The following is a 105534-nucleotide window of genomic DNA, read 5'->3' on the forward strand; positions in this document are numbered from 1 at the left end:
GGTCAGGCAAGCCCCGATAGGATTAGCTCCGAACTGCGGCGTTCCGTACCTTTGACCACGCAAAGCCTCTGCTATGTTGCAGCGTCGAATCTCAGGGACCGTTGTGGGCGGTCGCGCGGGATTTCGGGCGGAGGTTGGTTTGGCGGTTGACGCCCGGATCCTGATCGTGGCGCGCGACGATGTTCGCGCCGGACCGCTGGCCGAAGGGCTGGACCGGTTGGGCTGGCGCACGATCACCGCTCGCGGCCCGTACGCCGCCCTCGCCGCCCTGGGCGACCTGCCGATCGAGGCCGTCATCGTCGACCTGGCCAGCGCCGGTCCCGAGACCCAGACCCTGGCCCGTCGGCTGAAGGCCGCCGTGGCTCCGCGCCGCCTGCCGGTCATCGCCATCGGCGATCCCGACGGCGACTATCGCAATCAGGCGTTCGACCTGACCCTCTCGCCGCCGCTGCACCCGTCCCAGGCCGCCTTGCGCCTGGAGAGCCTGGTGCGCACCGCCATCGCCGAGGAAGAGTTCGAGCTACGTCTGGAGACCTTCGGCGAGCGCGGCCGACGCCTCGATCTCCCCGAACCGCTCGACACCCCGATCCGTATCCTGGCGGTCGGCGAGCCGGCCCCGCAGTTCCTGGCTTTGTCGAACGCCCTGCAGGCCAGCGGCGCCGAGGTGGTCGGCGCCTTCACCGCCTATACCGCCTTCGACTATCTGCACGAACGGGCCTTCGACTCCGTGGTCCTGTGGGCCGGCGACAGCCAACAGGAAGCCTTGTCGATCGCGGCCGGCATGCGCCGCAACACCCGCCTCTTCCACATCCCGGCCCTGCTCTACCTGAAGGCCGAAAGCTACGTGACCATGTCCGAGGCGTTCCATCGCGGCGTCTCCGACGTGGCCTCGCCCGAGACGCCCGAGGTCGAGACGGCCCTGCGCGTCATGGAGCTGGCCCGCAGCTACCGGCGCGGCGAATCCATCCGCGGCGCCCTGGAAAAGGCCCGCAGCTCGGGCCTGATGGACGCCGCCACAGGCCTCTTCACCCGCGACCTGTTCGCCGCCCACCTGGCGCGCCTGGCCAAGGCCGCGACCGAGCGCGCCCGGCCGCTGTCGATCTGCGTGCTGCGCGTCGCCGACAAGCCCGAGACCGTCTGGGCTCGCCAGAACGGGTGGCTGGACCGCGCCATCCCGCAGATCGGCTCGATGATCGGCCGCCTGGTCCGCGTCGAGGACACCTCGGCCCGCCTGGCCACCGAAGTCTTCGCCCTGGCCTTGCCCGCGACCAATCTGGGCGCGGCCAAGGCCGCCGCGGAACGGATCGCCGCCGTGATCGGCTGCACCGCCTTCGACGCTGGCGAGGACCGCCCGCCGTTCGTCTGCGAGTTCGATATCGGTGTGGCCGAAGTCCAGCGCGGCGAAAGCGCCGTCCGGACCCTGGAGCGCGCCGCCGCCAACGCCCTGCGCCGTGAGGCCAGCTGAACCGCGCGCTTGGGCGCCGTAACGGCAGCTCCTATATGGAACCTGTCCTGTAGCGGACATCAGTTCCCGAGGAGTAAGCCGTGGCCCAGCAGTCCCAGACCGCCCCGATGATCATCGACGTCGTCGCCGACGTGGTCTGCCCCTGGTGCTATCTCGGCTGGCGACGTCTGAAGTCGGCCCTGGCCCTGCGCCCCGACGTCGAGGCCAAGCTGATCTGGCGGCCGTACCAATTGGACCCGACGCTTCCCGAGGAAGGCGTCGACCGCAAACAGTACATGGCCAGCAAGTTCAAGGACCCAGAGAAGCTGAAAGCCGCCCACGCGACCCTGGTCGAGGGCGGCGCCGAGGAAGGCATCCGCTTCGACTTCGAGGCGATCGAGTTCTCACCCAACACCAACGCCGCCCATCGCCTGATCCGCTGGGCCCTGACGGCGGGCGCGCAGGACGAGGTCGTCGAGGCGCTGTTCAAGGCCTATTTCACCGACGGCCTCGACATCGGCGACCCGATGGTGCTGGGCGACATCGCCGAGGCCGTCGGCATGGAGCGGATGGTCGTGCTGCAACTGCTGTCGGAAGGCGCCGACAAGGAGGCCGTGGCTCGCGAACACGCCATGGCCGTGCAGGGCGGCGTCACGGGCGTGCCGTTCGCCATCTTCGCGGGCAAGCTCGCCGTGGTCGGGGCCGAATCCCCGGAACGCATCGCCCAGGCGATTGACCAAGCGCTGGCGTCGGCCTCCTGATCGCGCCCGCCAAGCATCCGGGTCGGCCTCGAGAGACGCCAAACTTCAAGCCGCTTGCTTTTTGCGCCGCGACAAGCGCATAAGGCCGCTCATCAAGCCTCGTTTCTCCGTCTGGGAGTCGTCCCGACCGCGAAACGAGGCTATTTTCGTTTGAATTCGACCAAGAAGCGGTCCGAGGGAAGCGTTACAGGCTTCAGGGGGCCCGATTTGGTCATTGGCGCGAGCCGCGCGTTTGTGTGTGCGGCCCGCAAATGAACTGGACCCATATGCCCTTCCCCGCCTCCCACCCCGCTCTCGAGCGGGCTCTCGCCGCTCAAGGCTACCTCGAGCCCACCCCCGTCCAGGCCGCCGTGCTGGAAGCCGACGCCGAGGGCCGCGACCTGCTGGTCAGCGCCCAGACCGGCTCTGGCAAGACCGTGGCTTTCGGCCTGGCCGCCGCCCCCACCCTGCTGGGCGACGAAGAGATCTTTGGCCGCGCCGCCGCCCCGCTGGCCCTGGTCATCGCCCCGACCCGCGAGCTGGCCATCCAGGTCAATCGCGAGCTGACGTGGCTCTACGCCCAGGCCATGGCCGTGGTGGTCAATTGCGTCGGCGGCATGGACGCTCGCCGCGAACAGCGCGCCCTGAACTACGGGGCCCACATCGTCGTCGGCACCCCGGGCCGCCTGCGCGACCACATCGAGCGCGGTCACCTGGACCTGTCGGAGCTGAAGGTCGCCGTCCTCGACGAGGCCGACGAGATGCTCGACATGGGCTTCCGCGAGGACCTGGAGTTCATCCTCGACGCCGCGCCGGCCAAGCGCCGCACCCTGCTGTTCTCGGCGACCCTGGCGCGCGACATCGTGCAACTGGCCAAGAGCTACCAGAACGACGCCATCCGCATCGACACCATCGGCCGCAACGAGCCGCACCGTGATATCGAATATCGCGCCGTCCGCGTCGCGCCCAACGAGGTCGAGCACGCGGTCGTCAACCTGCTGCGCTATTTCGAAAGCCCCGGCGCCCTGGTGTTCGCCAACACTCGTGAGAGCGTCCGCTCGCTGCATTCCAAGCTGCGCGAGCGCGGTTTCGACGTCGTCGGCCTCTCGGGCGAGCTTTCCCAGCGCGAACGCGCCGACGCCCTGCAGGCCCTGCGCGACGGACACGCCCGCGTCTGCGTCGCCACCGACGTCGCCGCGCGCGGCCTCGACCTACCGGACCTCGGCCTGGTCATCCACGCCGAGCTGCCGGTCAACAAGGCCACCCTGCTGCACCGTTCGGGCCGCACCGGCCGGGCCGGCAAGAAGGGCGTCTCGGCCCTGGTCGTCCCCTACACCCGCCGCCGCAAGGCCGAGCAGCTGCTGATGGCCGCCGGCGTCGAAGGTCAATGGGGCGGCGCCCCGACCGCCGACGAGATCCGCGTCAAGGACACCGAGCGCCTGCTCGACGATCCGATCTTCTCCGAGCCCGCCAACGAGGACGACGCCGGCCTGGTCGCCGCCATGCTGGAAAAGCGCACGCCGGAAGAGCTGGCCGCCGCCCTGATCCGCGCCCGTCGCGCCAAGCTGCCGGCCCCCGAAGAAATCTACGACGACCCGCGCCACGGCGCCGATCCGGGTCCGCGCGGCCGTGAGCCGCGTGAATTCGGCGGTGAGCGCGATTTTGGCGACCGTCCCGAGCGCGAGCCTCGCGTCAGCATGGACGGTTCGGAGTGGTTCCGTCTCAACACCGGTCGCCGCAACAACGCCGACCCCAAGTGGCTGATCCCGCTGATCTGCCGCCTTGGCCACATCACCAAGAAGGACATCGGCGCGATCCGGATCTTCGACTACGACACCAAGTTCGAGATCTCGGCCGAGGCGGCCGTGAAGTTCGGCGCGGCGGTCCAGCAGACGGTGCGTGAGGACGTCTCGATCACCCCGACCACGGCGCCGGCCGCCCGCGAAGCCGGCCCGCGTCGCGAATATGCGCCGCGCCCTCCTCGCGAACATGGTGCGCGCGACGACGCCGCGCCGCGTGAGTACAAGCCCCGTCCGCCCCGTGACGACGCGCCGCGTGCGCCGCGCGCCAACGCGCCGGGCTCGCGCGATCATACCCCGCGTCCGTCCAGCTATGGCGACGACGGCGTCAGCAACGCCAAGCCGTATGGGCGCGGCGAAGAGCCGAAGGGCGACTACAAGCCCCGCGAGTTCAAGCCCCGCGCCCCGCGCGGCGATGACGCGCCGCGTGATTTCAAACCACGCGCCCCGCGAGACGAAGCGCCGCGTCCCTACTCGCCGCAGGACGCCGACAGCCCGAAGCGCGCCTACAAGCCGCGCGCCGAGGCCGGCGCTGATGCACCGCGCGAATTTAAGCGCGCGCCGCGTCCGGACGGCGATGGCCCTAAGAAGCCCTTCAAGAAAGCGTTCGGCGACAACGCCGCCGGCGCCAAGCCGTACACGCCCAAGCCCTATGCCGGTAAGCGCGACGACGCGGGGCCCGGCAAGCCGTTCAAGGGCCCCAAGCCCTTCAAGGCCAAGAGCTTCGACGGCAAGCCGGCCGGTAAGCCGTTCAAGAAGAAGTAGTTAGACGAAGATCCTCCCCCTCACGGGGGAGGATTTTTCCTATGCGGCCTGTCCCGCCGACCAGCCGGACGCCCAGGCCCACTGGAAGTTATAGCCGCCCAGCCAGCCGGTGACGTCGACGACCTCGCCGATGAAATAGAGTCCCGGCACGGCCTTGGCCTCCAGGGTGCGCGAGTCCAGGGCGTCCGTATCGACGCCGCCCAGCGTCACTTCCGCCGTGCGATAGCCTTCCGAGCCGACCGGCTTGAAGGTCCAGGCGTTGACCGCCGCGGCCAGCCGGCCCAGCACCTTGTCGGAACAGTCGGCGATGTTTCCCCCCCTTTTGCTTTCGGGCGCGCCCTCCTCATCGTCGGCGATGAGTTGCGCCACGCGCTTGGGCAGCAGGGTCGAGAGCACCGTGGCGACCGCCTGGCGGGGAGTCGCCGTGCGGGCCGCCTTCAGCGCCGCCAGCGCGTCGACGCCCGGCGCCATGTCGACCCGGATCTCGTCGCCCTCGCGCCAGTAGGACGAGATCTGCAGGATCGAGGGCCCGGACAGGCCTCGATGCGTAAATAGCATCCCTTCGCGAAACTTGGTCTTGCCGTGGGCGACCACGGCGTCCAGCGCCACGCCCGACAGCGGCGTCAAGCGCGCCAGCATTCCGGCCTCGAAGGTCAGAGGGACCAGCGCCGGACGCGTCTCGACGATGTTCAGCCCGAACTGCTTGGCGATCTCGTAGCCCAGTCCCGTCGCGCCCATCTTCGGGATCGACTTGCCGCCGCAAGCCACCACAAGTGACGCGCAGCGCACCGCGCCGGAAGATAGTTCAACCTCGAAGCCGGTCTCGGTCTTGGCCACGTCCTGGAAGCCCGTTTCCAGCCGCAGCTTGACGCCGGCGGCCTTCATCTCGGTCAGCAGCATGTCGATGATCTGCTTGGCCGAGCCGTCGCAGAACAGCTGCCCCAGGGTCTTCTCGTGATAGGCGATGCCGTACCGCTCGACGAGCGCGATGAAATCCTTCGGCCTATAGCGGCGCAGAGCCGACAGGGCGAACTTCGGGTTGGCCGACAGGAAATTATGGATCGACGCGCCGGTGTTGGTGAAATTGCATCGGCCGCCGCCGCTGATGCGGATCTTCTCGCCTGGCGCCTTGGCGTGGTCCACGATCAGCACCGAGCGCCCGCGCTTGCCGGCCTCTATGGCGCACATCATACCGGCGGCGCCCGCGCCGATCACCAGGACGTCGAAGTTTTCCAAGGTCTTCCCAATATTTGTTCGCGTCCGTTCGACCGGACGCGCGTCGGGAAGTCAATCAGCCCCGTGGCGATAGATCACCGCGCGTCGATACGTGGGCGCCCCGCCGCGAATGAATGCTCAAAGGCGGCCAGAACGCTTGACCTTCCCGCGAGAGGCGCTACGACGCACGCCCCTCCCGACTGACAACATCGAGCCATCCCATGACGGCCGCCCCCCCCGCGCCGAAGACTGGCGCGCCGACCATTGGCGTCGACTTTGGCACCACCAACACCGTCGTTTCGCTGACGCGCGGCGACGATGACGCGCATCTGGTCCGCTTCTCCATCGACAACCGCGACCTGTTCGCCTTCCGCTCGGCGCTGAGCTTCCACAGCGTCCAGGGCGAGGCCGGCGCCGCGAACGAACGCGTGGTAGAGGCCGGCCCCTGGGCCATCGAGTCCTATCTGGAAGATCCGCTGGAGACGCGGTTCATCCAGTCGTTCAAGACCTTCGCCGCCTCGAGGGCCTTTACCGAGACGCGGATCCTCAACAAGCGCTACCAGTTCGAGGACCTGCTGGCCGCCTTCCTGCTGCGTCTGCAGGAGCACGCGGCGGGCCAGCTGGACGCCCTGCCCCCGAGGGTCATCGTCGGCCGCCCCGTGACCTTCGCCGGCTCCTCGCCGGACGAGAGCCTGGCCCTAAACCGCTATGAGGAAGCGTTCAAGCGCCTGGGCTTCACCGACATCCGCTACGCCTACGAGCCCGTCGGCGCGGCCTTCTTCTTCGCCCGGCAGCTGAAGCAGGACGCCACGGTGCTGGTGGCCGACTTCGGCGGCGGCACGAGCGACTTCTCGCTGGTCCGCTTCGAGCGCGACGCCGACGGCACGCTGCGCTCGACGCCGCTGTCGCGCTCGGGCGTCGGCATCGCCGGCGACGCCTTCGACTACCGGATCATCGACCAGCTGGTCTCGCCCGAGCTGGGCAAGGGCTCGGACTATCGCTCGTTCTCCAACAGCCTGCCCATACCGCAGCGCTACTACGCCGCCTTCGCCCGCTGGGACCAGTTGGCCCTGCTGCGCGCCTCCAAGGACATGCGCGACATCCGCGCCCTGGAGCGGACGGCCGTGGAGCCGGAGAAGATCGCCGCCCTGATCGAGGTGCTGGACGGCAACCACGGCTACGCCCTCTACAAGTCGGTCTCGGCGCTGAAGGAGGCGCTGTCGGCCCAGACGGAGGCGACGTTTCACTTCGCCGCCGGCTCGGTCGAGATCGAGAAACAGGTCCAGCGCGGCGAGTTCGAAAGCTGGATCGCCCCGGAGCTGGCCGCTATCGAGACCGCCGTCGGCGAGGCCCTTGAGCGCGCCAACCTGACCGAGGCCGGCGTCGACCGCGTCTTCCTGACCGGCGGCAGCTCGTTCGTGCCGGCCGTGCGCGAGATCTTCCTGCGCCGGTTCGGGGCCGAGAAGATCGAGAGCGGCGGTGAGTTCGAATCGATCGCCTCCGGCCTGGCCCTGATCGGCCGCGAGAACGATCTCGACCTGTGGACCATGCGGGCCGGCTAGACCTTTCGGTCGCATGGCCCCGATCCGGGGTTTCACATAAGGTAACGCGAACGATTCGCGTCGCGACCTTGTGGGGCAACGAGTCCAGTGCCGATTTCGTACCTCTCCGCCGCCCAGATCGCCGCCCTGTCGGCGTCAACGATCACCAATCTCTCGACCACCAAGCTGGAGACCCTGGCCAGCACCCAGGTCGCCGCGCTGTCGAACACGGCGCTGGGCGGCCTGTCGGCCAGCCAGGTCTCGGCCCTGTCGAACACCGCCGTGAAGGGCCTGACGGCCACCCAGATCCCGGCCTTCGCCCAGAACCTGATCTTCGACGCCGAGCAGCTGGCGGCGTTCAGCGGCGGGCAGTTGAACGCCCTGACCTCGACCCAGCTGGCCAAGCTGGACACCGAGCGGCTGGAGAAGCTGAGCGCGGCCCAGATCGGCGCGCTGGACGCCACACACTTCACAGGCCTGGATGGCACGCAGATCACGGCTCTGACCACCACCCAGGTCAAGAGCCTGACCGCCGTGCAGATCGGCGCCATGCGTCTGGAGGATCTGGGCGAGATGTGGCCCGATCAGCTGCAGGCCCTGTCGCCGACCCAGCTGTCGGCCTTGCCCGCCACCCTGATCCCCGCCTTGGACGACCTGCAGTTCGCCGCCCTGTCGACCACCCAACTGAAGGGTCTGACGGCCACCCAGGTCGGATCGCTGTCCCTGGATCAGCTGACCGAGCTCGATACGGACTTCAACGTCTTCTCGGCGGCGCAGTTGGGCGGACTGAGCAGCACCCAGACCGGCTCCCTGTCCGACACCCAGTTCAAGGCCCTGACCGCCACCCAGCTGGCGGGCCTGTCCAGCAGCGGCTTCGCGGGGCTATCGGCCACCAAGGTCGCCGCCCTGACCGCCAGCCAGATCGGCGGCCTGACCGCCGCCCAGGTCAGGACGTTGAGCGTCACCGACTTCACCAAGCTGACCGCGACCCAGGTGGCGGGCTTCACGGCGGGGCAGCTATCGGCGCTGTCGACCGACAACTTCAACGCCCTGTCGGCCACCCAGATCGCGGCCCTGACCCCGACCCAGTTGGCGGGCTTGGCCGCCACCCAGATCGCCGGGCTGACGGCCACCGACTTCGCCGAGCTCTCGACGACGCAGTTCCTGAGCCTGAGTTCCAACCAGTTCGGCGGCCTGTCGGTCGAGAACCTCTCAGGCCTGGACGCGACCGCCTTCCAGACGATCAGCACGACCCAGATCTCCGGCTTGACGGCGACCCAACTGGCGGGCCTGACGACCGCGGACATGGCCGAGTTCTCGACCACGCAGGTGCGCGCCCTGACCAGCGCCCAGCTGGGCGCGATCTCGATCACCGACCTGGCGGCTTTGTCGGCCACCCAGGTCACCGCCCTGACGACCAGCGCGCTGAGGGGCCTGTCGCCCTATCAGATGCGCAGCTTCTCGCACGCCGAGTTCAGCCAGCTCACCGCGACGCAGGTCCAGTCGTTGAGCTCCACCCAGATCGGCGCGTTGGGTACCTCGGTGATCGCGGGGCTGACGACGACCCAGGTCGGCTACCTGCTGCCGGCCCAAATCCCGGGCCTGACCCTGGCCCAGCTGGACTGGCTGTCGTCAACCAACCTGTCGGTCATGACCCCGCTGCAGGTCGGCGCCCTGACCCCGACCCAGGTCGCCAGTCTTTAGGTCGGAAAGCCCGCGGGGCGGAAAGCTTCTAGACGAAGCGCGTCGCTCCAGCGTCTGATGGCTCCGCTCCAAGGAGGCGTTGCATGATCCGATCCGCCCTTCCCGTTCTCGCCGCCGCCAGCCTGCTGATCGCTGCGCCCGCCCTGGCTCAGACTGGCCCGCTGGGCGCGATCGGTCTCTGGAAGATCGATCTGGCGGCCTCGCGCTTCAACGAGGCCCTGACCGGTCCCGCGCCGCTGAGCGCGGAGGTCGACATCACCAAGGACGACGGCAAGAGCCTGGCCTGGACGCTGATCGAGGAAGACGAAACCGGCCTGGCCGCCATTCAGTTCGCCGACGCGCCGCTGGATGGCACGCCGACCAAGGCCGTGGTCAACACCCAGATCGTGATGATCAGCGTCCGCCGCGACGGGAAGAGCGGCATCACCGCCGTGACCAGCAATAAGAGCGGCCGCAAGCAGTCGATGAAGGTCTGGCTGGTCGACGCCGACACGCTGAAGGTCGAACAGGACGTCGACGGCCAGTCCGGCCCGCCGGACCAGAGCCTGACCTTCAAGCGGGCGCGCTAGCGGCCCAGGGTCTTGGCCAGGTAGTTGGCCAGGGCGTCGACCCGTGCTGGACGCGGGCCGCCGGGCGGCATGACCAGGTGCAGGGCGATCGGGGCGGCGGTCCAGTCGACCAGGATCTCCTCCAGCCGGCCGTCGGCCACGGCCGGGCCGACAATGAAGTCCGGCAGCACCGCCACCCCGACGCCAGCGATCAGCGAAGGAACGAGCACGTCGCCGTTATTGGCGCGGATCACCGACTTGGGGCGCACCGAGGCTTCCTCGCCGCCGCGCTGGAAGCGCCAGGTCTCGGGCGCGGCTTGGTGCCCGTAGGTCAGGCCGCGATGCTCGGCCAGGCCCGCCGGGTGGCCCGGCCGACCGTGCTTCTCCCAATAGGCCGGCGCGGCGACGACGTGCCGTTTTACGCCCCGCAGGCGGCGGGCGACCAATGAGCTGTCTGGCAGCGACGCCACGCGCAGGGCGAGGTCGAAGCCCATGCCGACCAGGTCGACCGTGGCGTCCGACAGGTGCAGGTCGACCGAGACATCCGGATAGGCCTCGAAGAATCCCGGCAGCGCCGGCCCCAGGGTGGTGATGCCCAGCGACATCGGCACGGCCATCCGTACCGTTCCACGCGGCGCCGAGGACTGGCTGGACGCTTCCTCCTCGGCGGCTTGCGCTTCGGCCAGCACGCGGCTGGCGCGCTCGACCAGGGACTGGCCTGCGTCGGTCAAGGCCAGACGGCGCGAAGTGCGATTGAAGAGGCGCGCGCCCAGGCGTTCCTCCAGGCGGGTCACCGCCTTCGACACCGTGGCCTTGGACATGGCCAGCTCCTCGGCGGCGGCGGCGAACGAGCGCAGCTCCACCACCTTGGCGAACACGGCGAGGCCTTCGAGATCGGGCAGCTTGGACATGATGAGAGTTTAGTTTTGGAAACAATGAGTTTCAACAGTTTCCATTTCGGATCCTGCGAGATCCCTTATCTTCTCCTCAACAGGACGCGCCGACGCGGCGCAACAGAGGGCCACGGCCCAGAGGGAAAGAAAGGTTAGAGCCATGATCGATCGCAGACCGTTCGACAAGCTTGGCGGCGCCAACCACGGTTGGCTGAACGCCAAGCACCACTTCTCGTTCGCCAGCTACTACGATCCCAGCAACATGAACTGGGGCGCCCTGCGGGTGTGGAACGACGACGAAATCGCCCCGAACACGGGCTTTCCGCCGCATCCGCACAGCGACATGGAAATCATCACCTATGTCCGCGACGGCGCGATCACTCACCAGGACAGCCTGGGCAACAAGGGTCGCACCGAAGCCGGCGACGTCCAGGTGATGAGCGCTGGCACGGGCATCCGTCACTCGGAGTACAACCTCGAGCCGGAAACCACCCGGATCTTCCAGATCTGGATCGAGCCCAAGACCTTCGGCGCGGCTCCCTCGTGGGGCGCCAAGCCGTTCCCGAAGGGCGACCGCTCGGGCAAGTTCGTGACCCTGGCTTCGGGCTTTTCGGATGACGCCGACGCCCTGCCGATCCGCACCGACGCCCGCGTTCTGGGCGCGACGCTGAAGGCCGGCGAGAGCACCACCTACGCCCTAGGCAAGGACCGCAGCGGCTACCTGGTCCCGGCCGTCGGGGTCGTCGAGGTCAACGGCGTCAAGCTGAACGCCCGCGACGGCGCCGGCATCAAGGACGAGGACGTGATCACCGTCACCGCTCTCGAAGACGCCGAACTGGTCCTGGTCGACGCCGCCTAAGCGCGACCGCTTCGTTCAAGAGCCGGCGCGAGGAAACTGAAATCCTCGCGCCGACTTTCCTCACCGACACCCCGTTCAAGGAAGCCGCAAATGGCCAAGGTTCTCGTTCTCTACTACTCCTCGTACGGCCACATCGAGACCATGGCCAAGGCCGTGGCCGAAGGCGCCCGTGAGGCCGGCGCGACCGTCGACATCAAGCGCGTACCGGAAACCGCCCCGCCTGAAGTCGCCAAGAACGCCCACTTCAAGCTCGATCAGGACGCTCCGGTGGCCTCCATCGCCGATCTGGCCGACTACGACGCGATCATCGTCGGCACGGGCACCCGCTTCGGCCGCATGAGTTCGCAGATGGCGGCTTTCCTCGACCAGGCCGGCGGCCTGTGGGCCCGCGGCGCCCTGCACGGCAAGGTCGGCGGCGCGTTCACCTCGACGGCGACGCAGCACGGCGGCCAGGAGACCACCCTGTTCTCGATCATCACCAACCTGCTGCACTTCGGCATGGTGATCGTGGGCATGGACTACGGTCACGCCGGCCAGATGACGCTGGATGAAATCACCGGCGGCAGCCCCTACGGCGCCACCACCATCGCCGGCGGCGACGGTTCGCGTCAGCCCAGCGAAAACGAACTGACTGGCGCTCGCTACCAAGGCCGCAAGATCGCCGAGACCGCCCTGAAACTGCACGGCTGATCCCTCCCCCCAAGGGATCCAAAGCCCCAGCCGCCGTCCGCACCCTCCCCCATGGCGGACGGCCAACGACCGCCCCGAGGCTCCCCCGCCTCGGGGCGGTTCTGTCTTGGTCTAGTGGTTGGGGTCGAAGTCCGCCTTCGCGCCCGTCACATAGGCGTCCCACTCGGCCGGCGTATGAAAGTCCAGGCCCTTATCCCAGGCCGCGCCCATGTAGTAGACGAACGGCTTGCCCGGCTCGACCTTGATCAGGATCAGGTAGTTGTCGAAGTCCTGGCGCACCTCGACGACTGACTTAGGATCGACCATCAGGGCGATGGCCATCGAGCCCTTGTCCGGATCCGCCGGCTCCCAGAAGGTCACGCGCCCGGGCGCCAGGTCCTTCCTGAACACGCCCGAGCCGCTGGCGCGCTTGCGCTTGCTGATGCCGATGCCGACCACCAGAGGGCCCGGCTTGTCGGAGCTGATGGTCGAGACCATCCGCGTGAAGTTTGTGCCCAGCGGCAGGGTGAAGGTCCGCGTCTCCCAGACCTTGCGATCCACATCGACCGGCCACGGCGCGTAGTCGACGCTGAACCTGGCCACGTCAGGGCCATTCTGGATCATCTTCCAGCTGGACCAGTTGCGCGAGGTCCAAAGCTTGTTATCCCGCCAGACGCCCAGACCGCCGGCGCCTCGGCCCGTGCCGACGTCGTAGAAATCGAGACCCTCGCCGTGGTTGGCGTGCTGATCTCCGGTTTTCAGCTGGCGGTCCATATAGGGCCAGCGCTCGCTCTTGCCCCAGGCGTCGATGCCCGAAGTCGACGGCGGCTCAGCCTTCTCCAGATCGCGGCTGTAGATCCTGTGCGCGGTGCGGTCGTTCTCCCAGAGGATGTCGTTGAAGCGGTACGGAGCCAGCACGACCGCGGCGCGCGGCTTCTGGCCCTCGGCGTCGGGCTTCTCCAGCGGCTTGGCCGGGCCGTGTTCCTGCGCATGGGCCACGCCCCACGACAGTGTGAGAGCGGCCGCGAAGGCCAGGATCGCCAGCATGCTGCTTCCTCCCAGAAGTCGTGCTTTCGGTATAGCGCGCGCCGGAAATTGGTCTAGCCAAAATCTAGGATTGGATAATCCAACGCCTCAGCCGGCCTTGGCGCGCACCACGGCGACCAGCCAGCCGCCGCCCCAGGGGGTGTTGATCACCGCCTCGTCCAGCACCTCGCCCATCACTTTCAGACGATGCCACAGGCGCAGGGGCTTGAGCGCCAGCCACATGGTTAGGCCCACGGCGCCGCCAGACTTGAGGTTCGGGGCGTAGTGGGCGACGAGGTTCTCCACCTCGCCCAGGTGCTCGAGGCATTCGGAGAACACCACGACGTCGAACGTCTCGTCGGTCGCGAAGGTCCTGCCGTCGCCTAGCAGCATCTTGACCTCGCCAATGGCGATCTCCGGCGCGAGGCGCACCTCGCCGCGCTCGACAGCCGGTCTGGAGAAGTCGACCCCGACATAGCGGGCCGGCCGGTGAGCGCGCAGGGCCTCGTAGAAGACCCCCTCGCCCGCCCCGATCTCCAGCACGCGCGGATTAGGCCAGCGGTCGGCGATCATGGCGGCCAGCAGGCGATGGTGGTGACGCTGGTCGGAGCGGCTCAGGCGGTCGTAGACGCCACCCTGGTACTCGGCATCCCACTTCTCGACCGGCGCGGCGACGATCGGCTTGCCCCGCTTGCGCATGAAAAGCTCGCCCAGCCACGGTCGGTCCAGCGACAGAAGCTCGGTGAAACGACGCCAGCGCAGATAGGCCATTGAATTCCCCCGATGCCTCGGACCCGGATAGGAAAAGGGCCCGACGCTGACCAGCGCCGGGCCCCTTAAGCCACGCCTTGTTGTGGCCCCTACTTCTTGTTGGCCAGCGCAGCCTGCGCCGCCGCCAGGCGCGCGATCGGCACGCGGTAGGGCGAGCACGACACGTAGTCGAGGCCGACCGTCTCGCAGAAGCTGATCGAGGCCGGGTCGCCGCCGTGCTCGCCACAGATGCCCAGCTTGACGTCGGGACGGACCGCGCGGCCGCGCTCGGCGGCGATGCGGATCAGGTCGCCGACGCCTTCCTGGTCGAGGCTGACGAAGGGATCCTTCTCGAAGATCCCCTTGTCGATATAGGCGCCCAGGAATTTGCCGGCGTCGTCGCGGCTGATGCCGAACGTCGTCTGGGTCAGGTCGTTGGTGCCGAAGCTGAAGAACTCGGCGTTGGCGGCGAGATCCCCGGCCCGCAGGGCCGCGCGGGGCAGCTCGATCATGGTGCCGACGGTGTACTTCAGATCGACGCCCTGCTCTTCCAGCACCGCCTTGGCGACACGGTCGGTCAGGTCGCGCAGGTACTTCATCTCCTCGCCCTTGGCGACCAGCGGGTGCATGATCTCGGGAACGGGAGCGGCCTTGCCAGACTTGGCGATCTCGCAGGCGGCCTCGATGATGGCGCGGACCTGCATCTCGTAGATTTCGGGGTAGGAGACGCCCAGGCGGCAGCCGCGGTGGCCCAGCATCGGGTTGGTCTCATGCAGCTCCTTGGCGCGGCGCATCAGCTTGGCGGCGTCGAGGCCGGTGGCGGTGGCCACGGCTTCCACGTCCTCCTCGGTGTGCGGCAGGAACTCGTGCAGCGGCGGATCCAGCAGGCGGATCGTGACCGGCAGGCCTTCCATGATCGTGAACAGCTCGACGAAGTCGGCCTTCTGGAACGGCGCGATCTTGGCCAGGGCCGCGCGGCGGCCCTTCTCGTCGTCGGCCAGGATCATCTCGCGCACGGCGGCGATGCGGGTGTCGTCGAAGAACATGTGCTCGGTGCGGCACAGGCCGATACCCTCCGCGCCGAACTGGCGGGCGGTCTTGGCGTCCAGCGGCGTCTCGGCGTTGGCCCGCACCTTCAGGCGACGGACCTGGTCGGCCCAGCCCATCAGAGTCGCGAAGTCGCCGGTCAGCTCGGGCTCGATCATCTTCGGCGAACCGGCCAGGATCTCGCCGGTCGAGCCGTCGATGGTGATCACCTCGCCGGCCTTGAACTCGCGCCCACGGGCCCGGAACAGGCCTTCCTTGGGGAAGATCGAGACGTCGCCAGCGCCGGAGACGCAGGGACGGCCCATGCCGCGCGCCACGACGGCGGCGTGGCTGGTCATGCCGCCCCGGGCCGTGATGATGCCGCGCGCGGCGTGCATGCCGTGGATATCTTCCGGAGAGGTCTCCTCGCGCACCAGGATGACGCTTTCGCCGGCGGCGGCGGCTTTCTCGGCGGCGTCGCTGTCGAAGACCACCTTGCCGGTCGCCGCGCCGGGCGAGGCCGGCAGACCGGTGGTGATCACGTCGCGATGAGCGGTCGGGTCGATGGTCGGGTGCAGCAATTGGTCCAGCGAGGCCGGCTCGACGCGGCCGATCGCTTCTTCCTTGCTGATCACGCCCTCGGCGGCCATGTCGACCGCCGTTTTCAGCGCGGCCTTGGCGGTGCGCTTGCCGTTGCGGGTTTGCAGCATGTAGAGCACGCCGCGTTCGACGGTGAACTCGATGTCCTGCATGTCGCGATAGTGGCGCTCCAGCGTCTCCACCACCGACTTGAACTGGGCGAACACCTCCGGCATCGCCTCTTCCATCGAGGGGGCGACGTCGCCCATCTCCTCGCGGGCGGCCTTGGTCAGGGACTGCGGCGTGCGGATGCCCGCCACCACGTCCTCGCCCTGGGCGTTGATCAGGAACTCGCCATACAGGCGGTTGTCGCCGTTCGACGGGTTGCGGGTGAAGGCCACCCCCGTCGCCGAGGTGTCGCCCATATTGCCGAACACCATCGACTGGATGTTCACGGCCGTGCCCCAACTCTCGGGGATGTCGTGCATGCGGCGATAGAACTTGGCGCGGTCGTTCATCCAGCTGGCGAACACGGCGCCGACGGCGCCCCACAGCTGCTCCTGGGCGTCCTGCGGGAAGGGCTTGCCCAGGTGATCCTGAACGGCGGCCTTGTAGTCCTTGATGACCTGGGCCCAGTCGTCGGCGGTCAGGCCGGTGTCGACGTTGATATCCAGGCGCTCCTTGTGGTCGTCCAGGATCTCCTCGAACATATGGTGCTCGAGGTTGAGCACGACGTTCGAGTACATCTGGATGAAGCGGCGATAGCTGTCATAGGCGAAGCGGCGGTCGCCCGACAGCTTGGCCAGGCCCTCGACGGTCTCGTCGTTGAGGCCAAGGTTCAGCACCGTGTCCATCATGCCCGGCATCGAGGCCCGCGCGCCCGAGCGCACCGAGACCAGCAACGGGTTGGCGACGTCGCCAAACTTTTTGCCGGTCAGCTCCTCGACCCTGGCCAGGCCGGCGGCGACCTGCTCGGTCAGCTCGGCCGGATACTGTCTGCCGTTGGAATAGTAGTGGACGCAGGCCTCGGTGGTGATGGTGAAGCCCGGCGGCACCGGCAGGCCCAGGGACGACATCTCAGCGAGATTGGCGCCCTTCCCCCCAAGCAGGTTCTTCATCGAGGCGTCGCCGTCCGCGCCGCCTCCGCCGAATGCATAAACCCAACGGGCCTTGGTCAATGTCTCAACCGGCATATGTTCTCACCCTGCGATCAGTGAAGAAGGCCGCGCCCCTCTTTAGGGGGTCGTCTCACCCTGGAACAGCGCTGCTTTGTCGTGATCCCGCAGTGCAATATCCGGGCGTCTCAGTAGCATCTAGCCCAAGAACGCGTCCACTGGCGCTTCGCGTTCCATGGCTCCACAAGAGAATTCGGCAAATAATTCCAATGACAACGTTGTCCGCTCGGATGAGTTGGCGAGGTTTCAAGCAATCGCGCCGCAAATCCGCGACTTGAGCCGAAACCGGACGATCGCGGCGGCTTGTCTTCGCGGCGTGAAATGCTTCCATGGCGTGCATGGAACCGCACATCGTCCGACTCGGCGCGTCCCGAAATGAGGCGGACGCTCTCGCCGACCTCCACACGCGCAGCCGCCAGATCGCCTATCGCGGCCTCTATGGCGACGCCTATCTGGACCACGCGCTGTTCGACGTCTCGCGGGCTGTCTGGCGCGCCCGGTTCGAGACCTTCGATCCGGCGACCGACCTGATCCTGGCGGCCATGGGGGGCGGCGAACCGGTCGGTCTGGCCTACGCCTCGTTCCGACTGAACCCGGCGGTGGGCGCTCTGCTCGACAATCTGCACGTCGCGCCCGAGCGCAAGGGCGGCGGCCTGGGCACGGCCCTGCTGGCCGAGGTGGCGCGGTGGCTGATCGAGGACCACGCCGGCGCGCCGCTGCACCTGGAGGTCTACGCCCCCAATCAAGCCGCGCTCGGGTTCTACATCCGCAAGGGCGGCGTGGAGACGGCCCGCTATCGCGAGACCGCCCCCGGCGGCCGGGAGGTCGATGTCGTGCGCTATCGCTGGGCCAAGCCTGGGGATCTGCTGGACTAGCGCTCGAGTTCGGTGGCCATGGCCGAGGCCAGGGCGCCCAGCTGATCGGGCGCGACGCGGTCGGTCTTCAGTTTGTAGAGGCCGCGAAGATAGGCCTGGTCCGAGGCCGTCATGCGCTTGGGTCCGCCGGGCTCGGCGAACAGGTTGAGGATCGAGGCCTGGTCGGGCTGGGTGGCGTCGGGGCGAATATCGGCCAGGGCGACCAGGCTGACATAGTCGGCCAGGGCAGCGATCTCGACGCCATCGACCTTGCGGGCGTCCACCACCACCAGACTGTAGTGCAGCCGGCTCGCGACCGGTTGGATGATGTGGCTATCCACGGCGCGTACGTTGAGAACGCCGCTGTTGTCGCCCGACACGACGCCGCCGGGCGCGATGTCGCCATAGGCCGGGATCTCGCCGGTGTAACTGAGCCAGCGCACGGGATTGGTGTTGGCCTTGAACCGGTCGATGCGGGGTATCGAGACCATGTCGTAGCGGATCTTACCGCGCTGGCGCGCCTGCTGTAGCATGGCCTCCGGCTCACGCGAGAACAGGATCAGCAGGTTGGGATAACACTTCCTGGCCTCGAACCTCAGGCCGACATCGCCCGCCACCTGGCGCAGCCGCGAGCGTACGTAGCCGTTCACATCCTTGGCGGCGCCGGCCACGACCGGACAAAGCTCCGGCCCACGCCGACTAACCCTGCCGTCCGACAGCCGGGTCGCCGCGCGGACATAGTTCATGGTTCGGGCGCGGTTGGCGGCCTTGACCACCAGGGGATCGGAGACCAGCGGCGGAACATCCTGCGCCGACGCCGACATCGGAACCATCGCGGCCAGGACCACGCCGGCAAACCAGGATCGCATCGCGCATCCCCCTCTAAGACGCGAAAAGGGAAACACAACCTCTGACTGAGGGCAAGCGTATTGCGCAGCTGAAACGTAAGCGGCGGGCGACCGCTTCCGGATCGCCCGCCGCTCGCCCCCGTGGAAGCGGCCGTCGACGGCGCCAACGGCCGCCGCCGGCCTTCCACTGTCCTCTAGAACGGGATTTCGTCGTCCAGGTCGGCCGAGAAGCTCTCGCGCGGGCCACTGGGTTGGCTGCGCTGGCCGCCGCCCGAATAGCCGCCGCCATACTCGTCACCGCCGCCGCCGCCAGACGAGGCGCCGGCGCTGTCGCCGCGACCGCCCAGCATGGTCAGTTCGCCGCGGAACTTCTGCAGCACGATCTCGGTCGAGTACTTTTCGGCGCCGGTGTTGTCGGTCCACTTGCGGGTCTGGATCGCGCCCTCGATATAGACCGTCGAGCCCTTGCGCAGGTACTGCTCGGCGACCTTCACCAGGTTGTCGTTGAAGATCACGACGCGGTGCCACTCGGTCTTTTCCTTGCGCTCGCCGCTGGTGCGGTCACGCCAGGTCTCGGAGGTGGCGATGCGGAGATTGGCGACGCGGTCGCCCGAACCGAGGCTGCGGATCTCGGGATCGGCCCCGAGGTTGCCCACCAGAATGACCTTGTTGACGCTGCCAGCCATCGCTCGCCCTTGTTCTCGCCCGGCGACCCTCGCGCCGGAATCTGAGGCGAGACGTTAACGAGAGCTTACGACGTGCGCAAGTTTTGTTCTTGTAACGTTCTTGTGGACGGGGAAGACGGCTGTGGACGGACGGACCGTCCTCGCCTTGGCGCCGAACGCTACTGGCTGGGCTCGCGACGGATGGCGCCCGGCACGGCCAGGCGGCCATCGCCAGTGCGGACCAGCGACATGAAGCGCGGACCTTCATAGGTCTGGCCGACGTAGATGCCTTCCTTCTCGAGGAAGATGAACGAGCCTTGGTAGGCGCCGACCATGCCCGCGCTGTTGGACTGACCCATGCGCACGAAACGCATGCGCACGCCTTCCAGGGTGGCGGCGCACTCTTCCATCTGCGGCACGTTCCGGGCCACCGGATTATAGCGCAGCGTGCCGTCCTTGTTGGTCGCCACCTGGAAGCAGACGCCCGTCTCGAACGGCGCCTTGGTCTGCTTCTCGCAACCCGCGAGCGCGAGACTGGAAACGGCCAGAACGGCGGCGACGGCGAGGACGGTCTTGCTCATGGATTACACCTATAAACCTATCAGCCGTTCGGGATAGAGCAGTTCGGGCCCTGGTCGAACGCGGTGTGGAAGCTGCGGTTGTCCGACGAGATCTCGACTCGGCCCGGCACCAGACGCAGCGTTTCCTCGCCCCAGCGGCCGTAGGTGGCGCCGCCAGTCTTCTCGCAGCGGCCGCCGAACAGCTGCTGGGCGCAAGCGTTCAGGGTGATCTCGCCGGGCAGGCGCCGCCATTCGTTGCCGGCGTAGCGCCAGCAGGCGCCGAGCGGTGTGTTGGCCGCGGTATTGGCCGACGAGGCCGGCGTCGTCGCGGGCGTCGTCGGGGTCACGGCGGGCGCGGAGACGGTCGGGGTCGGCGGCAGCGGGGTCAGAACCGTGCCGGCCTGATCGGCGGCGGCCAGGGCGCCCGTCTCATCGACGCCGACATCCAGGGCGCCGGTGGCCACGCCGTTCTTCTTGGCGCATTCGGCCAGGGTGATCTCGCCGACGAAGGCGCCGCCCACGAAACAGCGCAGCGGACGCGCGGGATCCAGCTTGCTGTCGTCGTCACGTCCCGTCTCGACGATCAGACCGCCCCGCGATGCCGGCGGAGCCTCGTCCGGTTTCTTGTCGTGGCCCGACATCAGGGCCACGGCGATGCCCAGGCCCGCCAGCAGCGCGAGCGCGCCACCGCCAGCGAAGATGAGGGTTCGGCGATCTTTCAGAAAGTCCATGACCCCTGGCTACGACGCGTCGATGACGCTTTCAAGCTCGACGGGCCAGAATATGAGACCTAGCTACCGCCCGTCAGACGGTTGAGGGCCGCCTGGTAGTTGGCCAGCTGGCTGGTCAGATAGGCCGGAACCTTGCCATCGGTCTTGCCCGCGCTTTTCGAGCTGTCGCTCTTGACGCCCATGGCCGTGTCGGCGATCTCGCGATAGGCGCTGCGGACCGACGACATCGCCCGCTGGATGACCATGGAGGCGTTCTTACGCCCGGCGTCCGAGGTCAGGTCCAGTTCGGGCGGCAGGCTGAGACCATAGACCGGACCACTGCCGTCGGCCGAGACGGTCTTGCCGTCGTCGGTCTTGGTGGCGCGCACGACGCCGCCGGTCAGGCCCAGGGCCGTCAGCACATCGGCGCCGCCCTTTCCCGCCACGATCTCGATCGTCGAGGTGCTGGAGGCGGGGCTGATCTTCAGAACACGGCTGTTGCCGCTGGTGGCGGTCTCGACCTTGGCGCGGTAGCCCGAGGCGCGCTTGATCTTGTCCGCCAGGGTCTCGAGCGTGTCCTTGGCCTCGATGGTGATCGTGGCCAGGTTCCCGCGCTCGCGGGTGCGGATCTGGAAGGTGTCGCCGGCCCGAGCCGCGGTCGCCGAGACAATGCGGTCGGACTGGGTGTAGTTCATGGCGCCGGCCGGCAGGCCCAGGGCGTCCAGCGACGAGGCGCCGGTCTTGGCCACCGCCACCGAGGTCGGCGTCGCATAGCCGTCCTTGCCCGTCAGGCGCTGGCTCCAGTCGACATTGCCCGTGCCGACATTGACCTGGGCGACGTAGCCGTCCTTGGTCCCGACCGTCCCCTGACCGTCCAGGTTCGCTCCAGCCGAGCCGACCAGCCAGGCCGTGCCGTTCGAGACGTCGAAGCCGGCGACCGTGTCGTCGCCCGTGCCGCCGTAATAGGTCAGCGCATCGCTGCCATTGTTCGAGAGATCCAGCGACATGCGGCCGACGAAAGCGTCCATGCCGCCCGACGGCGCGGTCGTCGCGCCATTGATCGACATCAGAGTGTTGGCCGTCGAGCCGCCGACATACAGTTGGCCGCCGTCGATCTTCAGCCCCACCAGATCGCCGCCCTTCAGGGAGCCCAGGTCGCGCTTGGCGCCGGCCGTGACGGTGGCGGTCTTGGTGTAGGTGACGGGTACGGTCTGATAGGCGCCGTACTGATCCAGCTTTTTGACGTTCTCGGTCACGACATTGGGCGAGACGTCGAAGCTGCGCAGCGTCGCCGAACCGTTCTCCTTGGAACCGACGATGACCTGCGAGCCGTTGACGACGATGTCAGAGACGCTGTCGTTCTCGGTCGTGCCGAACTTCTGGGTGAACAGCGCCTGGGGCTTGCCGGCGCTGTCGGTGGCGAAGGCCGTCAGATAGGCGTCATAGCCGCCGCTGGGGTCCGCGCCGACCGCGCCGGGCAGGTCCGACTTGCTGCGGCCGCCGACATAAAGAACGCCGTCCGAGCCGAACGCCAGGGCGGTGGCCTCGTCTTCCTGCAGGCCGCCGCGGCGCACCGTCCACTGCTCGTCGCCCTTGGAGTCGTAGCGGGTGACGAAGCTGTCGCTGGTCTTCCCGGTGTCGCCACTGTTGATCGGACCGTTGACCGCGCCGTTCAGACGGCCGGTGACCGAGCCGGCCACGGCGACGCTGCCGTCGTCGCCGACGGCCAGCGACAGGCCGTTGGCCTCGTCGGTCGCGCCCAGGGTGCGGGCGTACAGCAGTTGGCCGGCGCTGTCGTACTTCAGCAGCGCGACATCGCTATCGCCCTTGATCGGCTGACCGTTCAGGTCGAGCTTGCCGTCCACCGCCGTGTCGACATCGGCCAGCATGTAGACCGAGCCGTCCGCGCCGGTCACCGACTTGCGGACGCTGTTGATCGTGCCCTGCAGGGTCTCGGTGAACACCTTGCCGCCCGGCGCGCCGGCGTTGGCGCCGCCACCGGTCCCAGCCGCGCTGTACTTGGTCAGGGTGTTTTCGTACTTGGCGTCGTCGGTCTTCGAATTCTTGTCCGGATCCGGATCACCGGCCTTTGTCGTGACATAGACCGCCGGCGCGGCCGTCGGGGCGCTGAAGGTCATCTGCTCGGCGATGTCGCCGTTGATCTTCAGGGCGAAGTTATCGCCGGTGGCCGGAAGGGTCACGGGCTTGCCGCCGACCTGGACCGTCTGCGCCTGGCCCGCCGTGCGCTGCACCGAGAAGCTGGTGTTCAGCCCGGCCGCCTTCATCTTGCCGTTCATGTAGCTGACGACATTGGACATGGTCCGGGGCGTTGAGCCCATCTCGGACAAGTCCATGGTGATGTTGGAGGTGACGCCGAAGCTCTTGACGGCGACGCCGAACGAGACGTCGCCCTTGAAGCGCGGCACCTCGTCGTCGGCTTGGCCGGTATAGAGCTTGTCGGTCGTGTACGTGGTGGTGTTCTTCGGAACGCCGACCGTGGCCTTGTCGCTGGTCATCACCGCGCCGGTGGTCAGGCGCATCTGATCCAGCGACAACCCTTGGACGTAGCCGGTGACCTCGCCCAGGCCGCGCGTCAGGGCGGTCTGCAAGCGCTTGATCTCGCCGTCGGTCTGCCCCTTCTGCCCGGCCTGGGTGATCAGGGCCGACATGGTGCTGAGCGCCTGGTACGAGGCGAACAGCTTCTTGTAGTCGGGGCTCACGCCCTTGAGGCTAGAGGCGCTGGCGCCCTCGTCCACGAACTTGCGGCCATTCAGGGCCGAGCGGACCTGTTCGCTGGCCACGGGCGCGTTGCCCAGCCAGGGCGCATTCGGCACGACGGCCTTCTTGCCGCCAGACGCCGTCGTGGTCGACGTTCCAGACGCAGTTGCTCCCGTCACGCCCGCGCGGGCCTGATAGTAGTTGAGCAGGAGGCTGGAATCGAAGCTGATCACGACCTGTTCCAATCAGGGCGCGAAGCACCCCTGAGTTACCCTTGCCAGACGTTCGCTGACGACTCCTTAACGATTAGCCTTAAGCGGCGATAAGGTTGGCGTCGGACAGCGCCCGGCGGGCGCCCTCGCGCAGCTCCGCCCACTCCGAGGCCAGGATGCCCAGCAGCACGACGTCGCGCGCCTCGCCGCCCTTCAGCACGTGACCGCGCAGATAGCCCTCGCGGCGGAAACCGGCGGCGGACTGGGCCTTCAGGGCCGCGTCGTTATCGGCCATGACCTCGGCGAAAACCTTGTGCAGGCCCAGCTCGCCGAAGGCCCGGTCCAGGCCCAGCACCTGGGCGGCGCGGCCGACGCCCCTGCCCCGCGCCTCGGCCGAACCGAGGAACCAGTGCAGACTGGCGCGGCGGTGATGGCTGCTCAGACCCGACAGGGTGATCAGCCCCATGGGCGCGCCGGCCCGGGTGATCATCCAGCCGCGCAGATCGGGATCGGTTCGCAGCGCGTCGAACCACGCCGCGTGAGCCTCGCGGCTCGGCAGCTCGGCGTCGGACATCCAGCGGTCGACCTCCGGTTCGGAGCGCCACTGAAAGAGGATCGCCTCATCCTCGTCCCGTAAGTCGCGAAGTTCGATCATGCCCGCCGCCGAATCCCCGGTTCGCCTCGCGGAACCTTAGCTCGCCGATGCGACAGGACCTAGGAGCCTTTGAGACGTCGCCGCGCCTCGCAGGCTTACCCGCCCTTGAACAGCGACAGGATGATCTGCGGCGCGCTGTTGGCGATCGACAGCGCCTGGGCGCCCAGCTGCTGCTTGACCTGCAAGGCTTGCAAGCGGGCGCTTTCCTTGGCGAGGTCGGCGTCGACCAGATTGCCCACGCCCGTCTCCAGCACGTCGCTCAGCTTGCCCACGAAGCTGTTGTGGGCGTCGATCTGCTTGGCCTGCGTGCCGATGTTGCCGACCGCCTGATTGATCGCGGTCATCGACGCTTCCAGGCGCTGGAACACCGCGTCGGCGTTGGCCGGGGTCAGGATATCGTCGGTCGTCGTCAGGGTGTTGATCGTGCCGCCCAGCGACAGGTTCTGCAGCGACAGCGTGATGGCCTGAGCCGCGTCGGCGTCGGCCAAGAACTGCATGTCGGCGGCCTGGCTGCCGTCCAAGAGGTTGGCGCCGTCGAACACGGCGCTCTTGACGACCTGGTCCAGATTCTTGAGCAGCCCCTGGAAGTCGGCGTTCAGCGAGGTCCGCGAGGACGTGGTCAGCGAGGTGTCCTTGGCGGCCACCACCTTCTCGCGCAACAGCTTCAGCAGGTCCGAGATCGAATCGCCGGCGGCCAGGGCCACGTCGGCGATCGAGGTCGCGCGATCCAGGCTCATCTTGACGGCGCTGAGCGCGCTCATGTCGCCGCGCTGCTCCTGCGCGATCGACCAGACCGCCGCATTGTCCTTGGCGGTCGAGATGGCTTCACCCGTGTTGATGCGAGTCTGCACCGCCTGCATGTCGTCGTTAGTGCGGTTCAGGTTCTGCAGCGCGATCAGCGCGGGCTGGTTCGTGTTGACGCTCAACGTCATGCGCGGCCTCCGATCGGCTATTTTGCCGTTTGGTTGCGATCGCGCGCGATTCGGCGAGCGATCTGGTCGCCGCCGAACTTGGGGTCAGAAAGTAAGATTATGGTTAACGCTTATAAACCATGTCTGTTTACGCCCGCGGCCCACTGTCGCACCCGCCATGCGGTCGGGCGGTTCGCTCAGGCCTGGCCGTCGAAGACGTCGCCCGACGCGTAGGTGGTTTCCTCGCGCAGCTTCAGAATCTGCTCGCGCGGAAATTGCTGCAGCGTCTCGCCCGTCCGACGATCCACGGTCTTGTAGACATACTCACCGGAGTCGCCGTCCTGCTCGATCACCAGGCGCAGGTCGCCAGGCTGCGGGCCGGCCTCGACCGGCGGAGCCGGCTGGTGCTCGATCGGCTGGGCGGCCGGCGCCGAAACGACGTTCGCGCCCTCGGACAGGTCCGGGGCGTTCGTGGCGGGAGCGGTTGAGGCGACGAAGTCTCTGATCGCCGACAATGCGGCCTTGGGTTCCATTTCCTATTTACCGGCGCTTGCGGACCGGCCCTCCTCTCTTGCTTCTCTCCTTGCTCATCGATCCCCGAAAAGGCGGAGGCGGGCCAAGCGGGCCCGCCTCCGCTCCGCATTCCTTAACGGAACAGGCTCAGGATCGACGACGAGGACTGGTTGGCGATCGACAGCGCCTGCACACCCAGCTGTTGCTTGGTTTGCAGCGACTGCAGCTTGGCGCTTTCCTTGGCCAGGTCGGCGTCCACCAGGTTGCCGACGCCGGCGTCCAGGCTGTCTTGCAGCTTGCCGATGAAGGTCAGGTGGGTGTCGAGGCCGACAGAGCTGGTGCCCAGCGAGGCCAGCTTGTTGGTGGCCGTGCCGATGGCCTTGTCGATGTCGCTGATCATCGACTTGGCGGACGAGGCCGAACTGAAGGCCGGGGTAGCGGTGGTCAGGCCGAGACCGGCCAGACCCAGGGTCTGGGCCTTCACGGTAAAGCCCGTGCCGTCCGAATTGGCCAGGAAGGTCATGTTCGTGACCTTGCCGTCGGCCAGGCTGGCGCCGTTGAACTTGGCGTTGTCGGCGGCCTTCTGGACCTGTTCGCGCAGCGAGGTGAAGTCCGACAACAGGGCATTGAACGAAGCGGTGTTCAGCGAGGTGTCGGAAGCGGCCAGGGCCTTTTCCTTCATCTTGCTGAGCAGGTCGGTGATGGTGTCGCCGGCCGCCAGGGCCACGTCGATCGTCGACTGGCCGCGCTGCAGCGAGTCCTTCACCGAGTTCAGGGACGACGAGGTCGCGTTCTGAATCTTGGACATGGCCCAGATGGCGCCGTTGTCCTTGGCGTTACCGACCTTTTTGCCGGTGTTGATGCGTTGCTGGACGACGCCCAGTTCGCTGTTGGTGGTGTTGAGGTTTTGCAGGGCGATCAGAGCGCCAGCGTTCGTATTGATGCTATTCAGCGGCATACGAGTAGGTTCCTTTTCAAGGTATCCGACGCCATTTTGGCTGCCGGGAGCGTTTTGCTCGAAAAGGTCTGTAGCAATTGCCGGGCCATTCTTGCCCAGCGGCAAGGCCCTTCTAAACCTCTGAAATCATTGCGTTATACATCCATTAACGACGAAGGCTCCCGGCAATTTCTGCCGGGAGCCTTTCGCCATGGGCAATTATTGCCGGGCACAATATGCGCACCCGGCGGAAAAGAGGCGCCGGACGGCTTTTGACGGCCGTCCGGCGTATCGGGCTCACCCCTTGAACAGCGACAGGATCGTCTGCGGGCTCTGATTGGCGATCGAGAGCGCTTGGACGCCCAGTTGCTGCTTGGTTTGCAGCGACTGCAGCTTGGCGCTTTCCTTCGCCAGGTCCGCGTCGACGAGGTTGCCCACGCCGGCGTCCAGGCTGTCCTGCAGCTTGCCCACGAAGGTCAGGTGAGTATCCAGACCGACCGAGGACGTGCCCAGGGAAGACAGTTTGTTCGTCGCCGTTTGCAACGCCTTCGACATGACATCGATCATCGACTTGGCCGTCGATGCCGAGGTGAAGGTGTCGCTACCGGCCACCAGACCAAGACCCACAAGACCCAGGTTTTGCGCCTGGACCGTGAAGTTGCCCCCGTCCGCGTTGGCCAGGAAGCTGATCTGGGCCGTCGTGCCGTCCGCCAGACTGACGCCATTGAACTTCGCGTTTGCCGCGGCCTTTTCGATTTGGCCACGGAGCGTCTCGAAGTCCGACTTCAGCGAGTTGAACGAGGCGGTGTTCAGCGAAGTGTCGGAAGCGGCCAGGGCCTTTTCCTTCATCTTCGTGAGCAGATCGGTGATGGTGTCGCCTGCCGCGAGAGCAACATCGATCGTCGACTGACCGCGCTGGAGCGAATCCTTCACGGCGTTCAACGAACTCGAGCTCGCGCTTTGCATCTTGGCCATCGACCAGATCGCGCCATTGTCCTTGGCGGTTCCAACCTTCTTGCCGGTGTTGATACGGCTCTGGGTAGTGGCGAGCTCCGTGTTGGTTGCGTTCAGGTTTTGGAGCGCAAGAAGGGCGCTCGGGTTCGTGTTGATCGAGTTCAGCATTTGATACCTACCGTTTTGGTGGGATTTGCCCGGCGTATTGCCGGTCGGGCGTTTTGCCCCGCGCGAACCATCGCAAGCGGCGGGCCAACCGAACCGAGGTCGGGGCCAATCCGTAAACTATTGATTTTGATGAAGTAATTTTGACTTCAAGGCAAAAACGAAACCGCCCGGCGAATGCAGGATTCGCCGGGCGGCAGGTTTTTCCGAAGCAGGTAGGCAAGACGTTCAGTCTTGCGAAAACCGAAGAATCAGGCAGCGTCGGCCCGGGCGGACAGCCCCTGCATCATCATGCGGTTGATCTCGATCAGGGGTTCGAAGTCCTCCTCCTTGCGCATCACGGCGCTGGAGTGACGACCGACCCAGAGGCTCAGCGAAATGATGCTGGCCCGAAGCTCTTTGGGCAGTTGGTTTTCAGGCAAGGAACAGTCGGTCGCCAAGGCCGACCAGACCTTGCGATTCCAGTCCAATGCGTCGATCCGCGTGGCAATGTCGTCCGCCGGGGCCCGCGACGCGTCCATGAGGGCGCGCGTCACCTGACCGAACAGGCGGTACTCCATTTCACGGGGATTCTCAGCCCGCGTCGCCGCCTGCTGATAGGCCCGAAGAGACATGCCCCAACCTCTCGTCTTCGTATTCAATCAACTTACGGCTCAACATCAGAGCCTTGTAGTACTCGCGCGCCATAACGTGCTTCGAAATGGCGATGCAGTCCTGCAGAACCACAGGATTGCGTACAACTCCCATGAATTCGTTAAGGCGGCCCGCGAAGTCCTCGAAGAACTTCTCGGCTGCGGCCTCGTCAAGGTACATCATCATCACCGGAAAATAGATCCGACGCGCGGGCGTCGTGACCTGTTCCGGCTGCATGATGTCCTTCTCGCGGAGGACGGAGGCCTTGTTCTGGAGCACCAGAACTCCGCGCCGATCCCCATTCTGGACCACGGCGCCGTTGAGAACGAATTTTTCGCCGGGCTTCAGCGACAGCTTCAAAGGCACTAAGGCCGCTCCTTCGTTGACGCCACTTCGCCCGGTTCCGTCATGACGACGGGTTGGACGCGAAGCTAGGCGAACATCTGTTAACGCCGTCTTGCCGCAATTCAGGCCGCCTTGCGACCGTAAGACGCGGCTTAGGACTCAATTAAGCATAGCCCCCCAAAACATGGTTAATAACAAAGTCCCCAGATCGGTCCGCCATGTCCAACAAAAGCGTCCTCGAAGCGTCCGATAGCGCCGCCAGCCAGGCCGATATCGGCGCCCTTCCCTTCCAGCCCGGCCAGATCGTGAAGGCCATGGGCGATTCGGCCTCGGCCGACTCCCTGGAACGGCTGAAGCAGGCGGCGCAGGACCTCAAGAGCACCGAGAACGCCAAGGCCGTTAGGACGGCGATCCTGGCGGTGCACGCGCAGGACTACGCCAAGGCCGAGAAGATCGCCCTGAAGCTGCTCAAGAAAGACGATCAGTTCGGCCTGGCGTGGCACATCCTGGCCATCTCGCGCGAGAAGCAAGGCGACTTCGCCTCTTCACTCAAGTGCTACGAGGCCGCGCTCGCCCTGCTGACCGACCACAGCGCGGTCGCCGGCGACCTCGGACGCCTGGCGTTCCGCCTGAACATGGTCGACTTCGCGGCCAAGTTCTTCGCGCACTACCGCCTGGCCCGGCCCAATGACATCGAAGCCGCCAACAACCTGGCCTGCGCCCTGCGCGAAATGAACCGCGAAACCGAAGCGATCGATGTGCTGAAGGTCGCTCTGGCCATCCACCCCCAGGCCGCCGGCCTCTGGAACACCCTGGGCACGGTGCTCTGCAACATGGGCGACCCTGGCGGCTCGATCGTCTTCTTCGACGAGGCCCTGCGCCTGGCCCCCACACACAGCAAGGCGCTCCACAACCGCGCCTACGCCAAGGCCGATCTCGGCGACATCGAAGGCGCCCTGATCGACAGCGAGGCCGGGATGCGGGAAACTCAGGACCCCGCCGATGCGACGGTCATGCAATTCGCCCGCGCCACGCTCCTGCTGGCCCTGGGGCGGGTCGCCGAGGGCTGGGAAGCGTACGAGACCCGCTTCTCGCCGGAAATCTCCGAGGCCCCGCTGTTCCACATCCCCGCTACCCGCTGGGCGGGCGAGGACCTCAAGGGCAAGACCTTGATGGTCGTCGCCGAGCAGGGCCTGGGCGACGAGGTCATGCTCTCCAACATGCTGCCGGACATCCTCGATATGCTGGGGCCGGACGGCAAGATGACCCTGGTGGTCGAGCGCCGCCTGAAGCCGCTGTTCGAGCGCACCTATCCGGGCATCGAGGTCAGCGCCCACCGGACCATGAAGTACGAGGGCCGTGTCTATCGCACCGCGCCGGACATCGAGCATTGGGAGCGCTTCGACTGCTGGGCGGCGCTGGGCGATTTCCTGCGCACCCAGCGCAACTCGGTCGAGGCCTTCCCGAACCGCAAATCGTTCCTGACGCCCGATCCGGAGCGGGTCGCCTACTGGAAGGCCGAGCTCGACAAGCTGGGTCCTGAACCCAAGGTCGGCCTGCTATGGAAGAGCCTGAGCCTGAAAGGCGACCGGGCCCGGCAATTCTCGCCGTTCCAACTGTGGGAGCCGGTGCTCAAGACGCCGGGCGTCACGTTCATCAACCTGCAGTACGGCGACTGCGAGGAGGAGATCGCCCTGGCCAAGGACCAGTTCGGCGTCGAGATCTGGCGGCCGCCGGGCCTGGACCTGAAGATGGACCTGGACGACCTGACCGCCCTGTGCGCCGCGGTCGACCTGATCATCGGTTTCTCCAACGCCACCACCAACCTGGCGGGCGCGGCGGGCGCGCCGATCTGGATGCTGACCGCGCCTTCGGTGTGGACCAAGCTCGGGACCGACGCCTATCCCTGGTATCCTCAGGCGCGCGTCTTTTCGCCGCCCGAGCTCGGCCAATGGGCTCCCGTGATGGCCGAGGTCGCCCAGGCCCTGCGCGACAAGGTCGCCGGCTAGGCCATGGTGCTCGCCATCCTGCAAGCGCGCATGTCCTCGACACGCCTGCCCGGCAAGGTGCTGGCGCCGGTGGCCGGGGCGCCGATGATCCTGCGCCAGATCGAGCGCCTGCGCCGCGCCCGCGAGCTGCAGCGCATCGTGGTGGCGACCTCGATCCGGGCTGACGACGATCCCCTCGTCGAGGTTCTGGCGGCGGCTGGCGTTCCCGTCCATCGCGGCGACCTGGACGACGTGCTGGGCCGCTTCGTCGGCGCCCTGGACGCCTTTGGCCCGGCGCGAACCGTGGTCCGCCTGACCGCCGACTGCCCGTTGGCCGATCCCGGGGTGATCGACGCCACCATCGCGCGGTTCGAGGACAGCGGCGCGGACTACGCCTCCAATGTCGCCGAGCCACGCACGTTCCCGAAGGGGCTGGATGTCGAGGTGATGACGGCCGCCGCCCTGCGCCGCGCCGCCGCCGAGACCAGCGATCCCCACGATCGCGAGCATGTGACCCCCTATCTCTATCGCAACCCCGACCACTTCCGTCTGGCCAGCTATGCCCAGGCGGCCGACGAGGGCGCGGTGCGCTGGACCGTCGATCGGCCCGACGACCTGGAATTCGTCCGCGCGGTCTATGACGCCCTCTATGCCGACGATCCGGACTTCACCTCCGACGCCGTCCGCGCCCTGGTCCGCGGCCGTCCGGATCTGGCCATGCTGGGAGGCGACCGTCGTGCCTGACGTCGTTCTGCGGCGGGTCGAAGAAGGCGATCGCGACCGATTGTTGGCCTGGCGAAACAGCCCGCAGGTCGCGGCCTTCATGTATTCCGACCATCTGATCGCGCGCGAGGAGCATGATCGCTGGTTCGACACCCTGGTCGGCCATCCGCGCCGACGCGACTGGGTCGTCCTGCTGGAGGGCGCTCCCGTGGGCCTGACCAGCCTGGTCGATATCGATTCGGGCCAGGGCCGCGGCGCCATAGCCCGATACCTGGCCGAGGAGCGCGCGCGGGGCCTGGGCGTCGGCGGTTTCACCGAGTTCAAGGTCGCAGACCACGCCTTCCAGGTCCTGGGCCTGCGCAAGCTGTGGTCCGAAGTGCTGGCCACCAACGAGGCCGCCCTCGCCTCCCACCTCTCGAGCGGCTTCCAGCGCGAGGCCTTGTTCCGCGCCCATGTCGTCAAGCAGGGCCGACCGACCGACGTCGTCGGCCTGGGCCTTCTGGCCGAGGACTGGCGCGATCATCGGCCGCGCCTTCGCGCCCGGCTGGTCGCCAAGGGCTTCGCCGAAGCCGCGCTCGACGCGCCGCTCTGACCGGCTTCCCGCCACGGGCACTTGCCAAGCGCGTAAGCGCCGGTAGTTTGATCAGTTCGTTTTGAACAACTGTTCGAACCGGCTGGCGGAGATGGGCATGAGCGAGCGTTTCGAGGGTACTTCCGACTACGTGGCGACCGACGACCTGAAGGTCGCGGTGAACGCCTCGGTCGCTCTGGAGCGCCCCCTTCTGATCAAGGGCGAGCCCGGCACGGGCAAGACGGTGCTGGCCTACGAGGTCGCCAAGGCCCTCAACGCCCCGCTGATCACCTGGCACATCAAGTCGACGACCAAGGCCCAGCAAGGCCTCTACGAGTACGACGCCGTCACCCGTCTGCGCGACAGCCAACTGGGCGACGAGCGCGTCAAGGACGTCAAGAACTACATCAAGAGGGGCAAACTCTGGGAGGCGTTCGAGAGCGAGCAGCGCCCGGTGCTGCTGATCGACGAGATCGACAAGGCCGACATCGAGTTCCCCAACGACCTCCTGCAGGAACTCGATCGCAACGAATTCTACGTCTACGAGACCAACGAGACGATCAAGGCCAAGGTCCGGCCGATCATCATCATCACCTCCAACAATGAGAAGGAGCTGCCGGACGCGTTCCTGCGCCGCTGCTTCTTCCACTACATCCGCTTTCCCGAGGAAGCGACGATGCAGGCCATCGTCGACGTCCACTTCCCGGGCATCAAGCAGAAGCTCGTGTCCGAGGCGCTGCGCATCTTCTACGACATGCGCAAGGTGCCGGGCCTGAAGAAGAAGCCGTCGACCTCGGAGCTGCTGGACTGGCTGAAGCTGCTGCTGGTCGAGGACATCGATGATCAGGTCCTGCGCGAGAAGGACCCGACCAAGCTGATCCCGCCCCTGCACGGCGCCCTGCTCAAGAACGAACAGGACGTGCACCTGTTCGAACGCCTGGCCTTCCTGGCCCGCCGCGAGGGTTCTGGGGCTCGTCCGGGCCAATAGGTCTGCGACCAATTGGTCGTTACTTGGATTTCACTGGACGCGCGCCCGGCGCGCGCCCAACTTCCCGCCAAATCAGGGAAGATCGACAATCCATGCGCTATTCCAAATCGCGGGCGAAATGGCTGGCCACGGCGCTGATGATCGGCGTCGGCGCGACTGCCCTCACCGCCTGCCAGCGCGCCGAGACCAGCAAGACCGAGCACGCCGAGCGCAAGCTGGGCCGACGCGAGCCGATCCGGCTCATCGACCGCCTCGACTGCCCCGACAAGCAAGGTGAATTGAAACTGGTCTCCAAGGCCGACGACGGCCAGTCCTGCGCCTATGTCTCGGACAGGGCCACTGTCGACCTGCGCCTAGTCAAGCTGAACGGCGGAGACGCGGAGGCCGCCCTTGCGCCGATCGAGACCGAACTGAAGGGGATCATGCCCCTGCCCCCAGCCCCGCCCAAGCCGCCAGAACACAAGGGCATGGGAAAGAACCACACCAGCATCAACTTGCCAGGCGTGAAGATCGACGCCAGCGACAGCGGCGCCGATATCCGCATCGGCCACCTGACCATCAACAGCGACGGCGGCGCCGCCGAGGTGAAGGTCAACAAGAACGTCAATTTCAGGGGCGACGACGGCAACGGCTCGGTCAACGTCCAGGCCGAGGACGAGCACGAGGGCGACGTCACCATCAAGGCCAATGACCACGGGGCGGAAATCCGCGCCAAGAAGGGCGGCAACGACTCCGTGCGCTCGACCCTGATCCTGGCCAACGACAAGGCGCCCAAGGGCTATCGCCTGGCCGGCTACGAGGCGCGCGGCCCCAAGGGCGGCCCGCTGGCCGTCGCCGTCGTCAAGGCCAAGACCCGCGACACCGACGACCACGACCTGTTCAAGGACATGAAGGCCCTGGTCCGCCACAATGTAGGGGGCTGAGGCCTCCTACTGCGCTACGGGCGCGACCTCCATCACCTTGTAGGTCAGCGGACGACCGTCCTCGTCGGTGACTGTGACGTACTCGCCCAGGGCGAAGCGGTGTTCGCCCAAGCGGTGCAGCGGCTCGTCGTCGGAGCTCTCCTGGTCGTCATAGTCGAAGAACCAGCGGGCCCCGCGCCTATTCAGGCGGCCGTCCACCGCGTCCTCGTCAGGTGCGAAGCGGCGCACGCTGCAGGACCCCTTGACCTTGGCGTAGGCCCCTTCGTCGATGTGACCATCCTCGGTCAGCGGCGCGGTCAGGGCGTAGCCGCGATGGTCGTCGCCACCGGCGAATTCCGTGCCCGGATTGCGGGCAAGGCGCAGTACGATGCGGGATAGAGACATTCGAGGTCTCCCTTCTTTTTGAGTTTCAGTTGTTTAGTGAGACAGAAACAAGGACGGCCCGTCGCTGTTGAGCAGCGTACGGGTGGTGCCCCCGAATATGAACTCCTGCAGCCTGGGATGTCCGAACGCGCCGGCGACCAGGAGGTTCGCTCCAACGTCCTTGGCCGCGCCCAGCAGCAGGCCGGCCGCGTCGTTGGCGCCCTCCAGGATCTTGACGGTCGCCTTGACGCCGCGGGCGCCCAGGAACTCGACCAGACGGTCCAGTTCGAAGGCCCGCGACGAGGCGTTCGGCGCGCCGGCGACGATCACCGAACCAGCCTTCTGCAACAGCGGCAGGGCCGTGCGCACGGCGCGGCTGGCCTCCTTGCCGCCGTCCCAGGCGACCAGCGCCACGCCGTCGACCTTGAAGCCCGGACGGGCGACCAGGGTCGGGCGCTGCTCGTCGGCGACCAGTTGCTGGAACGCTTCCGCCAGCGGGCCCTTGCCGCGCGCCGAGGCGTCATCGAACACGATGACATCCGACAGGCGGCCTTCCATGGCTAGGCCGGCCCAGACCGGAGACTCCAGGCTGATCACCCGCGTGCGCGGATAGCCGGTCTCGGCCGCCAGCTTGCCACAGGCGCGCGCGCCTTCCTGGGCGGCTTCCTTCAGGCTCTCGAGAGCCGTGACCTGCACCCCGCCCATGAACCCCTCGCCCATCCAGGGCATCAGGTCGGCCATGTCGGCCGGGGCGTGGACGCAGGCCAGTTCGGCCTGGAACGCGCCCGCCAGGGCCGCGGCGGAGGTCAATACGCCCTTGTCGTTCGGGGTCCCGGCCAGCGGGACCATGATTCTCGCCCAACTCATGATCGAACTCCCTTCAAGGGCATTTCCACAGATGACGACGACGGCCACATTGATCTTTCGCAACCGATGGGTCAGTCAACCACCTTCACCGTGAGGAACGATCTCGTGGCCAAAGGGCTGCATAGGGGCGGACCGCCCCGTGCCTGGCAAAGAATGCTTTCCGGACGTCGGCTCGACCTGCTCGATCCGTCGCCGATGGACATCGAGATCGAGGACATCGCCCACGGCCTTGCCCGCGTCGCCCGATGGAACGGCCAGACGGTCGGCGACCACGGCTTCTCGGTGGCCCAGCACAGCCTGGTGGTCGAGGAAATCGCCGCGCACATCAAGCCTGACCTGGAGCCGCGCTGGCGCCTGGCCGCCCTGCTGCACGACGCCAGCGAATATGTGATCGGCGATATGATCAGTCCGTTCAAGGCGGCGCTGGGCGTCAGCTACAAGGATTTCGAGGCCCGATTGGAGGACGCGATCCACATCCGCTTCGGCTTGCCGGTGAAGACCCCCGCCCCGATCAAGAAACTGATCAAGCAGGCCGACCGAGCCTGCGCCTTCTTCGAGGCCACCCAGTTGGCGGGCTTCGAGCATGCGGAGTCCATGGCGATCTTCGGCGCGCCGCCGGCCGGCTATGATCTGAAGATCACGCCGCAACCGCCGTTCGAGGCCCAGGCCCGCTACGTTCAGCGCTTTCACGTGCTGTCGCGGGCGGCGGGCTTCGAGAGCGCCCCAGGCGCGGCGTTCGAAACGGAATGAGCACCTCGGTCGTCATCGGCCTTTCGGCGGTGGTCGTCGCGATCCGCGACGGCGAGGCCGTGGTCCTGACCGTGCGACCGCACGATGCGATCACCGATATCGCTTCGCCGCTCGCGGGCCTGCCGTTCGGCCCGTTCGATCCCGAGGCGCACCGCACCTTCGAGTTGGGCCTGCGGGCCTTCGTGACCGCCCAGACCCGGTTCCAGCTGGGCTATGTCGAGCAACTTTACACCTTCGGCGACAAGGGCCGCGACGCCCCGCGCGCCGAGGTCGGGGCCGGCGCGGCGCGCGTGGTCTCGGTCGGTTATCTGGGCCTGACGCCCAAGGCCGTCGACACCGACGCCCCCGACACCGCCTGGGCCCCCTGGACGCGCTTCTTCCCCTGGGAAGACTGGCGCAACGGCCGTCCCGCCCTGCTTGACGAGGCCATCGCCCCAGCCCTTAGACGCTGGGCCGCGGATGACGCCGGACGGTGGTCCCGCGCTCGCCTGGCCTTCGCCCTGGACGGCGCGCCGTGGAACGAGGAACGGGTGCTGGAGCGCTACGAGCTGCTCTACGAAGCCGGTCTGGCGCCGGAAGCCGCCCGCGACGTCGCCCGCGCCGACGGCCACGACCCGGCCGAGCCCCAAGCTCTGTCAGCGGCCCTGGGCGAGCCGATGATCTCGGATCACCGGCGGATCCTGGCCACCGGCCTCTCGCGCCTGCGCGGCAAGATCAAGTATCGCCCGGTGGTGTTCGAACTGACGCCCGAGGAGTTCACCCTCTCGACTCTGCAGCGCACGGTCGAGGCCATCGCCGGCGTGCCGCTGCACAAGCAGAACTTCCGCCGGGTGGTCGAGCGCGAGGAGTTGGTCGAGGGCCTGGGCCGCCTGGACGCCGAGACCGGCGGTCGCCCGGCCGAGCTGTTCCGCTTCCGCCGCGAGATGCTGGCCACCCGCCAGGCGACGGGCCTGTCGCTGCCGCTGTTGCGGGACTGAAGACCGCTTCGAGAAGCAGGACAAGGTCGACGGCCAGGAACGCGCATGCGCCTGCAGCCCACTCAGGGCTGCAATCTTGCTGTAATAAGCCGGGTTCAGCGTCGGTCCGACTTCATTATCGCGGGATGAGCGACATGCGGTTTGGACTATTGATGCTGACCTGCGCCGGCGTCGCGATCGCGACCAGCGCCCTCGCCCAGACCCGGCGTTTCGAGGTGACCGTGGCGCCCGCTCACAAGACGTCAGGCTATGAGAAACTGCGCGTCGAGAAGGCGACCGTCGGCAGCACGCCGATCCGGGTGTGGGCCAACACCGCCATCGATCCGGACTGCTCGGCCCACCAGCCCGGCGCGACCCTGACCGTCCTGCAACCGCCGGAGCACGGCGCGGCCGTGGTCAAGGAAGAGCCCTACTTCGCCGCCTTCCCCCCGGCCAATCCACGCTCGGCCTGCAACAACCGCAAGGTTCCCGGCAATCAGGCCTTCTACACCGCCGCCGCAGGATATACCGGCCACGACAGGATGGTGTTGCAAGGATCCTCGCCGGACGGCGCGGTGCGTCAGATCGCGGTCGACATCACCGTCCGCTAGACTCGTCCCCAGCCTCAACTCGCGCCCGCCACTTGGCCTTCAGCGTGTGGGAGGTGTCGCGCGAACCGTCGGGGCTCCAGCCGGGCGGGCCGAACACATAACCGAGCGCCTCGCGTGGCGATTTCGAACCCGCCACGTCCTTGCCGATGCCGATCCACTCGTGGAAGACGTTGTGCAACAGGTTGAAGTTGCCGAGGTTTTTCACCGTGCCATAACGGCAGGGCTCCTCGTCGATCTCGGGGACGAAGGTGCCGAACAGGCGGTCCCAGATGATCAGGATGCCGGCGTAGTTGGCGTCCAGGTAGCGGGCGTTGCGGGCGTGGTGCACGCGGTGGTGCGAGGGCGTGTTGAACACCGCCTCAAACCAACGCGGCATGCGCTTGATCGCCTCGGTGTGGATCCAGAACTGGTAGACGAGGCTGACGCCCTTCTGGATGGCCACCATGGCCGGAGGAAAGCCCAGGAACGACAGCGGCAGCCACAGCAGCCAGGTGCCGGCGACGCCGCCGGTCCAGGTCTGCCGCAGAGCGGTCGACAAGTTGTAGTGCGTCGAGGTGTGGTGGTTGACGTGGCTGGCCCACCAGACGCGCCGCTCATGCGACAGGCGGTGGAACCAGTAGTAGGTCAGGTCCTCGAGCAGGAAGACAGCGACCCAGGCCCAGACGGCGGTCATCGGGATCGTGAAGATCCGGTGATGCCAGACCCAGACCGTCGTGGCGAACACCACCCCGCCGAACAGCAGGCCGGCCACGGTGCTGCCCAAGCCCATGGTCAGCGACACGGCCGTGTCACGCGTCTCGTAGTTGGCTTTCGCCTTGCCGAGGCGGCCGACCAGGATCTCCAGGATGATGGCCAGCACGAAGAACGGGATGGCCAACTGGACGGGATCGAAAGGGGCTTTCAGCATCAGGCGAGCTCCTTCGGCGGCCAGGCGTCGTCATTGACGGCGAACACGGGATGGGCGTCGCCCAGGCGCAGGGCCAGGCGACCGTTCGTCGGCTTCAGGCCGGCGATCGCGCGCCACGGCAGGTCGCGCGCGACATAGCTGTCGCCTCGCCGGTAGAGCACCAGCGCCAGATCGCCCTCGCGCGCAATGATCCCCGCGCCGTCGGCGGCGATCCAGACAGCGTCTGGCTTGTGATCGGGAAATTCGAGCGCCACCAAGGCGCGGGCGGCCTCGGCATCAAGCGGCGGGGTCGCTCTCGCCACCCCCATCCATGCCGCGAACGCCACAAGCAGAGCCACGGCGGCTATCGAGCCGCCCAGCTGAATCAACAGCGCCTTGTCCAAGACCGACGCATCCCCCCGTAACTTATTACCGTTCAGATTGCCGAGCGAGGCCCGTCCGTCAAGTCGTCACGGGGTCGCGGAAACGCGAACGGCGCGCCCCGCGAGAGGCGCGCCGTCCTTAAAGTCACGAGGGCAGCTCGGTCTTAGAAGCGGCGGACGTAGCCCACCGACATCGTGTTCGAGCTCAGATCGCTCTTGGTATATTCAGACTTGGTCCAGTCGGCGCGTAGACCGTTCTTGTCGTCGAACTTGTATTCGGCGCCGACGCCATAGTTCCAGCTGTCGTGGCTGCCGTCGAAGTTCGCGGCGGCCGGATTGTTGGTCTTGAACTTGGTCGTACCGTAGCCGGCGCGGGCCAGCAGATCGAGGTTCGGGGTCACCGGCAGGTAACCGACGGCGTAGCCCGCGACCTGGTGCTCCATCTTCACGCTGGCCGGACCGCCCGGCGTATAGACCGTATCGCCGTCGACGCCGCCGGCCGCCTCGGCCTCGACACCGAAATTGGGCGTAAGCTTGGCGCCCACACGCCCTTGAATAGCGCCGGTGTCAGCGCCGCGCGTCCGAGTTTGGCCATAGTTCAACGAACCATAGACCTCGGTCGAATTCTGAGCTTGGGCAAACATCGGGATCGCTAGAACCGAACCGGCGATCAGGGTGGCGGTGATGAGAGTCTTCATTCTTGTACTCCAATTCTACTCGTAGTCTTCAGCACCCTCAGCCAGCTCTTGCTAATCGGATAACGCGGCGGGCATGCGGCGGTTCACGGTCGCGTTCGAGGCCATTCCGTGTCGTGACCTAAAAGCCGCAGTTGATGACGCCCGCGCCATCCGTGCTATCTACGAGTCAAACAAGCGTCAGAACGCGGACCCGCCCCACCAAGGACGAGGTCCGCGCATCATCGGGACCGTCGTCTTGCCGCAAGCCGTCATCGCCGCCACGGGGCTGTACACCCCGCCCTTTTCCATTTCGAACGCCGAGCTGGTCGAGGCCTTCAACACCTTCGTCGAGCGCTTCAACGCCGCCAACGCCGAGGCCATCGCGGCCGGCGAGGTGGTCGCCCTGGCCCCGTCCTCGCCCGAATTCATCGAGAAGGCCTCGGGCATCAAGTCGCGCTTCGTGATGAACAAGTCGGGCATCGTCGATCCCGAGATCATGCGCCCGGTCATTCCCGAGCGTCCGAATGAGGCGCTGTCGATCCTGGCCGAGATGGCGGTCGAGGCGGCCAAGCAGGCGATCGAGCGCTGGGGCAAGCCGGTCAGCGAGATCGGCGCGGTGATCTGCGCCGCCTCGAACATGCAGCGCCCCTACCCGGCCATGGCCATCGAGATCCAGCAGGCGCTGGGCATCGAGGGCTTCGCCTTTGACATGAACGTGGCGTGCTCGTCGGCCACCTTCGGCATCAAGACCGCCGCCGACTTCGTCACGACCGGCAGCGCGAAGGCCGTGCTGATGGTCAATCCGGAGATCTGCTCGGGCCACCTGAACTTCAAGGACCGCGACAGCCACTTCATCTTCGGCGACGTGGCCACGGCCGTGATCATCGAGGACGCCGGCCTGGCCAGCGACGGCTGGGATATCCTGGGCGCGCGGCTGAAGACCCAATTCTCCAACAACATCCGCAACAACTTCGGCTTCCTCAACCGCGCCGCCCCTGAAGGCGAAGGCGCGCGCGACAAGCTGTTCGTGCAGGAAGGCCGCAAGGTGTTCCGCGAGGTGGTGCCGATGGTCAGCCAGATGATTCTCGAGCACGCGACCGACCTCGGCATCGACCCCGCGGGGCTAAAGCGCCTCTGGCTCCATCAAGCCAATATCAACATGAACGAGATGATCGGTCGAAAAGTGCTGGGCCGCGATCCGGCCCCGGGCGAGAACGTCATCATCCTGGACGAATATGCCAACACCAGCTCGGCCGGTTCGATCATCGCCTTCCACCAGGCCAATGACGACTTCGCGGCGGGCGAGACGGGCCTGATCTGCAGCTTCGGCGCCGGCTATTCGGCCGGCACGGTGTTCGTGCGCAAGCGCTGAGCCCACACAGCCCGAACGGAATGGAGCCCCGCGCCCGGTGGCGCGGGGCTTTTTCATGCCTCAGGGCTTCGGATGCGTCGCCTTCCAGTCCATGGCGCGGCGGACGCGGACGCTGACCGCCGGGTGGTCGTAGAACAGCACCTCTTCCAGCTTGGATGGCGTGGCGGCGCGGTATTCGATGGTCTTGACCAGGGCCTTGGCCAGGCCGTCAGGCTCGTTGAAGTTCACCAGGCTGTAGCGGTCGGCGTCGCTCTCGACCTCGCGCACCAGGGTGTTGGTGATCGGGCCGCCGATCAGGCCCAGCACGGCCATGATCACCGCCAGCACCGGCAGGCCGGCCGGATCGGCGACGCCCGTCACGCCCTTGGCGTTCAGCGCTTGCGCGAACCACGGGAACGTCCGGTCGACGATGAAGAAAGCGATGACCGCCAGCACGGCGAAAATGCCGGTGATCCACAGGCTGTGCTGGTGGGCGTAGTGGCCCATCTCGTGGCCGACGACGCCGCGCACCTCGGCGATGTCCGCGCCCTTCTTGAACATCACGTCGCTCATCGCCACCCGGGCCGAGCCGCCGAGGCCCGAGACGTTGGCGGTATAGGCGTTGGACTGCTTGGAGCCGTTGTACACGAAGATCTTGTCGCTCGGGATGCCGACCGACTTGGCCATGGCCACGACCTCGTCACGCACGGGACCGGCTGGCGCGGGACTATATTTGTTGAACAGCGGCTCGATATAGATCGGGGCCAACAGCATGCCGAAGACGATGAACCCCGCAGTCAGGCCCCCGGCCCACAGCCACCACAGACGGCGCGCGCGGCGAATCAACACGTAGAGCAGCGCCAGGAAGATCGCGGTGAACACGATCGAGATCGCCGTGCCCATCAGGTTCTCGGTCAGCCAGCCGCCGAAGGCCTGGCTGGTCAGGCCGTACTGCTTCTGCCGCCACCAGTTCGAATAGACCGACCAGGGCAGCTCCAGCAGCCAGCTGAAAGCGACGAAGACGGCGGCGACCACGAAGCTGGCCAGGAGCGGCCGTCCCTTCTTGCGCTCGACGCCCTGCTCAACCTTGGTCAGCACGCCGGTGCGGATAATGATCCAGGCCGCCAGGACCGAGACGACGAAGCCCCACAACACTAGCCAGTGACCGCCCTGGGTATAGTGCTGCGCCTTTTCGTGCGCTTCCGGCGGCAACTGCGCCAGATAGGCGGCCGTGGCGACCGCCGGGTCAAATTGAGCCATGATCTCCCCTCCCCGGGATGAACTAAAGCAGCAAGCCCCGAGTCCGCGTAGGCGTCAGCTTAATTCGCGGTCAGGTGGAAAGAGCTTCGCCATGTTCGGGCTGGCGAAGCGCGCTCGCCCGTATAGAACTGCGACGGATTGTTTCGCCCAAAGGTTCGTCCGATGCGATTCCCTGCCCGCCGCGCCGTCCTCTCCGGTCTCGGCCTCGCTCTGCTCGCCGCCTGTGGCAAAAAGCCGGACGCTGGTGCCAGCGCCTGGGACAGGATCAAGGCCTCGGGGACCCTGCGCATCGGCCTGGAAGGCACCTATCCGCCGTTCAACTTCCAGGACAAGAGCGGCCAGCTGGCTGGCTTCGAGGTCGACTTCGCCAAGGCCCTGGCCACGCAGATGGGCCTGAAGCCCGACTTCCGGCCCGCCCCGTTCGCGGGCCTCTTGGGCGCGCTCGAATCGGGCCGCGTCGACGTGGTGATCAACCAGATCACCATCACGCCCGAGCGCCAGGCCAAGTACGATTTCTCCGAACCCTACACCGTCTCGGGCATCCAGATCATCAAGCTCAGAGACAAGCCGGGCCTGGACAAGCCCGAGGACCTGGCCGGCAAGAAGGTCGGCGTCGGCCTTGGAACCAACTACGAGCAGTGGGCGCGGACCAACGTGCCCAAGGCCGACATCCGCACCTATGACGACGATCCCACCAAGTACCAGGATCTGCGCGCCGGCCGTATCGACGCGGTGTTGAACGACCGCCTGGTCGCCGCCGACTTCGTCAAGAGCTCACCGGAATTCGTCGCCTCGGGCCCGCCGTTCGCGGCCCAGGGCTCGGGCGTGGCGATGAAGAAGGATCCGGCTCTGAAGGTTATTGTCGACCAGGCCATCGAGGCGCTGCGCGCCAGCGGCAAGCTGACGGCGATCTCGCAGCGGTGGTTCGGCATGGACGTGACGCACTAGGGCCATGGACACAGCTCTGGATCTGCTGCGCCAGTCCGCGCCCCTGCTGCTGAAGGGCGCCGGCTACACCGTCCTGCTCAGCGTCATCGGCATGGGGATCGGGGTCGTGCTGGGCTTTGGCCTGGCCCTGATGCGCCTGTCGCGCTCGCCGCTGCTGCGCTGGCCGGCGGCGGTGTATGTCTCGGCCTTCCGGGGCACGCCGCTGCTGGTGCAGCTGTTTCTGATCTACTACGGCCTGCCGCAGTTCGGGATCGAGATGCCCGCCCTGGCGGCCGCCGGAATCGGCTTCTCGCTGAACGTCGCGGCCTATTCCTGCGAGATCCTGCGCAGCGCTATCGACGCCGTCGACAAGGGTCAGTGGGAAGCCGCCGGCGTGCTGGGCATGAGCCGCGGTCAGACCCTGCGCCGGGTGATACTGCCCCAGGCCGCCCGCACCGCCGTCGCCCCGCTGTCGAACAGTTTCATCGGCCTGGTCAAGGACACCTCCCTGGCCGCCACCATCCAGGTGCCGGAGCTGTTCCGCCAGGCTCAGCTGATCACGGCCCGGACCTACGAGATCTTCACCATGTACCTGGCCGCGGCGGCCATCTACTGGATCCTCTCCACCGTGCTCGCGGCCGTGCAGGGCCAGTTGGAACGCCGCGCCGCGGAGGGCCGCCGATGAGCGCGATCGACGCCAAGGGCCTGAAGAAGAGCTTCGGCGACACCCCCGTCCTGGCGGGCGTAGACCTGACCGTGGTCCCCGGCGAGATCGTCGCCATCATCGGTCCCAGCGGCTCGGGCAAGAGCACGCTGCTGCGCTGCCTCGCGGGTCTGGAACTCCTGAACGGAGGCGATCTGACCATCGCGGGCGTCACGGCCGGCGGCAAGGTTCCCCTGGCCAAGGCCCTGAACGGCCGGGTCGGCTTCGTCTTCCAGAGCTTCAATCTGTTTCCGCACAAGACGGCGCTTGAAAACGTCATCGAGGGACCGGTGGTCGTCCGCAAGGAAGATCCAACCAAGGCCCGCGCGCGCGGTCTGGCCCTGCTGGAGAAGGTCGGCCTGGGCGGTCGCGCCGACGCCTATCCCGCCGCCCTGTCCGGCGGCCAGCAGCAGCGCTGCGCCATCGCCCGCGCTCTGGCCATGGATCCCGAGGTCATCCTGTTCGACGAGCCGACCTCGGCCCTCGACCCCGAACTGGTCGGCGAGGTGCTGACCGTGATCCGCGATCTGGCCGTCGAAAAACGGACCATGGTCATCGTCACCCACCAGATGGACTTCGCCCGAGATGTCGCTGATCGGACGATTTTCATGGACGGCGGCGTCATCGTGGAGCAAGGACCCTCCCGTCAGTTGCTTTCCTCCCCGCGTGAAGAGCGGACCCGCAAGTTCCTGGCCAGGTCGGGTGTCCTCCAGCCATAATTTGGCCCACGGGACGCTTCACGTCCTGCTAGCGCGTCAGGCGAATGCGTAGGCGGCCTCGCTGCTCAGGCGCGCGATTAACGATCAAAACCAAAGCCCTACGCCGGGTGGCTTTTATGGCGAGGACAGCGTGAAGCCTTATATCGAACTCAAGGGCGCCTCGGGCGCCGTCTATCGCTACAAGCTGGCCGAGAACGGCGAGCCTGCGACCACGATCGCCGGTAACTACGTCTATGTCGACGCCAAGGGCGCTGTGGTTTTCGCCGGTGAGGCCAATAACCTGATCGACGCCAAGGCCCGCTGGTCGGAAGCCTATGCCCGCCATGGCGCAACTTGGCTCTACACGCGCCTGAACGTCTCGGGCGCCTCGCGGGCGGATGAATATTCCGATCTCGTGATCGCGCTTCAGCCCGTGATGAATCAGGCCGACTAGGGTCTGCCTCCGGGCGCGGGACCGGCTATGGTTCAGCCAAATGCGCCCGGAGATTCTCTTTCCCCTGTTCAGCTCGGTGTCCACGCTCAAGGGCGTGGGCCCGCGCGTCGCGCCGCTGGTCGAGAAGCTGGCCGGCCCGATCGTGCGCGACGTGCTGTTCACCGCGCCGACGGGTCTGATCCGCCGCTCGGTGACCAAGGTCGACCAGGCCGTCGACGGCCTGGTCCAGACCTTCATCGTCACCATCGATCAGCATCAGCCGCCAGGCCGCCTGGGCCAGCCCTGGAAGATTCGCGCCTGGGACGGCACGGGCTTCCTGACCCTGATCTGGTTCAAGGGTCACGGCCCACACCTGGAGCGCCAGCACCCCAAGGGCGCGCACCGCGCTGTCAGCGGCAAGGTCGAACGACCGGACGGCTATGCCTCCGAACTGCAGATCGCCCACCCGGACTACATCGTCGACGCCGAGCGCGCCGGCGACATTCCCGAAATCGAGACCGTCTATCCGGCGACCCACGGCCTGCCCTCGCGCACCTTCCGCAAGTTCGCCCTGGAAGCCTTGAGTCGCGCGCCAGACCTCCCCGAATGGCAGGACGCGGCCTGGCGCGAGCGCGAAAAGCTGCCCGGCTGGCGAGAGGCCCTGGCCGCCATGCACGCGCCCGCCAGCGAGGCGGACCTGTCGCCGCTGGCGAGGCCCCGCCGGCGCCTGGCCTATGACGAACTGCTGGCGCACCAGTTGGCTCTGGCCCAGCGCAAGGCCTCGCGCCGCGCGAGCCCCGGTCCGCGCATCCCGTCCGGCTCGCTGTCGGAAGCGGCCGAGAAGGCCCTGCCCTTCAAGCTGACCGGCGCCCAGATACGATCTCTTTCGGAAATTCGCGGCGACCTCGCTTCCGGCGAGCGCATGAGCCGTCTGCTGCAGGGCGACGTCGGCTCGGGCAAGACCGTGGTGGCGATGCTGGCCATGGCCGACGCGGCCGGCGCCGGCTTCCAGTCGGCCCTGATGGCTCCGACCGAGATCCTGGCCCGCCAGCACTTCGAGACCATCGCCGCGCCGCTGCGGGCGCTTGGGCTGTCGGTGATCCTGCTGACCGGCCGCGACAAGGGCGCGAGCCGTTCGGCCAAGCTTCTGGGCCTGGGGGACGGAACCCACCACGTCGCCGTCGGCACCCACGCCCTGTTCCAGGACGACGTCGTCTTCGACCGCCTGGCCCTGACGATCATCGACGAGCAGCATCGCTTCGGCGTCAACGAGCGCCGTCGCCTGCAGGACAAGGGCCCCTCCAATGAAGATTGGGGCGTCCATCTGCTGGCCATGTCGGCCACGCCAATCCCGCGCACGCTGGAGCTCACGGTGTTCGGCGACCTCGACGTCTCGCGCATCGACGAGAAGCCACCGGGCCGCACGCCCGTCGCCACCCGCGCCGCGCCGACCCCGCGCGTGCCCGAGATCGTTGAGCGCCTGCGCGGCGCCATCGCCGGCGGCGCCCAGGCGTTCTGGATCTGCCCGCTGGTGTCGGAGTCGGACAAGATCGAGCTGCGCGCCGCCGAGGACCGCGCCGCCGACCTCGCCCGCCACCTGCCTGGCGTGGGCCTCGTCCACGGCCAGATGCCGGCCGCCGAGAAGGACGCGGTCATGCAGCGCTTCGTCGACGGCGAGGTCAGCGTGCTGGTGGCCACCACGGTGGTCGAGGTCGGGGTCAACGTCCCCAACGCCAGCATCATGGTCATTGAGCACGCCGACCGCTTCGGTCTGGCCCAATTGCACCAGCTGCGCGGCCGCGTCGGGCGGGGCACGCGCGAGAGTTCGTGCGTGCTGCTCTACGACCCGCCGTTGTCGGAAGTGGCCCAGCAACGCCTCGACATCCTGCGCCGCAGCGACGACGGTTTCGAGATCGCCGAGAAGGATCTGGAACTGCGCGGCGGCGGCGACCCGCTGGGGCTCAAGCAGAGCGGCTTCCCGGCCTATCGCCTGGCCGACCCCGTCGCGCATCGCGATCTGATCGCCGTCGCCGCCGACGACGCCCGGCTGATCCTGGCCCGCGACCCGGACCTTGCCTCGCCGCGCGGCCAGGCCCTGCGGACGATGCAGGAACTGTTCGACTGGAAGCCGGCCTCGCCGCTGAACGAGGCGGGCTAGGCGGCTAGTGCGCCGCCGCGCCCTTGCGGTGATGCCAGAGGTGCATGACACCAGCCAGGACGCTGCCGATCGCCAGACCCACCACGGCCGAGCCCAACGCGAAGGCCAGCCAGCCCGTCACCGCGCCGATGCCCGGGACACCGTGCGCCCAATGCGAGAAGCCCTCGACCCAGTGCGGGATCGGGGTCAGGTGGAACTTCTCGAGGCCGTGGACGATGATGCCGCCGCCGACCCACAGCATGGCCGCGGTGCCGATCACCGTCAGCGCCTCCATGGTCACCGGCATGGCCTTGACCAGGCCACGGCCAAAGCTCCGCACGCCCTTGGTCTCGCGGCGCGACAGGTGCAGGCCCATGTCGTCCATCTTCACGATCAGCGCCACCGCGCCATACACGACGACCGTCAGCAGCACGCCGACGATGGCCAGCGCCGCCGCCTGCATCGCCAGCCCCAGATGCGCGACCTCGGCCAGGGCGATGGCCATGATCTCGCCGGACAGGATCAGGTCGGTGCGGATCGCGCCGTCGACCTTCTGTTTCTCCAGTTCGGGGGCGCTGAGCGCCAGGTCCTCGATCGCCTCGCCCTCGGCTTCGGGCGTGAACGCCTCCAGGATCTTCTCGGTGGCCTCGAAGGCCAGATAGGATCCGCCGACCATCAGGATCGGCGTCACCGCCCAGGGCGCGAAGGCCGATAGCAAAAGGGCGCCCGGCAGCAGGAAGATCAGCTTGTTGCGTAAAGAGCCGACGGCGATCTTCCAGACGATCGGCAGCTCGCGGTCGGGCGTGAAGCCCATGGCGTAGCCCGGCGTCACCGCCGCGTCGTCGACCACCACGCCCACGGCCTTGGTCCCCGCCTTCCCGGCGGCCGTCCCGACATCGTCCAGCGAGGCGGCGGCGAGCTTGGTGATGGCCGCGACGTCATCGAGCAGCGCGGCGAGACCGGAGGGCATGGAAGATCCTGAGCAGAGGGTTGAGCCTCGTTGCCTAAGGCGCGCCGGGCTCGCCGTAAAGTCGCGAGGCTCTTGCCTGACGTAAGGTGAAACCTGGAAGCTCGTTCCATGGACGTCGCCGCCGCTCTCGATCGCCTCGCCCCGCGTCTGTCGCCGACCGCGACCGGAGCCGTGAACGCCCGTCGCCTGTCGGGCGGGGCCAGCCTGGAAACCTGGGCCTTCGATCTCGACGATGGGACACCGTTGATCCTGCGCAGGCGGCCGGACGGCGCGGCGATGCGCGAGACCGCCCTGTCCCTGGCCTCCGAGGCCGCCCTGATCCGCGCGGCCGAACAGGCCGGGGCGCCGACGCCCCGCGTGGTCCGGGTCTGCGCGCCCAGCGACGGCCTTGGCGAGGCCTATGTCATGCGCCGGCTGGAGGGCGAGACCTTGGGACGGCGGATCGTCCGCGACGAGGCCTTCGCCGGGGTTCGGCCCGGCTTGGCTCGCCGCTGCGGCGAGGTGCTGGCGAGGATCCACGCCGTGCCGACCGAGGGCCTGCCAGACCTGGCCACCTCCGACGCACGAGGCGAACTCGCGCGCTACGAGGAGATTTACCGCCAACTGGGCGCCCGGCGGCCGATCCTGGAGGCGGCGTTCCGCTGGCTTGAGTCCATCGCCCCGCCGCCGCCCGAACGGCCGGTCCTGGTCCACGGCGACTTTCGCAACGGCAATCTGATGATCCACCCAACAGGCGGCCTGGTCGGGGTGCTCGACTGGGAGCTGGCCCATCTGGGCGACCCGGCCGAGGACCTCGGCTGGATCTGCGTCAATTCCTGGCGCTTCGGAGAATGGCGAAAGCCCGTCGGCGGCTTCGGCGACTATGCCGACCTGCTGGCTGGCTATGGCGGCGGAATCTCGCTCGATCGGGTGCGGTTCTGGCAAGCCCTGGGCTCGCTGAAATGGGGCGTCATGTGCCTGATGATGTATTCCAGCTTCGCCAGCGGCCAGGATCGTTCGATCGAGCGCGCCATGATCGGCCGGCGCACCAGCGAGACCGAGATCGACCTCGTCGCCCTGATGGAGGCCACATGATCAGCCATCCCACCGCCGCCGAGCTGTCCGAAGCCATCGCCGCCTTCGAGGCCGAGCCCGCCGTTCCCCGCGACGCCCGTCACGCCTTCCTGGCCCGCGTCGCCGACAACGCCCGCGCCACCCTGGCTCGCGAATCCGAACAGGGCGCAAGACTCGAGGCCGAGGCCGTCCACCGGCTTAGCGCCCTTCTGGGTGAGGCCGGCGACTTCGCCACGCTCAATGCCAGACTCTGTGAAGCCCTGCGCGAGGGCGCGCTCAATCCGCTCGATCCAGTCCTGCTCGCGCATCTGCGCGCCACGGCGATCGGCCAGATCGCCATCGACCAGCCGAGCTACGGCGGCCTAGCGGCCCTGCGGGACCGCAGGAACGGCGGCTAGCGGGCGGCCGACCATGGTCGCCGACCGCGCCAGGGCGTCGGCCTCAAGGTCGGCGTAGAACAGATTGAACGCGTCGACCTTGCGCCGGTCGGCCCACGAACCACTGTCGCGCAGCGCGCCGGACTTGGGCTTGCTGGTCCGCAGCAGGCCGTTCTCGCAGCGCGCCGAGACCTGTCGTTGCAGGAAGGGCGGCCGAGCGCCCCAGTCCAGGCCGGTGGCGTTGGCCGCGCCGAGGTTCAGCTTGGCCGGGGCGCGCTCCAGGCCGGTCCCGCCCAGCAGCGGGTTGAAGCACAACGGCGTGCGGTGCTCGAGATTGACCAGCTGATCGGTCCCGTCCCAGACCAGCGAGCGGCCGGTCAGTTCCTGGACAGCGCGGAAGTCCCCCTCCTGAGCCGAGGCCCAGGCCGCGACGCAGCCGGTCTCGCCCTTGTGTTCGCAGGCGGGGATCGGCGCCCTTGGCCCGTATTCGTCGGCGGGGGCAACCGTCTGGATCAGATAGGCGGCGACCAGGCGGCGCTTGAGGTCAGGGTCGGCGGCGACTTCCTCGCGCAACAGCCGCGCGGCCAGAGAGCCGCCCTGCTCCACCCCGACGATGATGAACGGCCGCGCCTCGCCATAGCGCGACAGATAGGTCTTGAACGCCTGTCTGACGTCGCCATAGGCGAAGCGTCGCGCGTCGCGGGCGTCGTCGCGCAGGGTCAGATAGGTGTAGAGGCTGGCTTGGCGGTAGCGCGGCGCGAACACCCGGCCCACGCGGTCGAACGGTCCGGCATAGTTCGGGATCACCACCCGCGACAGAAACCGTTGCGCCTTGGGCTGGTCGATGCCGCCGTTCCAGTCGCGGCCGCCGTCGAAGGTGGTCGGATGGAGGAAGAATATGTCGACCGGCCGGTTGGCCTGGGCCGCGCCCGGCAGCAGCGCCCAGGAAGAGGACTTGCCGTAGTCCGGGGCCGGCGGCGGACGGTAGGTCAGGAACGGCACCTTGGGGTCCAGGGCGTTACTGAGAATGTCGTAGCGAAACACGAAGGCGGCCGTCAGGAACAGCGCCAGGAACAGCGCCAGCCCCGCGAAGATCCAGCGTTTGAAGCCTTTGAACGGACCGCCCATGGCTCTGGGTTACACCAAGGCCAAGGCGGCTTTAAGCCCCTTTTCCTTACGCGCCTTCCTGACCGATGATCGCCACGGAGCAGACGTTGCTGGCCGGCGCGCCGCCCAGGTTGTGGGTCATGCCGAAGACCGGATTGGCCAGTTGCCGCTCACCTGCCCGGCCCTGCAATTGCAGATACATCTCGTAGAGCATCCGCAGGCCCGAGGCGCCGATCGGATGGCCGAAGCACTTGAGGCCGCCATCGATCTGGCAGGGTATGCCGCCGTCGGCGTCGTAGAAGCCGTCCAGCACGTCGCGCCAGCCTTGGCCTTCGGGCGAGATGAACAGGTCCTCCATCGTCACCAGTTCGGTGATCGAGAAGCAGTCGTGCACCTCCATCATCGAGATCTGGTCGCGCGGCCGCTCGATGCCGGCCTCCTTATACGCCTTGCGCGCGGCGATGCGGGCGGTGTGGAAGTGGCTGCCATCCCAGCCGTTGTACTGGCTCTCGTAGCCGTTCGAGACCGACAGCTGCAGAGCCTTCACGGTGACGAGATCGCGCTTGCCGAGCGCCCGCGCGATCTCGGGCGTGGTGACGATCGCCGCCGCCGCGCCGTCCGAGACGCCGCAGCAGTCGAACAGACCCAGAGGCTCGGCGATCATCGGTGCGTTCAAAGCCTGCTCGGCGGTGATCGGCTTGCGCAGGTGCGCCTTGGGGTTCTTGGCGCCGTTGGCGTGGCTCTTGACCGAGACGTGGGCGATGGCGCGCTTGAGGTCGTCCTTGGAGACCCCGTGCTTGGCGCGATAGGCGCTGGCCAGCTGGGCGAAGTTGCCGGGGGCGGAACCGTTCGGCATCACCTGCGGACTGAGCGTGCCGGGATTGGCGACCGGCAGGCCGCCATAGCCGGTGTCCTTCAGCTTCTCGACGCCGACCGCCAGGGCGATGTCAGCCGCCCCCGCCGCCACGGCGTAGACCGCGCCGCGGAAGGCTTCCGAGCCCGAGGCGCAGAAGTTCTCGACCCGGGTCACGGCGATGTTGGGCAGGCGCAGGGCGATCGACAGCGGCGTGCCGCCCTTGCCCGAGCCGATCTCGTCGATGTGCGTCGAGAACCACGCCGCGTCCAGTTGGGTCTGATCGACGCCCGCGTCCCGCATGGCCTCCAGATAGGCCTCGACCATCAGGTCATCGGGCCCGGCGTCCCAGCGCTCGCCGAACTTGCTGCAGCCCATCCCGAGGATGGCGACCTTGTCGCGGATACCCTGTGGCATGTCTGACTCCTATTCGGCGGCTTGAGCGGTCCGGCCGGCCAGCGCGGCGCGATCCGGCGTGGCCTTCCAGAAGTAGCGGACGAAGCCGCGCTTCTCGTCGACCTCCTTGATGCGGAACACCATCCGCACCGGCAGGCCGGTCTCGACATCTCCAGGCGCGACATCGGTGATGTCCATCATGATCCGCCCGCCGCCCTCGAAGACGATCATGCCGTAGTGGTTCGGCGGAGCCATGGAAAAGGTAAGGTAATCAGCCGAATAGCTGAGAACACTCGCGCGGCGTTCGGCGAAGCGATACGGCTCCTGGGTGTCGACGGCGGGGTTGTTCGGCGCGACCGAGATACGCGTGCGCGGGAATTGCACGACGCCGGTCTCGCGACAGCGGCCGCCGACCAGGCCAAGGATCATGTCCTCGTTGCGGTAGAGGGTGGTCAGGGCCGTCTTGTTGTCCTTCTCGGCCCGCATGCCCTTTTCCCATTCAATGAGTCCATTGAAGGTCAGGAATTTCAGGTAGTTGGTCTCGACTTCTCGATCGGCCAGCGCGCCGGTCACGCCCCGCGCCGGGCGCTGGCCCTGGCCGGTAGCGCGGAACACCAGCGCCTCGGCGCCTTGGCCGAACTGGGCGACAAGGATGACCTCGCCCGCCTTGGCGTCCTCCAGCGCGTGGGCCAGCATGATCGGCCCGTGCGCGCAGCCGGCTTCCCCCATCACGGCGGCGAGGTTGTCGCGGACGGCCTCGGGCCTGATTCCGACGGCCTTGGCCACGGTCGCGGCCATGCCGGAAAAGGTCGACGGGAAGCAGAAATGATCGACTTCAGAAGCGCTTATCCCAGCGACCTCAAGCGCCGTTCGAACAGCCGGCGGGACCAGCTTGACGATACCCTCGTCTCGGATCCAACGCTCTTCCCAGTAATAGTCGAATCCGCCGTCGTCGCCGCGGAAGTGGTCGACGAAGTCGTCGGTGACCGAACCCCGTCCCAGCAGCTCGGCGGCGCCGGGGCCGTCGGTGACCACGAAGGCCGCCGCGCCGTCGCCGAAGTCCAGTTCCTGGGCCGAGACGGCGCGGGTCTTGCGGTGTTCACCGACGGTGACCAGAGAGGTTCCACCGCTCGCCAGCGCCTGGCCCAGCGCCGTCAGGCCGCAGCGCTGCGAACCAGTCACGTCGCTGGCGGTGATCGACTTCTCAAGGGTCAGGGCCGCCGAGACGATCCCCGCGTTCAGCCGGTCGGCGAACGGCGCGGTCGTCGAGGCGAAGTAGAGACTGTCGATGTGGGAACGGTCGTCGCTTGACCCCAGGGCGTCGCGGGCCGCCTCGACCGCCATGGTCAGGGCGTCCTCGTCCCAGTTGGCCATCGAGCGTTCGCCCTTGCCCTTGGCTTTCAGGTTCGGGGCGACCCAGGCATTGGCCTCGGTCACCGCCTTGCGGCTCAGACGCAGACGCGGCGCATAGGCGCCCCAGGCGGCGATGCCAGCCATGACGAACTCCCTGATGTCGAGGTTCGCGCCTCGATCTCGGGACTCAGCCTACGCTCGTCGCCACGGCCAGCAACCGTGCCCTGACGTCAGCGATACGGGTCGTCGGTATTCAGGTAGCCCGCCACATAGTCGGCGACGCCGTCCTCCAACGGAGTCATCGGCGCGTCGTAGCCCGCCGCCCGCAGGCGGCTCATGTCGGCCTGGGTGTAGTACTGGTACTTGCCGCGCAGCACCTCGGGCATGTCGATATAGGTGATGTCCGGCGCGCGGTTCACCGCCTCGAAGGTGGCCACGGCGAGATCCCGGAACGAGCGCGCGTGGCCCGAACCCAGGTTGAAGACGCCGTTGACGGCCGGGTTCCTGGACAACCAGGCGATCACGTCGACGGCGTCCCGGACATAGACGAAATCGCGCAGCTGGCCGCCGTCTTCGTAGTCCGGGTGGTGCGACTTGAAGAGCTTGACCCCTTCGCCCGCGGCGACGCGCGGCCAGATCTGGGCCACGACCGACTTCATGCCGTCCTTGTGGTCCTCGTTGGGGCCATAGACGTTGAAGAACTTCAGGCCCGCCCATTGGGTCGGAGCATGACCGCGATGGGCCTCGCGCACGGCGTAGATATCGAACAGGGCCTTGGACCAGCCATAGGCGTTCAACGGTCGCAGGGCCTGCAGCGAGGCCAGATCGTCCTTGCCCTCGAAGCCCAGCGAGCCATCCCCATAGGTCGCCGCCGACGAGGCGTAGATCAGGCGCTTGCCGTGTTGCGCGCACCAGTCCCACAGGTCGCGCGACAGCACGAAGTTGGACTGCACGATCTTGTCGGCGTCGGCCTCCGTCGTCGACGACACCGCGCCCATGTGGATGATCAGTTCGACCTCGGCGCCGCGCCTGGCCAGCCAGTCGAACAGTTGCTCGGGCGCGACGAAGTCGGCGATCGGGTGCTTGGCGATGTTGCGCCACTTGCCGCTGGCCGCGTCGCGCAGGCGATCGCAGACCACCACGTCCAGGGCAGGATCCTCGCACAGACGCGCGACGATGTTGGAGCCGATGAAGCCGGCGCCGCCGGTCACCAGAACGATACGGCGGCTCATCGGGCTGATTTCTGGGCTACGGCTTTCGGCTGACTCAAGGCAACTCTTCCAGCGGACAGGGATTTCAGGCGCCCAAGAGGTGACCTTTCGGGCGGGGTGAGGCAAGTGCGGAAAGACACGGATCAGGACCCCGTCATCGTCTGGTTCCGCAACGACCTGCGATTAACCGACAATCCGGCCCTGCGCCATGCCGCGGACAGCGGCCGGCCGGTGATCCCGCTCTACATTCTCGACGAGACGCCAGGTCTCCGCCCCCGGGGCGCGGCCTCCCTGTGGTGGCTCGACAAGTCTCTGAGGATCCTGGCCGAAAGCCTTGATAAGCTTGGCAATAGGCTGGTGCTTCGCAAGGGCGCGGCGGCCGAGGTGCTGGACGACATGCTCGCCCGTACCGGCGCGACCTGCGTGCTGTGGAACCGTCTCTACGACCAGGCCAGCATCGATCGCGACACCGCGATCAAAGCCCGCCTGAAGGACGCCGGCGCCGATGGCCAGAGCTTCAACGCCGGCCTTTTGAACGAGCCCTGGACAGTGCGGAACGGCGCCAAGCAGCCCTACAAGGTCTTCACGCCCTATTGGCGGGCGGCGCGCGAGCACCTTGGCCACGTCACCGTAGAACCCGCGCCCAAACACCTGAAATCACCCGAACATTTCCCGTGCAGCGAAAGTCTCTCTGACTGGAGCCTGCATCCGACCAAGCCCGACTGGTCGAAGGGCTTCGATCTCTGGACCCCTGGCGAGGCCGGCGCGCTGGAGCGACTCAACGCGTTCCTTTCCGGTCCGATCGATAGCTACGGCAAGCAGCGCGACCTGCCGGGCGTCGAGGCGACCTCCCGCCTGTCGCCTCACCTGCACTTCGGCGAGATCGGCCCGCGCCAGATCTGGCTGGCCGCCCGCAAAGCCGCCGAGCATAGCGACGCCCCCGACGGCGAGATCGAGAAGTTCCTCTCCGAAGTCGGTTGGCGCGAGTTCAACCATTCGATCCTGTTCCATTGGCCAGGGCTGCCGACCCGGAGCTTCCGGCCCGAATTCGAAGCCTTCCCGTGGCAATCAAACCCGGCCTTCTTCGAGGCCTGGACCAAGGGCGAAACCGGCTATCCGATCGTCGACGCCGGCATGCGCGAGTTGTGGGTCACCGGCTTCATGCACAACCGCGTCCGCATGATCGTCGCCTCGTTCCTGATCAAGCATCTGCTGATCGACTGGCGCGAGGGCGAGGCTTGGTTCTGGGACACCCTGGTGGACGCCGACCTGGCCAACAATGTCGGCAACTGGCAGTGGGTGGCTGGCAGCGGCGCGGACGCCTCGCCCTACTTCCGGATCTTCAATCCCATCGCCCAAGGCGAGAAGTTCGATCCGCGCGGGGTCTATGTCCGGCGCTGGGTTCCCGAACTGAAAGGCGTTCCCGACGAGGTTATCCACAAGCCATGGGAGCGGGCCCTGCATCTGCCGGCGGACGCAAAACGTCTCTATTCTAGACCAATCGTCGACCACGCCCAGGCGCGCGAGAAAGCCATGGAGGCCTATCGCGGACTGTAACGGGTTTACGAGCCGGTCGTTAACGGCGTTAATGAACGCGCAACCGGATGCGAGGCCCCGCCTTGGATACGACGCTCTGGAATCACCCCGACCTGAAGGCCGCCCCGGCCGCCTTTCGCGCCGCCCTGCGGGTGGCGGCGACGAACTGGGAAACCGGTTCGGTCACCTTCATCCTGCCCACCGGCGCGCCGTTGACCGTCCGAGGCCGCCTGCCGGGTCCGGACGCCACGATCCGGATCCACGACTACAACTTCATCCGCCGCGCCTTCTCGTCCGGCGATATCGGCTTCGCCGAAGGCTTCATGGCGGGCGAATGGGAAACACCCGACCTGTCGACGGTGCTGGAGGCGTTCTCGCTGAACTTCGACAGGCTGTCGGCGCTGGTCAAGGGCAACCCGGTGATGCGGATGGTCAACGCCCTCTATCACCTGTTTCACCGCAACAGCCGCGACGGCTCGAGACGGAACATCCACGCCCACTACGACCTGGGCAACGCGTTCTATTCGCGCTGGCTGGACCCCAGCATGACCTATTCCTCGGCCCTCTATGAGCGCCCGAACCAGTCCCTGCCCGAGGCCCAGACCGCCAAGTACGCGGCCCTCGCCCGGACCATCGACCTCTCGCCCGGCAAGCACGTGCTGGAGATCGGCTGCGGCTGGGGCGGCTTCGCCGAGTTCGCCGCCAAGGAGGTGGGCGCCAAGGTCACCGGCATCACCATCTCCCAGGCCCAATACGACTTCGCCCGCAAGCGCCTGTTCGACCAGGGGCTGTCCGAGAAGGCCGACATCCAGCTGATCGACTACCGAGATGTCCAGGGTCGGTTCGACGCCGTGGCCTCGATCGAGATGTTCGAGGCGGTCGGCGAGGAATACTGGCCGTCGTATTTCGGCAAGATCCGCGAGGTGCTGATACCGGGAGGCCGCGCAGGCCTACAGATCATCACCATCCGCGACGAGCTGTTCGCCAGCTATCGCGGACGCACCGACTTCATCCAGCGCTACATCTTCCCGGGCGGCATGCTGCCCAGCGAGGCGCGCCTTAAGGAAGAGACCGAGCGCGCGGGCCTGGAATGGAGCGATCTCAAGCGCTTCGGCCAGAACTATGCCGACACCCTGGCCGAATGGGCGCGGCAGTTCGAAGGCGCCTGGAGCGACATCCGCAAGGACGGTTTCGACGAACGGTTCCGGCGCCTGTGGCGGTTCTATCTCAGCTACTGCGAGGCCGGCTTTCGGACCGAACGAACCAATGTCATTCAGTTGGGCCTGAGCCGCAGCTGATATCCACAGCTTGTGGATATCAGGTCAAACCATGGTCAAGCTTAAGGTTTGTCGGTCGGCGCTGAGGCGCTTTCAGGAAAACTAGGGTTGCGCAGGCTTTTCGCGGCACGATCTACCAGCCAACCGAAAGATCCTCCCAAGGCCCCGCATGACCGTCCTGCCCAGCGTTCTAGACGCGATCGGAAACACCCCGCTGATCCGCTTGCGCCACGCCAGCGAGGCCACCGGCTGCGAGATTCTGGGCAAAGCCGAGTTCATGAACCCCGGCCAGTCGGTCAAGGACCGCGCGGCCTTGGGCATCATTCGTGACGCGGAGGCCAAGGGCCTGCTGAAACCCGGCGGCCGCATCGTGGAGGGCACCGCCGGCAACACCGGCATTGGCCTGGCCATGGTCGCCTCGGCGCTGGGCTACAAGACCACGATCGTCATCCCGCGCACCCAGAGCCAGGAGAAGAAGGACGCCATCCGCCTGTTGGGCGCGGAACTGGTCGAGGTCGACGCCGTCCCGTACTCCAACCCCGACAACTATGTCCGCTATTCCGGGCGGTTGGCCGAGGAACTCGCCAAAACCGAAGGGAATGGAGTTGTTTGGGCCAACCAGTTCGACAATGTCGCCAACCGCGAAGCCCACTACCGGACGACCGGCCCGGAAATCTTCGAGCAGACGGGCGGTGAGGTCGACGGCTTCATCTGCGCGGTCGGCTCGGGCGGCACCCTGGCCGGCGTCGCTCAGGCCCTGCGCGAGCGCAAGCCCGGCGTGAAGATCGGCCTGGCCGACCCCTACGGCGCGGCGCTGTACGCCTGGTACAAGGACGGCGAGCTGAAATCGGAGGGAACCTCGATCAGCGAGGGCATCGGCCAAGGTCGCATCACCGCCAACCTGAAGGATCTGGTCATCGACCACCCCTACCGCGTCACCGACGCGGAGATGCTGGAGGTGCTGTACGATCTCGTCCAGCACGAGGGTCTGTGCCTGGGCGGCTCGTCGGGCGTCAACATCGCCGGCGCGATCAAGCTGGCGCGCGAACTGGGTCCTGGCCACACCATCGTGACCATCCTGTGCGACCACGGCTCGCGCTACCAGTCCAAGCTGTTCAATCCCGAATTCCTGAAGGAAAAGGGCTTGCCGACGCCGCCTTGGATGTAAACTCGTCGCCGAGTCTGATCCTAAGAGGCGTCCCATGGCCATCCCGTCCGATCCGCTGGTCTCCACCGCCTGGCTGGCCGAGCATCTCGACGCGCCGGACGTGCGCGTGGTCGACGCCTCGTGGCACATGCCCGCCGCCCAGCGCGATCCGGCCCAGGAGTTCCTGGCCGCTCACATCCCCGGCGCGGTTTTCTTCGACATCGACGGCATCTCGGACGAGACCTCCGACTTGCCGCACATGATCCCGACGGCGGTGAAGTTCGCCTCGCGGGTCAGGAAGCTGGGCCTGGGCGACGGTTCGCGGATCGTCGTCTACGACAGCAGCGGCATCCTGCCGGCCGCCCGCGCCTGGTGGCACTTCCGCGCCATGGGTCACGAGGATGTCGTGGTGCTGGACGGCGGCCTGCCCAAGTGGATCGCCGAGGGCCACCCGGTCGAGGACGGTCCGGCAATGCCGCAGGAACGGCACTTCACCCCGCGCTACCAGGCCGACATCTACCGCTCGCTGGAGCAGATGCGCGAGATCGTCGCGACCGGCCGCGAGCAGATCATCGACGCCCGCGCCGCCGGCCGCTTCGAGGGCAAGGACCCCGAGCCCCGCGCCGGCTTGCGCGGCGGCCACATGCCCGGGGCCCGCAACATCCCGCTCTCGGCCCTGCTGGCCGCCGACGGGACCATGCTGCCGGCCGAGAAATTGAAGACGGTGTTCGAGTCCGCGGGAGTCGACATCAACAAGCCGATCACCTCGACCTGCGGCTCGGGCATCACCGCCTCGGTCGTGGCCCTGGCCCTGGCGCGTTTGGGCAAGCCGCGTTCGGCGGTCTATGACGGCTCATGGACGGAATGGGGCGGCCTGGCGGACACGCCGGTGGTCACCGGCCCCGCGGCTTAGCGCATCGGCGGGGCGTACAGCAGGCCGGGCTTGGGCGCGTTCCACAGCGCGTTGAGGCCTCGGTCCAGCTTCAGGGCCGAACCGCCGCCGATGTCGCGGTCGAAGATCTCGCCGTAACTTCCCCCCGTGATAATCGCGCGGTAGGCCCAGTCGGCGTCCAGGCCCAGCATGGCGCCGAACCCGCCCTCGCCCAGCAGCCGCCGCGCCTCGGGATCTGCGCCGGCCTTCATGTCCTTGGCGTTGGCCTTGGTCACCCCGTGCTCCTCGGCCAGAACCAGGGCGTAGAGGGTCCAGCGGACGATGTCGGTCCAGGCCGGATCGTCCTGGCGCACCAGCGGTCCCAGCGGTTCCTTGGAGATCGCGTCGGGCAGGATCACGTGGGCGCCTGGATCGTCCAGCACCGACCGCGCCGCCGCCAGCGCCGAGATGTCGGAGGTGAAGGCGTCGCACTTGTCGGCCTGGTAGGCGGCGCGGGCCTGTTCCTCGCTGTCGAACACCATGGCCGTGTAGGCGATGCCGCGCGCTCTGAAGAAGTCCTCCAGGTTCTGGGCCGAGGTGGCGCCGGTCTGGACGCAGATCTTGGCCGTGTTCAGCTCGACGGCGCTGGTCAGGTTCAGATTGCGGCGGACCATAAAGCCCTGGCCGTCGAAATAGGAGATCGCCGCCATGTCCAGCTGGTCGCCGGCGTCGCGCGAGAAGGTCCAGGACGTGTTGCGCCACAGGACATCGACCTTGCCGGTGCGCAGAGCGGTGATCCGCTCCTCGTTGCCCAGCGGCACGAAGGTGACCTTGTCGGGCTTGCCGAGCACGGCGGCGGCCAGGGCGCGGCAGAAATCGACGTTGAAGCCGCGCCAGTGTCCGCCATTGTCCCGGAAGGCGAAGCCCGGCAACTCGGGATTTACCCCGCAACGCAACTCGCCGCGCGCCTTGATGGCCTTCAGGGTCTTGCTGGGCGCGGCGGGTTTGATGGCCAGCGGCGGCGCCTGTTCGGCGGGACGCGGCTCGGGCGTGGGTTTGCGCTGGCCGCACCCCGCGAGCGCGAGCGCGAGCATCGATAAGACCACTACGCCAAAACGCACCGACACCCGATCACTCCTTGAACCGTGCGCGCGCGGCGCTAGAGCCTGCCTGAGCAGGCTCTATCTCTTACGCTTAGAGCGTGGCAGACGCCAAAACCGCTCACACTTTTGGCTGCCACGCTCTAAACCACAACCGTACCGCCGCGTCGCCGAGAGTCCCCGCCATGGATGAAGAAACCCGCCTGATCCGCAAGGGCTCCGAGCCGACCGCCCTGGCGCGCACGGTCAATCCGCCGATCCAGCGCGCCTCGACGGTGCTGCTGCCCAACGCCGCGTCACTGTACGACGACGACCAGATCACCTACGGCATCACGGGCCTGTCCTCGCCCGCCGCCCTGCAGAAGGCCCTGGCCGAGCTGGAGGGCTCGCCGGACGTCACCCTCTATCCCTCGGGTCTGGCGGCGATCACCGGCGCCATGCTGGCGGTGCTGAAGACGGGTGACGAGATCCTGGTGGTCGACAGCGCCTACAAGCCCACGCGCCGCTTCTGCGACCGGGTTCTGACCCGTTTCGGCGTCGCCACCACCTACTACGACCCGGCGCTGGACGCCGATGGTCTGATGGCGCTGGTGACGCCCAAGACCCGGATGATCCTGCTGGAAGCCCCGGGCTCCCTGACCTTCGAGATGCAGGACGTGCCGGCCATCGCCAAGGCCGCCAACGACCGAGGCATCATCACCCTGATCGACAACACCTGGGCGGCCGGCCTCTATTTCAAGCCGCTGGCGCACGGCGTGACGATCAGCGTCCAGGCCCTGACCAAATATGTCGGCGGCCACTCGGACTGCTTCATGGGCTCGGCCACGACCATGGATGCCGACATCGGCAACGCGCTGGGCGACGCCATGTGGGACATCGGCTGGTCGGTTTCGCCGGACGACGCCTACACCATGCTCCGAGGCCTGCGGACCCTGACCACGCGCCTGCCCCGCCATCACGAGAACGGTCTTGTCATAGCCCGCTGGCTGCAGGACCGTCCCGAGGTGGCGCGCGTGCTGCATCCCGCCCTGCCCGGCGATCCGGGCCACGCGCTCTGGAAGCGCGACTTCACGGGTGCCTGCGGCCTGTTCGGCGTGGTGCTGAAGCCGTGCAGCCAGCGCGCCGTCCACGCCTTCCTCGACGCGCTGAAGCTGTTCGGCCTGGGCTTCTCGTGGGGCGGCTACGAGAGCCTGGCCATTCACTGCGATCCGCAGCTTAAGAACCGCTCGGTCCCGGTCAGCCTGGAAGGCCCGCTGTTGCGTTTCCACATCGGCCTCGAAGCGATCGAGGATCTGAAGATCGACCTCGACCGCGGGTTCGAGGCGCTCCGCTCGGTCTAGAGGTAGCGCATCTCGGCTTCGCTAGGCTGCTCCCACCAGAGATTGTCGCGGCCGTTGGCATAGCTGATCGGCGCGGCGGCGAGCTCCTCCGGCGTGGTGTCGTCCAGCGTCGCCACTTGGATCGTGACGAAATCACCGCCCAGTTCGGCGACATGGCCGTGGCCGAACACCCGAACACCGCACGTCGCGCAGAACCGATGATGGCAGCTCATCGAGCCGAACAGGTAGTCGCCCAAGCGATCCTCGCCTGCCAGTAGTCGGAAAGCGTCTGGCTTCATCAAGGCGCCCCAGCTGCGGGTCTTGGCGCAGATCGAGCAATTGCAACGGCCGGTTCCCGCCTGCAGGTCAATCTCGGCTTCGTAGCGGACGGCGCCGCAGTGGCAGCTGCCGGTATGGGTCTTGAGCATCGGATGTCCCTCTCGGTGTTTCGTTGCACACCGTTCTAGGAACATGCTGCTGACAGCCTGCTGTCAGTATCGACGTCGCGATCACGCCAAAAGCGATTGGAACATGCAATCGCCGCGTAGGCTCTTGCGGTCAGGTTGCAAGGCAAGCCAGTCTCGGCGTCTCGTTGTGAGGGGGAGTCTTTTCATGTTGCTGTACGTGTTCGCGTTGCTGATCGGCATGATCGCCGGTCTGCGCGCCATGACCGCGCCCGCCGCCGCCGCCTGGGCCGCCCGCTTGGGCTGGCTGCCGCTGGCCGGCTATCCGCTTGCCTGGCTGGGCGGGCTGATTCCGGTCCTGGTCCTCAGCGCCCTGGCCGCGCTGGAACTGATCGCCGACCAGCATCCCAAGACGCCGAGCCGCAAGGTTCCGCACCAGTTCATCGCCCGCGTGCTCACCGGCGCCTTCGCCGGCGCGGCCCTGATGATGCCCGGCACCCACTGGCTGCGCGGCATGGTCATCGGCGCGGTCGGCGCGGTGATCGGCACGTTCGTCGGCGCCGAGTTCCGGGGTCGCCTGGCGGCCAGGTTCGGCAAGGACAAGCCGGCCGCCATCATCGAGGACGTCGTCGCCGTCGTCGGCGCCTTCGCGATCTTCTTCCTGGCCAAGGTCGCGATCTGACCATGGCCGCCGCCGAAGCCTTCGACGCCATCATCATCGGGGCCGGTCAGGCCGGGCCCTCCCTGGCCGGTCGCCTCAGCGCCGCCGGCTGGACCGTGGCGATGGTCGAGCGCAAGGACTTCGGCGGCACCTGCGTCAACACCGGCTGCATGCCGACCAAGACCCTGGTCGCCAGCGCCTACGCCGCGCATCTTGCTCGCCGCGCGGCGGACTACGGCGTCGTCCTCCAGGGTAACGTCGGCGTCGACATGAAGCGGGTCAAGGATCGCCAGCAGACGGTGGTCCGCGACGCCCGCGGCAATGTCGAAAAATGGCTGCGCGGCATGAAGGGCGTCACGGTCCTCCAGGGCCATGCCCGCTTCGAGAGCGCCGACACGGTCCGCGTGGGCGAGCGTCTGCTGACCGCGCCCAAGATCTTCCTGAACGTCGGCGGCCGGGCCAACGCGCCGGACATGCCGGGGATCGGTGACATCGACTACCTGACCAATGTCGGGATGATGCAGCTGGACACCCTGCCCGAGCACCTGGTCATCGTCGGCGGCAGCTATATCGGGCTGGAATTCGCCCAGATGTTCCGCCGCTTCGGCAGCCAGGTGACCGTCGTCGAGATGGGCCCGCGCCTGATCGGCCGCGAGGACCCGGAGATCTCCGACACGGTCCGCGAGATCCTGGAAGCCGAGGGCGTCACCGTCCGTCTCAACGCCGAGTGCATCAGCTTCAGCACTTGCCCGGAAGGCTACTGCGTCCATGTCACTTGCGAGGCCGGCGCGCCGCAGGTGATCGGTTCGCACGTGCTGCTGGCCGTGGGCCGCAAGCCCAACACCGACGACCTGGGGCTCGACAAGGCCGGGATCGAGATCGACAAGCGCGGCTATGTCGTGGTCGACGACCATCTTAGGACCAATGTTCCCGGGATCTGGGCGATGGGCGACTGCAACGGCAAGGGCGCCTTCACCCACACCGCCTACAACGACTTCGAGATCATCGCCGCCAATCTGCTGGATGAAGATCCGCGCAAGGTCAGCGACCGCATCACCTGCTACGGCCTGTTCATCGACCCGCCACTGGGCCGCGTGGGCATGACCGAGGCGGAGGCCAAGGCCAGCGGCCGCCCGTTGCTGGTCGGCCAGCGCCCGATGACCCGCGTCGGCCGCGCGGTCGAAAAGGGCGAGACGCAGGGCTTCATGAAAGTGGTGGTCGACGCCGAGACCAAAGAGATCCTCGGCGCGGCGATCCTGGGCCTGAACGGCGACGAGGTCGTCCACGGCATGCTGGACCTCATGTACGCCAAGGCGCCCTACACGGTCATCTCGCGGGCGGTGCACATCCACCCCACGGTATCGGAGCTGGTCCCGACCATGCTCCAGGAACTGAAGCCGCTTTAGATTTTAACCGCGTCGCCTTCAGACGAAATCGCGACTGTTGCGGTTGCGATAGAAAGCCCAGTCCCCACCTAGCTTCGCAGACGCCGACGGAGGGTCGGCGCCCCGTTCGAGGGACAAGTCTCCTATGCCTACCCTGTTCGACCCGCTGCGCGTCGGCGCGCTTGAATTGCCCAACCGCGTGGTCATGGCGCCGCTGACCCGCCTGCGCGCTGGTCCGACCAACATCCCCAACGCCCTGATGGCCGAGTACTACGCGCAGCGCGCCTCGGCCGGCCTGTTGATCACCGAGGGCGTGCCCGTGAGCCCGCAAGGCGTCGGTTATGCCGGCGTGCCGGGCATCTGGTCGAAGGAACAGACCGAAGCCTGGAAGCAGGTGACCAAGGCCGTGCACGACAAGGGTGGCCGCATCTTCATGCAGATCTGGCACGTCGGCCGGATCTCCGATCCGGAACATCTGAACGGCGAATTGCCGGTCGGCCCAAGCGCCATCGCCGCCAAGGGCCATGTCAGCCTGCTGCGCCCCGAGCGCCCCTACCCCACGCCTCGCGCCCTGACGACCGAGGAAGTCGGCGGTGTCGTCGAAGCCTTCCGCCAGGCCGCCCAGAACGCCAAGGACGCCGGCTTCGACGGTGTGCAACTGCATGGCGCCAATGGCTATCTGCTCGACCAGTTCCTGCAGGACGGCTCGAACCAGCGCACCGACCAGTATGGCGGCTCGATCGAGAACCGCGCCCGCCTGCTGCTGGAAGCCACCGACGCGGCGATCTCCGTGTTCGGCGCCGACCGCGTCGGCGTCCACTTGGCCCCGCGCGCCGACAGCCATTCGATGGGCGACAGCAACCTGCCAGCCACTTTCGGCTATGTCGCCAAGGCCTTGGGCGAGCGCAAGATCGCCTTCATCTCGGCCCGCGAGTACGAGGCGGCCGACAGCCTGGGTCCGGCGCTGAAGGCGGCGTTCGGCGGCGTCTACATCGCCAATGAGAAGTTCGATCTGGCCAGCGCCAACGCCGCCATCGCGGCGGGCAAGGCCGACGCCATCGCCTTCGGCAAGGCCTATATCGCCAATCCGGACCTGGTGGAGCGCCTCAAGAAGGGCGCGCCGCTCAATGCGCCCGATCCCACCACCTTCTACGGCTTCGACAACGGCGCCCGGGGTTACACCGACTATCCGACCCTGGCCCAGGTCAGCGAACCGGCCGAGTGATCGATGCGATCCTCGCGATGGCTTCAGGTCGTCGCGGGGATCAGCCCCTCGGCCAGGTAAGCCTGCGCCACGGCCTCGGCGACCTTGATGCCATCCACCGCCGCCGAGAGGATGCCGCCGGCATAGCCCGCGCCTTCGCCGGCCGGGAACAGGCCGGCGGTGTTTAGGCTCTGGAAGTCCTTGCCCCGGGTGATCCGGATCGGCGAGGACGTCCGGGTCTCTACGCCCGTCAGGAGCACGTCGGGGTGGTCGTAACCGGCGATCTGGCGACCGAAGACCGGCAGCGCCTCGCGCATGGCTTCGATCACGAAATCCGGCAGGCAGGCCGACAGATCCGTCAGCGTCACGCCGGGCTTGTACGACGGCGCGACCTCGCCCAGATCCGTCGAGGCTCGACCAGCCATGAAATCACCGACCTTCTGGGCCGGGGCGGCATAGCTGGAACCGCCCGCCACATAGGCCAGGCTCTCCCACTTGCGCTGGAACTCGATCCCGGCCAGCGGATGGCCCGGATAGTCGCGTTCGGGGTCGATGCCGACCACGAAGCCGGAATTGGCGTTCCGCTCGTTGCGCGAATACTGGCTCATGCCGTTGGTGACGACACGGCCGGGCTCCGACGTCGCCGCCACCACCGTGCCGCCCGGGCACATGCAGAAGCTGTAGACGGTGCGGCCGTTCTTGCAGTGGTGGGAGAGGCTGTAGTCGGCCGCGCCCAGGTCGGGGTGGCCCGCGCAGGCGCCGAAGCGCGCCTTGTCCATCCACGACTGCGGATGCTCGATGCGCACGCCGATCGAGAACGGCTTGGCCTCGATATGGACGCCACGATCGTACAGGACTTCGAAGGTGTCACGCGCGCTGTGGCCCAGGGCCATGACCACGTGGCTGGCCTGAAGGTATTCCCCCCCGGCGATATGCAGCCCCTTCAGCCGGCGCGCGCCGTCGGCGCCGACCGCGATGTCGAAGTCCTCGACCTTGTGCTGCCAGCGATACTCACCGCCCAGGCTCTCGATCAGCGCGCGCATCTGCTCGACCATGTGCACCAGGCGGAAAGTACCGATGTGCGGATGGGCCTCGGTCAGGATCTCTTCCGGCGCGCCCGCCTTGACGAATTCCTCCAGCACCTTGCGGCCCAGGAAGCGCGGGTCCTTGATCTGGCTGTAGAGCTTGCCATCCGAGAAGGTCCCCGCCCCGCCCTCGCCGAACTGGACGTTGGACTCCGGGTTCAGCTCGCCGCGCCGCCACAGGCCCCAGGTGTCCTTGGTCCGCTCGCGCACCACCTTGCCGCGATCGACGATGATGGGTTTGAAGCCCATCTGGGCCAGGATCAGGCCGGCGAACAGGCCGCAGGGGCCGGCGCCGATCACCACCGGGCGCGGACCGTCGAAGCCCTCCGGCGCCTTGGCCACGAAGCGGTATTCGGTGTCGGGCGTGATGCGGACGTGGTGGTCGCCCGCAAAGCGCGCCAGCACGGCGGCCTCGTCGCGCAGCGCCACGTCGACCGAATAGACCATCAGGATCGCCGACTTGCGGCGCGCGTCGTGAGCGCGGCGGGCGACTTCGAAGCTCACCAGGTCGTCGGCCTCAATCCCCAGCCGTTCGACGATGGCGGGCTTCATCGCCTCCGGTGGATGGCCGAGCGGCAGCTTCAGTTCCGAAATACGCAGCATGGCGGGCGTCTTAGCCAAAAGCGCGCTCGCGCGCCATCGCGATACGCATCCTCGGCGCGCCGTCCAAAGCCATCCGCACAAGGATAAATCACGATAACCGTCGCAAACACTTCATAAAATTCCAGCGCCGAAAGCTGTCCCCGCCAAGGCCTCTGCCGCCTCTCCCCGCCTGACGACCGGCGGGGAAGCCTCCCCGTCCCGTCATCGCTCAAGCGGAAACCGCAAGGGATCGGGGCCATGCTCAAAGTCACCAAGTTCAACCTTCTGACCACGACGGCGCTGACCGTCGCCGTGCTGGGCGTCGCCGCCCAGGCGCACGCCGCCGAGACGCCGGCCCCAACCGCCGCGTCTGGCGACGTCTCGGAAGTCGACGCCATCGTCGTCACCGGCTTTCGCGACAGCCTGCTGCACGCCCGCGACCTCAAGCGTAAGGCCGTCGGCGCCGTCGACGTGATCGTTTCCGAGGACATCGCCGCCTTCCCCGACCTGAACCTGGCGGAATCGCTGCAGCGCGTCCCCGGCGTGACGATCTCGCGCGACAGCGGCGAAGGCCGTCAGATCACCTTGCGAGGCCTGGGGCCAGACTTCACGCGTACCCAGCTGAACGGCATGGAAGTGCTGGGCAACACCGCCTCGGGCATGGACAACCGCGGCGGCGTCAGCCGCTCGCGAGCTTTCGATTTCAGCCTGTTCGCCTCGGAACTGTTCAACCGCGTAACGGTGCAGAAATCCTACGCCTCAGAGCAGGACGAAGGCGGCATCGGCGGCACCGTGCAACTGGCGACCGCCAAGCCGTTCGACTATCCGGGCTTCAAGGCCGTGCTGTCGGCCAAGGGCCAGCGCAACAGCAACGCCGACGACAAGATCACGCCGCGCGTGGTCGGGCTGATCTCGAACCGCTGGGGCGACTTCGGCGCCCTGGCCTCGATCGCCTATGGCGAAACGGACTCCAACGAGTTCGGCTATCGCAGCTATAATTGGGGTCGGATCCGCGCCAATCCGGGCAATATCGGCTCGGGGGTCAGCGCCGCCGACGCCGCGCGCCTGACGGCCGCCACCGCGACCGTCTTCGCCCCGCAGGCCAACACCTATTCGACCTGGTTCGACCACCGCAAGCGCCTGGGCGCGACGGTGGCCCTACAGTACGAGCCGGGCGACAAGCTGAAGCTGGCCTTCGACGGCCTGTACAGCCAGCTGGAAAACAGCCGCCAGAACTTCTCGCTGGCCACTTCGGGCGTCAACAGCCTGACCGGCAACATCACCGGCACGCAGGTGATGCAGACGGCGGTGATCCAGGGCGACACCCTGATCGCCTCCAGCTACACCGGCGTCGACATCCGCAGCGAATTCAACCGCGAGGAAGACAAGACCAAGTTCTATCAGCTGGGTCTGAGCGGCTCGTACCAGGCCACCGACAAGCTGCTGCTGTCGGGCCTGATCGGCTACTCGAAGTCGGACTACGCCCTGCCGGTCTTCGACAAGGTGTTCCTGGAATCCAAGAACTACGCCTTCAGCTTCGACGACCGTCCGAGCATGCCGATCAACACCTACGGCGCCGGCCTGACCGACCCGGCCAAGTGGGACCTGATGCGCATGGACACCCAGGAGAACAAGATCTCCTCGGAATACACTAATGCCAAGTTCGACGTGGCCTTCGCCGCCAACGAGATCTCCACCCTGAAGGGCGGCGTCTCGTACAAGAAGTTCCAGAACTATGGCGCTCAGTGGGGCGACAAGCAGTTCAGGAACGTCCCGGCCAACACCATCATCCCCAACAATCTGAAGATGGTCGTGCCCTTCAAGTCGCTCAGCGCCTACATCGTCGGCGATGTCGATCCGGTCTACGCCCAGATCGGCCAGACGCGGAACCTGGAAGCCCAGGGCGCGAAGTACGCCACCCCGGGCACGGCCTTCACGGTGACCGAGGAGACCAAGGCGGCCTATCTGCAGTACGACCTGAACACCGAGATCCTGGGCAAGGGCGTTCGGGCCAACGCCGGCGTGCGCTACTATTCGACCGACCTGAGCTCGGACGGCACCCTGAACACCGGGACCAGCCTCCAGCCGGTGTCGATCAAGCACAAGTATAACGGCTGGCTGCCGGCTCTGAACGTGGCCGTCGATGTCAACGAAGGCATGGTCGCCCGCTTCAGCGCCAACCGCGACATCAGCCGCCCGGCCCTGGGCGACCTGGCCGCCGCCGGTTCGCTGACCACCGCCCCGTTCGGCGGCACGATCAGCACCGGCAATCCGAACCTGACGCCGTTCACCTCGGACTCGATCGAAGGCTCGCTGGAGTTCTACGACGGCAAGGTCGGGTCTTTCACGATCGGCGTCTTCTACAAGAAGCTGAAGTCGTTCATCACGTCGCAGACCAGCATCATGCCCTATTCGCAAACGGGCTTCCCGCTGTCGTTCCTGCTGCCGGGCCAGGATGGCTCGATCCTGTACAATGTCAGCCGCCCGGTGAACGGCCCCGGCGCCGACATCCAGGGCCTGGAAGCCTCGTTCCAGCGTGACTTCGACTTCCTGCCCGCCCCGTTCAACCACCTGGGCGTCGTGGCCAACGGCACCTATGCCGACGGCTCCTCGCCGGTGATCATCAGCGGCCAGTCGGTGACCCTGCCGCTGTTCCAGCTGTCGAAGTACTCGGCCAACGCCACGATCTACTACGAGACCGACACCTGGGGGATGCGCCTGTCGACCGCCTATCGGGACAAGTACCTGACCGGCGCCGGCGGCAACGGCAACATCGGCGACGGCTACAAGGCGACCAACAACATCGACTTCGCCGCCCACTACAACGTGCTGCCGAAGCTGAAGCTGACGCTGGAAGGCATCAACCTCTCCAACGAGCACAGCATCCAGTTCACCGACATCGCCGCCAAGCGGACGACGGTGAACGTCAGCAGCGGTCGCACCATCCTGATCGGCGCGACCTACGAGTTCTAAGCCCCTTCCAAGAGACCCCTTGAACTGGGCCGCCGTCCTCTTCCGGATGGCGGCCCTCTTTTTCGCATAGCCGGCCAGACGTTGCCGTTGGGCCACGCCGGGGCGCTCGGACAGATCCGTCCACAGAACCTTCAAATTAGTGACATGCGTCCTTTGTAGGGGTTCGCGCGGGCGCCTGAAGCTTTGCCGGCCGCCGTTGTGAGGACGCTTATGGCGGGACGGCGCGCCTGGCTGTCACGATCAGGTCCAGTCATGGCCGGCTCGGTACTGGCCCTGGTCGCCGTGGCGCCTGTGTGGGCCGAAGCGCCGAAGCGCTTCGAGATCCGAGGCGGCGATCTCTCTCAAGCCCTCAACGCCTTTTCTCATCAGGCCGACGTGCCGGTCATGACCCTGGCCGACATCCGCCGCCGCACCAGCCGGGGCGTGCGCGGCCTGCTGACGCCAGAGCAGGCGTTGAACCGTCTGATCGACGGCCAGAACCTGCGCGCCGTGGCGGCCGGGGGCGGCTATGTCCTGCGCGAAGCGACCGCCCCCCTTTCACCGCCTCCTCCCGTCGCGCCGCGCTACCTGCCCTCGCCCGAGGCGCCGACGCAGGTCGACCAAGTCGTCGTCACCGGCTTTCGCGAGACCCTGCTGCACGCCCGCGACTTGAAGCGGCGCGTGGCCGGCGCCCAGGAGGTGATCCTGGCCGAGGACATCGCCGCTTTCCCCGACCTCAATCTCGCTGAGTCCCTGCAGCGCGTGCCCGGCATGACCATCTCGCGCGACACCGGCGAAGGCCGGCAGATCGCGCTACGGGGCCTAGGCCCCGACTTCACCCGCGCCCAACTGAACGGCATGGAGGTCTCGGCCTCGACGGCCTCGGGCATGGACAATCGCGGCTCGGTCAGCCGCACCCGGGCCTTCGACTATTCGATCTTCGCCAGCGAGCTTTTCAACAAGGTCACGGTCTGGAAGTCCTACGCCGTCGACCAGGATGAAGGCGGCATCGGCGGCACGGTCGAGCTGCGCACGGCCAAGCCCTTCGACTATCCGGACGACAAGCTGGCCTTCTCGGCCAAGGCCCTGAACAACAGCGCCACCGGCGTGGTCAGCCCGCGCATCGCGGCCCTGGCCTCGCGGCGCTGGGGCGACGTCGGCGCGCTGGTCTCCGTGGCCTATAGCGAAAATGACGCCAACGAGTACGGCTATCGCAACTGGGGCTGGTCGCCGGTGACCTTCGGCGCGGCCAATATCGGGCCGGACGTAGCGCGCGACGTCGCCGACCGCCTGCTGGCCACCGGCCCCGACCGCGTCGTCGCGCCCATGGCCGAGAGCTATTCGACCTGGTTCGACCACCGCAAGCGGCTGGGGGTCACCCTCTCCCTGCAATATGAGCCCGGCGACCGCGTGAAGCTGGGCGCGGACCTTCTCTACGGACGCCTTTCCAACGATCGCGACGAGTTCTCCCTGGCGGCGGCCGGCGACAATCCGCTGACCGGCGACGTCAAGGGAACCCAGCGCCTGCGCGCCGCCGAGATCCGGGGCGACAGCCTCGTCTATGCCGACTATTCCAGCGGCGTCGATCTGCGCAGCGAGCATAAGCGCTCGGAGGACACGACCGTCTTCCTGCAGGGCGCCATCAATGGCGAGATCCAGGCCGGCGACCGTCTGCGCCTGCGCGGCGCGGTCGGCTATTCGAAGTCGGATTTCGAAGGACCGGTCTTCGACAAGATCTTCCTGCAGGCCAGCGACAAGGCCTTCACCTATGACCTGCGCGGCGGCGATGCGGCGGCGAACAGCACCTACGGCTTCGACCCGGCCGATCCCACCCAGTGGAGCTTGATGCGGGCCGACACCCGCGAGGATCAGGTCGTCAACCAGTTCACCACCGGACGCCTCGACTTCGACTACCAAGCCGCGCCGGTCCTGACGATCGAGGGCGGCGCCCAGTACAAGGCGTTCCGCAACGACGGCTACACCCGTCGCGGCCGCGCGGACTATCCGACCGGCGGTTCCGCGCCCCAGGCGGTCAAGGAACTGGTCTTCGAGAAATCGCTGCGGCCCTACATCGTCGGCGACATCGACGCGACCTTCGCGCGCCTGGGCCTGAACCGCGACCTGACCGAAGCCGACGACATGCCCGGCTCGCACTATTCGCTCAGCGAGAAGACCTTCGCCGCCTATCTGCTAGCGCGGACCACCGGCCTGGTGGGCGACAGGACCTGGCGCGGCGATTTCGGCTTCCGCTACTACGCCACGGACCTGACCTCGGCCGGCATGGTCAATACCGGGACCAAGCTGGAGCCGGCCTCGATCCACGGCCAGTACGACGGCGTGCTGCCGGCCCTGAACCTGGCGGTCGACCTGTCGCCGCGCGTCGTCGCCCGCGTCTCGGCCAACCGCAACATCAGCCGGCCCAGCCTTTCAGACCTGCGGGCGGCCGGCAATGTCAACTCGGCCCCGTTCGGCGGGACCATCGCGGCCGGCAATCCAAACCTGCGCCCGTTCCTGGCCGACGCGGTCGAGGGCGCACTGGAGGTCTACCAAGGTCGCGGAGGCTATTTCGCCGTCAGCCTGTTCTACAAGCGGATGGACTCGTTCATCACCACGGCGACCAGCGCGGTGCGCTATGGCTCGACCGGCTATCCGCTGACGTTCCTGTCGCCCGGCAACGGCCCCGACACGGTCTACACCTTCGTGCGGCCGGTGAACGGCGACGGCGCTTCGATCAAGGGGATCGAGCTGGCCTGGCAGCGCGACTTCACCTTCCTGCCCGCCCCATTCGACAAGCTGGGCTTCGTCGGCAACGTCACCCGCGCCGCCGGCCGCTCGAACGTGCTGATCGAGGACCGCTCGATAGCCCTGAACCTCTTCCAGCTGTCGGAATGGACCTCGAACGCGACGCTCTACTACGAGACGGCGCGCTGGGGCGCGCGGGTCTCCTCGGCCTACCGTTCGGGCTATCTGGACGGCGCGGGCAGCCCAGGCTCGATCGGCTCGGGCTACAAGGCGTCGAACAACGTCGACTTCGCCGCCCACTACAACACAGCCGGCGGACTGCGGATCGTGCTGGAAGGCGTCAACCTGACCGACGAACCGATCACCCAGTACAGTGATATCACCGAGAAGCGCCTGACGGCCCGCACGGTCAGCGGCCGCACCTTCACGCTGGGTGTGACCTATGAATTTTGAAGGGCCAACTCCGAGGCCCAAACATTTTCTGTCCCCGTTCGCGCGGCTCGCGCCTCTCCCCTCCATGGACGCGTGCACGACCATGCCGACTGGAAGCGCCATGAAGGACGTCCTCGCGGAGTTGCGACCCCACGAGCGCAAGCTGGCGGCCTATATCGTGCGGCGATCGAAGGATCCCACGCGCGCCGAGGACATCCTGCAGGAGACCCTCCTGACCGTGATGCGCCAGGCGCGGAAGCAGGAGATCACCCAACCGCTGGCCTATGCCTACCGGGTGGCGGACTCGCTGATCTACGCCCAGGCCCGCCGCGACCGGCGCGAGGAGCCGATCGGCGACGAGGACTTCGGCTGCGACCTGCCGCTGCCCGACGCGGTGCTGGAGCACAAGCAACGCGCTGCGGTGTTCGAGAAGGCGCTGAAGCGTCTCTCGCCGCTGCGCCGCGACATCTTCATCCGCCGTCACATCGACGGCCAGTCCAGACAAGCCATCGCCGACGATCTTCGGATCAATGTGGAGGCCGTCAAGAAACACCTCGTGCGGGCCATGACCGAACTGGCCGGCGCGATGCAGGACGCGGCGGTCAACGCCGCGCGAGAAGGGAGCCGCCAGGATGCGCGCTAACGACAACTGGCGCCCGCCATCCGACGAGGACTTGGAGATCGCGGCCGACTGGGCCGATCGCCTGCCAGACCTCACGCAAGCCGAACGCGACGAACTGGAAGCCTGGCTGGCCAGCGCGCCCAGCCGCGCGGCCGCCTTCGCCCTGATGCGTGACACCCAGCGCGACACCGCCCTGCTGGACGCCGTCGAGCGCGTCCGCGTCGCGCCCGCCAAGAGGCGACAACTGCGCATGGGTCTGATCGCCGCCGGCGTCGCCATGGTCGCGGGGCTGTCGGTCATGGTGCTGATGCGTCCGTATCTGAGCGAAAGGCCGATCGACCTGGCCACCCCGGTGGGCGCGCGCGCCGAGCATCGGATGAGCGACAAGTCCGTGATCAGCCTGGCCGCCGACACCGGCGTCTCGGTGCGCTACAGCCGCGCCGCCCGCGACGTGGCGCTGAACAAGGGCGACGCGGTGTTCAACGTCGCCAAGGACGCCAAGCGACCCTTCCGGGTCCATGCCGGCGACACCCAGGTGACCGCCGTCGGCACCACCTTCGAGGTCGAACTGGTCAGCGACGCCGTCCAGGTGCGCGTGTTCGACGGCGTGGTGCGGGTCAATCGCGATGGCGCCGAACGCCGCGTTGGCAAGGGCGAGTGGTTGATGCTGGTCGCCGACCGCGCGCCGGTCCAGGGTCGTCTGGGCGCCGACAGCTACCAGGCCTGGCGTTCGGACTGGCTGGACGCCGACGCCCTGCCGCTGAAGTATGTGATCGCCCGCCTCAACCGCTACACCGCCCAGAGCGTGGCCCTGCATGACGCGGCCCTGGGCGAGCTGAAGGTCAGCGGCCGGTTCAAGCTGGACCGCCCCGCCGAGTCCCTGGCGATGATCGCCGCCCTGCTGGACATGCGGACCGACCCGGACGGCCGCAAGATCTATCTCTCGCCGCGCCAGACCCCGTCGCAGGCGGCGCGGGAACCGACGACCTAGCCCCGCGCGGCGGAAGGGCTATGGTTCCCGAGGTCGTTCTCCGCATGGAAGGTTCATGGACAGCATAGACGCCATGAAGGTGTTCGTGACGGCGCTGGACGAGGGCAGCCTCGTCGGCGCGGCCCGCAAGCTCGGCCGCTCGCCGGCCGCGGTCAGCCGCGCCATCGTCTTGCTGGAGAACCACGTCGGCGCGCCGCTGCTGCACCGCACGACCCGGGTCATCAGGCTGTCCGAGGCCGGCGAGCGCTACGCCGCCGCCTGCCGTCGGGCCCTGGTCGACCTGGAGGAAGCCGACATGCTCGTCGCCGACGAAAAGTCCGCCCCGCGCGGCGTGCTGTCGGTCACCGCGCCGGTGTTCGGCGGCGAGGTGATCTTGCGGCCAATCATCGAGGCCTTCATGGACGCCTATCCCGAGATCGGCGTTCGCCTCAACCTGTTCGACCGCCCGGTGAACCTGATCGAGGAAGGCCACGACGTCGCCCTGCGCTTCGCGGCGGTGCAGGACTCGACGCTGACGGCGGAAAAGGTCGGCGAAATCAGCCGCGTGGTGGTCGCCGCGCCCGCCTATCTGGACAGCGGCCCGCCCATCATCGAGCCGGCGGATCTGGCCGACCACTGGATCATCGCCATGGCTCGCTTCGGCGTCGACTCCTGGAGCTTTCCGGGCGCGCCCCTGCCGCGCACGGTCGCGATCCAGCCGCGTCTGGTGGTCAACAGCGCCCGGGCCGCCATAGCCTCGGCCGTCGAGGGACGCGGCGTCACGCGGCTCTCCTCGCACCATGTCGCGGCCGAATTGAAGGCGGGAGCCTTGCGGCGGGTGCTGGAGAAGGACGAGCCGCCGCCCCTGCCCGTCAACCTGGTCACGCCGCACGGCCGCCAGGCGATCCCCAAGGTTCGCGCCTTCGCCGACTTCGTCGTCCCGCGCCTGCGCGCGGCTTTCGAAGGCCTGGCCGACTAACGGCCCAACAGCACGGTCGCCAGGGCGGCGATCCGCCAGCGAATGGACGGGGCGACTATTGCGCCTGACGCAAGCGGGTCTTCCGATGGGCGGGCGTTCGGTCGGGACGCGATCAGCGCTATGACTGCCGTGCTCAGCTAACAGGACAATACCCATGACTAGCATCCTGCGGCGGATCGGCATGCGACTTCCGATCGTCCAGGCGCCCATGGCGGGCACATCCACTCCCGCCCTGGCCGCGGCGGTGACAAACGCGGGCGCATTGGGATCGATCAGCGTCGGCGCGGTCGACGCCCCCAAAGCCGGCGAAATGATCGCCGCGCTGAAGGCGCTGACCGACGGCCCGTTCAACGTCAACGTCTTCACCCACCAGCCGGCCAAGGCCGATCCGGTCCGCGAGCGCGGCTGGACAGAGGCCCTGCGCCCGGTGTTCGCGGCCTATGACGCCGAGCCGCCGGCGATGCTGAGCGAGATCTACACCAGCTTCAATGTCGACGACGCGATGCTGGAGACGCTTCTGGCGGCGCGTCCTGTCGTGGTCAGCTTCCACTTCGGCCTGCCGCCCGAGCCCGTCATCCAGCGGCTGAAGGCCGAGGGGATCATACTGCTGGCCTCGGCCACCAATCCCGACGAAGGCCGCGCCGTCGAGCGCGCCGGCGTCGACGCGGTCGTCGCCCAGGGCTGGGAGGCCGGCGGCCATCGCGGCGTGTTCGATCCGACCGCGCCCGACCCACGGCTCGGCGCGATGGCCCTGACGCGTCTGCTGGTCCGCGAGCTCTCGATCCCGGTGATCGCGGCTGGCGGCGTCATGGATGGGGCCAGCATAGCCGCCGCGCTCGACCTCGGGGCCGTGGCCGCCCAGATGGGCACGGCCTTCATCGCCTCGCCGGAGTCGAGCGCCGACGCCGATCATCGCGCGGCCCTGCTGGGCCCCGGCGCGGCGGCGACCGAAATGACCCCGCTCATCTCCGGCCGGCTGGCGCGCTCGCTGCCCAACCGCTTCACGGCCCTGAAGGACTCGTTGGGCGGCGTCGCACCGCCCGACTATCCGATCGCCTACGACGCCGGAAAAGCCCTGGCGGCGGCGGCCCGGGCCAAGGGCGAAGGGGGCTTCGGCGCCCAGTGGGCCGGCCAAGGCGCCCCGCTGGCCCGCGCCCTGCCCGCCGCCGAACTGGTCGCCACCTTGGCGGCCGAGCTCGAAGCGGCGCATAGAGGACACTGATACTTCGCCAGGGGACGCGCGTGGATCGCCTCGACGCCATGAAGGTCTTCGTGGTCGCGCTGGACGAGGGCAGCCTCGCCGGCGCCAGCCGCGTCCTGGGTCGTTCTCCCGCCGCCGTCAGTCGCGCGATCGCATTCCTGGAACAGCATGTCGGCGGCCAACTGCTCTATCGCACCACGCGCGGCATGAGGCTCAGCCCAGCGGGCGAGCGCTACGCCGCCGCCTGCCGTCGCATCCTGTCAGACCTGGAGGAAGCCCAGTTGCACGCCGCCGGCGAGCGGGCGACGCCGCGCGGCGTCCTGACCCTCTCCGGACCGCCGATCGCCGGCGAGGACGTGCTGCGCCCGATCGTCGACGCCTTCCTGAAGGCCCACCCGATGGTGTCCGTGCGGCTGCAGCTGGTCGATCGCCATGTCAACCTGATCGACGAGGGTGTCGACATCGCCCTGCGCGTGGCCGACCTGCCGGACTCCTCGCTGATCGCCGTGAAGGTCGGGGCCGACGTGCGGCGCATCGTCGTCGCCTCGCCGCGATACCTGGCCGAGAACCCGGCGATCCGAGAGCCTGGCGACCTGGCCAGGCACCAGATCGTGGCCATGGGCAATTTCGGGCTCGACAGCTGGACCTTCCCGCCAGCGCGCGTCGTCGGCTTCACGCCGAGGGTCGTCGTCAACACCGTCCGCGCGGCGGCCGCCTCGGCGATCGAGGGCCTGGGCGTCACGCGGCTCTATTCCTACCACGTGGCCGATGAGGTTCGGGACGGCCGACTGAAGGTGGTGCTGGCCGACCACGAGCCGCGCCCGCAGCCCGTGCATATGGTCGTGCAGCCGTTCCGGATCACCGTGCCGAAGGTCCGCGCCTTTCTCGACTTCGCCACGCCGCGCTTGAAGGCCGCCTTCGCCCAGATGGCCGGCGAGGCGCGAAACATGGCGAAGGGCGAGCCGTCGACCGGCTCACCCCCGCAAGATCAGAATTCCATGACAAGAGACTGATTAACCGGACTTTTTGTCCGCCAACGTCCTGCGATACTCCAGCACCGGCAGGCCGCCCCAACCCCAGTTGTCGAGCTCAACCTCGTGAATGGTGACGAAGGTCGAGTCCTTGGGCTTGCGCAGCACCTCCAGCAGTCGCTGACGCCGGCGATCAGCCGGGCCTTCTCGTCGGCGGTGGGAGCCTCGCGGCCTTCACCGGTCCCTTCGCGGGTGACGTAGATGTTGACGATCGGCATGGCTGACCCCCTACCAGTGACCAGCGGCCTGACCGCCGTCGACATAGAGGGTCGAGCCAGTCACGAACGGGGCCTTTTCGAGGTAGAGGATGGCGTCGACGACGTCCTGGATCTCGCCCATCCGGCCGACCGGATGCAGGGCAGCCAGGAAGTCATGGGTCTCGGGGCCATGCATCGGCGTCTTGATCACGCCCGGCGCCACGGCGTTCACGCGGATCCCGCGACCGGCATACTCGATCGCCAGACCCTTGGTCGCCGCCTTCAGCCCGCCCTTGGTGATCGAGGCCAGCACGGCGGGCACGCCGTTGATCGGCTGATCAACCAGGCTGGTGGTGATCTGCACCACGTGGCCAGAGCCCTGCGCCTCCATATGCCGGATAGCCTGCTGGGTGACGAAGAAGAAGCCGGCCAGGTTGGTGTTGATGTTGGCCGTCCAGTCCTCGACCGAGAACGCGGTGAAGGGCTTGGCGGTGAAGACGCCCGCGTTGTTGATCAGGGTGTCGACGCGGCCGAATGCCCGGATCGTTTCGGCCACGATCCGCTCGGCCGCGGCCGGGTCGGAAACGTCGCCAGCGATGTTCAGGATGTCCGGATCGGCGCTCGGCCTGATCGAGCGCGAATTGGCGACGACGCGGTAGTCGGCGTCGCGATAGGCCTTGACCAGGGCGGCGCCGATGCCTTGCGAGGCGCCGGTGATGATGACGACTTTCTTGTGCGTGTTCATGGGACCTTCTCCAGGTGGCGGCGACCTCGCCGTCGATGGAGAGAAGGTGGTCTACGTCGCCAGATGATCGAATACCCGCCACACGATGGGCAGCCTTGCGTACGCCGGTACAATCCGACGCCACAGCTCCGGGACATCTGTCGCTGTTGGCGGCCTTCTCCTGGCTGAAGGCGACAGCCGCCGAGCATGGCTGGCGCACGGCCATCGACGCTGTCCGCGCCTCGACCCAGCCCCTATGGCGCAGCTGGTCTGCCGAGCAGAAGCAAGCCTTCCTGCGCTACGCCCGCCCCTTCTGGGAAATCCATCGCCACCGCCTGGCCCCGCAGGTCGGCCGATTCCGAAGTTCGTCGGAGCTTGCCACAAGCACTTGCGAACTTCGGAATCGGGACACTAGCCTTCGACCGGCTCACCGATCGCGATGAAGCCGTGGGCCTGGCTTCGTGTCGCTTCGCCGGTGGTGATGCGCATCAGGGGGTTGGGCCGCGGCTCGGCGACCTTGGTCAGGGCGTTGCGGTCGACATGGCGGAACGGCGCCGTACGGCCGCGGACCTGCAGCATGGTGGTGGAGGTGTAGGACCACCCGCCATCGGCGTCGAAGCGGATGTCCAGCTCGTAGGAGTCCGTCCGGAACGCCCACTCCAGGAAGTCGGTCGAACAGATGCCGTAGCCGGGGCCGCCCCGCTCGGCGCGGACCACCAGGCCAGAACCATCCTCGGCCGCACGCCCGGCGGCCAGGGCCACCTGGCCGCGCGGAATGGCCAGGGTCTGCAGGATCAGGCCCGTCGCCGGCTCGTACAGCCAGTAGCCGACCTGGTCGTGGAAGGTGGCCTCCTCGTCCGAGGCGACGATGTGGACATGGTAGCGCAGGCCATAGAACAGCTGCGGGCCGTTGGCCTGAGGGTCTATGGGCTGCATTTCGATGCGCTCGAGGAAGTCGCGCCGTTCGGGGCCATCGGCCTTCGGGTTCAGATCGACGCCCTTCAGCCCCTCCCACACGCCGGCCAGCCGACGCAGCGGACCCAGATTGGCCAGCGCATCCGGATCCACGTCCGAAGGCTCGGTGAAGATGTCGTCGGGAAAATTGATCATGCCGGCCTCCGGTGACGCTTGACCCCGGCTCTAGCGGCCCAGGCGCGCGGGTCAAGTCGAAGAACCTCTACTTAGGCGTTCGCCCGGGTGTAAGCGCGGCCTTCGATGCGGTCTTGATGATCGATGCGCCCGAAGGCGAGCATGCGCCGGCCATGGTTTCCTTCCTTGCGCTCCCGCGCCGTGGACCTGAACACGGGCGCGGAATGTCGCGCTCAGAAGGTGGCGTCGATCGCGTTCGGAAGACTGTGGCGACCGGCTTGGTCGCCGACGGTATGATAGTAGCGGTGGCGACCATAGAGTCCGATGGCCGAGGCGTGGCGGCCTCGATCCCATTGCGACAAGGGCTGATAAATTTAAGGGAGCCGGCTCATGCCGTTCGCGATTTCACGCCGGACCATTCTGGCTAGCGTCGGGCTCATCGCGGCCTCGCCCGCCCTTGGCGCCGCGACATCCAGGGCCCTGCAGCCGGTGCTCGACTATGTCAGCGGCCAGAACACCACCGGCTTCCTAGTGGTCCAGGACGGCAAGACCCTGGTCGAAAGGAACTGGCCTCTGCCGGCCGATGCAGGCCAGTTCCAGGCCAGCTTCACCTACGGAAAGACCATGGACGGCGCCCTGCTGGAGGATGTCGCCTCGCAACAGAAGAGCTTCGTCTCGATGCTGGTCGCCATCGCCATCGACAAGGGCCTGATCGATGTCGACAAGCCGGTCGATCACTATATCGGCGCGGGCTGGTCCAAGGCTTCGCCTGAGCAGGAAGCCGCGATCCGCGTGATCCACCTGCTGACCATGGCCTCGGGCCTGGACGAGAAGCTCGCCTTCGTCGCCCCGGCGGGAACGCAATTTTTCTACAATACCCCGGTCTATGCGGTGACCAAACGCGTCGTGACCGCCGCCGCCAAGCTGCCGCTGGAGACTCTCACCCACGACTGGCTGACCGCGCCGGCCGGCATGAGCCACACCGCCTGGCGCCAGCGCCCGGCCGCCTTCGCCAGCGTCGGCAACGCCACGGGCCTGGTCACCTGCCCACGCGACGTCGCCCGGTTCGGCCAGATCGTGCTGGACGGCGGCAAGGCGGCCGACGGCAAGCGGATCGTCTCCGAAGCGAGCCTCAAGGCCATGTTCGTCCGCTCGGCGACCAACCCCGCCTATGGCCGGCTATGGTGGCTGAACGGCGGCTCGGAAACCATCCGCGCGACCGGCCGCGCCACGCCCGGTCCGCTCATTCCCGCCGCTCCCGCCGACACGATCGCCGCCCTCGGAGCGCTGGACCGCCGTCTGTACGTCGCGCCCAGCCGCAAGCTGGTCGTTGTCCGCCTGGGCCAGGCCGTGGCCGACAAGGACTTCGACCAGCAGTTGTGGCTGCGCCTGTCGAAGGCGCTGGGCTGACGCCTCACGCCGCCTTGGCGTCCTGCGCCGCCTTGGCGGCCAGAAACGCCGGCCGCGCGGAGAGTCGCTCCCAATAGGCCGCGACTTCCGGGCTGAACTTGTGATCCAGCCCCAGGGTGCGGGCCAGCAGCAGGGCGTAGCCGACGCAGAGATCGGCCGTCGTGAACCGTCCGGCGCACAGCCATTCGCGGTCGGCCAGGGCGCGGGTCAGATGGCGCAGGCGCGACAGGAACCACTGGGCGTAGTCGTCGGCGGCCTGCTTCACCCGACGCTCCTCGGGCTCCAGCCGCGTGTAGCGCAGCACGATCGTCTGCGGGAACGTCAGCGTCGCCTCGCTGCGATGCATCCAGTCCAGCCACAGGCCGTAGTCGGGCTCATCGACCGCGACCGCCAGCGGCGTAGGACCATGGCGCGTGGCCAGGTACTGCGGAATCGCGGCCGACTCGGTCATCCGCGTCTCACCGTCGACCAGCAGCGGAATGGTGCCCAGCGGGTTCTGCGCCAGATACTCAGGCGCCAGGAAGCGCGGCGGGAACGGCAACAGGTGCAGGCGATAGGCCAGCCCCATCTCCTCCAGCGTCCAAAGGGCTCGGAACGATCGCGCGTCGTGGCAGTGATAGAGTTCGATCACCCGGGTCCCCTCGCCTAGACCCACGCCGCCGTCCGAAGGCGGTGTGGGCAATCTGATTGCGGCGATCCTACAACAAGAATTGCGATTGAACGCCTACCCACGACTTCACGGCAAGGCTGCCGGCGGCCGTGCGCCTACTTCAGGCCCGGCTTGGCGCGCGGATAACTGCGGGTCGACAGCGCCGGAACCTTGTAGTCGACCTGGAAGTGGCAGGCCTCGCCATAGGTCTTCACGGCCTCGGCGCACCCGGCGGCCAGGGTCGCGGGGGTGGGCTTGGTCCCCTGCTCGATCCAGGCGGTCATGGCGCGCAGCAGGGCGGCGTATTCGGGCGTGGCGAGCTTGGAGTGCTCGTGTTCGTCGGTGAACGATTGGACCAGCAGGTCGCTCTTGCCAGCCTTGGCGACGGCGTCATGGAACACCTGTTCCAGTTCGACGAAAGCGGTCGGATCGTCGATGGCGTGCATCGTCAGGGTCGGAACCAGTAGCTTGCCGGTCAGGTCGCTGTCGTCGGCCAGCTTGCGCACGCCCTCGGGATCGGCCTTGAAGCGGATCACACCTTTGTTCAGCGCCGTGTCGTCGTCCGAGCCCTTGTAGGTCACGCCGATATTGGTGAAGGGGTTCTTGCCGTCCAGCCGCTTGTTGACCATGTCGGCGAAGGTGAAGGTCGCCCAGCCCAGGTGACTGCCCAGGGTGCGCTCGGGGATCTTCGTGACGGCCAGGATGTTGGTCAGGTTGCGCTGCTGCCGGGCGGTGCGCTGGCCGACCGGCAGGTCGACGCCGGTGCACGCGTTGACGCGCTCGTCCAGCGCCTTGTTGGTCAGCTTCGACCCAACTGGCTGACCCTGCCACAGCGGATACTGGGTCTCGCCCTTCTCCGGGTGGTTGCCGCAATAGTACTGGTAGACGGCCCGCAGGTCGGCGCGGAAGTCGTAGGCGCGCGTGCCGCCCGAGACCACGCCGCTGGTGAGGATGACGCCGTCATAGATCAGCTTGCCGTCGGCGTCCTTGCCGTAGAGCTCGGCGGTCTTGGCCGCGACATTGCCGCCCCAGGACTGGCCGTGCAGCACCGTGCGCTTGGGCCGGCCATAAGTCTCCCAGAACAGCTTGCGCAGGTTGTCGCTGTCCTCGGCGGCCGAGCGGACGCCGTAGCCTTCACGGCGATAGTTGGAGCCGGCCCAGGCGTAGCCCTCGGCGACGGTGACGGCGAAGCGCTGCAGATCCTCGATCGCGTCGTCGGGCTTGGGCTTCTTCAGGCGCGGCCCGCCATGGGCATGCAGGACGAGCGTTCCGTTCCAAGCCTTTGGAATAGCGATCCAATAGTAGGCGCCATTGATGTCCTGGCCAGCCATACATTTGGTCTCGGCCGGCAGACCATCGGGACAGGTCTTTGCGGCGGGCGCTTCGGCATGAGCGGCCGAGGCGGACATCGCCAGGCCGAAAGCCAGAGCGGCGCCCGAGAGCTTGGGGGACAGCTTCATCACCGGCGAAAACCTCGTCACGCAAATACGAAGGGAAGCCGGCCGCTCCATGGGAGGATGTTGGAGCGGCCGGGGGGCTCAGCCTCAGAACGACTTGCTGACGCTCATGTACCAGTAGCGGGCATAGGGATTGTAGAGCGAGCCGATGAAGCCCGACGACGACAGCGGCGGATCCTTGTCGAACAGGTTGCGCGCGCCGACCCGGATGCGGGTGTCGTTGGCCCAGCCCTTCCGCGCGAAGCGATACTGGGCATAGAGGTTGACCGTGGTCAGCGGCTCCACGCGCCAGGGCTCGCCCTTGGTCGACAGCAGGTCGGTGTCCAGCACCGCGCCGGTGTAGATCACCGAGGCGCCGATCTGAACCGGGCCGCCGCGCCAGGTGCCCGTGCCGCTCCACTTCCACTTCGGCTTGCCGTTGCGCTTCAGCAGGTCGCCCGGATCGGTCAGCGGCGTGGCCGGGTTGATCGTGCCGGCGGCGCGGGCGGCGAACAGGTCGGCGATCGGCGGGGCCAGTTCCTGCGAGAACTTGTCCATGTACGTGCCGTCGACATTGGCGCTGAAGCGACCCAGCTTGTCGGTGCGCAGCGTCCAGTTCAGGCCGAAGTCGATGCCGCTGACGGTCTGGGGCTGCAGGTTCTTGAACTGGTCGCGGATCTCAAGGATCTGGCCGACCGGGGTCAGGCCCGTGCCGTTGAAAAAGGCGATGTCGTCCACCGTCGGGGCGGCGCGGATGACGCTGGCGTTGGTCGTGCCCGTCAGGCGGAACAGATAGTCCTGCACGGCGGCGTTGGTCGAGCCCAGCGTGCCGACGATGCCCTGCTGCTTGATCTGCCAGCGATCGACAGTGACCGTGAAGCGGCCGAACCGCTCCGGAATGAAGGTCGGCTGCAGCACGACGCCCACCGAATAGCTCTCGCTCTCCTCGGCCTTCAGGTTCGGGTTGCCGGCCGTGGTGAAGCGGATGCCTACTCCGCGCGTGCAGGCGCTGAAGGTCGAGATGCGGCCGGCGCGCAGGTCGGCCTCGCAGCGGTAATAGTCGGTGACGGTGTTGGTCCGCGAATAGGCGAACGGATTGGTCGTCTCCAGGTTCGGGGCGCGGAAGCCCTTCTGCCAGGAGCCGCGGAAGCGGACGCCGTCGACCACGTCCCAGGCGAAGGCCACCTTCGGCTTCGCGACCGACCCGAAGTCGCTGTAGTTCTCGTAGCGGCCGGCCACCTGGAGATCGATGCGGCGGACCAGCGGGATATTCATCTCCGGCGAGACCAGCGGCAGGGCGAACTCGACGAAGGCCGAGCCGACATCGCGCGAGCCCTTGGTGCTGGGCGTATCATTGACGCCGGTGACGTTGCTGTTGCTGGTCGCGCCGGTGACCGGGTCGGTGAAGGGCGTACGGCCGTCCAGCTGTGGATCGCGGCGATCCCGCTGGGTCTCGTGACGGAACTCGACGCCGGCGGCGACGCCGACATCGCCCGACCAGATGGTCAGCAGGTCCGGCTTGGAGACCTTGAAGTCGGCCAGGGTCAGGGTGGTGGTCGAGTGGCGCTTCAGGCGGAAACGGATGGCGTCCAGCGCGGCCTTGGAGCTGGGCGTGCAGTCACGACCGCCCGTGCCGTCCAGGCAGCCGCCGTTGAACGGGTTGTAGGCGTCGGGGGTCGACAGGGTCAGCGAGGCGGCCAGCTTCTTGCTGTCGATGCCGTCGCTCTCGTCCTTGGCGTCGGCCTTCGAATAGAGCAGCGCCGAGTCCCAGGACCAGCCCCACCGCTCGCCCTTCAGCCCGCCCAGGAAGCGGGTCTGGTAGTTCTCGACCTCGACCTTGCTCGGGCCCAGGTCGTTGAAACGGTAGTTGGTGAAGGTCACCGGCAGGCCGGTGACCGGCACGTTGGTCAGGCCCGGCAAGCGGTTAGGATTGACCGTACCGTTGGCGAAGGTCACCGGGCCGAAGGGGTTCCAGTAGTTGCTGGCCGGCACGCCGATGGTCACCAGGCTGGTGCCCTGGGTCGTCAGGCCCTCGGACGTGGCGTGGTAGAAGCCGAGCTCGCCATAGGCCGTCAGGGTGTCGCTGATGTCGTAGTGGCCGTTCAAGAAGAGGTTCTGGCGCTCAATCTCCGGCTGGACCGTCGTCGCGTCGTTCTGCACCGCGTTGTAGCGATAGGCGTTTGCGGTGCTTCCGGTCGCCAGGTTGCCCGTGCCTAGGCACAGGCCGTTGCCGAGCTGGGTGGCGCAGCCGGCGATGGTGTTGGGCTGGACGTGGGTCGCGCCGGCGGCGGTGGTCAGGGCCGTCGTCCCTTGGCGGATGACGCCGGGGCCGCCGAACACCGTGAAGTTGGCGAACGAGTTCTGGTTGCCGCGATTGTCCGGCGCGGCGCTGGCGGCATAGTCCGGATAGCCGGCGAACAACGAGCGCAGGTCCTGGGTCGCGGTGTAGGGCCGGTCGCTGGGACGCTGGGCCGTGCGCCAGGTGAAGTTGCCGTTCAGCGAGATGTTGCCCCGGCCTTCGGCGAAGTTGCGGCCGGCGAAGATGTTGCTGGTGTATTCCTTGCGGTGCGTGCCCTCGGCCCAGCCGTACTGGGCGTCGACGGTCAGGCCGTCGAAGTCGCTTTGCAGCACCGTGTTGACCACCCCAGCCACGGCGTCAGCGCCGTAGATGGCGGCGGCGCCGTCGCGCAGCACCTCCAGGCGCTCGAGGTTCGAGGTCGGGATGGCGTTGGCGTTGTAGCCCAGCAACGGCACGGTGCCCGACGACTGGCTGGTCGGGTGCGAGACCAGACGGCGGCCGTTCAGCAGCACCAGGGTGTTGCCGACGCCCAGGCTGCGCAGGTTGATCGAATTGACGTCGCCGCGCGTCGAGTTGCTGGTCTGGGCCGCGTTGCTCGGATTGATGAAGACGTCGCCCATCGCCGGGATCGAGCGGAACAGGTCGTCGCCCGAGACCGCGCCGGTGGCGGCGATCTGATTGTTGTCCAGCACGGTCACCGGCAGGGCGGCCGTGGTCTTGGCGCCCTTGATCTGGCTGCCGACCACGACGATTTCTTCGACCTTGGTGTCGGCGGTTTCCTGGGCGGCGGCGGCGGTGGCGATCAGCAGGCTGGCCAGGGCCGCGCCTTGGACGAGGCGGCGGCGATAGCCGCGGAGGGTTTGGTGCGTCACGTTTAGCTCCCCAATTTTCTTGTTCTGACTAGGCTCTGGAATTCGATACGGCGCCTTAAGGACGCACGGGGTCCGGGATGGGACCGCCGGCGGCCGGCGGGTGTTTCTTCGGGTTCAGGGCCGACTTGAAGGCCGCGACGTCCAGGCCGCGCTCCCAGCGCGAGACGACGATCGCCGCCACCGCGTTGCCGGTGAAATTGGTCAGCGCTCGGCACTCGGACATGAAGCGGTCAACGCCCAGGATCAGGGCCATGCCGGCCACCGGAACGGAGGGGACCACCGACAGGGTCGCGGCCAGGGTGATGAAGCCCGCGCCGGTCACGCCCGCCGCGCCCTTCGAGCTCAGCATGGCCACACCCAGCAGCAGCGCCTGCTGCTCCCACGACAAATGAACGCCGGTGGCCTGGGCGATAAACAGCGCCGCCAGGGTCATGTAGATGTTGGTGCCGTCCAGATTGAACGAATAGCCCAGCGGGACGACGAGACCGACGACCGACTTCGGGCAACCGGCCTTTTCCAGCTTCTCGATCAGGCTGGGCAGCGCGGCTTCCGACGAACTGGTTCCCAGCACCAGCAGCAGTTCGGCCTTCAGATAGCGGATCAGGCTGAAGATCGAGAAGCCGTTGGCGATGCCCACCGCGCCCAGCACCACGATCACGAACAGCGCCGAGGTCAGGTAGAAGGTGCCAACCAGCATGGCCAGGTTCGCCACCGAGGCGATGCCGTACTTGCCGATCGTGAAGGCGAAGGCCCCGAAGGCGCCGATCGGGGCGGCCTTCATCACGATGTGCACGAACTTGAAGAAGGCCTGGGCGACCAGTTCCAGGAAGTCGACCACGGGCCGGGCCGGCTCGCCGACCAGGGTCAGCGACAGGCCGAACAGGATCGAGATCAGCAGCACCTGCAGGATCTCGCCCTCGGCGAAGGCGCCGACCACGGTGTCCGGGATGATGTGCATCAGGAAGCCGACAACGGTCTGGTCATGCGCCTTGGCGGCGTATTCGGCGACCTTGTCGGTCTTCAGGGTGGCCGGATCGATGTTCATGCCCGCGCCCGGCTGGACGACATTGGCGACGATCAGGCCGACGATCAGGGCCAGGGTCGAGAAGACCAGGAAATAGACCAACGCCTTGACGGCCACGCGGCCGACCTTCTCCAGGTCGCGCATGCCGGCGATGCCGGTCACGACAGTCAGGAAGATCACCGGGGCGATGACCATCTTCACCAGCTTGATGAAGGCGTCGCCCAGCGGCTTCAGCGATTGGCCCATCTCCGGATAGTAGTGGCCGATGGCGCCGCCCAGGACGATGGCGAGCAGCACCTGGAAATAGAGGTGCTGGAAGAACGGCTTGGATCGCTCGGGAGTTCGCGCGGGCGCGGCCGGTTGGATCGTCTTCACTGTCGCCTCTCGGACCGGCCTGTTGGCCGCGTTTCCACCCCGCGCCCCTTTGCCAGGACGCCTGGATAGACGATCCTTTCAGGCGGAAGTCCGCGCAAGCGGCATGAAGAAAAGCCACAAGACATTGTTTTTATTTGATATTTTACCTTCGAAGGCGAGACGGCCCGCTTCGCTGACTGCGAAAATCCTCACACCAAATCCGGCATTTGTGCGAGAATCCACACAAACCCTGGAAGCCCGTCGATGACGACCTTGCGGTCGCCGAATCTCGCCGACCCGATCGCCCTTCGCTGGGCGGCCTATTTCGCGGTGAGCGTGATCATCCTGGCGGCCGTCGTCGGCTTCGCGGGCGCGGTCGCCGAACGGCGCACCGAGGCCGACCTGGCGCGTCAGGCCCAGACCTCCGCCACCCTGCACGCGGCCGTGCTGCGCAGTGAACTGGCCAAGCACCGCTCGCTGCCCTTCGTGCTGGCCCAGGACCCGGATGTCGCCGAGACCCTGCGCTCGGCGGAGCCGCGCGGCATCGACGCCCTGAACCGCAAGCTGGAAACCCTGAGCGGCGGCACGCGCGCGGCGGTGATCTATGTGCTGAACGCCAAGGGCATGACCATCGCCGCCAGCAACTGGCGTGAACCGACCAGCTTCGTCGGCTCCGACTACAGCTTCCGCCCCTATTTCAAGGAAGCCAGCGCCAACGGCGTCGCCGAACTGTTTGCGCTGGGCACGGTCAGCCGCAGGCCAGGCCTGTTCATGTCCCGCCGCGTCGAAGGGCGCGAGGGCATGCTGGGCGTCGTGGTCGTGAAGGTGGAATTCGAGGCGCTGGAGGCCGAGTGGTCGTCCGCCGAACCCGCTTTCGTCGCCGACCCGCGCGGCGTGATCCTGGTGACCTCCATCCCGGCCTGGCGGTTCTCGACCCTCACGCGCCTGCCCCGCGCCGAGCAGGAACAACTGCGCACCGAGCACCGCTTCGGAGACGCCCCGTTCTCGGTGCTGAAGGCCACGCCCGCGCCCGTGGCCGGCCGGCCGCCGGTCCTGACCACGGCGGCGGCGGACGATGATACGCGCTTCATGGCCGCCAGCGCCGACCTGGGGGCCGCCGGCTGGACGGTCTTCACGTTCACGCCGGTGGGCGAAACCTTGCGGACCGCCGTCGCCGGAGCGCGAGCCATCGCCCTGCTGGTCGGTCTGGTCGTTTGCGGCGCCGCCTTCGCCATCCTGCGCTGGCGGGGTCAGGCCAGCCTCCGCTCCGCCCGCCAGGAGGCAGCCCGGTTGAAGCTGGAGGCTCGCGTCGCCGAGCGTACCGCGGAGCTTAGAGAGACCAACCAGCGCCTGATCGTCGAGATCGAGGAACGCCGCCGCGCCGAGGCCCACGCCCACCGGATGCAGGATGAGCTGGTCCAGTCGAACAAGCTGGCCACCCTGGGCCAGATCGCCGCCGGCGTGGCGCACGAAATCAACCAGCCGGTCGCCGCCATTCGCGCCTATGCGGACAACGCCGCCGCCTTCCTGGATCGCGCCGACGACAAGACCGCCAGGGCCAATCTCGGCCTGATCGCCGGCCTGACCGAGCGTATCGGCCTGATCACCGACGAACTGCGCGCCTTCGCCCGCAAGTCCAGCGCGCCCGCCGCGCCGGTGACCGTGCGCGACGCCATCGATGGCGCCCTGCTGCTGGTCGGCCCACGCGTGCGTCAGCAGAACGTCCGGGTGATCCGCGACGAGGCCGACGAGGCCGCCCGCGTGATGGCTGAGCGCTTCCGGCTGGAGCAGGTGCTGGTCAATCTGCTGCAGAACGCCCTGGAAGCGCTGGAGGACACGCCCGATCCGGAGATCCGCGTCGAGGTCGTGGTCAAGCGCGCGCAGGTGCGGATCAGGGTCGCCGACAACGGTCCCGGTGTCGCCCCCGAGGCGGCCAAGAGCCTGTTCACGCCCTTCGCGACCACCAAGCCGCGCGGGCTCGGCCTCGGCCTGGTGATCAGCCGCGACATCGTCGCCGAGTTCGGCGGTGAGCTTTCCCTGGAGCCCGCTCCTGGCGGCGCCCGCTTCGTCATGTCCCTCCCCAAGGCGCGTATCTGATGTTTGCTCCCGTCAACCAAGTGGCCTTCATCGACGATGACGACGTGCTGCGCGACGCCAATGTCCAGACCCTGCATTTGGCCGGGTTCGAGGTCTTGGCCTTCGCCGCGGCCGAGGCTGCGTTGGCCGCCCTGCCCGCCGGATTCCCAGGCGTGGTGGTCAGCGACATCCGCATGCCGGGTCTGGACGGCCGCCAATTGTTTCGTCGCCTCAAGGCCCAGGACGAGGATCTGCCGGTCATCCTGATCACCGGTCATGCCGACGTCTCCGAGGCGGTCGAGGCCATGCACGACGGCGTCTACGACTTCGTGGCCAAGCCCTACGCCCCGGACCGCCTGGTCAGCAGCGTCCGGCGGGCGATGGAGAAGCGTCGGCTGGTGCTGGAGAACCGCACCCTGCGCACCCTGGCCGTCGAGGCCCAGAGCGACTGGCCGCTGATCGGCCAGACGGCGGTCATGGAGCGATTGCGCGCCACGCTAAGACAGCTGGCGAACGCCGATGTCGACGTACTGCTGGAGGGCGAGACCGGAGTCGGCAAGGAGCTGGCCGCCCGCGCCCTGCACGCCTGGGGCCGCCGCCGCGATCGAGAGTTCGTGGCCGTCGACTGCGCCGCCCTGCCCGCCGTCGCCTTGGACAGCGAGCTGTTCGGCCACGAGCTGGGCGCGTTCAGCGGCGCGGTGCGCCAGCGGGCCGGCCGCATCCAGCAAGCCGATCGCGGCACCCTGTTCCTCGACGAGATCGAGACCCTGGCCCCCGAGGCGCAGGGCAAGTTCCTGCGGGTGCTGGAAGAGCGCGAGATCACGCCGATGGGCTCGAACCGCGCCCAGACCCTGGACCTGCGCATCGTCGCGGCCGCCAAGTCGGACCTGTCGGACGCCGTCGCCGCCGGAGCCTTCCGCGAGGACCTGTTTCACCGCCTGGACGTCGTGCGCATCCGCATCCCGCCGCTGCGCGAGCGCCGCGAAGACGTGCCGTTGCTGTTCGCCCACTTCCTGGCCCGAGCCCGCGAACGGCTGGAGGGCGAGCCGCCCAAGATCGACGACAAGATCCGCTGGCGTCTCTACAACCACGACTGGCCCGGCAATGTCCGCGAACTCAGCCACTACGCCCAGCGGGTGGCGTTAGGCCTGGCGGACCAGGGCGGCGATCCGCAGGCGGATCCGCCGCCGCCCCTGCCGGCGCGCGTCGCCACCTACGAGGCGCACCTGATCGAGGAAGCCCTTACGGCCGGCGAAGGCGACGTCCGCAAGGCGCTGGAGGTCCTGCGCATTCCGCGCAAGACCTTCTACGACAAGATCGAGCGCCACGGCATCGATCTGGCCCGGCACCGCAAGCGATCGCGCTAGCCGTCCCTATCGGCAGGGTTGGCCGTAGACCAGCGGCCGGCAGACGCCATCGATATCGGCCGGCGGCTTGATCCCCGTGGCGGCGGCGAGGGTTGGGGCGATGTCGACCGTGTCCAGCGGCAGCACCCGCTCGTGCGGCGTCGCGCCCTTCCACCAGAACAGGATCGGCACGCGCCGGTCGTAGTCCCAGGGGCTGCCGTGGGTCGAGACATAGGTCGCGCCCGCCGTGGCCGGCACGCGGTTGGGCTTGAAGGCGATCAGTATATCCCCGACCCGGCCCGGATAGACGCTGCGACGCACGCGCTCGGCCACCGACAGTTCCTCGATCGCGGCGTCGGCCGGCGCCGGCGCCAGGGTCAGAATGGCGTTGGAGTCGAAGGCCTCGGCCACGGCCGGATCCCGCTGGATCAAGGCCAGGGCCGCGGCCGTGATGCGAGCGCGGTCGGTGATCGAGGGCGCCTTGCGATCCGGTCCGACGACGTAGATCTGGTCTATGCCGCCGTCGGCGATCAGCGGATCCCACGACAGGTCGAGATCCTTGCGCAGTTGGGCGTTCAGCCCGGCGACCCACGGCTTGCCGATCACGCGCTCGCTGTCATAGCCCTCGTCATGCAGGCGCTCGGCGAAGTCGGCTCCGCCGTGGTCGGCGGCCAGCACGACCAGGACCCCGCCCTTGACCTTGTCCAGGCTCTTGAGGAACGCGCCCAGGCGGTCGTCGAGACGGGCGATCTGATCGCACATCTCCGGACCGCGCGTGCCAAAGCGGTGGCCGATGAAGTCGGTGGCCGACAGGCTGACGGTCAGCACGTCGACCTGCGGGCCGTCACCCAAGCCATACGTCTCGCGCAGGGTCTGGGCCAGTTCCAGGGTCACCTGGTCCGTATAGGGGCTGGCGTAGAGATCGCGCTGCTGGCCGGCCTCGTCGGGCGCGACCGGAATCGGCAGGGCCGCGCGCCACTTGCGACCGCCGGTCTCGTAGTCAGCCTCCAGCGCCTGGCAGCGCTTGGCCGAGCCGCCGATCAGCTTCTTGTCGTAGTCCCAGACGTAAGGATGCTTCTTCAGGTCCGCCGCCAGCCTGGCGTTGAAGGCGGCGACGGGCTTCAAGCGTTCTTCCGCCGTCTGGCCCTGGGCGACCCAGGTCGTGAAGCCGAAACCCGGCTGGTACCAGAACTGGCCGTCGGCCTGGTGGCCCGACATGGTGATCGCCCCGCGATCCTTGCCCGACACGCCAAACACCCGGCTCTTCGGCGACACGGCCTTCAGCCAATCGCCATAGGTGGTGGCGACCAGATTGGCCGGCGACACCGCCCGCCCCTTCGGATCGTCGGCCGGCGTCGCGCTGGGATCGGCCAGGCAGTAGACCGTCTTGCCGGTGGCGAGGTCGTACCAGTCATTGGCGCTGATGCCGGTCTTGTTCGGATGCTTGCCCGTCAGCAGGGTCGAGTGGCCCGGGCAGGTCTCGGTGAAGGCGTGCGACTGGTAGCCGTTCGGATAGACGACGCCGCCGCTCAGCGTCTTCAGCCCACCGGTGAACTCCGGCCGGTGCTGGGCGTAGAGGTTGGCGCTGAACTGGTCGATCGAGATGACCACGACCAGCTTCGGATCCGGCTTGGCCGAGATCGTGGACGCGTGGGCGGTCAAGCCGGTCGACATGGCGGCGGCGAACAGGCCGCAGGTAAGCATCTTGTTCATTCGAAGCGATTTCGCCCGAACCGCCCATCCGCGCAAGGATTGAAACGATCCGGGCGACTCTCATCTCATCCTTGCGTGAGATCCGGGCGTGAGCCCCGACGCTCCGCCAGCCAAACATAGAAGCTCGGCAGCACCAGCAGGGTCAGCACGGTCGAGGTCAGCAGGCCGCCAACCACCACGGTGGCGAGGGGCTTCTGGACCTCTGCCCCGGGGCCGATGGCCAGGGCCATCGGAATGAACCCCAGAATGGCCACCAGCGCCGTGGTCAACACCGCCCGCAGGCGTCCGACCGTCCCGTCTATCACGGCGGCGGCGATGTCGGTCGCGCCCACCATCCGCTGCTTGATGCTCTGCATCAGCACGAGTCCGTTCAGCGTCGCCACGCCCGAGACGGCGATGAAGCCGACCGCCGCCGAGATCGAGAACGGCATCCCCCGCAGCAACAGCGCCAGCGCGCCGCCGACCAGGGCCAGGGGCACGCAGCCGAAGACCAGCGCCGCCTCCGTCGCCGAGCCAAGGGCGAAGAACAGCAGCACGGCGATGACCAGGAACACGGCCGGCACGATGATCGCCAGTCGCGCGCTGGCCCGCTCCAGGTTCTGGAACTGACCGCCCCATTCGAGCCAGGAGCCGGGTGTTGGCCTGACCTCACGCGCCACGGCGACCTGGGCGTCGGCGACGAAGCCGCCCAGGTCGCGGCCCCGGACATTGGCCTGGACCACGATCCGCCGCTTGCCGTTCTCGCGACTGACCTGATTGGGGCCCTCGGCGGTGTCGAAGCGGGCGATGCTGGACAGCGGGATGGCCGTCGCGCCTTCTCCGCTCTCCGATACGACCGGCAACTGGCCCATCACGGCCGGATCGGCGCGCGAGGCGTCGTCCAGGCGCACGACCACGTCGAAGCGGCGGTCGCCCTCCAGGATATGGCCGGCCTCGCGACCGCCGAGGCCGATCTCGAGAGCGTCGGCCGCGTCGCTGGCGTGGACGCCCAAGGCGGCGGCGGCCGTACGGTCGACACTGGCGGTGATGGTCGGTTGGCCGGAGATCTGCTCGACCTTCACATCCGCAGCGCCGGGGACCTTGCGCAGCGTCGCCGCGATCTGGTCGGCGGTCCGGCTCATGGCGGCGAAGTCGTCGCCATAGACCTTCACCGCCACGTCCGATCGCACGCCGGCGATCAGCTCGTTGAAGCGCATCTGGATCGGTTGAGTGAACTCGTAGGCATTGCCGATCAGCTTGCTAAGGTCGCCCTCCATCCGCTCGACCAGCTTGGCCTTGGACAGGCCGGGATCCGGCCAGTCCTTGCGCGGCTTCAGGATCACGAAGGTGTCCGAGGCGCTGGGCGGCATCGGGTCGGAGGCGATCTCGGCGGTGCCGGTGCGGGTGAAGACCAGGGCGACCTCGGGCTGGGCCGAGAGCACCTTCTCGACCTCGAACTGCATGGCCTGGCTCTCCTCAAGCGAGATCGAGGGGACGCGACTGGCCTGGACCAGCAGATCGCCTTCATCGAGCGTCGGGGCGAACTCCCGACCAAGGGCGAAGAAGGCGATGACACCGAGCGCCAGCGCCAAGACCGCGCCGCCGGCCACCGCCTTCGGACGCGCCACGGCCGCGCGCAGCACCGGCTCGAAGCGCGTGCGGATGGCGGCCATGGCCTTGGTCTCGCCGTGACCTTTCGGTTCGCGCACCGCCAGGGCGGTCAGGGCCGGGACCAGGGTCAGGGACAGCACGAAGGCGCCAGCCAGCGCGAACATCACCGTGGCGGCCATCGGCGTGAACATCTTGCCCTCGACGCCCTCGAAGGTCAGCAGCGGAGCGTAGACCAGCAGGATGATCGCCTGACCGAAGGCGGCGGGCCGCGCCATCTCCTTGGCCGCGTCGATGGCGATCGACAGGCGCTCGGCGGCGGTCAGAGCGCGCCCCTCGACGTCCCGGCGTTGCGCCAGCCGTCCCAGCGTGTTCTCGATCACCACCACGGCGCCGTCGACGATCAGGCCGAAGTCCAGCGCCCCAAGGCTCATCAGATTGCCGCTGATCCCGAACCGCCGCATGGCGATGGCGGCGATCAGGAACGAAAGCGGGATGACCAGCGCCGTGATCAAGGCGGCGCGGAAGTTGCCCAGGGCCAGGAACAGCACCGCGATGACCAGCAGGGCCCCGACCGTCAGGTTGTGCTCGACCGTGCGGATCGTGGCGTCGACCAGCCGGGTGCGGTCCAGCACGGGCTTGATGATCACTTCTGGCGGCAGGCTGGGCGCTATGGCCTTCAAACGCTCGTCGACGCGGGCGGCGACGGTGCGGCTGTTCTCGCCGACCAGCATCAGGGCCGTGCCGATCACCACCTCACGGCCGTTCTCGCTGGCCGAGCCCAGGCGCGGGGCATGACCGATGGCGACCGTGGCGACGTCCGAGACCTTGACGACCGCGCCGCCGCGACGGCCGATCGGGGTGTCGGCCAGTTCGGCCAGGCTCTTCACCCGCGCATCGGTGCGGACGATATAGGCCTCGCCGCCGCGCTGGACGTAGCCAGCCCCGGCGATGCGGTTGGCGTGCTCCAGAGCCTCGACCAGTTGTGGCAGACTGATCCCGCGCGCGGCCAGCTTGGCCGGATCGGGATGGACCGCGTACTCCTTGACGTAACCACCCAGCACGTCGACGCCCGCGACGCCGTTCAGGGTCTTCAACTGCGGCGCGACGATCCAGTCCTGGACAGTGCGCAGATAGGTGGCCTTCTCGACGTCGGTCCGCAGGGTCTCGCCCTCGGGCGTGACATAGGAGACCCCGGATCGCGCCGGCGCGCCCTTGAATTCGACGGTCCAGATATAGACCTCGCCCAGACCGGTGACGGGCGGTCCCATGCTGGGCTCCAGACCGTCAGGCAGGTTGGCGCGGGCGGCCTGCAGGCGCTCGTTGATCAGGGTGCGGGCGAAATAGAGGTCGGTGCTGTCGGTGAACACGGCGGTGATCTGCGAGAAACCGTGCCGCGACAGCGAGCGGGTCTCGACCAGGCCCGGCGTTCCGGCCAAGGCCGTCTCGAGAGGGAAGGTCACCTGCCGCTCGACCTCCTCGGGGCCGAGGGCCGGCGCGATGGTGTTGATCTGCACTTGGCGGTTGGTGATGTCGGGCACGGCGTCGATCGGCAGGCGCGACAGCTGCTGCAGGCCGAACGCGAACAGCGCCACGGCCAGCAGAACGACGATCCAGCGGAAGCGGACCGAAAGGTCGATGAGGCGGTTCAGCATGATCAGTCCTCGTGCCCCGCTTCACCCTTGCCCAGTTCGGCCTTCAGGCGGAAAGCGCCCTTGCCGGCAAGGGTCTCGCCACCGGTGAGGCCTTTCAGGATCTCGACCGAACCGGCGGCGGTCCGGCCGGTCACGACCGGCGTGGCGCGGAAGCCCTTGGGCTCGGCGACGAACACCACGGCGCGTCCCTCCAGGGTCTGGACCGCCTCGGCCGGGACCGTCAGGCCGCCCTGCCCCTTGGCGAGGATCACCCGGGCCGAGACGATCGCGCCGATCTGCGGCGCGGGCGTGGTCGGCTTAGCCCGCACGACCGCCGCGCCAGCGCCGAGCGCGCTGGGGGCGACGGCGACGATGCGCGCGCTGGCTTCCCCGCCTTCCGGCCGCTGGACCAGGATCGCATCGCCGACATGGATGGCGCCGGCCGAGGCCGGCGGCGCGTCGAAGACGTACTCGACCTGCCCCTGGTCGGCGATCTCGGCGACGAGGCCGCCTTGGGTCAGAAAGCCGCCGACGCGCGCGTCGACCCGGGTGACTATCCCGGCGATCGGGGCGCGCAGGGTCGCGAGGCCGCCGGCGCGGGGCGCGCCCTGGGCGGCGACCTGGGCGCGGGCGGCGCGCAGTTCGGCCTGGGCCTTGTCTGCGGCGGCCTGACTGACTTCCCAGTCCTGCCGGGCGACGACCCCGGCCTCCAGCAGGCGAAGGTCACGAGCCGCGGCGGCCTGGGCGGCGCGCGCCCCGGCGTCGGCGGCGTCAACGCTGGCCCGCGCGCCGGCTCCCTCCGCGCTGCGTAGGGTGGCGACCGCCGCGCCGGCGGCCACGCGATCACCGGCGGCGACGTGGACGCGCTCGACCGTCCCCGACACCGGAGCGCCGAGGGCGGCCGAGGCGTTGACGGCCAGGGCGACCCGACCGGGCAGAACCAGCTCGGAGCCGCCGCCGCGTCCGACCGTGGTGGTCAGCACACCGGCCTTGAAGGCGTCGGCGGCGGACAGCGCCACGAAGTCTTCCTCGTGCGGCGCTTCCCCCTTCTCTTCGTGAACCGGAGGTCGCGCCGGCGCCGGGTCGGTCAGGCGACCAAGGCCAAAGCCCAGGCCGGCGGTGGTCACCAGCGCGGCAGCCGCGCCGGCCAGGATCCATTTGCGGTCGTTCATTGGATGTCCCCGAAAGCGATCTGTCCGTTGGCCTGGGCGAGGTCCGCCATAGCCTTGGCGCGCGTCAGCCGCGCCTCGACGTTGCGTTGGCGCGCGGCGACGAGGTCGCGACGCGCGGAAAGGAGTTCGAGCAGCGGCAGCTTGCCGGCCTCGTAGCCCAGGCGAGCCAGACGATAGGCCTCGCGGGCGGCGGCCTCGCCTTCACGGGCGGCGGCGGCGGAGCGTTCGGCCGCCGCCGCCTCGCCCTCGGCGCCGCGGCGGTCGGCGATCGCCTCGGCCTGGGCCATGAGCAGTCTGGCACGCGCCGCGTCGGCCTCGGCCCGCGCCGCGTTCACCGCGCCTCGGTTGCGGTCGAACAGCGGCAAGGGCAGCGAGAAGCCGGCGACGGCGGCCGTGAAGTCCTCGCCGGCCAGGCGTCGAACGCCGAAATTGACGGTGACGTCGGGCGTGGCGCGGCGGTGTTCCAGGTCGAGCTTTCGCGTCGCGACCCGCTGTTCGGCCTCGGCGACGGCGACCGTCGGCGCTTGAGCCGCGACGGCGGAGGCGCGCCAGGCATGGTCCAACGCGCCGGGCGTCACGGCGGTGAAGGTCCGCTCGCCGCCGGTCAAGGCCGCCAGCCGGGCCAGCGCTCCACCCGATTCCGCCTCGGCCCGCGAGACCTCGGCCTGCGCGACCGAGACCGCCGCGCGCGCCTGCAAGGCGCGTAGTTCGGCTTCCTTGCCGTTGTCGACCAACAACCGCGCCGCCCGGGCGTCGGCCTCGGCCAGCTCATGGCTCTCCCTGGCGACGACCAGCCGTTCGCTCGCGGCCTCCGCGGTCGCATAGGCCACGACCAGGTCGCGGGCGTAGGCGACACGGCCTAGGACAGCGCGCGATCGTGCTGTGTCGAGCTCGGCCTTGGCCGTGGCCACCCGCGCGCCGCGCTTGCCGCCCAGCTCCAGGGTCTGGCCGATCGACAAGGTCGTCTCGGCGCTCTGGAAGTCGCGGTAAGATCCGTCGCCTCCAACGTTTTCGACCTGCAGGTCCAGCGTCGGATTGGGCCGGGCGTAGGCCTGTTGGGCGCGCCCCTCGGCGGCGCGCGTTTCGGCCTCACCGACAATCAGATAGGGCGCGGCGGCCTCGCGCAGCAGGGTTTCCAGGGGCGGCGCGGTCTGGGCCGCCGCCACGCTATGGAACACGCCGCAAGCGGCGAACGCCAAGGCCGCGCGCAGCGGCCATCGGTTCGATGACATGAAGATTCCTCGCGATGACATGACGACGGCGCGCTAAAGCGCGCGGGCCGTCAGCCGCGAGGTGGGCGATCGAGAGCGGAGACCGTCAGCGACGGCAAGGCGTGGACCGGCATGATGGCGTGACGGGCGCCCGTGAGGGCCGGCGCGGCGACGCTCGAAACGGGCGCGTCGAGCGCGGGACCGGCGTGATGGCAGTGCCCTCCCAGGCAACAGGCCGCCTTGCACGGCGCGCTGTCCTGTCCGTGGTCGGCCTGGATCGCTTGGCCGGCGGTCATCGCGGCCCCGTCCGCCGCGCAGAGGCAAGCCGCGGCGCTGGTCATCGGCGCTGCCACGAGCAGTGACAGGACACAGGCGGCCAGAAGGCCTCCCAGGTTCCGCCACCATGTCGCCTTGCGCCGCATGACCGCTCTCATAGCGTCGAGGCGCGACTTTGAGAACGCGTTACATAATCACAGTTCAGACCGCCTTGGCGTGACGGTCGGCCGCCTTGGGTAGGCGCGCGTCGAAGGCGGCGGCGACCACGCGCATCAGGCGTCGCGCCGTCTCCGGAATCGAGATCACCGCGCCGTCACGGCGGCAAAGTCCGGCCAAGGCCAGGGCGTCGACGGCGTCGAGACTCTCGGCCAGCAGATCGCTGGACATCTCCTGATCCCGGCAGATCGCCTCGACGTCGACGGAGAGGTCGCACATCAGCCGTTCGATCACGAGCGCGCGCAGGCGATCCTCGTCGCCCACGGCCAAGGCGCGGTTCAGCGGCAGCTCGCCCTGGGCGATCCGGGCCGCCCATTGGTCGCTCGGCACGTGGTTCTGGACGAAGCCCTCGCGGAACTGACCGATCGACGACGGCCCAATGGGAATGAGCACCGCCGCCGCGTCGTCGGTGTAGCCCTGGAAGTTGCGCCGCATCCGTCCCTCCGCCGCCGCGTGGCTAAGCGCGTCGTCAGGCAAGGCGTAGTGGTCGAGGCCGATCCGCACGTAGCCGGCCTCGACCAGGGCCGCGTCGGCCGCCTCGGCCTGCAGCCAGCGTCCATCGAGATCGGCGAGGTCGGCCTCGCGGATCATCGTCTGGTGCTTCTTCATCCACGGCACATGGGCATAGCCGAACACGGCGATCCGGTCGGGCCGCAGGGCGACCGCCTCTCGGGCGGAGGCGTGGACATTGTCGGGCGTCTGGCCGGGCAGACCGTACATCAGGTCGAAGTTCACGCCGCCGACACCCGCGCCGCGCAACCCCTCGACCGCCCGTGCGACTTGCTCATAGGGCTGGACACGGTTGACCAAGGTCTGGACATTCGGATCGAAGGTCTGGACGCCCAGGCTGACGCGGGTCACGCCAGCCTCGCCGACCGCCGCGATGAAGTCTTGCGACAACATGCCAGGATCGAGCTCCGCGGCGATCTCGGCGCCGGGCCGCAGGCGGAAGGCGCGCGCCAGTCGGGCCGTCACGTCGACGAAATCGGCCGGTCGCAGCGCGTTGGGGCTGCCGCCGCCGAAGTGCAGGTGCGCCAGGCCGTCGTGCTCGCCCAGTCGACCGGCGACCAGATCGATCTCGCGCCGGAGTACGTCGAGATAGGTTCCCACACGATCGTAGGTCGGAGCGATCGAGGTGTGGCAGCCGCAGTACCAGCACAGGCGGCGGCAGAACGGCACGTGGACATAGACCGACAGCCGGTCATCCGGCCGTGTCGCCCCATACCAGCCCTCGGCCTCGCTCGCATGGGCGCTGTCGAAGGCCAGGGCCGTCGGATAGCTGGTGTAGCGCGGCAGGTTGCGCTCGGCGTGCGGGCGTTGGGCGGCGGGCAGGATCGTGGCGGTCATGGGCGGGCGTCCTCGGGGACCGGAAAATCAATGGCTTTGAAGCGGCGACGCTCGCGCTCCGCCTGGCCCGGGTGGGCGGCGTCGAAGGGGGCGTGATTGTCGATCGAGTTGTCGGCGGCCGCTAGCAAGGCAAGGTCGCCGGGCCGCCGCAGGGTGACGATGGGACCGTCGACCTCGACACCCAGCGGCGCCAGGCTGGCGAAGCCGCGCGACAGGTTCTCGGGCGTCATGCCCAGCAGCGAGGCCAGCACCCGCTTGCGGCTAGGCAAAGTCAGTCGGGTCGCGCCGTCCTGGCGCCTGTGCTGGGTCAGCAGATAGTTGGCCAGGCGCTCCCGCGTACCGCGCAGCCGCTGGTTCTTCAGGGCGCGAACGACGCCGCTGTAGCAACCGGAAAGCTCCTCGGAGACCGCGAAGGCCAGGGCGGGATCGGTTCGGGCGGCCAGGCGCAGCGCCGCGCCGGGGATCAGCAACACCTCGCTGCGCGGGGCGGCCCAGGCCGTCACCAAGGCCGGCACGTCCAGCACCACCGAGGCCAACATCACGGTGGACAACGGTTCCAGCAGGGCCAGGGTCGCGCCCTGCCCTTCCCGTCCGCTCTCCAGAGCGACCGAGCCCTCCATAAGGATCGGAAGCCAGGGGCTGACCTCGCCCTCGAGCGTCAAGGCGGTGCGGCGCGAAACGCTTCGCAGCACGGCGTCGTGTGTCAGCTGGGCGAAGCTGTCGGCGGAGGCGGCGTCCAACAAGGGCAGCTTGCGGACACGAAGCAGGTCGGCGGTGTCGAGGGACATGCGGGCCCTTCCACAATGAAGTGAACCCGTCTTGCCGCGTTCGACGACCGCGAACCTTGATCGGCGTCAATCCTCCGCCGGCGGCTTGTCGTCGAGATGGTCGTAGAGGATGCGGGCGGCGTCGCCCTTGGGGTCGTCGTACTGGCCCGAGCGCATGGTCCAGAAGAAGGCCAGCAGGCCGATGGCGCCGAGCCCGATCGACGCGGGGGCCAGGAACAGGATGATGTTCATCGGCGGGGCCATCTCAAACGAGGCCTGGCGGCGTTCAGCAACACCACGATCGACGAGCCCGACATGGCCAGGGCCGCGATGAACGGATTGACCAGGCCCGCCATCGCGGCGGGCATGGCCACGACATTATAGATGGCCGAGAAGCCGAAATTCTGCAGCGCCCGACGGCGGGCCGACCGGGCGGTGTCGATCGCCTCGGGCACCGCGCCGAGGGCCTCGCCGGTGAAGACCAGGTCCGCCGCGTTCTGGGCGGCGTCTACCGCCGCGCCGGGGGCCATCGAAGCGTGCGCCCGAGCCAGGGCGGCGGCGTCGTTGAGGCCGTCGCCGACCATCAGCACCTTGCGGCCCTGCGCCTTGAGACCGTCCACGATCGCGGCCTTGTCGAAAGGCGTCAGGCCCGCGCGCCAGTCCGCGACGCCGACAGCGTGAGCGATCTCGCGCACCGGGCCCGCGAGATCGCCCGACAGAACCTCGACCGACAAGCCCATTCGGCGAAGTCGCGCGATGGCCTCGGACGCGTCGGCGCGCGGCTGGTCCTCGAACACGAAACGGATCTTCAGGTCGCCTTCGAATCCGAACCACAGCTCGGTCTCGCGCGCGTCGCCGTCCTTGACGCCAACGAAAGCCGCGCGACCCAGGCGCGCACGGCGGCCGTCGATCAAACCCTCGACGCCCTGCCCGGCCGTCTCGACGCAATCGGCGGCGACAGGGCCGGCGCCGGCTTGCGCGGCCAAGGCCTTGGCCAGGGGGTGGCGCGAGGCGCGGGCCAGGGGCGCGGCCAGGGCGACCAGATGGGCCGGCGCGTCGACAAGACGGGGGCAGCCTTCGGTCAGCACACCGGTCTTGTCGAAGATGACGTGATCGACCTCGGCCAGGCGCTCCAGGGCCGCGCCGGACTTGACCAGCACGCCCCTGCGGAAGAGGCGGCTGCTGGCGGCGATCTGCACCGCCGGGGCGGCCAATCCCAGGGCGCAGGGGCAGGTGACGATCAGCACCGCCGCCGCCCGCAGCAGCGCCTCGCGCGGACCCAGGCCCAGAGCCCAGCCGCCGACGAAGGTCGCGGCCGCGACGGTGTGGACGACCGGCACGTACAGCGCGGCGGCCTTGTCGGCCAGGCGGACATAGGCCGAGCGGGTCTGGGCGCCGGCCTCCATCAGCCGGGCGATGGCGGCCAGGGTGGAGTCCTCGCTGCGCGCCGTGGCGGTCATGACCAGGCGGCCGGAGAGATTCAGCGCGCCGGCGTGCAGTCGCGCCCCGACCGTGACGGGCGCCAGGGCCGTCTCGCCGGTGATCAGGGCGTTGTCGATCTCCGAGCGGCCGGCCTCGACCAGGCCGTCGACGGGCACGCGATCACCAGGGGCCACGACCAGCCGGTCCCCGACGACGATCTCGGCGACGGGCACGCCGTGCTCGGCCTCGCCCGACAGGCGCACAGCCACCGGGGCTTGCAGGGCCAAAAGGTCGCGCGCCGCCGAGCGGGCGTTGGCGCGCAGGCGGTGATCCAGGTAGCGCCCGATCAGCAGCAGGAACAGCAGGGTGACGGCGGCGTCGAAATAGGCGTGCTGGCCGTGCAGCATGGTCTCGGAGAAGCTGACGATCAGGGTCAGGATCACGCCGATCGAGATCGGCACGTCCATGTTCGCCTTGCCGCGCTTCAACGACGCCCAGGCCGAGCGGAAGAACGGCCGTCCCGCGAACAGGGCGCAGGGCGTGGCGACGATCGCGGCCATCCAGTACATCAGGGTCAGAGTCGCCGGCGTCAGCTCCTGGCCGAACAGGCCCGCCCAGGCCGGGACCGTGAACATCATCACATTGCCAGCCCCGAAGCCGGCGACGCCCAGCGCGACGGCCAGTTCGCGGCCCTCGCGATCGATCGCGGCGACAGCCTCGGCCGGATCGAACAGGCAGGCGCGGTAGCCCAGGCCCTCGACCGTCTCGACGACGCGCTCCGGATGCGCCTCGCGCCCGGTGAGTTCGACGGCCAGCTTGCCCGTCGTCAGGTTCAGGCGGACGCCGGCGACGCCCGGCAGGCCGGCGACAGCGGTCTCGATCTTGCGGATGCAGGCGGCGCAGCGAGCGCCGCTGACCAGCAGTTCAAGCCGCCCTCGCCCCGCCTCGTCGCGGCGAACGAAGGCTTCCAGATCGCGATCCACGGTCAGGCTGGCGTTCATTTGACGGGCTCCAGCAGACGCGTTTCCAGCTCGAAGACGTCGCGGCTGTTGCGCGCCGTGGCCCGCAGGTCCCAGGCGCCGTCGAGCCGCGCGCGGGTCTGATAGCGGCCGTCGCCCAGCGGCTTGAAGTCCAGGGTCTGGCGCCCGACCTCGGTGGCGGGACGCTCTAGGACGCCGGTCATGGAAAGGCGGTCCAGCGGCGCGCCGGTCTTGTCGACGAGACGCACCACGACCGTGCCGCCGTCGGCCTTCTCGACCGAGGCGGTCCAACCCAAAGCCGCCTCGCGCTGGCGCTGGGCCAGCGTCTTGTTGAAGGCCAGGCCCGCCTCGTAGGGGTTGGAGGCGACCTCGCCCGAGAAGGTGCCGTAGGCCTTGATCATGAACAGCGTGTCGACGCCGATCACTACGGCGAAGAACGCCACGACGGCGATCAGGACATGCCAGCCGGTGATGGGCTTGGCGGTCTTGGACTGGACGATCTCGGGGGACGAGGCGGCGGTCATTGCGGGTTCGCGGCTCCGGAGAGGAAGACGGTCTTGGCGTCGGCCTGGACGTCGCCGGCGCGGGCGATGAAGCGGACCGGCGTGCTGGCCGCGAGCTCGGCTTCGGGCGGCGCGGTGACGAAGACCCGCACCGAAGCGACTTGGTCCGCCGGCACGGTGACGCTGACGGCGCCCGGGGCGCCCGGCTGGTTGAGGCGCGCGCCGGTCACGCCGTCGAACGCGATCTCGAACCGGCGGTCGAAGAAGGTCCGGTTGGTGATCTTCAGCGTATAGCCGTCCCGCACCGCGCCGTCATGCATACGCACGAAGATCGGGTTGCGGTCGCGGATGACGTGGAGGTCGGCCTTGGGCCGGCCGATCAACGCGCCCAGCGTCAGGCCGCCGACCACGGTCAGGGCCAGGGCGTAGTAGATGGTCCGCGAACGCACGGGCTTGTAGGTCGACTTGCGCCCGCAGGCGCGGGCGGCGACGGCCGCGTCGGTGTCATAGGCGATGAGACCCGTGGGCCGGGCCAGCTTGGTCATGACCTCGTCGCACGCGTCGACGCAAAGGCCGCAGTTGATGCACTCCAACTGGCTGCCGTCGCGGATGTCGATGCCCATCGGGCAGACCACGACGCACTGGTGACAGTCGATGCAGTCGCCGCGCCCCGCCCAGTCCTGGCCCTTCTTGTGCGCGCCGCGCGGCTCGCCGCGATCACGCAGATAGGTCACCTGCAGCGAGTGCTGGTCCAGCATGGCGCCCTGGATGCGCGGCCACGGGCACATATAGGTGCAGACCTGCTCGCGCATCCAGCCGGCGAAGACATAGGTGGTCACCGTCAGCAAGGCGCAGGAGACATAGGCCGTGGCCGGGGCCTGGCCGATCCAGAAGGTGCGGATCAGGGTCGGAGCGTCATGGAAATAGAAGATCCACGCCCCACCGGTGCCGAAGGCGATGCCAAGCCAGGTCAGGTGCTTGCCCGCCTTGCGCCAGAGCTTGTCGAAGGACATCGGCGCGGCGTCCAGGCGCATGCGGGCGTTGCGGTCGCCCTCGAACAGGCGCTCGACGACGATGAAGAGGTCGGTCCAGACGGTCTGGGGGCAAGTATAGCCGCACCACAGTCGGCCAAACAGCGCGGTGACCAGGAACAGGGCCAGGGCGCCGGCGACCATCAGCCCCGTGATGATATGGACGTCCTGCGGCCACAGCTGGATGTCGAAGAAGTAGAAGCGGCCGCCCGTGAAGTCGACCAGCGCGGCCTGCTGCGGGAAGCCTTCGGGTCGACGCCAGCGGATCCATGGGGTGACGTAGTAGATCGACAGGGTGGCGATGAGCAGCGCCCACTTCACCCTGCGCCACGTCCCGTGGACCAGCTTGGGATAGATCGGCTCGCGCGGCTTGTAGAGGCCGCTGCCCTTGGGCGCGCCCTTGTCCTTGGCCCGTGCGGCGGCTGAGACCGCCGTCCGGTTTTCGGTTTTGGGTTTGGTGTTGTCGATGAGGGTTGGCATGGCCGGTTATTGTCCGGCGGCGTTGGCGTGGACGTAGACGGCGATGGCCTTGATGGTCTCGGGGCTGAGACGTCCGGCCCAGGTGGGCATGACGCCGCCGTTGCCGGCGAAGATCTGGCCGCGGATGGCGGCGCGGTCGGCGCCGTAGAGCCATTCGCTGTCGGTCAGGTTGGGGGCGCCGAGGGTCTGGTCGCCCTTGCCTTCCAGGCCGTGACAGGCCACGCACTGGGTGTCGAAGACCGGCTTGGCGCGGGCGATGGCCCCGGCGTCGGCCGGACGGTTCGACAGGTG

General features: G+C 67.8%; 93 protein-coding genes and 1 pseudogene. 44 read left to right on the forward strand and 50 right to left on the reverse strand.

Going from position 1 to position 105534, the window contains the following annotated elements; translation table 11 throughout:
* The first annotated feature begins 139 nt into the window (after positions 1–139).
* The 3 genes from AC1RNC_RS08555 (at position 140) to AC1RNC_RS08565 (ending at position 4748) form a co-directional block, all read left to right on the forward strand.
* Complete coding sequence (locus AC1RNC_RS08555; RefSeq protein WP_492885325.1) at positions 140–1465, forward strand: diguanylate cyclase domain-containing protein; 1326 nt, start codon at positions 140–142, stop codon at positions 1463–1465.
* A 107-nt stretch (positions 1466–1572) separates the two neighbouring features.
* Positions 1573–2205, forward strand: a complete 633-nt coding sequence (locus tag AC1RNC_RS08560; RefSeq protein ID WP_492885522.1) for a DsbA family oxidoreductase — start codon at positions 1573–1575, stop codon at positions 2203–2205.
* 266 nt (positions 2206–2471) lie between these two features.
* Positions 2472–4748 (forward strand): DEAD/DEAH box helicase, encoded by a 2277-nt coding sequence (locus AC1RNC_RS08565; RefSeq protein WP_492885524.1) that lies wholly within the window; start codon positions 2472–2474, stop codon positions 4746–4748.
* Positions 4749–4787: 39 nt separating this feature from the next.
* Here AC1RNC_RS08565 and AC1RNC_RS08570 read toward each other — a convergent pair whose 3' ends face one another.
* The gene (locus AC1RNC_RS08570) at positions 4788–5984 is read right to left on the reverse strand and encodes a BaiN/RdsA family NAD(P)/FAD-dependent oxidoreductase (protein ID WP_492885327.1); all 1197 of its coding nucleotides are present in this window, start codon (positions 5982–5984) and stop codon (positions 4788–4790) included.
* Between the two features lie 200 nt (positions 5985–6184).
* On the opposite strand from AC1RNC_RS08570, the gene AC1RNC_RS08575 reads away from it, so the two are divergent.
* From AC1RNC_RS08575 to AC1RNC_RS08585, 3 genes are all read left to right on the forward strand, one after another.
* Positions 6185–7525 (forward strand): Hsp70 family protein, encoded by a 1341-nt coding sequence (locus tag AC1RNC_RS08575; protein ID WP_492885329.1) that lies wholly within the window; start codon positions 6185–6187, stop codon positions 7523–7525.
* Between the two features lie 87 nt (positions 7526–7612).
* Positions 7613–9208: an ice nucleation protein gene (locus AC1RNC_RS08580; protein ID WP_492885331.1), complete on the forward strand. Its 1596-nt coding sequence runs from the start codon at positions 7613–7615 to the stop codon at positions 9206–9208.
* Positions 9209–9291: 83 nt separating this feature from the next.
* The gene (locus AC1RNC_RS08585; RefSeq protein WP_492885333.1) at positions 9292–9777 is read left to right on the forward strand and encodes a hypothetical protein; all 486 of its coding nucleotides are present in this window, start codon (positions 9292–9294) and stop codon (positions 9775–9777) included.
* On the opposite strand, the gene AC1RNC_RS08590 is transcribed toward AC1RNC_RS08585, so the two are convergent.
* Positions 9774–10667: a LysR family transcriptional regulator gene (locus AC1RNC_RS08590; RefSeq protein ID WP_492885335.1), complete on the reverse strand. Its 894-nt coding sequence runs from the start codon at positions 10665–10667 to the stop codon at positions 9774–9776. The two genes, AC1RNC_RS08585 and AC1RNC_RS08590, sit on opposite strands and share 4 nt — an antisense overlap.
* 142 nt (positions 10668–10809) lie before the next feature.
* Here AC1RNC_RS08590 and AC1RNC_RS08595 point away from each other — a divergent pair, with 142 nt between their 5' ends.
* Together AC1RNC_RS08595 and wrbA are read left to right on the forward strand one after the other, a co-directional pair.
* Complete coding sequence (locus AC1RNC_RS08595) at positions 10810–11508, forward strand: pirin family protein (RefSeq protein WP_492839278.1); 699 nt, start codon at positions 10810–10812, stop codon at positions 11506–11508.
* Positions 11509–11598: 90 nt separating this feature from the next.
* The gene (wrbA, locus tag AC1RNC_RS08600) at positions 11599–12198 is read left to right on the forward strand and encodes an NAD(P)H:quinone oxidoreductase (protein WP_492839280.1); all 600 of its coding nucleotides are present in this window, start codon (positions 11599–11601) and stop codon (positions 12196–12198) included.
* 111 nt (positions 12199–12309) lie between these two features.
* Here the strand turns inward: wrbA and AC1RNC_RS08605 are convergent, their stop codons facing one another.
* From AC1RNC_RS08605 to ppdK, 3 genes are all read right to left on the reverse strand, one after another.
* Positions 12310–13224, reverse strand: coding sequence for a DUF4861 family protein (locus tag AC1RNC_RS08605; protein ID WP_492885338.1), 915 nt, complete (start codon positions 13222–13224; stop codon positions 12310–12312).
* Positions 13225–13311: 87 nt separating this feature from the next.
* Entirely contained in the window at positions 13312–13974 is a 663-nt protein-coding gene (locus tag AC1RNC_RS08610; RefSeq protein WP_492885340.1) for a class I SAM-dependent methyltransferase, read from the reverse strand.
* Between the two features lie 89 nt (positions 13975–14063).
* Positions 14064–16751, reverse strand: coding sequence for a pyruvate, phosphate dikinase (ppdK, locus tag AC1RNC_RS08615; RefSeq protein ID WP_492885342.1), 2688 nt, complete (start codon positions 16749–16751; stop codon positions 14064–14066).
* Between the two features lie 311 nt (positions 16752–17062).
* On the opposite strand from ppdK, the gene AC1RNC_RS08620 reads away from it, so the two are divergent.
* Positions 17063–17608: a GNAT family N-acetyltransferase gene (locus AC1RNC_RS08620; protein ID WP_492885344.1), complete on the forward strand. Its 546-nt coding sequence runs from the start codon at positions 17063–17065 to the stop codon at positions 17606–17608.
* On the opposite strand, the gene AC1RNC_RS08625 is transcribed toward AC1RNC_RS08620, so the two are convergent.
* From AC1RNC_RS08625 to flbT, 12 genes are all read right to left on the reverse strand, one after another.
* Positions 17605–18456 (reverse strand): hypothetical protein, encoded by an 852-nt coding sequence (locus AC1RNC_RS08625; RefSeq protein WP_492885346.1) that lies wholly within the window; start codon positions 18454–18456, stop codon positions 17605–17607. The two genes, AC1RNC_RS08620 and AC1RNC_RS08625, sit on opposite strands and share 4 nt — an antisense overlap.
* A gap of 173 nt (positions 18457–18629) precedes the next feature.
* Positions 18630–19121 carry a single-stranded DNA-binding protein gene (gene ssb / locus AC1RNC_RS08630; RefSeq protein WP_492885348.1) on the reverse strand — a complete coding sequence of 164 codons (492 nt, stop codon included), beginning with the start codon at positions 19119–19121 and terminating at the stop codon, positions 18630–18632.
* A 158-nt stretch (positions 19122–19279) separates the two neighbouring features.
* Positions 19280–19681: a hypothetical protein gene (locus AC1RNC_RS08635; protein WP_492885350.1), complete on the reverse strand. Its 402-nt coding sequence runs from the start codon at positions 19679–19681 to the stop codon at positions 19280–19282.
* Between the two features lie 20 nt (positions 19682–19701).
* Entirely contained in the window at positions 19702–20391 is a 690-nt protein-coding gene (locus AC1RNC_RS08640; protein WP_492885352.1) for a hypothetical protein, read from the reverse strand.
* A 59-nt stretch (positions 20392–20450) separates the two neighbouring features.
* On the reverse strand, positions 20451–23321 hold the full coding sequence (locus AC1RNC_RS08645) for a hypothetical protein (protein ID WP_492885354.1): 2871 nt from the start codon (positions 23319–23321) through the stop codon (positions 20451–20453).
* A 79-nt stretch (positions 23322–23400) separates the two neighbouring features.
* Positions 23401–23955 carry a UDP-4-amino-4,6-dideoxy-N-acetyl-beta-L-altrosamine N-acetyltransferase gene (pseH, locus tag AC1RNC_RS08650; protein ID WP_492839291.1) on the reverse strand — a complete coding sequence of 185 codons (555 nt, stop codon included), beginning with the start codon at positions 23953–23955 and terminating at the stop codon, positions 23401–23403.
* A gap of 95 nt (positions 23956–24050) precedes the next feature.
* Positions 24051–24887, reverse strand: a complete 837-nt coding sequence (locus AC1RNC_RS08655; RefSeq protein WP_492839292.1) for a flagellin N-terminal helical domain-containing protein — start codon at positions 24885–24887, stop codon at positions 24051–24053.
* Between the two features lie 176 nt (positions 24888–25063).
* On the reverse strand, positions 25064–25399 hold the full coding sequence (locus AC1RNC_RS08660; RefSeq protein ID WP_492885357.1) for a hypothetical protein: 336 nt from the start codon (positions 25397–25399) through the stop codon (positions 25064–25066).
* Positions 25400–25512: 113 nt separating this feature from the next.
* Entirely contained in the window at positions 25513–26337 is an 825-nt protein-coding gene (locus tag AC1RNC_RS08665; protein ID WP_492885359.1) for a flagellin, read from the reverse strand.
* Between the two features lie 276 nt (positions 26338–26613).
* Entirely contained in the window at positions 26614–27438 is an 825-nt protein-coding gene (locus AC1RNC_RS08670; RefSeq protein ID WP_372955682.1) for a flagellin, read from the reverse strand.
* 248 nt (positions 27439–27686) lie between these two features.
* Positions 27687–28049, reverse strand: coding sequence for a flagellar biosynthesis regulator FlaF (gene flaF, locus AC1RNC_RS08675; protein WP_492839296.1), 363 nt, complete (start codon positions 28047–28049; stop codon positions 27687–27689).
* Positions 28009–28434: a flagellar biosynthesis repressor FlbT gene (flbT, locus tag AC1RNC_RS08680; protein ID WP_492839297.1), complete on the reverse strand. Its 426-nt coding sequence runs from the start codon at positions 28432–28434 to the stop codon at positions 28009–28011. Before flbT ends, flaF begins: the two co-directional genes overlap by 41 nt.
* A 197-nt stretch (positions 28435–28631) precedes the next feature.
* On the opposite strand from flbT, the gene AC1RNC_RS08685 reads away from it, so the two are divergent.
* The 5 genes from AC1RNC_RS08685 to AC1RNC_RS08705 all read left to right on the forward strand — a co-directional run bounded on the left by AC1RNC_RS08685 (position 28632) and on the right by AC1RNC_RS08705 (position 33606).
* The gene (locus AC1RNC_RS08685; RefSeq protein WP_492885362.1) at positions 28632–30422 is read left to right on the forward strand and encodes a tetratricopeptide repeat protein; all 1791 of its coding nucleotides are present in this window, start codon (positions 28632–28634) and stop codon (positions 30420–30422) included.
* Between the two features lie 3 nt (positions 30423–30425).
* Positions 30426–31145 carry a cytidylyltransferase domain-containing protein gene (locus AC1RNC_RS08690; protein ID WP_492885364.1) on the forward strand — a complete coding sequence of 240 codons (720 nt, stop codon included), beginning with the start codon at positions 30426–30428 and terminating at the stop codon, positions 31143–31145.
* Positions 31138–31716 carry a UDP-4-amino-4,6-dideoxy-N-acetyl-beta-L-altrosamine N-acetyltransferase gene (pseH, locus tag AC1RNC_RS08695; RefSeq protein ID WP_492885366.1) on the forward strand — a complete coding sequence of 193 codons (579 nt, stop codon included), beginning with the start codon at positions 31138–31140 and terminating at the stop codon, positions 31714–31716. Before AC1RNC_RS08690 ends, pseH (AC1RNC_RS08695) begins: the two co-directional genes overlap by 8 nt.
* A gap of 97 nt (positions 31717–31813) precedes the next feature.
* Positions 31814–32683 (forward strand): AAA family ATPase, encoded by an 870-nt coding sequence (locus AC1RNC_RS08700; RefSeq protein WP_492885368.1) that lies wholly within the window; start codon positions 31814–31816, stop codon positions 32681–32683.
* Positions 32684–32775: 92 nt separating this feature from the next.
* The gene (locus AC1RNC_RS08705) at positions 32776–33606 is read left to right on the forward strand and encodes a hypothetical protein (RefSeq protein WP_492885370.1); all 831 of its coding nucleotides are present in this window, start codon (positions 32776–32778) and stop codon (positions 33604–33606) included.
* Between the two features lie 6 nt (positions 33607–33612).
* Here the strand turns inward: AC1RNC_RS08705 and AC1RNC_RS08710 are convergent, their stop codons facing one another.
* Both AC1RNC_RS08710 and AC1RNC_RS08715 read right to left on the reverse strand, forming a co-directional pair.
* The gene (locus AC1RNC_RS08710) at positions 33613–33990 is read right to left on the reverse strand and encodes a hypothetical protein (protein WP_492839303.1); all 378 of its coding nucleotides are present in this window, start codon (positions 33988–33990) and stop codon (positions 33613–33615) included.
* A 33-nt stretch (positions 33991–34023) separates the two neighbouring features.
* Positions 34024–34836, reverse strand: coding sequence for a universal stress protein (locus tag AC1RNC_RS08715; RefSeq protein WP_492885372.1), 813 nt, complete (start codon positions 34834–34836; stop codon positions 34024–34026).
* Between the two features lie 105 nt (positions 34837–34941).
* Between AC1RNC_RS08715 and AC1RNC_RS08720 the strand changes: the two genes are divergently transcribed.
* From AC1RNC_RS08720 to AC1RNC_RS08730, 3 genes are all read left to right on the forward strand, one after another.
* On the forward strand, positions 34942–35586 hold the full coding sequence (locus tag AC1RNC_RS08720) for a YfbR-like 5'-deoxynucleotidase (protein WP_492885374.1): 645 nt from the start codon (positions 34942–34944) through the stop codon (positions 35584–35586).
* Complete coding sequence (locus AC1RNC_RS08725) at positions 35583–36563, forward strand: NUDIX hydrolase (RefSeq protein WP_492839306.1); 981 nt, start codon at positions 35583–35585, stop codon at positions 36561–36563. The genes AC1RNC_RS08720 and AC1RNC_RS08725 overlap by 4 nt, the downstream gene beginning before the upstream one ends.
* Positions 36564–36697: 134 nt before the next feature.
* Complete coding sequence (locus AC1RNC_RS08730) at positions 36698–37153, forward strand: hypothetical protein (protein ID WP_492885377.1); 456 nt, start codon at positions 36698–36700, stop codon at positions 37151–37153.
* Here AC1RNC_RS08730 and AC1RNC_RS08735 read toward each other — a convergent pair.
* From AC1RNC_RS08735 to AC1RNC_RS08745, 3 genes are all read right to left on the reverse strand, one after another.
* Positions 37140–38060: a sterol desaturase family protein gene (locus AC1RNC_RS08735; RefSeq protein ID WP_492885379.1), complete on the reverse strand. Its 921-nt coding sequence runs from the start codon at positions 38058–38060 to the stop codon at positions 37140–37142. The two genes, AC1RNC_RS08730 and AC1RNC_RS08735, sit on opposite strands and share 14 nt — an antisense overlap.
* A complete protein-coding gene (locus AC1RNC_RS08740; RefSeq protein WP_492885381.1) occupies positions 38060–38443 on the reverse strand; it encodes a hypothetical protein in 384 nt (127 codons plus the stop codon). The genes AC1RNC_RS08735 and AC1RNC_RS08740 overlap by 1 nt, the downstream gene beginning before the upstream one ends.
* Positions 38444–38586: 143 nt before the next feature.
* Positions 38587–39120: a porin family protein gene (locus tag AC1RNC_RS08745; protein WP_492885382.1), complete on the reverse strand. Its 534-nt coding sequence runs from the start codon at positions 39118–39120 to the stop codon at positions 38587–38589.
* Positions 39121–39355: 235 nt separating this feature from the next.
* On the opposite strand from AC1RNC_RS08745, the gene AC1RNC_RS08750 reads away from it, so the two are divergent.
* Positions 39356–40471 carry a beta-ketoacyl-ACP synthase III gene (locus AC1RNC_RS08750; protein ID WP_492885383.1) on the forward strand — a complete coding sequence of 372 codons (1116 nt, stop codon included), beginning with the start codon at positions 39356–39358 and terminating at the stop codon, positions 40469–40471.
* A 60-nt stretch (positions 40472–40531) separates the two neighbouring features.
* Here the strand turns inward: AC1RNC_RS08750 and AC1RNC_RS08755 are convergent, their stop codons facing one another.
* Positions 40532–41710 (reverse strand): M48 family metallopeptidase, encoded by a 1179-nt coding sequence (locus AC1RNC_RS08755; RefSeq protein WP_492885385.1) that lies wholly within the window; start codon positions 41708–41710, stop codon positions 40532–40534.
* Positions 41711–41872: 162 nt separating this feature from the next.
* Between AC1RNC_RS08755 and tcyJ the strand changes: the two genes are divergently transcribed.
* The 5 genes from tcyJ (at position 41873) to recG (ending at position 46629) form a co-directional block, all read left to right on the forward strand.
* Complete coding sequence (gene tcyJ, locus AC1RNC_RS08760; RefSeq protein WP_492885387.1) at positions 41873–42658, forward strand: cystine ABC transporter substrate-binding protein; 786 nt, start codon at positions 41873–41875, stop codon at positions 42656–42658.
* 4 nt (positions 42659–42662) lie between these two features.
* Positions 42663–43322: a cystine ABC transporter permease gene (tcyL, locus tag AC1RNC_RS08765; RefSeq protein ID WP_492839317.1), complete on the forward strand. Its 660-nt coding sequence runs from the start codon at positions 42663–42665 to the stop codon at positions 43320–43322.
* Positions 43319–44059 carry an amino acid ABC transporter ATP-binding protein gene (locus AC1RNC_RS08770; RefSeq protein WP_492885390.1) on the forward strand — a complete coding sequence of 247 codons (741 nt, stop codon included), beginning with the start codon at positions 43319–43321 and terminating at the stop codon, positions 44057–44059. The genes tcyL and AC1RNC_RS08770 overlap by 4 nt, the downstream gene beginning before the upstream one ends.
* 130 nt (positions 44060–44189) lie before the next feature.
* The gene (locus tag AC1RNC_RS08775) at positions 44190–44492 is read left to right on the forward strand and encodes a hypothetical protein (RefSeq protein ID WP_492839321.1); all 303 of its coding nucleotides are present in this window, start codon (positions 44190–44192) and stop codon (positions 44490–44492) included.
* A 40-nt stretch (positions 44493–44532) separates the two neighbouring features.
* The gene (gene recG, locus AC1RNC_RS08780) at positions 44533–46629 is read left to right on the forward strand and encodes an ATP-dependent DNA helicase RecG (protein ID WP_492885392.1); all 2097 of its coding nucleotides are present in this window, start codon (positions 44533–44535) and stop codon (positions 46627–46629) included.
* 4 nt (positions 46630–46633) lie between these two features.
* Here recG and AC1RNC_RS08785 read toward each other — a convergent pair whose 3' ends face one another.
* The gene (locus tag AC1RNC_RS08785) at positions 46634–47578 is read right to left on the reverse strand and encodes a DUF808 domain-containing protein (protein ID WP_492885394.1); all 945 of its coding nucleotides are present in this window, start codon (positions 47576–47578) and stop codon (positions 46634–46636) included.
* Positions 47579–47686: 108 nt separating this feature from the next.
* Here AC1RNC_RS08785 and AC1RNC_RS08790 point away from each other — a divergent pair, with 108 nt between their 5' ends.
* Positions 47687–48652, forward strand: a complete 966-nt coding sequence (locus AC1RNC_RS08790) for a phosphotransferase family protein (RefSeq protein ID WP_492885396.1) — start codon at positions 47687–47689, stop codon at positions 48650–48652.
* Positions 48649–49029: a DUF6285 domain-containing protein gene (locus AC1RNC_RS08795; protein ID WP_492885398.1), complete on the forward strand. Its 381-nt coding sequence runs from the start codon at positions 48649–48651 to the stop codon at positions 49027–49029. Before AC1RNC_RS08790 ends, AC1RNC_RS08795 begins: the two co-directional genes overlap by 4 nt.
* Here the strand turns inward: AC1RNC_RS08795 and AC1RNC_RS08800 are convergent.
* From AC1RNC_RS08800 to rfaD, 4 genes are all read right to left on the reverse strand, one after another.
* Positions 48994–50136 (reverse strand): DUF3089 domain-containing protein, encoded by a 1143-nt coding sequence (locus tag AC1RNC_RS08800; protein ID WP_492885400.1) that lies wholly within the window; start codon positions 50134–50136, stop codon positions 48994–48996. The two genes, AC1RNC_RS08795 and AC1RNC_RS08800, sit on opposite strands and share 36 nt — an antisense overlap.
* A gap of 46 nt (positions 50137–50182) precedes the next feature.
* Positions 50183–51385 carry an acetyl-CoA acetyltransferase gene (locus tag AC1RNC_RS08805; RefSeq protein ID WP_492885402.1) on the reverse strand — a complete coding sequence of 401 codons (1203 nt, stop codon included), beginning with the start codon at positions 51383–51385 and terminating at the stop codon, positions 50183–50185.
* A gap of 9 nt (positions 51386–51394) precedes the next feature.
* The gene (locus tag AC1RNC_RS08810) at positions 51395–52861 is read right to left on the reverse strand and encodes an OB-fold domain-containing protein (RefSeq protein WP_492885404.1); all 1467 of its coding nucleotides are present in this window, start codon (positions 52859–52861) and stop codon (positions 51395–51397) included.
* 86 nt (positions 52862–52947) lie between these two features.
* A complete protein-coding gene (gene rfaD, locus AC1RNC_RS08815; protein ID WP_492885406.1) occupies positions 52948–53949 on the reverse strand; it encodes an ADP-glyceromanno-heptose 6-epimerase in 1002 nt (333 codons plus the stop codon).
* Between the two features lie 105 nt (positions 53950–54054).
* On the opposite strand from rfaD, the gene AC1RNC_RS08820 reads away from it, so the two are divergent.
* From AC1RNC_RS08820 to sseA, 4 genes are all read left to right on the forward strand, one after another.
* Positions 54055–55485, forward strand: a complete 1431-nt coding sequence (locus AC1RNC_RS08820; protein ID WP_492885408.1) for a cryptochrome/photolyase family protein — start codon at positions 54055–54057, stop codon at positions 55483–55485.
* Between the two features lie 47 nt (positions 55486–55532).
* A complete protein-coding gene (locus tag AC1RNC_RS08825; RefSeq protein ID WP_492885410.1) occupies positions 55533–56762 on the forward strand; it encodes a class I SAM-dependent methyltransferase in 1230 nt (409 codons plus the stop codon).
* A 148-nt stretch (positions 56763–56910) separates the two neighbouring features.
* Positions 56911–57909, forward strand: coding sequence for a cysteine synthase A (locus AC1RNC_RS08830; RefSeq protein WP_492885412.1), 999 nt, complete (start codon positions 56911–56913; stop codon positions 57907–57909).
* Positions 57910–57943: 34 nt separating this feature from the next.
* Complete coding sequence (gene sseA, locus AC1RNC_RS08835) at positions 57944–58801, forward strand: 3-mercaptopyruvate sulfurtransferase (protein ID WP_492885414.1); 858 nt, start codon at positions 57944–57946, stop codon at positions 58799–58801.
* Here the strand turns inward: sseA and AC1RNC_RS08840 are convergent.
* Entirely contained in the window at positions 58798–59853 is a 1056-nt protein-coding gene (locus AC1RNC_RS08840) for an amino acid ABC transporter substrate-binding protein (RefSeq protein WP_492885416.1), read from the reverse strand. The genes sseA and AC1RNC_RS08840 overlap by 4 nt on opposite strands.
* Positions 59854–59925: 72 nt before the next feature.
* Between AC1RNC_RS08840 and AC1RNC_RS08845 the strand changes: the two are divergent.
* Together AC1RNC_RS08845 and metC are read left to right on the forward strand one after the other, a co-directional pair.
* Positions 59926–60003, forward strand: a pseudogene (locus tag AC1RNC_RS08845) (hypothetical protein); the annotation flags it as partial.
* Positions 60004–60044: 41 nt separating this feature from the next.
* Positions 60045–61199, forward strand: a complete 1155-nt coding sequence (gene metC, locus AC1RNC_RS08850) for a cystathionine beta-lyase (RefSeq protein ID WP_492885418.1) — start codon at positions 60045–60047, stop codon at positions 61197–61199.
* On the opposite strand, the gene AC1RNC_RS08855 is transcribed toward metC, so the two are convergent.
* Complete coding sequence (locus AC1RNC_RS08855) at positions 61196–61606, reverse strand: GFA family protein (protein WP_492885419.1); 411 nt, start codon at positions 61604–61606, stop codon at positions 61196–61198. The two genes, metC and AC1RNC_RS08855, sit on opposite strands and share 4 nt — an antisense overlap.
* Before the next feature lie 184 nt (positions 61607–61790).
* Here AC1RNC_RS08855 and AC1RNC_RS08860 point away from each other — a divergent pair, with 184 nt between their 5' ends.
* The 3 genes from AC1RNC_RS08860 (at position 61791) to AC1RNC_RS08870 (ending at position 64853) form a co-directional block, all read left to right on the forward strand.
* On the forward strand, positions 61791–62264 hold the full coding sequence (locus tag AC1RNC_RS08860; protein WP_492885421.1) for a DUF4126 family protein: 474 nt from the start codon (positions 61791–61793) through the stop codon (positions 62262–62264).
* Between the two features lie 2 nt (positions 62265–62266).
* A complete protein-coding gene (locus tag AC1RNC_RS08865) occupies positions 62267–63649 on the forward strand; it encodes an FAD-containing oxidoreductase (RefSeq protein ID WP_492885423.1) in 1383 nt (460 codons plus the stop codon).
* A 124-nt stretch (positions 63650–63773) separates the two neighbouring features.
* Complete coding sequence (locus AC1RNC_RS08870; RefSeq protein ID WP_492885425.1) at positions 63774–64853, forward strand: alkene reductase; 1080 nt, start codon at positions 63774–63776, stop codon at positions 64851–64853.
* Positions 64854–64876: 23 nt separating this feature from the next.
* Here the strand turns inward: AC1RNC_RS08870 and AC1RNC_RS08875 are convergent, their stop codons facing one another.
* Complete coding sequence (locus tag AC1RNC_RS08875; RefSeq protein WP_492885427.1) at positions 64877–66520, reverse strand: NAD(P)/FAD-dependent oxidoreductase; 1644 nt, start codon at positions 66518–66520, stop codon at positions 64877–64879.
* A gap of 237 nt (positions 66521–66757) precedes the next feature.
* Between AC1RNC_RS08875 and AC1RNC_RS08880 the strand changes: the two genes are divergently transcribed.
* The 7 genes from AC1RNC_RS08880 to AC1RNC_RS08910 all read left to right on the forward strand — a co-directional run bounded on the left by AC1RNC_RS08880 (position 66758) and on the right by AC1RNC_RS08910 (position 77410).
* On the forward strand, positions 66758–69472 hold the full coding sequence (locus AC1RNC_RS08880) for a TonB-dependent receptor (RefSeq protein WP_492885429.1): 2715 nt from the start codon (positions 66758–66760) through the stop codon (positions 69470–69472).
* Between the two features lie 252 nt (positions 69473–69724).
* The gene (locus AC1RNC_RS08885) at positions 69725–72646 is read left to right on the forward strand and encodes a TonB-dependent receptor (protein ID WP_492885431.1); all 2922 of its coding nucleotides are present in this window, start codon (positions 69725–69727) and stop codon (positions 72644–72646) included.
* 100 nt (positions 72647–72746) lie between these two features.
* Entirely contained in the window at positions 72747–73268 is a 522-nt protein-coding gene (locus AC1RNC_RS08890; protein ID WP_492885433.1) for an RNA polymerase sigma factor, read from the forward strand.
* The gene (locus tag AC1RNC_RS08895) at positions 73258–74238 is read left to right on the forward strand and encodes a FecR family protein (protein ID WP_492885435.1); all 981 of its coding nucleotides are present in this window, start codon (positions 73258–73260) and stop codon (positions 74236–74238) included. The genes AC1RNC_RS08890 and AC1RNC_RS08895 overlap by 11 nt, the downstream gene beginning before the upstream one ends.
* A gap of 55 nt (positions 74239–74293) precedes the next feature.
* Positions 74294–75196, forward strand: a complete 903-nt coding sequence (locus AC1RNC_RS08900) for a LysR family transcriptional regulator (RefSeq protein ID WP_492885437.1) — start codon at positions 74294–74296, stop codon at positions 75194–75196.
* 154 nt (positions 75197–75350) lie between these two features.
* Positions 75351–76418 (forward strand): NAD(P)H-dependent flavin oxidoreductase, encoded by a 1068-nt coding sequence (locus AC1RNC_RS08905; RefSeq protein ID WP_492885439.1) that lies wholly within the window; start codon positions 75351–75353, stop codon positions 76416–76418.
* A gap of 20 nt (positions 76419–76438) precedes the next feature.
* The gene (locus tag AC1RNC_RS08910) at positions 76439–77410 is read left to right on the forward strand and encodes a LysR family transcriptional regulator (RefSeq protein ID WP_492885441.1); all 972 of its coding nucleotides are present in this window, start codon (positions 76439–76441) and stop codon (positions 77408–77410) included.
* Here the strand turns inward: AC1RNC_RS08910 and AC1RNC_RS08915 are convergent, their stop codons facing one another.
* The 3 genes from AC1RNC_RS08915 to AC1RNC_RS08925 form a co-directional block, all read right to left on the reverse strand.
* Positions 77411–77536, reverse strand: a complete 126-nt coding sequence (locus tag AC1RNC_RS08915; protein ID WP_492885443.1) for a tautomerase family protein — start codon at positions 77534–77536, stop codon at positions 77411–77413.
* Between the two features lie 120 nt (positions 77537–77656).
* Complete coding sequence (locus AC1RNC_RS08920; protein ID WP_492885445.1) at positions 77657–78370, reverse strand: SDR family NAD(P)-dependent oxidoreductase; 714 nt, start codon at positions 78368–78370, stop codon at positions 77657–77659.
* A 390-nt stretch (positions 78371–78760) separates the two neighbouring features.
* Positions 78761–79459, reverse strand: coding sequence for an FABP family protein (locus tag AC1RNC_RS08925; protein ID WP_492885447.1), 699 nt, complete (start codon positions 79457–79459; stop codon positions 78761–78763).
* A 369-nt stretch (positions 79460–79828) separates the two neighbouring features.
* Here AC1RNC_RS08925 and AC1RNC_RS08930 point away from each other — a divergent pair, with 369 nt between their 5' ends.
* Positions 79829–80848: a serine hydrolase domain-containing protein gene (locus AC1RNC_RS08930; RefSeq protein WP_492885449.1), complete on the forward strand. Its 1020-nt coding sequence runs from the start codon at positions 79829–79831 to the stop codon at positions 80846–80848.
* Between the two features lie 4 nt (positions 80849–80852).
* On the opposite strand, the gene AC1RNC_RS08935 is transcribed toward AC1RNC_RS08930, so the two are convergent.
* From AC1RNC_RS08935 to AC1RNC_RS08950, 4 genes are all read right to left on the reverse strand, one after another.
* Complete coding sequence (locus AC1RNC_RS08935; protein WP_492885451.1) at positions 80853–81479, reverse strand: glutathione S-transferase family protein; 627 nt, start codon at positions 81477–81479, stop codon at positions 80853–80855.
* 134 nt (positions 81480–81613) lie between these two features.
* Positions 81614–82957, reverse strand: a complete 1344-nt coding sequence (locus AC1RNC_RS08940; RefSeq protein WP_492885453.1) for an alpha/beta hydrolase family protein — start codon at positions 82955–82957, stop codon at positions 81614–81616.
* Between the two features lie 84 nt (positions 82958–83041).
* Positions 83042–86104, reverse strand: coding sequence for a TonB-dependent receptor domain-containing protein (locus AC1RNC_RS08945; RefSeq protein WP_492885455.1), 3063 nt, complete (start codon positions 86102–86104; stop codon positions 83042–83044).
* 55 nt (positions 86105–86159) lie between these two features.
* Positions 86160–87494, reverse strand: a complete 1335-nt coding sequence (locus AC1RNC_RS08950) for a dicarboxylate/amino acid:cation symporter (protein ID WP_492839388.1) — start codon at positions 87492–87494, stop codon at positions 86160–86162.
* Positions 87495–87746: 252 nt separating this feature from the next.
* On the opposite strand from AC1RNC_RS08950, the gene AC1RNC_RS08955 reads away from it, so the two are divergent.
* Both AC1RNC_RS08955 and AC1RNC_RS08960 read left to right on the forward strand, forming a co-directional pair.
* Entirely contained in the window at positions 87747–89579 is a 1833-nt protein-coding gene (locus tag AC1RNC_RS08955) for a sensor histidine kinase (protein WP_492885457.1), read from the forward strand.
* On the forward strand, positions 89579–90925 hold the full coding sequence (locus AC1RNC_RS08960) for a sigma-54-dependent transcriptional regulator (protein WP_492885459.1): 1347 nt from the start codon (positions 89579–89581) through the stop codon (positions 90923–90925). Before AC1RNC_RS08955 ends, AC1RNC_RS08960 begins: the two co-directional genes overlap by 1 nt.
* 6 nt (positions 90926–90931) lie before the next feature.
* Here AC1RNC_RS08960 and phoY read toward each other — a convergent pair whose 3' ends face one another.
* The 12 genes from phoY to AC1RNC_RS09020 all read right to left on the reverse strand — a co-directional run.
* The gene (gene phoY / locus AC1RNC_RS08965; protein ID WP_492885527.1) at positions 90932–92593 is read right to left on the reverse strand and encodes an alkaline phosphatase PhoY; all 1662 of its coding nucleotides are present in this window, start codon (positions 92591–92593) and stop codon (positions 90932–90934) included.
* Between the two features lie 89 nt (positions 92594–92682).
* On the reverse strand, positions 92683–95859 hold the full coding sequence (locus AC1RNC_RS08970) for an efflux RND transporter permease subunit (RefSeq protein ID WP_492885461.1): 3177 nt from the start codon (positions 95857–95859) through the stop codon (positions 92683–92685).
* A 2-nt stretch (positions 95860–95861) separates the two neighbouring features.
* Positions 95862–97010, reverse strand: a complete 1149-nt coding sequence (locus AC1RNC_RS08975; RefSeq protein WP_492885463.1) for an efflux RND transporter periplasmic adaptor subunit — start codon at positions 97008–97010, stop codon at positions 95862–95864.
* A complete protein-coding gene (locus AC1RNC_RS08980) occupies positions 97007–98242 on the reverse strand; it encodes a TolC family protein (protein ID WP_492885465.1) in 1236 nt (411 codons plus the stop codon). Before AC1RNC_RS08980 ends, AC1RNC_RS08975 begins: the two co-directional genes overlap by 4 nt.
* A 50-nt stretch (positions 98243–98292) precedes the next feature.
* A complete protein-coding gene (locus AC1RNC_RS08985) occupies positions 98293–98643 on the reverse strand; it encodes a hypothetical protein (protein WP_492885467.1) in 351 nt (116 codons plus the stop codon).
* Between the two features lie 55 nt (positions 98644–98698).
* Positions 98699–100060, reverse strand: a complete 1362-nt coding sequence (gene hemN, locus AC1RNC_RS08990) for an oxygen-independent coproporphyrinogen III oxidase (RefSeq protein ID WP_492885469.1) — start codon at positions 100058–100060, stop codon at positions 98699–98701.
* A complete protein-coding gene (ftrB, locus tag AC1RNC_RS08995; protein WP_492885471.1) occupies positions 100057–100848 on the reverse strand; it encodes a transcriptional activator FtrB in 792 nt (263 codons plus the stop codon). Before ftrB ends, hemN begins: the two co-directional genes overlap by 4 nt.
* A 66-nt stretch (positions 100849–100914) precedes the next feature.
* Complete coding sequence (gene ccoS / locus AC1RNC_RS09000; protein WP_492839374.1) at positions 100915–101079, reverse strand: cbb3-type cytochrome oxidase assembly protein CcoS; 165 nt, start codon at positions 101077–101079, stop codon at positions 100915–100917.
* Positions 101076–103250, reverse strand: a complete 2175-nt coding sequence (locus AC1RNC_RS09005; protein ID WP_492885474.1) for a heavy metal translocating P-type ATPase — start codon at positions 103248–103250, stop codon at positions 101076–101078. The genes ccoS and AC1RNC_RS09005 overlap by 4 nt, the downstream gene beginning before the upstream one ends.
* Positions 103247–103753 carry a FixH family protein gene (locus AC1RNC_RS09010; RefSeq protein ID WP_492885476.1) on the reverse strand — a complete coding sequence of 169 codons (507 nt, stop codon included), beginning with the start codon at positions 103751–103753 and terminating at the stop codon, positions 103247–103249. The genes AC1RNC_RS09005 and AC1RNC_RS09010 overlap by 4 nt, the downstream gene beginning before the upstream one ends.
* Complete coding sequence (gene ccoG, locus AC1RNC_RS09015; protein ID WP_492885478.1) at positions 103750–105243, reverse strand: cytochrome c oxidase accessory protein CcoG; 1494 nt, start codon at positions 105241–105243, stop codon at positions 103750–103752. The genes AC1RNC_RS09010 and ccoG overlap by 4 nt, the downstream gene beginning before the upstream one ends.
* 6 nt (positions 105244–105249) lie before the next feature.
* Positions 105250–105534 (reverse strand): c-type cytochrome (locus AC1RNC_RS09020; protein ID WP_492885480.1); only part of this gene is annotated, 285 nt, incomplete at its 5' end.

It is taken from the genome of Caulobacter sp. GW822-FHT01G02, from assembly GCF_058802865.1.

Coding starts and splice junctions, on each gene's coding strand:
- AC1RNC_RS08560 (WP_492885522.1), top strand. CDS start 1,573: ATGATCATCGACGTCGTCGCCGACGTGGTCTGCCCCTGGTGCTATCTC.
- AC1RNC_RS08565 (WP_492885524.1), top strand. CDS start 2,472: ATGCCCTTCCCCGCCTCCCACCCCGCTCTCGAGCGGGCTCTCGCCGCT.
- AC1RNC_RS08575 (WP_492885329.1), top strand. CDS start 6,185: ATGACGGCCGCCCCCCCCGCGCCGAAGACTGGCGCGCCGACCATTGGC.
- AC1RNC_RS08585 (WP_492885333.1), top strand. CDS start 9,292: ATGATCCGATCCGCCCTTCCCGTTCTCGCCGCCGCCAGCCTGCTGATC.
- AC1RNC_RS08590 (WP_492885335.1), bottom strand. CDS start 10,667: ATGTCCAAGCTGCCCGATCTCGAAGGCCTCGCCGTGTTCGCCAAGGTG.
- AC1RNC_RS08595 (WP_492839278.1), top strand. CDS start 10,810: ATGATCGATCGCAGACCGTTCGACAAGCTTGGCGGCGCCAACCACGGT.
- wrbA (WP_492839280.1), top strand. CDS start 11,599: ATGGCCAAGGTTCTCGTTCTCTACTACTCCTCGTACGGCCACATCGAG.
- AC1RNC_RS08605 (WP_492885338.1), bottom strand. CDS start 13,224: ATGCTGGCGATCCTGGCCTTCGCGGCCGCTCTCACACTGTCGTGGGGC.
- AC1RNC_RS08610 (WP_492885340.1), bottom strand. CDS start 13,974: ATGGCCTATCTGCGCTGGCGTCGTTTCACCGAGCTTCTGTCGCTGGAC.
- ppdK (WP_492885342.1), bottom strand. CDS start 16,751: ATGCCGGTTGAGACATTGACCAAGGCCCGTTGGGTTTATGCATTCGGC.
- AC1RNC_RS08620 (WP_492885344.1), top strand. CDS start 17,063: ATGGCGTGCATGGAACCGCACATCGTCCGACTCGGCGCGTCCCGAAAT.
- AC1RNC_RS08625 (WP_492885346.1), bottom strand. CDS start 18,456: ATGCGATCCTGGTTTGCCGGCGTGGTCCTGGCCGCGATGGTTCCGATG.
- ssb (WP_492885348.1), bottom strand. CDS start 19,121: ATGGCTGGCAGCGTCAACAAGGTCATTCTGGTGGGCAACCTCGGGGCC.
- AC1RNC_RS08635 (WP_492885350.1), bottom strand. CDS start 19,681: ATGAGCAAGACCGTCCTCGCCGTCGCCGCCGTTCTGGCCGTTTCCAGT.
- AC1RNC_RS08640 (WP_492885352.1), bottom strand. CDS start 20,391: ATGGACTTTCTGAAAGATCGCCGAACCCTCATCTTCGCTGGCGGTGGC.
- pseH (WP_492839291.1), bottom strand. CDS start 23,955: ATGATCGAACTTCGCGACTTACGGGACGAGGATGAGGCGATCCTCTTT.
- AC1RNC_RS08655 (WP_492839292.1), bottom strand. CDS start 24,887: ATGACGTTGAGCGTCAACACGAACCAGCCCGCGCTGATCGCGCTGCAG.
- AC1RNC_RS08660 (WP_492885357.1), bottom strand. CDS start 25,399: ATGGAACCCAAGGCCGCATTGTCGGCGATCAGAGACTTCGTCGCCTCA.
- AC1RNC_RS08665 (WP_492885359.1), bottom strand. CDS start 26,337: ATGCCGCTGAATAGCATCAATACGAACGCTGGCGCTCTGATCGCCCTG.
- AC1RNC_RS08670 (WP_372955682.1), bottom strand. CDS start 27,438: ATGCTGAACTCGATCAACACGAACCCGAGCGCCCTTCTTGCGCTCCAA.
- flaF (WP_492839296.1), bottom strand. CDS start 28,049: ATGTCTCTTCGGGCCTATCAGCAGGCGGCGACGCGGGCTGAGAATCCC.
- AC1RNC_RS08685 (WP_492885362.1), top strand. CDS start 28,632: ATGTCCAACAAAAGCGTCCTCGAAGCGTCCGATAGCGCCGCCAGCCAG.
- AC1RNC_RS08690 (WP_492885364.1), top strand. CDS start 30,426: ATGGTGCTCGCCATCCTGCAAGCGCGCATGTCCTCGACACGCCTGCCC.
- AC1RNC_RS08700 (WP_492885368.1), top strand. CDS start 31,814: ATGAGCGAGCGTTTCGAGGGTACTTCCGACTACGTGGCGACCGACGAC.
- AC1RNC_RS08705 (WP_492885370.1), top strand. CDS start 32,776: ATGCGCTATTCCAAATCGCGGGCGAAATGGCTGGCCACGGCGCTGATG.
- AC1RNC_RS08710 (WP_492839303.1), bottom strand. CDS start 33,990: ATGTCTCTATCCCGCATCGTACTGCGCCTTGCCCGCAATCCGGGCACG.
- AC1RNC_RS08715 (WP_492885372.1), bottom strand. CDS start 34,836: ATGAGTTGGGCGAGAATCATGGTCCCGCTGGCCGGGACCCCGAACGAC.
- AC1RNC_RS08725 (WP_492839306.1), top strand. CDS start 35,583: ATGAGCACCTCGGTCGTCATCGGCCTTTCGGCGGTGGTCGTCGCGATC.
- AC1RNC_RS08730 (WP_492885377.1), top strand. CDS start 36,698: ATGCGGTTTGGACTATTGATGCTGACCTGCGCCGGCGTCGCGATCGCG.
- AC1RNC_RS08735 (WP_492885379.1), bottom strand. CDS start 38,060: ATGCTGAAAGCCCCTTTCGATCCCGTCCAGTTGGCCATCCCGTTCTTC.
- AC1RNC_RS08745 (WP_492885382.1), bottom strand. CDS start 39,120: ATGAAGACTCTCATCACCGCCACCCTGATCGCCGGTTCGGTTCTAGCG.
- AC1RNC_RS08755 (WP_492885385.1), bottom strand. CDS start 41,710: ATGGCTCAATTTGACCCGGCGGTCGCCACGGCCGCCTATCTGGCGCAG.
- tcyJ (WP_492885387.1), top strand. CDS start 41,873: ATGCGATTCCCTGCCCGCCGCGCCGTCCTCTCCGGTCTCGGCCTCGCT.
- tcyL (WP_492839317.1), top strand. CDS start 42,663: ATGGACACAGCTCTGGATCTGCTGCGCCAGTCCGCGCCCCTGCTGCTG.
- AC1RNC_RS08770 (WP_492885390.1), top strand. CDS start 43,319: ATGAGCGCGATCGACGCCAAGGGCCTGAAGAAGAGCTTCGGCGACACC.
- recG (WP_492885392.1), top strand. CDS start 44,533: ATGCGCCCGGAGATTCTCTTTCCCCTGTTCAGCTCGGTGTCCACGCTC.
- AC1RNC_RS08785 (WP_492885394.1), bottom strand. CDS start 47,578: ATGCCCTCCGGTCTCGCCGCGCTGCTCGATGACGTCGCGGCCATCACC.
- AC1RNC_RS08790 (WP_492885396.1), top strand. CDS start 47,687: ATGGACGTCGCCGCCGCTCTCGATCGCCTCGCCCCGCGTCTGTCGCCG.
- AC1RNC_RS08795 (WP_492885398.1), top strand. CDS start 48,649: ATGATCAGCCATCCCACCGCCGCCGAGCTGTCCGAAGCCATCGCCGCC.
- AC1RNC_RS08800 (WP_492885400.1), bottom strand. CDS start 50,136: ATGGGCGGTCCGTTCAAAGGCTTCAAACGCTGGATCTTCGCGGGGCTG.
- AC1RNC_RS08805 (WP_492885402.1), bottom strand. CDS start 51,385: ATGCCACAGGGTATCCGCGACAAGGTCGCCATCCTCGGGATGGGCTGC.
- AC1RNC_RS08810 (WP_492885404.1), bottom strand. CDS start 52,861: ATGGCTGGCATCGCCGCCTGGGGCGCCTATGCGCCGCGTCTGCGTCTG.
- rfaD (WP_492885406.1), bottom strand. CDS start 53,949: ATGAGCCGCCGTATCGTTCTGGTGACCGGCGGCGCCGGCTTCATCGGC.
- AC1RNC_RS08825 (WP_492885410.1), top strand. CDS start 55,533: ATGCGAGGCCCCGCCTTGGATACGACGCTCTGGAATCACCCCGACCTG.
- AC1RNC_RS08830 (WP_492885412.1), top strand. CDS start 56,911: ATGACCGTCCTGCCCAGCGTTCTAGACGCGATCGGAAACACCCCGCTG.
- sseA (WP_492885414.1), top strand. CDS start 57,944: ATGGCCATCCCGTCCGATCCGCTGGTCTCCACCGCCTGGCTGGCCGAG.
- AC1RNC_RS08840 (WP_492885416.1), bottom strand. CDS start 59,853: ATGCTCGCGCTCGCGCTCGCGGGGTGCGGCCAGCGCAAACCCACGCCC.
- metC (WP_492885418.1), top strand. CDS start 60,045: ATGGATGAAGAAACCCGCCTGATCCGCAAGGGCTCCGAGCCGACCGCC.
- AC1RNC_RS08855 (WP_492885419.1), bottom strand. CDS start 61,606: ATGCTCAAGACCCATACCGGCAGCTGCCACTGCGGCGCCGTCCGCTAC.
- AC1RNC_RS08860 (WP_492885421.1), top strand. CDS start 61,791: ATGTTGCTGTACGTGTTCGCGTTGCTGATCGGCATGATCGCCGGTCTG.
- AC1RNC_RS08865 (WP_492885423.1), top strand. CDS start 62,267: ATGGCCGCCGCCGAAGCCTTCGACGCCATCATCATCGGGGCCGGTCAG.
- AC1RNC_RS08870 (WP_492885425.1), top strand. CDS start 63,774: ATGCCTACCCTGTTCGACCCGCTGCGCGTCGGCGCGCTTGAATTGCCC.
- AC1RNC_RS08875 (WP_492885427.1), bottom strand. CDS start 66,520: ATGCTGCGTATTTCGGAACTGAAGCTGCCGCTCGGCCATCCACCGGAG.
- AC1RNC_RS08880 (WP_492885429.1), top strand. CDS start 66,758: ATGCTCAAAGTCACCAAGTTCAACCTTCTGACCACGACGGCGCTGACC.
- AC1RNC_RS08885 (WP_492885431.1), top strand. CDS start 69,725: ATGGCCGGCTCGGTACTGGCCCTGGTCGCCGTGGCGCCTGTGTGGGCC.
- AC1RNC_RS08890 (WP_492885433.1), top strand. CDS start 72,747: ATGAAGGACGTCCTCGCGGAGTTGCGACCCCACGAGCGCAAGCTGGCG.
- AC1RNC_RS08895 (WP_492885435.1), top strand. CDS start 73,258: ATGCGCGCTAACGACAACTGGCGCCCGCCATCCGACGAGGACTTGGAG.
- AC1RNC_RS08900 (WP_492885437.1), top strand. CDS start 74,294: ATGGACAGCATAGACGCCATGAAGGTGTTCGTGACGGCGCTGGACGAG.
- AC1RNC_RS08905 (WP_492885439.1), top strand. CDS start 75,351: ATGACTAGCATCCTGCGGCGGATCGGCATGCGACTTCCGATCGTCCAG.
- AC1RNC_RS08920 (WP_492885445.1), bottom strand. CDS start 78,370: ATGAACACGCACAAGAAAGTCGTCATCATCACCGGCGCCTCGCAAGGC.
- AC1RNC_RS08925 (WP_492885447.1), bottom strand. CDS start 79,459: ATGATCAATTTTCCCGACGACATCTTCACCGAGCCTTCGGACGTGGAT.
- AC1RNC_RS08930 (WP_492885449.1), top strand. CDS start 79,829: ATGCCGTTCGCGATTTCACGCCGGACCATTCTGGCTAGCGTCGGGCTC.
- AC1RNC_RS08940 (WP_492885453.1), bottom strand. CDS start 82,957: ATGAAGCTGTCCCCCAAGCTCTCGGGCGCCGCTCTGGCTTTCGGCCTG.
- AC1RNC_RS08955 (WP_492885457.1), top strand. CDS start 87,747: ATGACGACCTTGCGGTCGCCGAATCTCGCCGACCCGATCGCCCTTCGC.
- AC1RNC_RS08960 (WP_492885459.1), top strand. CDS start 89,579: ATGTTTGCTCCCGTCAACCAAGTGGCCTTCATCGACGATGACGACGTG.
- AC1RNC_RS08970 (WP_492885461.1), bottom strand. CDS start 95,859: ATGCTGAACCGCCTCATCGACCTTTCGGTCCGCTTCCGCTGGATCGTC.
- AC1RNC_RS08975 (WP_492885463.1), bottom strand. CDS start 97,010: ATGAACGACCGCAAATGGATCCTGGCCGGCGCGGCTGCCGCGCTGGTG.
- AC1RNC_RS08980 (WP_492885465.1), bottom strand. CDS start 98,242: ATGTCATCGAACCGATGGCCGCTGCGCGCGGCCTTGGCGTTCGCCGCT.
- AC1RNC_RS08985 (WP_492885467.1), bottom strand. CDS start 98,643: ATGCGGCGCAAGGCGACATGGTGGCGGAACCTGGGAGGCCTTCTGGCC.
- hemN (WP_492885469.1), bottom strand. CDS start 100,060: ATGACCGCCACGATCCTGCCCGCCGCCCAACGCCCGCACGCCGAGCGC.
- ftrB (WP_492885471.1), bottom strand. CDS start 100,848: ATGTCCCTCGACACCGCCGACCTGCTTCGTGTCCGCAAGCTGCCCTTG.
- ccoS (WP_492839374.1), bottom strand. CDS start 101,079: ATGAACATCATCCTGTTCCTGGCCCCCGCGTCGATCGGGCTCGGCGCC.
- AC1RNC_RS09005 (WP_492885474.1), bottom strand. CDS start 103,250: ATGAACGCCAGCCTGACCGTGGATCGCGATCTGGAAGCCTTCGTTCGC.
- AC1RNC_RS09010 (WP_492885476.1), bottom strand. CDS start 103,753: ATGACCGCCGCCTCGTCCCCCGAGATCGTCCAGTCCAAGACCGCCAAG.
- ccoG (WP_492885478.1), bottom strand. CDS start 105,243: ATGCCAACCCTCATCGACAACACCAAACCCAAAACCGAAAACCGGACG.